Below are 96,552 nucleotides of genomic sequence, written 5' to 3' on the forward strand. Positions count from 1 at the left end.
ACGTTAATTTATCTTACGTTAATTTATCTTACGTTAATTTATCTTACGTTAATTTATCTTACGTTAATTTATCTTACTTTGAAAGTTGGGATAATCATATCCGATTAAAGTCTAGCGGTCATTGGCAGACGGGGTTTAAGGAGCTTGGGTAAATACTGTACCGTTTTCACTAAGGCAGCGTAGCAGTGATAAGCGAGATTTTGTTTGCTTTTATGAGCATGACATAAAGTTCAGAGAAATTTTGACGATTTGATGTGTTATAAGTATCGGTTTGTACATAAGTAACGTCTTTAATATATTTAATATTGCGTATCGAATATGCTTGCTTATATGGATGAGAAAACGTTTAATGCTTTGATGAGAGTAGAAAAGAAGTTGAAATACTCGCGATTATTTACGCTAGAAGAGAACAGACTAAGCGACTGAAATAATTAGAACAATTGTAAATCGTAAGCGCAATGTAGGAACAGAATATAGGGATAGAAAAATGTTAGATTCGTCGACGAAAGAGAAAGAAAAGCAGGAACATACTCTTACAGATGAGAAAAATCCTCTATATTGTGAATCACATGAGCAAATATGTGAAAACCTTCGCAGTGCAAATAAGGGATCATCCAAGTATAAGGTTTTGCAGCCGAGTGCGGAAATCTTTTCCATCTTAATGATTATTGGAACTGTTTTTATGGCGTCCAATAAGCTACAGCTTTTTGGATGGATCACTTATTGTTTTGCAATTCTGCTTCTTGTTGGAGTTTCTCTTATTTGGGTTATTTGTGTTATTTGGCAGCGCAATATACACAGCCGTTTTAGGAGTGCAAATGTAGAGCGTAATAAATCTTTTCTTAGCTATGGCAAGCAACGGGGAAAGGGTAGACTCTCACTGGCCCTTTGTTGCTTTTTTGTGTTAAGTGGTATTCTAACTGCATTCTTTGGAATAACTGCGGTACGTCTTCCAAATCAGTGGCTTTTGCAGACTTGGGTATATGTTATATGCGCGGCAATGCCAGTTGTTTGGATGATTACGATTTCTCTTGTATGTGTCTTCTATAATCTCTATCTTATTTCGCGTGTACGGAAGATAGGTATAAGAATTGTACTTCGTTGTCTACATGTTCTGCTTTGTGTATTGATTATCTTAGGTCTTGTATTTTTTGACGTTTTGTTTATTGTTGGCAGATATTCTGTGAAACAAAATGATAATGGTACATACACAGAGCACGTGGACGATATGTATGCTCCTTTTGAGTATTATCTTTATAAGTCTGAAGGCCCATTTTTCCTTAAGTATCTTCGACCAATGAAAGATTCAACTGATACTGATCCAAAAATAAGTGAATCTGAGTGGTATCGCAGAATTGATCGTAATAACAGGAAAGATACAAGATTAAAGGTTGAAGAGACAGATAAAAATTCCGATTTGCATGATGCCGCTGCGCGTGATTTAGAATCAAAGAAGGAAAGAAATGCAGCGCTTAAGATATTCGATAAGTATTTTGCTGCGGAAGGCTTTACGTTCAAGGAGAGTTATACTGCCAAGGGAGATATGTACTTTGTTTTGAATGAAAGCCGTTCGGACATTACTTATCTGCAGTATAACAGGGACTCTCAGAATGGAAAATGTGGTCTTTATATTCTGTTTAAGGCTTTAAAATCTTCAAATGGAAGCTGGTCGCCGAGTGATGCTTATATGCAGAGCACCTACATGTATGAATATAGCACTGGACTCATTGCAAAGAGCAGTAGGGCAGAGTGGTAGTAGGGCTGATTGGTAGTAGGGCAGAGTGGTTGGATGCTAGAATCGAAGAGTGTCGGAAGATTGCTAGATAGTGATTGTTGGATAGTTATTGCCAGATAGTAGCATCCATAGTTGTGCGGTCGTGTTTTGTTGTTTTTTGTACTTGTATCTATCTTTTTGTGTTCATTCTGTAAAAAAGTGCATGTCGCTCTGGTTTTGCTATTTTTTAATCGAGCGCATTTTGGTTTATTACGTGTGCTCGTAGTTATTAGTGGCGTATGTAAATGTTTGACTATCTATTTAGTAAAACATTCTCTTGTAAATACGGGCATATATTGAAAAAACACATTGATAATTCAATGGGAAAATGCTACACTATATTCCTAACTCATAGTGAAAGGTAACACACATATGCGAGGTGGTGCAAGGAAGGGTTCTGGAAGAAAATCTATTGCAAAAACAAGAAAGAAAAAATGTAAAACAATCTATTTATCAAATGAACAAATCGAAGATATCTCGCATCTGTATATTGAAAATGTTAATACGTTTAGCAAAAAATGTGTAAAGCTAATTGAGCTTGGTATGAAGCAAACTAAGTGTCAAACCGATAAAAACGATAATTGCAAAGATGAACCTTCAACCTATAACAATAACATTAATTTGAGTAAACCTTTGAAACTAACCTTTATTGATTTATTTGCTGGCATTGGGGGAATTAGAAAGGGGTTTGAGGACAATAACACAAGGTGTGTTTTTAGTTCTGAGTGGGATCAGTTTGCTGCTAAAACTTATGAAGCTAATTATGGCGAGAAACCATTTGGAGATATAACTAAAATTAATGAAGTAGATATTCCTAATCATGATGTTCTTTTAGCAGGCTTTCCTTGTCAGCCGTTTAGTAATATTGGCAAAAGAGAAGGATTTTCCCACGAAACTCAGGGGACCTTATTTTTTGATGTTTTGCGTATTCTACGTGAAAAAATGCCAAAGATGTTTTTGCTTGAAAACGTAAAAGGCCTACTTACTAATGATCATGGAAATACGTTTAAGGTAATCATTGAAAGTTTGGAAGCACTTAAGTATTCAATATTCTATAAAGTGTTAGATGCTCAAAATTTTGGGCTACCTCAGCGTAGAGAGCGCGTGGTTATAGTGGGTTTTAGGGAAGATTTAAATATAGAAGATTTTGATATTCCAGAAGGAGACAAGTCGAAAAGGGTTCCTATCAAAAACATATTAGAGCATAATCCTATAGGTTATTCTATTTCAAAACATCTTCAAGCTAGTTATCTATTTAAAAAGGATGATGGCAAGCCACAAATAATCGATTTTCAATCAAATATACAAGTTAATACTCTATGTGCTAGTTATCATAAAATACAAAGGCTTACAGGAACATTTATTAAAGATGGAGAAACGGGAATCAGAATGTACAGTGAGCTAGAATGCAAAAGATTGATGGGTTTTCCAGATGATTTTATTGTTCCTGTATCAAGAACACAAATGTATAGACAATTTGGTAATTCCGTTGCTGTACCAATGATGAAGGCTGTTGCGGATGCAATGAAAGCCAAACTGAAAAAATCTATGCGTTAATGCGTTAATGCGTTAATGTAGTAATCAATTGGTAAAGGCTAAGATTTTTAATGCCCTTACCTTTATTTTATTATTTTGCATTTAAGCTGAATGCTTTTCCCTCGTTTTTTAGATGGATATGTCCAATGAAAAACAGTCCCAAAATGTCCACGAACGCCATTCGCGTGCAAAGCAGATATATAATCATCTATAGTGTGGAAGGCGATTGAGTTATCATTATTGTCATATGTTAGAATGTGGGTTGCCCATTGTTTGTTTTGGTCTCCACTCCCTCCAATGCCTGCAAGAACCCATTTAGTTAATTTATCTAAATAAGGTTGTAATGCATTCGTTAGTTTTTCTCTGTTTGCTAAGCCGAACGATGATAGTGACGGGTTTAATTGAAACTCATTTAATAAATCTCTTAGCGTATTATTGGTAGGGTCTAAAGTATCGGCGAATGCATTAGCAGTGTACTCGTGTACGCTAACGTTTTTTGAACTAGACCTTTTGCAACTTATAGTAATTATTTTTTTACCCGTATCTGTAGTGATTATTGTATAAACGTCCGTTTTAGGATTCCCCCCATTAGGGAGTTTTCCAATTAATGATGTATCTGCAGTTGCTTTTATTTCGTTTATTTTTTCTTTTATATTGAGCGAAGAAATAATTTTATTAAAAATTGGATAATTTACTCCTATGAGTGTTTTATCGTTGGATTCATATTTTTTGAGATTATCCTTATCGGATAGAATTGCGGCTACTCGATTTTCAAATTTTTTTCCTTGAAGATTTTTGATCTGTCCATTGTTAAGTTTGGCCATTGAAGTAGATTCAATCAGATTATAGAAATCATTTTGACTTATAATTTCGTCAATTGCAGAGTATTCATTCTTGTTTAAATATTTTTCGTTTTGATGCTTAAAATCAAGTATATCTTTTTGTTGTAGTTCATCTGAGTAAACTAAATATGCTTTCTTTACTTTGGGGTTAATATCTTTAATATTTGCAGCGTCCCACTGTTGACCTTTGATTCGATCTGTTCGCATAGAGGTGGTTGAAAAAATAGCCCATTTTTCTCCAGAGTCAAAATTTACTAAAAAGGGAGCATAGAATTGATTTTTGTTAGAGAATCCATCTTTTCCAACTCTGTATTGAGACACATAATCGTGTATATAGCCATTGTTTTTGCACATATTTAATATGGCTTTTATGCTGGATTGTGCGTTTTTTCCATGTAGAAATTTTTCGCCATTAGTGTACGACATAAGGCGCTCCTTGTTTTTTTTTGTTTTTTTTTGTTGTTTTGTTGTTTACCATATCATGAATTGCTGTAGAGTCGCGCAAAATGTGTCAACTATCTTTGATTTTTGCGTCTTTTCCGTTGGCTTCACTCTTTCCGTTGGCTTCATCTTTTCTGCTAGTTTTGGTTTTTTCGCCAGTCTTGGATTTTCCACCAGTCGTAGTGTTTGTGCTAGTCGTAGTGTTTCCACTGTTTTTAGTCGTGTTGCTAGTTTGGGTCGTGTTTTGTTGTTTTACTGTTTCTAGGTTATGTTGAAAGTTTTGGCGTTTAATCTCGTTTTGCATGCTGATTTTACGCATTACCATGTTTTCAGCGTCTACGAGTTCTTTACAATGATTGTTAACCGCGCGAGCGATTTTCCTATTTGGTATTGCGCGGGCGCTACGAATTGCCTTTTTGCTTAGAGCGTAGCGCGAAAAGGCAATTCGGAGCGCTGAGCCACTCAAGGCAGAAGCACTGCTTCTGCGGCGGCGAAGACGTTCGCACGGCTAATCCGTGCGAACGATTTTCCTGATTCTTTTCCCATTATTTGTTTTACGACACGCGCGAAAAGCTTACCTTAAAAAAACCTGGGAAAATTCTTCAAAAAACTTGAAATGCGTATTTTTACGGTTTGATAGTGATTTATGTGTAAAATTTACGGCAAATAGTTTTAATTTAGTAAATTTGCAATAAAATATTTAGAACAAACCTTAACGTTAGCTGAATGTTTTAGTTGATTTTCGGTAGAGCATGTTGTATCTTTTAAGTCAGTTACCGATGAATCCCTAGTTCACGGTTACTACGCGGGAAACCGCAAAGGCAAATTTTTCTATGCGCCCCTAACGCATAGGAGAAGAAGAAAGGAAATAAAATGATGAATAAGAAGGCTATCGCCGCTTTCGCTGCTGGCGCAACTTTGCTTGCCGGCTTCGCAATGGCCACCCCAGCTTTTGCTGCTGATGCCGCTAAGACTCCTGATCAGATTCTCACTGAAGATACAGCAGCTCTTGCAGCGAAAGATACTGCTATTGAGAATCAAAAGAAGGTTGTTGCAGAGAAGCAAACTGCTGTTGATGAGGCGCAGAAGGCTGTTGATGCAGCAAAGCTTACATTTGGAAAAGATTATAATGAAAGCACTCCAAATAAGGGTAAAGAGCAAGCTGACGCTTTGAAGGCAGCAAAAACTGCTCTCACTACTGAGCAGACCAAGTTGGACAATTTGTACAACCGTGCTTACTATGAGCTTAAGGAAAAGGTAGCACAGGAGAAGGCTGAAAAGGAAGCTCGTGATAAGGCTGCTTATGAGGCTGCTCATTCCAAGGCTCATCACGTTGCTGTTGTTTCTGAGGCTAAGACCAAGAAGGATGCTGCTGAGGCTGATCATGCTGCTAAGCTTAAGACTTACAATGAGAAGTTTGAGGCTTTGGAGAAGGCTGATGCTGCTTTGAAGATGGCTAAGGCTAACTTCAAGGCTGCTCAGAAGGCTGTTTCTGATGCTGAGGCTAATGGTTTGAATCTTAAGGATCCAACTGCTTACAACGATTTGGTTGATGCTCAGAATCGTGCTGATGCTGAGCAGGCTGCTGCTCAGACGGCTTTCGATAAGGCTAATCTTGAGTTTGGTAAGGCTAAGCGTGAGGCTGAGCAGGCTGCTGTTGCTTACAATGCTGCTTCGGAAGCCTACAAGGCTGCTTACAATGATGCTGTTAAAGACGGTGTGAAGCTTCCAGCTGATCTTCCACAGATTACTGACCCATTGGTTCCAACTACTCTTCCAGGTGTTCCAGGCGTTGTGACCCCTGTTCCTGCTAAGCCAGGTGCTAACGGTGCTGCCGCTGGTGCAAATGCTGCTGCTGGTAAGGCTGGCGCTGCTGCTGCTGGTGCTAAGACTGAGGTTGAGAACAAGAATGGCAAGGACAAGCGCGGTAACACCCACACTGGTACTGGTGTTGGCGTAACTTTGACTGCTTTGGCTGCCACCATGCTTGCTGGCATGGGTGCTGCTGTTCGCAAGGCTCGTCACTAAGCACTGATTTGGAATTGTCTTTAAGCTTAATGGTTATGTTTTTGTAATTTGTTAGGCATTACGTAATGACAGTTCTAGTGTTTACAAAATAGTAAAGGGGTGAATGGTTAATCCATTCATCCCTTTACTATACCAAACTGTTTCAGTCGTGTTTTAACTGTAACAGTTAGAAATTTATAGCACATAGTCGTGTTGTAAAGGTACTAATAAAAAGCAAAACGATTGTTGCTAATAATCGTAAAAGTTATATAACGCTCATAAGAGCTATAATCTATGCAAATATGCTGTTTTTTAATCATGAACATATTTATTCTTTAGAAAGAAAATAAGTATTCTGCATATAACTTATGTAAGGAGTTTGATATGTATATCTCAAAAATAATATTAAATAATTTTAAGAGTTTTGCTGGAAGGCATGAATTAAAATTATCGGACGGAATTAATTTTTTTGTTGGAAATAATAATTGCGGTAAAACAACAATTTTTAGAGCAATTGAATTTATACAATCGGGAAAGAGTAAAGAAGAATATATAACAAAGGGTAAAGAGTCAGAAGATGTAAGTGTTGAAATTGAATTTACAGGTACAGATATTGAAAAATTAGTTAATAGCGATAACTCTGGTCTAAAAAAATACCAAGACTATCTTATAAAAGAAAAGTGCAATAAGGAAAATTGCGATGATGAAACTTGTAGCATAAGAATACTAAGAAGTTCCAAGAGTACTTCTATTGTGCAAGGTAAGAAAACTGTTAATCTTGATATTAAAAACATAAGGGTTTACAATCCAAACTCCAATGAAGAAGGAATTAAAAGATACGAAAATCCTACGGGAATTGATAAAACCATTGCAGCGTTGTTTGATGTGCAATTTGTGTATTCCGACTTAAAGAATGAAGAATATCAAGATTTTGGTAAGACAAAGATAATAGGAAAAATAATAAATGATTTAACAAAAGATTTTCAAAGAGAAGATGATGGAAACGGTAATAAAACTTTATGGGGAAAGCTTAAGGATGCGCACAAAGAAGCGTTTGGAGACAAAGGCTTACAGAAAATACTGGAAGATACAGAGCGCAAAGTAACAAAAATACTAGATGAGCAATACGGAGAGGGCGAAGTAAAATTCGATTTTGAACTACCGGAAATAGATAGTTTCTTCAAAAATGGTGTTGTACTTGTATCTGATAATGGAATTGCTACGCCAGTGTGCCAAAAGGGAACAGGTATGCAGAGAGCGCTGGCTTTGAGTCTGATTCAGTTATATGCGGAGACAAATAATAAATCTGAAGACAGTGTAGAAAAGCCAGTTATATTTTGCATTGATGAGCCGGAAACATTCCTGCATCCAAATGCGCAAAATAAGCTTATGAAATCATTTAATAAATTATCACAAAAATCTCAGATTCTTATAACAACGCATTCTCCATATTTGTTGAAGGCGTTCTATGAAGTTAATCAAAATTCTGATAATAAACCAAGCTTAAAAAACAAATTAAATATATTTAGTAAGGAAGAGGCAAGTAAAGAAAATACGAATAGCAAAGAACGATATAGCGTATTTAATAAAAAAGAGATGCTGAACGTGTCTGGGGAATACTCTCCAACGTGGGGAGAAATAAACTATTGTGCATTTGATATGCCTAGTGTTGAATATCATATTGAGCTTTTTAATGCTCTACATAAGAAGGCTATGAAAGAAGCGAGTAATGGGGAAAATGGGGCTGTATCAGATGATATAAGTAGTTTTGACGGATGGCTAATTAAAAATGAGCCTAAAAATCGTACTGATAATAATCATGTTAACACTACTAGCGGGAAATATTGTAAACGTGATAGATCTATGAGCACATATATTAGGAACTATATTGATCATCCTGGTAATTCTACGAATTTGGATGTTACAAAATGCAGTCATAAGGAATGTGTTAAAGTTGCAACCCAAAATAATGTTAAGCGCACAAAGCCTAGCGATGAAGACATAAAGAAGTCAATAGAATTTATGACTAAAATATACAAAAATAACTTTTGTAAAAGTGATAAGGATGCATAAAGCCTGCTAGCCTGCATCAGATACTCGTTTGTTGCGGGGTTTTGAGTGTTGAGTGTATTGCTTTCGGTTTTGTTTGCTACTAGGGGCATTCAAAACCGAAAGCTTTTTGTTTTTGTTCTATTTATTTTCATACTGCGTTTTGAGCGTTTTGAACGTTTTACGCGTTTTTGCGTATAGCTAAAACCTTATACGCGATTTTGCAAGTCACATCTGCATTGTTATCTAATATCCATTGTTATCTCATCTCTTTTTTACCAAATTGTGTTATTGCAATCAAAAATACGAACACAGATATTGCAATTGCACATGGCAAAAATGGGATAAGATTAAATCCGTTCCCTAGTCCAGTTGAAGTAACGGCATGTAGAGAGCGGGAAACCATATATCCGCTGTAACAATATGGATAAACTATCCAAAGTGGAGTATTTGCTATTAATACGCCAGGAATTACAAGAAGTATATTTAATCCAACGGATAACATTGACTTTTCAAAAAGCACAGTAATCGCCCACATGACTATTACGCTTGGAATCATAGTCAAAAACAGATCTAAACACCATTTTAGTAGATACATAATTGGTAACGTTTCTGTAACGCCTGTGCTACTGGTTGCAAACAATCCTGCTATAACGAATACGGCAAAAAATACGACCATTTCCATAAGCAAATAAAATAGCAGTACGCAAAATTTTGCAGCAGAAATCGCGTATCTGCTAACAGGCAGAGCCAACATTTTTAATATGCCGTTATTGCTTGTTTCTCGTCCTGCAATCATCACGCAAATAACAATCATACTAAGCGGAAGCAGATAATATGAGTAGACTAATGCGCTTTGAATAAACATAGCAGCCCACGCGTGTGTATATTCCGGAGTGAAGTATTTATGAAGACTTGCTACACCAGATCCAACCACAATTAGTGGTGCAATAAAAATCAAAGGAATAATTTTACTACGCTTTACTTTCTTAAATTCGATTCTAAGAAGTTCAAAAAATCTCATTTTCATAATCTCCTTATTCATAGTTATATAGTGCAAGTTTTTACTTATAGTGCGTGTTTTTATTCATAGTGCAGGTTCTTAGCCGCCCACAATCCAGAACATAAAAACAGAAGTGTTTCAACTATGGATACGATTACGACCGTAGTATTAGGTTGCGCGCTCATGGCAACTGCTGGTTTTAGCATAACTATAAAAGGTGATGCCATAAAAAGCACAATGTCTGAAGAAGCCAATGCCATGCCGCTTAAAAATCCTGCTACACCAATTCCAAGCGTTACCCACATGTTTTCAAATCGTGATGATACAAAAATCATAAAGGACAATACAGGCATTGACGTAATAAATGAATATGCGGCAAAAGATATAAGAGTACTTACATTAAACGTGCCTTGTGGCAAATCTGTTACACCGATTTTTGCAAGTGCTAAATTTTGTATGCAAATAGCGATTAGTAACAGAACGGTCAGCAGCATAAATTTGCATAGGTACATAGTTGGAACACTCATAGGAAGCATATGCATCTTTTTTACTGCATTTCCCTTAAATTCCATGTTGTAGATAATGCATGCGGCGACTATTATGCCGAACATGTTTAACACCATAATCATGCCGTAAAGCTGTGTAAGAAGAATATCCATAGGAGCTAAAGGCAGGTTTAATAATGTATTTTTTCGTACAATAAAATTCACAAAAGCGTACGCTGCTCCCATAACGCCAATAGCAATCATAAGAGCTATAAAGCCAGTCCTCTTGCATTTTTTGAGTTCGATTACAAGCGTTTTCATAGTCTTGCACTCTGCTTCCTGATCTTATTGTCTTCATCAATCATGGATAGGAACATATCTTCCAAATTGTCGGAAGCAAAACCAGATTGTAATGCATGCTGTCGTAGTTCATCTAAACTACCTTCAAATAACAAGTGTCCGTGATTAAGTATTCCAATATCATCTGCAATAAGCTCAATTTCGGATAGCATATGAGAAGATATAAGAATCGTGCAATCGTAAAGATCTGGCAGCGACTTAATCAGATTTCGGATTTCGTGTATACCAGATGGATCGAGTCCATTTGTTGGCTCATCTAAAATCAAAATAGGTGGTCTACCAAGCAATGCTCCAGCAAGACCAAGCCTTTGCTTCATGCCAAGCGAATATTTTTTTGCAAGACGGTCTCCAAACTCAGAAAGACCTACTAATTCTAATGCGTCATCAACTGCACTCTTAGGTAGTTCTAAAATGCGACGTATAATGTCAAGATTTTCTCTACCTGTTAGATTTGCATAGAAAGATGGGGATTCAATAAACGAGCCTATTTCTTTCAGAATAGGTATGCGGTCAGCAGGAAACCGCTTTCCGTCGATTGTAAATACACCTTTTGTTGGAGCTGTAAGTCCTAGGAGCATTTTCATTGTTGTAGATTTTCCAGCTCCATTCGGTCCAAGAAAGCCATAAATGCTACCTTTGCGAATATGAAGTGAAACATCATTAACAGCAATAAATGATTTATATTTTTTTGTTAAATGTTCTGTTGTAACAATATTGTTCATGGCAATATCTCCTTTCAGGATTTATGATATTGCGTCAACCTTTCTACAACATTCTCTTCACCTTACATCTACCTTACATTTTTATGCGAGGTCAAAAAATGAATATTCACATGGCATAATATATGTTAGGGGGCGCTCCATGAATCAGGATGATTATTTGTTGAACAAGCATATTCTGCTTGTCGATGACGAGCAGGAACTTTTAGATATGGTTGTATCCATATTAAATGAATACGGTTTTTATAATATAACTACTGCAAAAAGCATGAAAGATGCTGTAGGGGCAACACAAAAATTACGTCCAGAATTAGCAATCCTTGATGTTATGCTCCCTGACGGTAATGGATTTGAGTTAATGGAGAAGATAAAACAATATAGTGATTGTCCTGTTTTGTTTCTTACTGCTTGCGGTGAGGATGAAGATAAGTTTAAGGGATTTGACTTAGGAGCAGACGATTATATTGTAAAGCCTTTTCTTCCAAAAGAGCTAACTTTTCGTATTATGGCAATTTTAAGACGAAGCTACAAGAGCGAAAATCCTGTTGTTAAACTGAAAAATAGTCAGATTGATTTTTCTTCTGCCCAAGTAATAAAAAATAACGAACATATTCCACTTACAGCCAAAGAACACGATTTGCTTTCTGCTTTATATAGAAATGCGGGACGTATCGTAACAATTGACGCGTTATGTGAAGCTGCATGGGGTGATAATCCTTTTGGATATGAAAATTCTTTAATGGCGCATATACGTCGTATCAGAGAAAAAATAGAACTCAATCCATCGCAGCCTGTTTCATTGGTAACAGTAAAAGGCTTAGGATACAAGCTGATTGTGGAGTAAAGCAGAATGAAAAGCATACCAAAACTAATACAACGTTTTATAAGTATTTTTCTACTAAGCTCTGTGCTCATAGTATTAATGAATATTATTGCGTTTGTTGTACTTATAGGGAATTACGCACCCGATAAAGAGATGTCTCCTTATAACATAGCAAAAGAGACAGGTGAAGCATTACAATTATCCGCAAGTGGGGATTATGTATTATCAAAAAATATGTCTTCCAAATTAACAAATTCTGGCGCATGGGCAATTTTGATTGATAATAATGCGTTGAAAGTCGTGTGGAAAACAGAAAATGTCCCTGCGGGTATTCCAAACGATTATACTTTGTCTGATATAGCTAATTTGAGCGTTGGCTACATTGATGGTTATCCAACTTACACTGGCAAAAATAAGAATGGAGTTGTTGTAGTCGGATTTCCGCATAACAGCTTTTGGAAACATACGCGACCAAGTTGGAACTACAGTTTAATCTCAAATTTTCCGCAGATTGTTTTAAGCGTATTCTTCATCAACATTTTGCTTATTCTTGGAATTTATTTAATAGCTAATATAAAACTACTAAAATCAATTAATCCGATTACAAAAGGGATACAACGTTTATCTAGTGGAGAAAGCGTGCATATTCCAGAAACAGGAGCACTTTCAGAAATTTCATCTAACATAAATTCTGCTTCCGATATTTTGCAAATACAAAAAGAGCAATTGAGAAAAAAGGAGACTGCAAGAGCGAATTGGATAGCTGGAGTTTCACATGATATTCGTACTCCGTTATCTATGGTTATGGGGTATGCAGGACAGTTAGAAAATTCTCTACATATTTCGCAAGAAGATCGTAAAAAAGCGACGATGATTATTAAGCAAAGTGCAAGAATGAAGAATTTGATTAATGACCTTAATTTGGCTTCAAAACTTGAATATAATATGCAACCAATTATGAAAAAAGAAGAAAATGTTGTTGCTGTTGTTAGGCAAGTTGTTGTGGATTTTATGAATATGGGTATGCAAGATGAGTTTTCGATTAAATGGGAAACAGATGCTAAATTGACTGTTTGCAATATTAGCGTAGACAAAGATTTATTAAAACGAGCAATATCTAATCTTATTCAGAACAGCATATCTCACAATGAAAATGGGTGTACGATTTATGTATCCGTTGCTGCAAATAATAACAATTGTATTATTTGCGTTGAGGATAATGGTATAGGTGCTTCAGATGAAAAAATCGAAAAGCTTAATCATGCACCGCACTATATGATTTGCGATACAAGTACTGCAGAACAGCGGCATGGTTTGGGTCTGCTAATTGTTCAGCAGATTATTGGCGCTCATAATGGAGCGGTTGATATAAGCAGAAGCAAATACGGTGGGTTTAAGGTTGAGTTAACAGTTCCGAATAAAAAATATTTATAACGCATTTGTGATGATGTTTATAAATTATGCTTATAAAATTGTGCCTTAAAATTATGCCTTAAAATTATGCCTAATAAGCATATCTGTTAACTGTATAAGTATTATCTTTGTTTTGGTTTTTGATTAAGTACTTCTAAGCGCGAATCGCCAAAAATGGCGTATTTCTGCGCGTGTTGAGATTGTATCTAGACTTGTATAATATACTATGTATTGTTTATTTATTCAATATATGACCTTGGGAGGTCACTATGACTAATAAGAAGCGTATTGTATTGGCGTATTCGGGTGGCCTCGATACATCTGTAGCAATTCCGTACCTTAAAGAGCAAACAGGCCAAGACGTTGTAGCCGTGTCATTAAACGTAGGTCAAGGCGGAGAAGCGCTCGAAGTCATAAAAAACCGCGCTTTAGCTTGCGGTGCTGTTGAATCGTATGTAGTTGATGCTCGCGAAGAATTTGCGGATAACTATTGCATGCTTGCGCTAAAGGCAAACGCAATGTACGAAGACGTGTATCCTTTAGTTTCCGCGCTTTCTAGGCCGCTTATTACTCGTCACTTGGTTCACGCAGCTCACGAATTTGACGCCGACACAATCGCACACGGTTGCACGGGTAAAGGAAACGATCAAGTTCGTTTTGAAGTTGCGATTCAGTCTTTGGACCCAGAATTAAAGGCAATTAGCCCAATTCGTGATTTGTCGCTTACTCGAGATGTGGAAATCGCTTTTGCAAACGACCATAATCTTCCGATTACTCAAAGCAAGAAAAGCCCATATTCCATTGACCAAAACGTTTGGGGAAGGGCCATTGAAACGGGCTTTTTGGAAGATCCGTGGAACGCTCCAACCGAGGAATGCTACTCTTACACAAAGAATCCTTTGGAAGCTAAAACTCCAGACGAAGTTACAATCACGTTTGAAAAAGGCGTGCCAGTTGCGATTGACGGCCACAGTGTAACTCCGCTTCAAGCAATTGAAGAGATGAATCAAAGGGCAGGCGCTCAAGGAATTGGCAGAATCGACATTATTGAAGATCGTTTAGTTGGCATTAAGTCTCGCGAATTGTACGAAGTTCCAGGCGCGCAAGCTTTGATTACAGCGCATCAAGAGCTTGAAAATTGCTGCTTGGAGCGCGAACAGCACAGGCTTAAGCGTGCTCTAGACAAAAAGTGGGCAGAATTTGTGTACGACGGCCAGTGGTTCTCGCCAGTTGTGCGTTCTTTGAATGCGTTTATAAACGAGACGCAAGAGCATGTTTCTGGAGATATTCGCATGACTTTGTACGCAGGAAAGGCTGTTGTAACAGGCAGAAAGTCGGATGAGTCTTTGTATGACTTTAACTTGGCTACTTACGATTCTTCCGATACCTTCGACCAGCGCGCTTCCAATGGATTTATTGAAATCTACGGATTGTCCAGTAAAGTTGCTGCCGCTCGAGATATGCGCGTTGCAAAGAACGACTAAGAACGACTAAGAACGACTAAGAACAACTAAAAAGACGAAAGAATAATCATGCACGATGCAAATGCCAATGACAGCGCAAATGCCAATACTAATCATCCAATAGCCTTGTGGGGCGGCCGTTTTAGCTCGGGGCCTTCTGCAGAACTCGCAAAGCTTAGCAAGTCAACGCAATTTGACTGGCGATTAGCGGATGACGATATTGCAGGCTCTCGCGCACACGCCCACGCTTTGCATCGTGCAGGTTTATTAACAAATCAAGAATACGCAGATCTTTGCAAAGCGCTAGACGAGTTGCAAAACCGCGTAGATAATGGCACTTTTGCTCCAATTGAAGAAGATGAGGACGAAGCAACAGCATTAGAGCGCGGTTTGCTTGAGATTGCAGGAAGCGAACTTGGTGGAAAACTTAGAGCTGGCCGCTCTAGAAACGACCAAATCGCAGCTTTAATACGCATGTTTTTGCGCAGACACGCGCGCGCATTAGCGGCACTCGTGCTAGATGTTTGCAATGCTTTAGTCGCTCAATCTTTAGAAGCAAAAGACGCTGTAATGCCTGGCCGCACTCATATGCAACACGCTCAACCAATTTTGCTTGCACACCAGCTAATGGCTCATGTTTGGCCGCTTTTGCGAGACGTAAATCGTCTTGCGGACTGGGATTTGCGCGCAAACAAAAGCCCATACGGGGCAGGGGCATTGGCTGGCAATACTCTTGGCTTAGACCCCGAAGAAGTTGCTAAAGAGCTTGGTTTTTCCGCTGTTTGCGCGAATTCGATTGATGCTACAGCAAGCCGCGATGTTGTTGCGGAATTTGCGTTTATTGCATCTATGATTGGCGTTGATATTTCTCGCTTAAGCGAAGAGATTATTATATGGAATACTCAAGAATTTGCGTTCGTAACTTTAGACGATGCTTATTCTACTGGCTCTTCGATTATGCCTCAAAAGAAGAATCCAGATATTGCGGAGCTTGCTAGAGGAAAAGCAGGGCGATTAATCGGAGATTTAACTGGATTAATGGCCACTCTTAAAGGTCTTCCAACCGCATATGCTCGCGATTTGCAAGAAGATAAAGAAGCGGTTTTTGATCAAATCGACACTCTAGAAGTTTTGCTTCCAGCATTTGCAGGAATGGTTAGAACAATGCGATTTAATACGCCTCGCTTGCTTGAGCAGTCTGCAACTGGTTTCGCTCTTGCTACAGACATTGCAGAATGGCTTGTAAAACAAGGCGTTCCTTTCCGCAATGCGCATACGTTATCGGGATTATGCGTAAAACGTGCCGAAAGTCTTAAATGCGATTTAAGCGATTTGAGTAACGACGATTATGCAACGATTTTAGACGGCGTTATTGATGCAAATAAAATACCAGATCTTAGACTTGTTCTTTCTAGCTATGGCTCTGTTTCTTCTAGATGCGGCAAAGGTGGAACAGCTTTTGTGCGCGTAAAAGAGCAAATTAATCAAGCTCAGCTTGCGATTAGTGAGTATAAGAAATTCGCTGAATCTGTAAGCGACGGAACAGCTTATAAGAGTGTCTCCATGTGCTGCCAAAATTGAAAGGCTTGTAGCGCGCAAATGCGCCCGATACTTTCGGTAATTTTTGCAATAATAAGGAGATATAAATGGCTCAGGTGAGGAATTACAAAGAAGCTGGATTTGCTTCTTTGTTTGAAGAGCTAAAGTGGCGTGGATTGATTTCTCAATCTACTGACGAAAATCAACTTGCTCAAGCACTTGACGGAGAACCATTAACTTATTATTGCGGCTACGATCCTACTGCTGCATCGCTTCATATTGGCAATCTTGTTCAGCTTATTAACATGCGTCATTTGCAAGCTGCAGGCCATCATCCTATTGCTTTGGTTGGTGGTGCTACTGGCTTGATTGGAGACCCTCGCCAAAGCGGAGAGCGCACGCTTAATTCTAAAGATATTGTTGCTGGATGGGCGGAGCGTTTGCGCAAGCAAATCGGCCGTATTTTGCCTCTTGATGGAGAAAATCCTGTTCGTTTTGTAAGCAACTACGACTGGGTTTCTAAAATGTCTGCTATTGACTTTTTGCGCGATGTTGGCAAGAACTTTAGGGTTGGCACAATGCTTTCTAAAGATATTGTTGCTCGCCGCTTAAACTCCGACGAAGGCATTTCTTTCGCTGAGTTTAGCTACCAAGTTTTGCAAGGAAACGACTTTTTGTACTTGTTTGATAATTACAATGTTACTTTGCAACTTGGCGGATCTGATCAGTGGGGTAATTTGACTTCTGGCATGGATTTGATTCGTAAGGTTCGCGGAGCTTCTGTAAACGTGTTTACAAGCCCAATTATTACGGATAATCAAGGTCGTAAGTTTGGAAAATCTGAGGGTAACGCAATGTGGCTTGATCCTACAATGCTTAGCCCTTATCGCTTCTATCAATTCTGGTTTAATCAGCCAGACGATGAAGTTGTTAAGCTTCTTAAGGCTTTTACGTTCTTGCCTAAGAGCGAGATTGAGCGTTTGGAAAAGCAAATTCAAGAAGATCCAGGAAGTCGTGAAGCTCAGCGTGTGCTCGCTTGGGAAGTTACAAGTTTTGTGCATGGCGAGGATGTTACAAATCAGGCGATTGCTGCTTCTGGAGCGCTTTTTGGTAAGGGTGATTTAGCTGGAATTGACGAGCAAACTCTTGAAGCTGCTTTAGATGGCGTTAAAGTTAAAGCACAAGATGGCACTTTGGAATTTGCTAAAGCGCATGTTGCAGATCGTGTTGTTGAGGCCGCTGTTGCTGCAGGATTGTTCCGTACTATTTCCGAGGCTCGTAGAGCTATTGAAGCTGGCGGATTGTACGTTAACAATAATCGCGTGGAAAGCGTTGATGACGTTTTGAGCGATAGCTCATTCTTGCACGGTCGTTTTGCTTTGCTTCGTAGAGGCAAGAAGGCTATTGGCGCTGTTGAGCGTGCGTAGTTTTAAGCGCGCTTGATTTGTTTTTAACATTAGATTTTAGTATAATTTTATATTTTTAGACTTTGAAAGGTATGCCAATAATGGGCGAAGAACGCGGATCGCGTAGTGGTAAGTCGTTTGGTAATCGTGGCCATTTTAGCCGTCAAAATGGCGGTAAAAATGGTGGAAACGGTGAGCGTCGTGGAGGATTCCATAAGGGTGGGTTCCACAAGGATGGTGAGCATCGCGGTGGATTCCATAAGGATGGATTCCACAAAGATGGTGAGCATCGCGGCGGTTTCCACAAAGATGGTTTCTATAAGAGCGGTTTTAAGAAGAACTCGGATCGCAAGTTTGATGGCGATAGCGAGCGCAGGTTTGATCGCGATAATCGCAGATTTGACAGAAAAGATAATCGCGAAGATAGATATAATCGCGAAGATAAGCGCAATCGCGATAATCGATACAATCACAGCGATTACGATAAGCGCACAAATCGTGGTTTTGAATCTGATTCAAAGGAATCGGGCAATCCAAGATACAAGAAGTTTGATAAGTATAATCGCGATAATCGAGATAATCGCTCAGAGCGTGGCGATCGCAAGTTTGACCGCTCAGAACGCAATGATCGACGCTTTGAAGATAATCGCGGCGGATTCCACAAGGATGGCTTCCACAAGAGTGGATTTAAGAAGAACGATTCTAGAAAGCGCGATTCAAAGTCATCTTTCCGCTTTGAAAATGGACCTCGTAGAAACTCGGATGGAACTGTTTCTTACCCATCTCAAAACCCGTATACAGATAGGCGTCCGGGCGAGCCAAAAATGCCTAAGGGCTTAGAATATTCAATGCTTTCTAAGGAATCTCGCGAGCGTTTGCGCGGTCTTTCTAAGGAGCATTCCGAAAACATTGGCTTGCATATTCTTGCTGCATACGCTTTGCAAGACGAAGACCCAGAGCTTGCTTTAGAACACGCAAAGTGGGCTGCAAAGCAGGCGTCTCGCATTGATTTTTCGCGCGAAACACTAGGATTTATTGCGTACCGTCAAGGCGATTACAAGCTTGCTGCGCGCGAGTTTAGAACAGCTATGCGAATGAATGGCTACACGGATTATCTTCCATTTATTGCAGATTGCGAGCGCGGCATGGGCAACCTCGATAAAGCGCTGGAAATTTGCATGTCGGATGAAGCTAAAAGTGTTAGCGGCGAAGTTAAAGCAGAAATGTTCCTTGTGTACGCAGGCGTTTTGGCAGATACAAACCATGCAGATAAGGCGATTGAGCTTGTTCACGCAATGGGCAGGTCTAAGGGCTTGCCTGGCGAGTATAGAATGCGCGCTGTTCAAGCGGAGCAGTACTTCCTTGAAGAGGCTGGGCGAAGCGATGAGGCGATTGAGCTTGACGCTTTGCTTGACCGCTTAGAAGAGCAGTATGCAGATATTGAAGACGAAGAAAATCCAGAAGATGTTGTGATTGACTACGATTTGGAACATCTTAATGATGCGATTATGGACGAAGTTGGCATTAGTGAAGATGATGCGCAATTTGCTCCAGATGACGATTCGGAAGATGATTTTGATGATGATTCAGATGACGATTCGGATGATGATTCAGATGATTCAGTCGAAGATTTGGAAGATTCACAAATCGCAGATAATACTGAAACTGTAGAGATGAGTGCAGTTAAGCCTAAAGAGGAATAGTACAAATCATATTTTCTAAGCCCGGCTTCTGTATTATTAGAGTATAGTAAGCCGAGCATTTTCTACTTTGGTATTCTTAAATCGTGAGGATATTTTATGCAACTTGATGAACGAGCGAATTTTTCAAATAGCAAATCTGCGTTAAGCAAGGATTTTCGCTTAGCTTTGCTTGACTTAGACGGAGTAGTGTATAGAGGCGGAAAATCCGTTGAATACGCAGCCGAATCAATTGAAAATGCTCAAAAAAATGGCATGTTTATTGAATACACAACTAATAATTCTTCTCGTTTTCAAGAAGTTGTAGCAAGTCAACTAGAAAGTTTTGGCTTAAAAGTAGAGCCGTGGCAAATCATAACGTCTTCACTTGTAGCTGCTCGAATGGTTGCTCGATATGTTCCAAGCGGTTCAAACGTTTTAGTTTTAGGCGCAGATCATCTTGTACAAGAGGTTCGTAGCGCTGGTCTTAATCCAGTAAAGTCTTGTAAAGATAATCCAAAAGCCGTTATTCAAGGCTGGTATCCGCAAATGACTTGGCAAGAGATGGCACAAGTCGCTTTTGCTGTAGAGCGCGGAGCTAAGTATTTTGTTACTAATCGCGATTTAACAATTCCACGTGAATTCGGTATAGCTCCTGGATGCGGTTCTATGATTCAAGCTGTAGTAAATGCCACTGGAGTAGAGCCTATTGCGTCTGCTGGAAAGCCCGAGTGCGCAATGTACGACGAAGCGCGATTGTTGGTTGCTGCAAACGCAAAGCACAACGATGAAGATATTAAAGAATATGCGCAAAAAGACGAATTTGGAAATCCTGTAATAAGTATTGAGCGCTCGCTTGCTGTAGGAGACAGATTAGACACAGACATTGAAGCAGGTACCAGAGGAGGGTATGAGTCTCTTCTTGTGCTTACGGGCGTTACCAATCCGCGCATGTTGCTTGAAGCTCCAAAGCACTTGCGACCAAGCTTTGTTTCTAAGGATTTAAGGGGATTGAACGAGGTGCATGTTGCTCCTAAGCGCGTTGACGATTCTACGTTTGTATGCGGAACTTCTAGAGCGCAGGTTGCTAGCAACAACTCTATTGAAGTAAACAATCCTAATGATTGCAACGCTTTGCGTGCTGCTTGTGCGCTTGCTTGGAGCTTAATGGATAGTGGAAAATCGCTTGAAGATTATATTCTTCCAGAGTTTTCTTTGTGATGTAATGCGTTGTGTGATTTGTGATTTGTGATTTGTGGCTTACGACTTGCAATTTACGACTTACTACTTACGGCTTACAGCTTGCGATTTGTGACTTTATACTTTAAGCGAGGTTTTTAATGCTAGACGAAGATGATTTAGGTCAGCGCTTAGACTGCGCGCTTGTAAATCGCAGTTTAGTGAAGAGTAGAACTACATCTCAACGCTTAATCAAGTCTGGAGTAGTGAAAGTAGATAATCGCATTGTTAAAAAATCGTCATTTTTAGTGAAAAAATCGCAAAAAATAAGCCTTGACGAATCAAAAGAAGAAAATTCTTGCGTTAAATACGTTTCTAGAGGAGCACTAAAACTCGAAGGCGCATTTCGCTTATTTGAGAATTTAGGATTAAAAGTTGATTCAAATACTAAAGCATTAGATATTGGCGCTTCCACTGGCGGTTTTTGCGATTATTTGTTGCAAAATGGCGTGAATCGCGTTATAGCTTTAGATGTTGGGCATGGTCAATTGCACACAAAAATCGCAAGCAATCCGCGCGTTATTGAAATGAGTGGCGTAAATATTAGAAATGTTTACGCGGAAGATCTGCCCTACAAGCCGAATCTTATAGTCTCCGATGTCTCTTTTATATCTCTTAGCTTTGTGATTCCAGTAATTGCACGTATTGCGCAAAATAACGCGAATATTGTTCTTCTTGTAAAGCCACAATTTGAAGTTGGTAAGGGAAATCTTGGCAAGCGCGGAATTGTAACAGATAAAAACCTAAGACTTAAAGCCTTAGAAAATATTAAAGAATGCGCTAAAAATAACTGTTTAAACGTTATTGCAACTCGCGAATCGCCTATAGAGGGAACTCACGGGAACGTTGAGTATCTTCTTTATGCGCGATTTAATAGTCAAATTTAATAGTCAAGAGATTATTTGATAAATATTTGAATAAGATTAATGTGCAATATTGCAATATGTAGATTAATGCTCAATATGTAGTGCAACAATTACAATAACTATTAATGTTTGTAAAGCTGCGATTAGACTACGATTAATCTGTAAATAAGCTACGATTAATCTACAAATAGCTACAAAGGGGGTGCTATGCAAGAACGTTTAGAAGGTAATTCTGCTTCTCGCAATGCTCTTGTGGTTACGCATGCGCGTCTTGATGGCAACAGTGCTGTTGTAAATCAAGTTACTACTCAGCTTAAAAATGCTGGTTTTAATGTTAGCGTGTTTCATAGTGCTGCAGTGTCGGATTTTGCGCAAAAAATCGCTCAAGGAGTAGATAAAAATACGGAAATTGTTGTTGTGCTAGGTGGGGATGGCACAATGCTTCAAGCTGCAGAATTAGTGCATTGCACTCCTGTTCCAATTATTGGAATAAACCTTGGGCATGTTGGATTTTTGGCGGAATTTGAGAGCTTCCAGATAGATGAAGCTGTGCGAAGAATTGCGCAAAAAGACTACTTTTTAGAGCATAGAATGGAAGCGCATGTAGATGTTTGGCTTCCTGGAGCGAGCGAGCCTTTAAGTGATTGGGCGCTTAACGATATTACTTTAGATAGGGCAGATCGTGGGCGAATGGTGGAGCTTTCGATTCGCGTTGACAACGTTGAAATGTCGTCTTTTGGATGCGACGGCGTGATTGTTTCTACGCCTACTGGTTCTACTGCGTACGCGTTTTCTGCAGGTGGGCCGATTATGTGGCCAAATGTTGAGGCTTTGCAGCTTGTTCCTTTGGCTGCACACGCGCTTTTTTCTAGACCATTGATTATTGGAGCAGGTTCTACTTTTACGATTGATATTTTGCAAGAATCAGCTTCTGGTGGGTGGATTTGCTGCGATGGAAGGCGTCAAAGAGCTTTGCCGCAAGGTTCTAGGATTCAAATTAGGCAATCTAAAGATGAGTTGCTTTTGGCGCGACTTTCTGGCGTTCCATTTACGCAAAGATTAGTTACTAAGTTTGATTTGCCAGTTGTTGGATGGCGTGAAAATCGCCGAAAAGTGGCCGCTAAGCCTAAGATTTATGAAGCAAATCTTCATAATGAAACCGATAGAAATTATGAAGATAGCGCATGTGTAGATGGCGCTGACCGTAATGCTGATGGTAGTGCTGAATATTCAATCGTACCTAATAATCTAAACCTATAGGGGGTATTTGTGCTTGAAGAACTTGAGATTCGTAATTTAGGCCCAATTTCTAACGCTGTTATTACGCCTTCTAAAGGAATGACTGCAATAACTGGCGAAACTGGTGCTGGAAAGTCCATGCTTTTAAGCGCTATAAAGCTTATATCTGGAGGCAAAGCGGATTCTGCAAAAGTATCATCTTTTGCAAATGAGTCGTGGGCGCAAGGCGTGTTTTCTGTGTCAAAATCTAGCGATGTTGCGCAAATATTGCAAGAATCGGGGATTAATGCCGAAGAATGTGAAGATGACGATTCTAAAGAAGAAGTTTACGTATCTAGATCTGTTCCAAAAACTGGTAGATCAAGAGCTGTAATCTCTGGTTATTCTGTTCCAAAATCCTTGCTAGAAAGCGTTTGCTCGCACACAATAACAATTCATGGTCAAAGCGATCAGCTTCGCATAGCAACCGCCGCAAAACAGCGCGAATTCTTGGATTCAATCTCTTGTAATTCTAAAGAATTGCAAGACTATGAATCCGCGTTTAATAAGTGGCAAAGTGCTGTTGAAGCATATAACCGCCTTATAAATCAGCAATCGTCTTCTAGGCAGCGCGCAGACTATTTGCGCGAATCGTTAGAAAAAATTCGCCAAATCGATCCAAAGCCAAATGAGGATGAAAATCTTAAAGCTAAAAGAGATCGCATAGAAAACGCTGCTCAAATCGTTGGAGCTATTAGCGAAGCAGTCTCTTCGTTAGACGCAAGTCAAATTGATTATGGCGCAATAGATTCAGTTGACGCATTACATTTGGTTGACAATGCGTCTAAGGCGATTCGCTCAATTCGAGTTGACGGAGATTATAACGCGATTGCAAATCAACTTGACGATATTTCTTCACAGATTTCCGACATTGTTATGCAACTTGCTCAACAATTAGATGTTGATGAGAGTCAGGAAGATTTAGACGCTATTAACAATCGTATTCACGATTTAAGTGATTTAACACGCAGATGGGGCCCGCAAATTGACGATGTTTTAGAGTGGGCCAAAAAAGCGCAATTTGAGCTTGAAGATTTGGATGATTCGCCAGAAGCTGTTGCGCGCGCTAAAGATTTGTGCGAGAAGACTTATAAAGACGCTGAAAAACTTGCCGAAGCTCTTTATAGCACGCGCAAAGTTGTTGCAAAAAAGTTTAGCGACGAAGTTAGCAAAGAGCTTGAATCCTTATCTATGCCAAATGCGCAACTTTTGATTAATGTTTCTAAGCGCGCTAAAAATCAAGACGGAAAATTTGATTTGAACGTGCACGGCTTAGATAGTGTTGAGTTTCTTTTTAAGCCTTTCCCTGCGTCTAATTATTTGCCAATGGGCAGTAGTGCTTCGGGCGGCGAACTTAGTAGGCTTATGCTTGCAATGGAGCTTGTTAGCGCAAAACAAAATCGCAGTAATAATCAATCAATGACGTTTATTTTCGACGAAGTTGATGCAGGTGTTGGAGGCGTTGCAGCAGTAGAGTTAGGCAAGCGCTTGGCTTTGCTTGCTAAAAGTGCGCAAGTGATTGTTGTAACGCATTTAGCTCAAGTAGCAGCTTTTGCAAACGTTCAATTTGTTGTTAGAAAAAAGATTGAAAGCGCGGCGGATTCTGACGATAATTCTAGTTTTGCAGATACAACTGTTACCAAATTAGATGAGATTAGTCGCCAAAGCGAAATCGCAAGAATGCTTTCGGGAAGCCAATCGCAAGCATCTTTGGATCATGCAAAAGAATTGCTTGAAAATAGTAAAGTCTAATGAAAAATCTTAAGCTAATTCAAAGTAATTTTTCTAAAACAGATTTTTCTAAAACAGAATAATAGGGTTAATATCAAAGATAATCGGGATTAATAATATGAGCGAAAATGCATTAGTTGATAATTCAAATTACGCATCAATTTTTGATTTTGACGGCACTTTGCTTGATTCTTTGGACGTTTGGGACAAGATAGACGAAGAGAGTTTTGCTAAACGTGGCATTAAAGTGCCTGCCGATTTTGCTGATTCCACGGCAACAATGACACCTCGCCAAGTTGCGGATTATGTTATTAAGCGCTTTGGTTTTACGGATTCTCCCGAAGATTTAATGAAAGAGTGGCAAGACATGGCTTTTGACGCATACGCAAAGCATTTGCCACTTAGAAAAGGCGCTAAAAATTACGTTGATTATTTGCGTAAAACGGGTGCGAAAACTGTTCTTATAACTACTCTTTCTAAGTCTTTATGCGTTGCTGCGTTAAAGCGTACGGATTTGTATGATTACTTTGATTTGATGATTTTTGGAGAAGATTTAGAAAGTAATGCAAAAAATAGTCCTAAAACTTATATTGACTTAGCAAAGCGAATTGGCGTAAAACCAAGCGATTGCACTGTTTTTGAGGATTCTGATGCAGCACTAAAATCAGCTCGTTTAGCTGGAATGAAAACTTGTGGGGTAGCGGATTTAATAAATGGCGACTTTGATTTTGCGCCAAAGAGTCTTAAATAAAAGTCTTAAATAAACGCCAAAGTAAAAGCCAAAAGTTGAGGTGAGGTTTCACATACCCCGGGTTTTGTCGCGTGCAAAATGCACACGGATGACCATCCATCTCGATTTGACGTTACCGCCAAACTCTAGCAGTCTACCCGAAGGCTTAGGCGAGCAGCCCTTAAACACCTTCTGCTTGACCTTGCTCCCAATGAGGCTTGCCATGCGGCTAACTGTTACCAGAAGCCCGGTGGTCTCTTACACCGCCGTTTCACCCTTACCTAAACAAAAGTTTAGGCGGTCTATTCTCTGTTGCGCTATCTCTCAGGTCGCCCTGGGCGGACGTTATCCGCCATTGTGCTCTACGGAGCCCGGAAGTTCCTCAGCTACGCCGAATGAACATTGCAGCCGCGGTCATCGTGAAACCTCAACCTTCCCAATTATAGCAGACGTCTTAATTTTGCGCATATTTTGCGACTCGCTAGAAAATGGCGGCTTTTAGCGGATATAATAGATGTATCAGCGGCGCTGGTGCCGTTGACGTGTACACAAACCGATTTTATATCGGATTACTTAAGGAGGTTCGCATGGAGATCGTCATCACTGGACGTCATACGCAAATTAAGCAAAGATTCCGTGACGTTGTAGAAAGCAAGATGAATCGTGTGACCGCCATTGCTCCAGATGCTCAGCGCATTCAGATTGTGCTTAACACTGAGGGCAATCCAAGGCAGGCAGATACTGCAAAAAGAGTTGAAATTACTGTAGTTGCAGGAAGTACGGTTATTCGCGCAGAAGCATCTAGCGCAGATCAATACAGTGCATTAGATATGGCGTTAGATAAGTTGACGCTTCGCTTGCGCAGAACTAGAGATCGCCGCAAGGATCATCGTCGTGGCTACGAGCAGATGGTTCCAGTTGATTTGGGTGTTGTAGAGCCAGAAGTTGAAACAGCTGTTGAAGAAGTTGTTCAAGTTGATGGAACAAATAGTGCAGATGCTGCGGTTGCTTCCGACTTGGGTCCTGGCGAATCAGTGGAAGTGAGTGTTGGAGATACTCCTATTGTGATTCGTCGTAAGCTACACATTGCCGAGCCGATGAGCATTGATGAAGCATTGTACGAGATGGAACTTATTGGTCACGATTTCTTCCTGTTTGTAAATAAAGAAACCATGCGTCCATCGGTTGTATACCGTAGGCATGGATGGAGTTATGGTGTGTTTGAGATTGATACTCCAGAAAATGTTGCTAAAAAGAAGTAACAAAACAGTAAAGAAACAGTAGAAGAATAAGGGTAAATAAAGTAAATAAAATAACTCATATGAGTGCAATGCCCGTCTAGTAATAAGCTAGGCGGGCATTTTATGCGTTGTTTTGGACTCGCGAGCTGCAAAAATCGTAGCCGTCGCGTAATATAGGCACAGTTTACGTCTATATTGGCTAGCCGAATAATAGACACGACCTAAGGGAGCTAAACGTGGTAGATATCGTTGATAAAGCCTTGCGCATGGGTGAAGGCCGTCAATTGAAGCGCCTTGAGAACGTTGCGAAGGCTGTGAATGCGCTTGAAGATCAAATTTCTGCGCTTTCGGACGAGGAACTTAAAGGACAAACGGCAAAATTCAAGCAAAAGTTAGACAATGGTGCGAAGCTTGATGACTTAATGCCAGAAGCCTTTGCTACAGTGCGAGAAGTTTCAAAGCGTACTCTTGGTCAGCGTCACTTTGACGTTCAGCTTATGGGCGGTGCAGCATTGCATTGGGGCAATATTGCAGAAATGAAGACTGGCGAAGGTAAAACACTTGTTGCAACATTGCCTAGCTATTTAAACGCTTTGGAAGGCAAAGGCGTTCATGTTGTTACTGTTAACGACTATCTTGCTAGCTACCAGAGTGAGCTTATGGGTCGTATTTACAGGTTCCTTGGAATGAGTGTTGGATGCATTATTACAGACCAGCAGCCACCAGAGCGCAGGAAGCAATACAACGCAGATATTACGTATGGCACAAACAACGAGTTTGGCTTTGACTATTTGCGAGACAACATGGCTTGGGAAAAGGGTGATCTTGTTCAGCGTGGTCATCATTATGCAATCGTCGATGAGGTTGATTCCATTCTTATTGATGAAGCTCGTACGCCACTTATTATCTCGGGACCTGCCGAAGGCGATGTTACGCGTTGGTATCGCGAGTTTGCAAAGCTTGTTCTAAAGCTTGATCGCGATGTTGATTACAAGATTGACGAAAAGCGCAAGACTGCTGGTATTTTGGATCCAGGCATTGCAAAGATTGAAGACTATTTGGGTATTGATAATCTTTACGAGCCAAGCAATACTGCTTTGATTGGCTATTTGAACAATGCTTTGAAAGCTAAGGAATTATTCCTTCTTGATCGCGATTACGTTGTTACTAATGGCGAAGTTTTGATTGTTGACGAGCACACCGGCCGTGTTCTTCCAGGTCGTCGTTATAGCGAAGGCTTGCATCAAGCAATTGAAGCTAAAGAGAATGTTGAAGTAAAGGCAGAAAATCAGACTTTTGCAACTATTACTTTGCAAAATTACTTCCGCATGTACGACAAGCTCGCTGGCATGACTGGTACTGCAGAAACGGAAGCTGCCGAGTTTATGGGAACATACAAGCTTGGTGTTCTTCCAATTCCTTCTAACCGTCCAGTTATTCGTATGGATAAAGATGATTTAATCTTCCGCACTAAGAAGGAAAAGCTTGCTGCGATTGTTCGAGATGTTGCTAAACGTCACGCAAAGGGTCAGCCTGTTTTGCTTGGTACAGCATCTGTTGAATCTTCCGAAATCGTTTCCTCGCTTTTGGACGTTGCTCGTATTCCTCATCAAGTGTTGAATGCTAAGCAAAACGCTAAGGAAGCAGCTGTTGTTGCTGTTGCAGGTCGTAAGGGCGCTGTGACTGTTGCTACAAACATGGCAGGTCGTGGTACAGATATTATGCTTGGCGGAAACGTTGAGTTCTTGGCAGATGCAAAGCTTAAAGCAGAAGGCTATTCTCCAGACGATACTCCAGAAGAGTATGAGAAGCGTTGGCCAGGCGTTTTGGCAGAAGTCAAAGAACAAGTTAAAGACGAGCACGAAGAAGTTAAGAAGCTTGGCGGCTTGTATGTTCTAGGAACTGAGCGCCACGAATCTCGTCGTATTGATAATCAGCTTAGAGGTCGTTCTGGCCGTCAGGGTGATCCTGGCGAATCGCGATTCTACTTAAGCTTGGAAGACGACTTAATGCGTTTGTTCAACACTCAGCTTGTTGCTCGCGTTATGGCTAAGGGCTTGCCAGAAGGCGAACCAATCGAATCTAAGTATGTTTCTAATGGCGTTCGTACAGCTCAAAAGACTGTTGAAGCTCGTAACTTTGAAATGCGTAAGAACGTTTTGAAGTACGACGACGTCATGAACAAGCAGCGTACTGTTATCTATTCGGAACGTCAAGCTGTTCTTAAGGGTGAAGATATTCACGAAGATATCTTAAAGTTCATTAAAGATACTGCAGATAGCTACGTTCGCGGAGCAATGAACGGTTCCGACAAGCCTAAGGATTGGGATTGGGAAGGCCTTAAAGATGCTGTGAACGCAGTTATGCCAATTATTGTTGATTGGGATCAGCTTCGCTTGCAAATTGAGCCTCTTAAAGGTCAAAAAGCTGTTGATGCTTTAAGAGACACAATTGTAGATAGTGTAACAACTATTTACGCAGTGTTTGAAGAGCGAATGGGCTCAGATAGCTTGCGTCAGTTTGAGCGCAGAGTTGTTTTGGCTGTTCTTGATAGAAAGTGGCGCGAACATCTTTACGAGATGGACTACTTAAAGGATGGCATTGGCTTGCGCGGTATGGGTCAGCGAGATCCTTTGGTTGAGTACCAACGCGAAGGCTTCCAAATGTACAACTCAATGATTGAAGCCATTAAAGAAGAGTCTATTCAGCTTCTGTTCCGCATGAATCTTGAGCAGATTGTTGCAGAAACAGAAAATCAAGATGATTCTTACATGGACGAAAGCATTGAGCAAGAGGAGCAACAAGAGCAAGAAGACGAGCATTCTGGAATCGTCGGCCCTGCTCCTATGAGCCATGCAGAAGGCGAAGTTCCATTGAGCAAGCGTCCAAAGGCAGAAGAGTGGAAGACTCCTTGGGCCGATGGTCGTACGTTCCCAGGAACAAATAAGAATGACGAATGCCCATGCGGATCTGGCAGAAAGTACAAGCTTTGCCATGGTCAAAATGAGGATTAAAGTCAAAGTCTTATAAAGTAACGTTTTATAAAAGTAACGTTTTATAAAGATGAGGCTGGTGTTAATGCATCAGCCTCATTCTTTTGCGCGAATGCACTTAAACTCGCTAGTTCTAAACTCGCGCGCCTTTTCCAAACTCGCTATAGTCTTCGCTAGAAGTATTGTCCTTTTTTCTGCTCATAAGTAGGCCTGCGCCGCCAATCAAAAATAGGAAAGCACTAACAGAGCCAGTGTAAATCGCAAAATATGGCACTAGAACGCTCAAAATCATGCCTAGAACGCCCAAAACAAACACGCTCCATAAAACTATAAGGGTAATGGAAACGTTCTTAAAATGGGGGTTTGGAGCAACAAAGTCGTCTCCGTATTCGTCCATTGTTTTATCAACATCGAGCCAGCTTGATGTTGTGTTATCTCTTGGACCAGGTTTAGTGTTAAATGCTATGTTTTTTAATGGTTTTGCAGCTTGATTAATGCGTTTTCTAAAGATTTTTGCGCTTTTGGACTTTTCTAAATCGTCAAAATCTTTTCTGTGCTCGCTAACGAATTGAGACCAATCGTCGTTAAAGTTTTGACTAAACGAATCGTCACCATTGCTATTTTCGTTATTATACAAACGGTTATGGGAGTTGGTATTCTTAGAAGAAGTCATGAATTATACTGTAGCAAGTCTGCTTGATAGCGTGAATGCTGTTTTGTGAATCTTGCTAGAATGGGGATTAGCATGTTGTATTGGTTCTTTGTAAAGGGGTTTGGATTCATTGCTCGCTTAAGGATTCACCCTACTGCTCAAGGAGTCAACAATATTCCTAAAAAAGGTGGAGCGATTATCGCAGCAAATCATCTTGCTGTTATTGACGATGCGCTTTTACCTCTTACATGCCCTCGAATGATTCATTTTATGGGGAAAGCTGAGTATTTTGAAGGCAAAGGATTAAAGGGGCGATTCAAAAAGTGGTGGTTTACGTCTGTTGGCGTGTTTCCAGTGGATCGTTCTGGTGGATCAAAATCGCTTGGCGCGTTGAATCACGCTAAAGAAATCCTAGAAAAAGGTCAGCTTTTTGGTATTCACATTGAAGGAACAAGAAGCCCAGATGGAAAGCTTTATAAGGGTCATTCTGGCGCTGCAAGATTAGCGCTAGAAACAGGATGTCCGATTGTTCCAGTTGCGATTATTGGCACGCGTGAACTTCAAAAACATGGTCAGATTATGCCTGCGAAGGGCAATACTAAGGCGATTTACGGAAAGCCAATCGAAGTTAGCAAGATGAGCCCAGAAGAAATTACGCACGATATTCTGCGAGATCTTACTAATAAAGTAACAAAAGCAATCCAGCAAATGAGCGGTCAAGAGTACGTTGACGAATATGCGCAAACTGTTAAAAAGCGCATGTTAGAAGAGCCTCAAGCGAAAACAGATAATCGTTAAGTTAAATAGTTAAATAATCGTTAACGTTACTGTTGTTGGATTTCCGCTTTCGTCCAGAACTCTAACTTGAGATCCAGGAGCTAGCGATTGGAATCTAACAGTGTGCATAAGATCGCCCAAAGGCGCAGAAATATTCACTTTTAGTCCAAGCGATTCAAGTATTCTTCTAGCATCATTAGCGTTCTTATTGCGCACATCTGGCATTGTTATAGTCTTCGGTCCCTTAGAAACAACAACATCGAGTTTATCTCCCCAATGCATTTGCGTTCCCTTTTGAACAGATGCGCTAATAATCTTGCCTTTTTCGATTTTGTCATTAAACTCTTCGCTGTAGTTTGGAACTAATTTTGCTTCGTTAAATGCCTTATCTGCTTCTTCTTTTGTAAGATTAACAATGTCTGGCATAGAAACAGGCATTGGTCCCTTAGAAAGAATCACAGTAATATTTTTATTGTGATTCATTTGCATTCCAGGAGTTGGCGAAATCTCAACAACGCATCCTTTAGGAATTTCCAAAGAATAAATGTCTTCGCTTGATTTATGCGTAATAGAAGTAAATCCTGCATTTTTTAATGCTTTTATAGGATCTTTTCCAGCATTGGAAGTTGGATCTATAATGTCTTCTGGAATAGTTGACTTGCGCACGCCTTTTGAAACAACAATTTTAACGCGGCCATTATTTCGCTTAGAGATTTTGCTGCCACTAAAATCTGGATTAGTGAAAATAATGTTTCCTTCGGGTATGTTGTCGCTAAAGTCTTTAGAAACCGAATAAGGAATATTAGATATTTTAAGAGTGCGCTCGTAGTCTGCCCACGGAACGTTTGTTATTTTGCATGCACTTTGTGATGCGCATTCTTGCGTGTTTGGTTTTGGTAAAGACCAATAGCTTCCAGGGCCTAAATAGTACCAGTACGCGCCAAATGCTACTGCGGCTGCTGCGATTGCTGCGCAACTTGCAGATATAATAATAATGTTTTTGCGCGTTTTCTTGCCATTTACGTCTGAATTATTAGACTTATTTCTTTTAGCTTTTAATCGTTCACTAATAAATTGCGGCGCGCGCATTGTAACAGTGAGCATATTATTATCGTTAAAGTCTTCTAGAGGATTGCTACTTGTTGAAGACGAATAGTTTGAAGAATCTTCATTAAAATCGGAGTTTTTTGTAGATAATGCTTGAGTTGCGTCAATATCAGCTGTTTTATCTATGTCTGTAGTTTTATCCATATCTACAGTCTTATTTAGCTCTTTTGTGTTAGATATAGTATCATTCGACGAATCAGAATTACCCAAAGTATTGCTATTAAAAGTATTGCTATTAATGCTAGGCGGAAGCGGTATTTGGGATTTTAGATTAGAGTTTTTATCTTCAAGCTTATTTGCTATTATCGAGCCTTCAAAAGATTGATTTTCTGCGTCTAAATCTACTTCAAACTTATATTGCCACTCTTGCTCGCTTAATCCAGCGCACACGCTTCTTAAAATATTAAGCGCTTTAGAAGCGTCACTTGGTCTTTTTTCCATTTCTCGAGCAGTAATCGAGCTAAGAAAATCAGCAACAGAAGAATTGATATCTTTGCAAACAGTTTTTATAGAAGGAGTGTCTTCGTGAACATGCTTAAAAACAAGCGTTACTGGATTATCCGAGTTAAAAGGAACTCTGCCAGCTAGCATCTCCCAAGCCATCATTCCTGCGGAATATAAATCTCCTTGAGGAGTTGCAAGATTCTTCTCAATCATTTCTGGAGCAAGGTATGCGGCAGTTCCAAGAAGAAGACCCGTAGAAGAAAGAGTCGCTTGAGAAATTGCACGCGCAAGTCCAAAGTCGGTGATTTGCACGTTTCCGCGGTCGTTAATCAAAATATTTTCTGGCTTAATATCTCGGTGTACAACGCCAGCAAGGTGTGCGGATGCAAGACCATCTAAAGTTTGAGCTAACACGCGCAAAGTATCTTTTACGCTAAAAGTACCGTATTTGTTCATTTCGTATCTAAGATTTACTCCATGAACATATTCCATAACTAAGTAGTCAAGTCCTTCAAATTCGCCAGTATCGTAAACTTGAACAATATGCGGATTTGCGATTGCTGCTGCCGAAGTTGCTTCTCGACGGAACCTTGCAATAAATTGTTCTCGGTGAAGTCCTTGAGCAAGCTGAGTATGCATGATTTTAAGCGCAACTAGGCGATTAAGACGTTCGTCTTTCGCTTGGTAAACGGTAGCCATGCCACCTTCCGCTATCTTTTTAACTATGCGATAGCGATTTTCAACACACATTCCTGGTTGCGCTTGAACTTCACTCATATAGTAAATCCCTTATACGCGTACTAAAACACACTATTTAAAAGTGTACAGGTAATACAGTAAAGAATAGTCGCAATTTGTACTTATTGCCATTCTTTAGGAATAAACATGCTAGAAATATTGTGCAAAATGACTTTACTATGATTGTTTAGTGAACTAGTGTCTATTTTTTCTTGCGATTCAACCCAAAGATTATGAATGCGTTCTTTAGACTTACTTATAGCGCCGCTTTGATTGTAAATATCAATGATTTTTTTAACATCGTCTTCGCTTCGACTTTTAGAAGTGTATGCGTTTATAAGGAAGAGCTTATCTTCGGGAGTGCAAAGTTCTAAAGCATCTGCTAGAAGAACAGCGCGTTTTCCTTCTCGAATATCTCCTCCGATTGGCTTACCTGTGTGAGCAGAATCCGAAACAATATCTAAAAGATCGTCTGCAAGTTGGAATGCGATTCCTAAAGGATCTCCAATTTGATTTGCTAAGTCGATTGCGTAGTCTTTTTGCATTCCAGCAGCCAAAAATCCTAGTGCAAGAGGTGCAATAGTTGTGTAGCTTGCAGTTTTCCACCTAAAAACGTTTATAGAAGATTCGGCAAGTTTTTGTGGATCATCTAAGCTCATCATTTCGATTGAAAGGTCTAGAATTTGGCCAATTCCAACGTTTTTTTGCATATTTGCAAACTCGCATAAAACCTCATTAGGATTTTGCAAATTTTCGCACGCTTTTCTAGCTATATCGAAGCTTTGAGACGCTAGAATATCTCCGAGCATTAATCCAAGCCCAGTTCCAATATGATTGCTGTTTGTGGCTTTAGATAGAGCGCAATATGCGCTTGGTTTTCCTCGTCTTAAAGCGGATTCGTCGATTATATCGTCGTGAACAAGTGCTGCTGTTTGAAATACTTCTAGAGCGCAAGCAATGTCTAGCATTGCGTTTTTTGAGTTTTTGTAAGAATTGTCACTTTGTGTAGCTGAGTTGCTCTCTTTTGATGCGTCAAAAGCATACAGTGCTAATAAAGCTCTAAGTCGTTTTCCGCCTTCGCTAGACAAAATAGCTTGAGACACAACGTTTTTAAGTGTTTTATTGCAATTAGAAATAAGATTTTTGCAAGCTAAAGAATCAAATTGACTATAAATTAATTCGCCTATACGCGTATCGATGCATGACTTTTGCGAATCTAAACTCATATCTACGAGTTATTCACATGGCTTAGACATTATAAAAGTGAGTATTTTCTAGGATTTATATATGACTTTTCCAGTATTTTCTAGGATTTATAGCCTTTAACCACATTGCTTAGTTTTTATTGCGTTATCGCTTTTGCGATGCAAAACTCTTATTTACAAAGTTAAAAGAAACAGTGAAATAAATACAGCAAGTATCGAGTAACGAATATCAAATAACGAATAACGAATATCAAATAACGAATAACGAATAACGAATAACGAATAACGAATAACGAATAACGAATAACGAATAACGAATAACGAATAACGAATAACAAACATAATAAGGGAGGAATTATGAAAACATTAAAAAAGGAATCTAAAGGTTGCGAAATCAACGAAACGCAATTTTTTGAAGACAAAGATCATGAATATTCAACTTTTAAGGAGATGACAAATCTTTATGCTGCAAGTATGATTTGTAACAACTCCGAAGAGTATTTTGCTATGAGCTGTGTTGCTGGAAAAACAATAGAAAAGGTGGATTTTAATAATATTCCAAAAGAGTGCATAGCAGTTTTAGACATTACTAAAGATTATGTTAACAATCATCATGATTACAGCGATAATTGGATTGAAAATCTTAGATCTTTAGCTCCAGAATTTTTTGAAAAGTATATTGATTACATAAACAGAGATTTAGATGTTAAATGTAAGCAGGAAGCATTCTCGGCTTTTGATATTTTTGCAAATCAATCAATACGCAACTGGCATAATATGATTTTCAAAAAAGAAGGAAACATTGTTGGCTACGACCTTATAATGCTTCCGATTGCAATGTTTGACAATATTAACGTTCGAGACACTTTGCTTGTAGATTTATTGGATTCTAAAGGTGAGTACTACAATATTGATTCGTTGCTTACTCTAGCTTTTGAGCCTAGAACAAAAGAAATCTCTAAGGATTTAAGATGTTTTCTAGAAGAAAAATTTAACGAAGAGCACGAGCTTCCAGATATTTGCAAAGCGTTAGACGTTGTAAATCTACTAAAAGCTATGGCTTGTGTTGTAGATGGAATCCCAGAGTTAAAAGTGCAAGTTTACGCTTTAATGTGCTATATAAGTTGGTGGTTTAGGCTGGGTGATGTTGAAAAATATGTTGAAATGGCGTTAGATATAGATCCTGATTGCTCAATGGTTAGAATAGTAGATAACGCATATAGGAATCATGTAGAGCCAGCGTGGTGTAGAAAATTCGCCACGCCGCAAGAAGAAAGTAATAATGAATCGTCCTTAGAAGATGATTAACTTCTTAATGAAAAGTTGCCCTTGCCATAACTGTACCTTTATGGTATAGTAGAGTGCCTTTAGGGTATAGCAAAATTAAATACCCTATTTTGGCTGATTACTTTGTGTTAGCGGGGAATCTACAGGAGGAAAAGTTTGGCGAGCGAAAATAAAGCAAGTGTCGATTCCAAGACGAGCAAAGAAGAACAACAAGACTTTAAGATTGATGAAGACGTTGACGCTCAAGATGTTGACGTTAATGTTGATGCGCCAATGGATCCAGACGAAGATCACATGGATTTAGAAGATTTTGATGAAATTCACGATGATCTTGATGTAGACGATGTAGACGACTTGGATGATGATGACATTAATGATCTAGACGATATCTCTGAAGACGAAGATAGCGAAGACAGCGAAGAAAATAAGCCAGAAGCTCCGCAAGTTCCTCAAGCGAAAGGCGCTTTTATTGTTCGCGATGACGACGATGACGATAATCTTACGCCTTCTGGAAACCCAAAGCGTCGCGTAATTGCTACTGGCGCTACGGCAGATCCTGTTAAAGACTACTTAAAGCAGATTGGTCGCGTGAGCCTTCTTAACGCGGAGCAGGAAGTTGATTTGTCGGAGCGAATCGAAGCTGGCTTATATGCTCAGCATTTGCTCGATACGCAAATCGACCAAATGGAGTTTAAGCGTAAGCGCGAGCTTAAATGGGCTGCAGCAGACGGTAAGAAAGCTAAAGATCATCTTCTAGAAGCAAACTTGCGACTTGTTGTTTCTCTTGCTAAAAGGTATACGGGCAGGGGCATGCTTTTCCTTGATTTAATTCAGGAAGGTAACCTTGGTTTAATTCGTGCAGTAGAAAAGTTCGATTGGAAGAAGGGCTTTAAGTTCTCAACCTACGCAACTTGGTGGATTCGCCAGGCGATTACGCGTGCTATGGCAGATCAGGCTCGTACAATTCGAGTTCCAGTGCATATGGTGGAAGTTATTAATAAGCTTTCTAGAGTTCAGCGTCAAATGCTTCAAGACTTGGGTCGCGAGCCTACGCCAGATGAGCTTGCACGCGAGCTTGATATGCCTGTAGAAAAGGTGCAAGAAGTGCAAAAGTATGGCCGTGAGCCTATTTCTTTGCACACTCCTTTGGGTGAAGACGGTGATTCCGAGTTTGGTGATTTGATTGAAGATACCGATGCAATCGCACCTTCGGATGCAGTAGCATTCTCGCTTCTTCAAGAGCAGTTTAGGCAAGTTTTGGAAACTCTAGCTCCTAGAGAAGCTGGTGTTATTAAAATGCGCTACGGCTTGGAAGATGGCCAGCCTAAGACTCTAGACGATATTGGTCGCGTGTATGGCGTTACTCGCGAACGCATTCGTCAAATCGAGTCTAAGACTATGTCTAAGTTGCGTCATCCTTCTAGGTCGCAAACCTTGCGCGACTTCTTAGATCAGTGATTTGTTATTAGATACGCTCTAGTAGCTTTAATTGTTGTTGTATAAGGAGTAAAAGTGGCTTCTCTTAAAGAGCAAGAGCAATATGATGCCGACAGTTTGACTGTGCTAGAAGGCTTGGATGCTGTACGAAAGCGCCCAGGCATGTATATTGGCACTACAGACAGTCAAGGCTTAATGCATTGCCTTTGGGAGATTATTGATAATGCGGTTGACGAGGCTTTAGCTGGTGCTTGCAATCATATTATTGTTACTCTTCACAACGATGGTTCTATTGAAGTTGCAGATAATGGTCGCGGTATTCCAGTAGACGTGGAGCCAAAAACAAAGCTTACGGGCGTTGAAGTTGTTCTAACTAAGCTTCACGCTGGAGCAAAGTTTGGTAACGCTTCGTACAACGCTGCAGGCGGATTGCATGGTGTTGGTTCTTCTGTTGTAAATGCGTTGAGCTTGCGATTAGACGTAGAGGTAGATAGAGACGGAAAAACGCATCATATGGCTTTCCATCAGGGGCATCCTGGTGTTTATAGCGATGCAGACCCAGCAAATCCGTCTCCTGCTTCTCCTTTTAAGCGCACGCGCAAGAACAAGCCTACTGAGCTTGAGATTATTGGTACGGTTTCGCCAAAAACTACTGGTACTCGAGTTCGTTATTGGGCGGATCCTGAGATTTTTAATTCAACAGCTCGCTTTAGTTACGAACAGTTGATTGACAGAGTTCGTCAAACAAGCTTTTTGGTTCCAGGCTTAAAAATTACTGTTATTGACGAGCATGTTCCTGAAGGCGAATTTAGCGATATTCAAGAAGTTGATAGTAGTGCTGGCGATGATGCGAATGCTGATGCGAATGCTAGCGATTTAACAGATGATTTGACGTTTAAGGATGAATCGCAAGCAGCCGTAGATAGTGAATCTAATGAGATAAATCAAACTGAATCAGAGTCAGAAGAAGCTGAATCAGATTACGAATCGGAAGCTGAATCAGATAGCGAAATCGATAGCGAAATCGATAGCGAAATCGAAGAATCCACCGAGCAATCTGTTGCAAATAGTGAGTCTGCTAGAGAATTGCAAAATAATCATCATCCTAGAGTTGTTGAATTTTTGCACAATGGTGGAGTAAAAGATTTTGTTGACTTTCTTTCAAAAGGTCAAGCAATCTCCGATATTTGGCGAATTACAGGCCAAGACACTTACTTGGAAGAAACGCAAGCTGTTGATTCTGCTGGAGATTTGCATGCTCAACAAGTAACGCGTAAATGCGCTGTAGACATTGCAATGCGATGGGTAAACGGCTACGATTCAACGATTGTTAGCTTTGTGAACGTTGTTGAAACTCCTGGTGGAGGTATGCATGTAGACGGATTCTTGCAAGGATTGACTAAGCAAATCCGCAAGGCTGTTGAAGACAATGCTAGAAAACTTAAAGTCAATCTTAAAGATTCAAACACTAAGATTGAGCGAGACGATATTCTAGCTGGAATGGTTGCTGTTGTAACAGTTCGCATAGCAGAGCCTCAATTCCAGGGTCAAACTAAAGATGTTCTTGGAACTGCTCAAGTTAAGCCAATCGTTACAAAAATGACGGATGCTCAATTCGGCGAGATGATTAGCGGATCCAAGCGAGGATTCAAAGAGCAGTCTGCTAGAGTTTTAGAGAAAATTGTTTCCGAGATGCACGCGCGTATTCAAGCGCGTAAAACTAAGGAAGTTACTCGCAGAAAGAATGCGCTTGAGTCTGCTTCTATGCCGCCAAAACTTTCTGATTGTCAGCCTGGAAACGACGATGTTGCAGAACTTTTCATCGTAGAGGGCGATTCTGCACTTGGTACTGCAAAAGCTGCTCGAAATTCCGCTTTCCAAGCGCTTTTGCCAATACGCGGTAAGATTTTGAACGTTCAAAAAGCAAGCCTTGCTCAAATGCTCTCTAACAAAGAGTGTGCTGCAATTATTCAAGTTGTTGGAGCAGGGTCGGGCGCAAGTTTTGATATTTCGCAAGCGCGTTATAACAAGATTGTTATGATGACAGATGCTGATGTTGACGGCGCGCATATTCGTATTTTGTTGCTAACGCTGTTTTATCGCTATATGCGTCCGCTTATTGAGAACGGGCATGTTTATGCTGCTGTGCCGCCGCTTCATAGAATTGCGCTCGCTGGAAAGCACAAAGGCGAGTATATTTACACGTATTCCGACGACGAATTAGCTGGAAAGCTTGATGATTTGCAATCTAAGGGCATTGATTTTAACAGCGATATTCAGCGATACAAGGGCTTGGGTGAGATGGATGCGGATCAGCTTGCAGACACCACTATGGACCCTAGAACTCGTATGCTTAGAAGGATTCGTATGGAAGATGCTCAGCAGGCGAGTGAAGTATTCGATTTGCTAATGGGCGATGACGTTCCTCCGCGCAAGCAGTTTATTGTTGATAATGCAGACGACTTCGATCGTTCCAAAATCGATACCTGATTTTGTTTTACTTGATTCAATATTTTAAGATTATCTGCAAGAAAATGTAGATTAAAAACATCTTATTTAGTATAAATAAGATGTTCATAATTGGGTTATTTACAGTATTGCTTATGCTGTTGAATATTGTATCATTTTTATCGTTGCTGATTTTGTCTTTTCTAGTAACATATATTTGCAGTAGGAGAGTTGTATGCCTGATTTAGATGCTATTTCTGATCTATCTACAACAGATTGTGCCCGTTGCAAGAAATATCATATTCCCAATGCTGATACGCTTGCTACATTTGAAGAAGCTAAGCAACTGAAATATGATCCTAATACAAAAACTTATAACTCGTTTGATGAATTGATATGTGAATATGATTAACCTTCTTCTTGCAATTATCTATTTAGCATTTATCAGTTTGGGTTTGCCTGATGCTCTTTTAGGATCTGCTTGGCCGACTATGAGCCACGATATTGGCGCGCAAATTTCTTGGGCTGGCGGAATATCAATGGTTATTTCTGCAGGAACTATTGTGTCTGCTCTATTGAGTGACAGAATAACTAAGCGATTTGGCGTAGGAAAAGTTACTTCTATATCTGTTGCTTTAACTGCGTTGTCATTATTGGGTTTTTCTTTTGCACCGAATTATATTGTGCTTATTTTGTTAGCAATCCCGTATGGTCTAGGTGCTGGAGGAGTAGACGCTGCTCTTAACAATTATGTTGCTTTGCACTACGAAAGCCGTCATATGAGCTGGCTTCATTGTATGTGGGGTATTGGAGCTTCAGCTGGGCCTTACGTTATGGGTTTTGCACTTTCTCACGGATTTGGATGGTCTGCAGGGTATCAATATATTGCTATTGTTCAAGTTATATTAACTGTAATATTGTTTGCAAGTTTGCCATTGTGGAATAATCGTAAATCGCATAAATTACTAAAACCTATTCAGATATCTAAAGAATATTCTAAAACGCTATCTTTTGCAGAAGTTTTGCGCATTCCTGGAGCTAAGAATATTCTTATTATGTTCTTTTGCTATTGTGCGTTGGAGCAAACTGCAGGATTATGGGCTAGTAGTTACATGGTTTTGCACGGGGGAGTTAACCACGTTGTTGCAGCGGGTTGGGCAAGTTTATTTTATGTTGGTATTACAGCAGGACGATTTATAAGCGGATTTTTGACAATGCGTTTTAATGATGAAACCATGATTCGTCTTGGGCAACTAGTGATGATTTTAGGCATTATTGTATTGTTATTGCCATTGCCAAATCATATAGCATTGGTTGCAGGATTTGTGATTATTGGTTTAGGTTGTGCACCTATTTATCCATGCATTATTCATTCCACACCGCATTATTTTGGAGCTGATAAATCGCAAGCGATTGTTGGCATGCAAATGGCTAGCGCATATATTGGGTCTATGGTAATGCCTGCAATCTTTGGGTTTATTGGTCAAAACGTGTCTATGTCTTTGCTGCCAGCGTATTTGATTATTTTGCTATCTGTAATGGCATTTATGCATATGAAATTGCTTCGTACTTGTAGGAGCTAGAAAATCACTTCGTAGCTATTCCAAGCATGCTCGCAAAAACTAGTTACGAAAATTGCAACTTTAGCATCCATCGAAACAATTGCATAAATGGCGTAACTACACAGCGTAACTGCACAGCGTAACTAACCAATATGCGCAATTGGGGAAACAAGCTCTGTTCCCGAAGCGTCTCTTCGCATATCTGGCTTAGGTAGTTCCACGTTCGCTCCGCGTTGTGTAGTCGCGTAAAGCGGATAATTCCCAACGTATGCTGCCAAAATCGTGTTTTGCCCTTTAAGGAATCGCTGCGATCGCACGCCTCCCGTGCCTCTGCCCTTTGTAGGATACATTTCTAGCGGCGTAATCTTTGCAGCTCCGTTTTCTGTTCCAGCAAGCGCGTCGCTGTCTCCAGCAAGAGTTAATACTACGCTTCCAGAAGCAGAAAATAGTCCGTTTTCACCCTCTTCGTAGTTCCATTCAACATCATTTTTAGCAACTACAGCAAAAGCAGAAACAACGCATCCTTCGTTAAGCCTAATTCCTGCCATTCCAGCAGAGCTTCGCCCCTGCGCTCGCACTTGTTTTGCGTCGAATGTAAGTAAGGAAGAGTCGCTGCTTATAAACACAATCCTGTCTTCGTCTTTTGCAAGAGCTGCGCCGATTACTGAATCGTTGTCTTTTAAGTCAATAATGCTCCAGGAATCCATTGTTGTTGGCGACTCAAAATTCCATCGTTTTACAACGCCATTCTTTGTTCCGATTGCAAGAGGAGTTTTAGAAGATGTAGGAGTTTTAGAATCAGATTCGCTTAGTGCAATAGCAGCTACGACTTTTTCTCCTCTAATCGGGTCTGTGCTTTGAGTGGAAGTTAGCAATTCGCTTGCGTTAACTCCATTAGAAAGCGATTCTAAAACGCTTTCGTTTCCTTGATTTAAGTGTGGCAAATCTGCAACATGCGCTATTACTAATCGCCCTGCGGATGTTATTAAAGCGTAGTTTGCGCGCGTTGTTGTTTCAAACACGCTTAAGCATGGAGTGTCAAAAACATTTGAAGAATGTGATTTCCATCTATTAAATGTTTCAACGCTTGTTCTTGCTATAAGCCCAGATGTGCTCAAAGCTACAGCGCATGGATCGTCGCTTAATTGCAAAGCTATTGCAGACGCATCGCTGCTTCCAGACTTTTTGGCAGCTAGTGCAGCTGCTGCTACATCTGCTTGAGTGCTTGTAATCTTATTCGCTGCAATAACTGCGTCCATTGCTAAATCATTGTTTGCAACTTTAGTGTTCTTAGTGCAAACAGGCGTAAAGCTGCCGTCTTCTTGCTCGTCTAAAAGAATTGTTCTTCGAGGAGTATCCCACTGTTTTACAGCGTAATCCATCTCTGCAATAACAACTTTGTCTAACTGATTTGCAGAGCTTAGAATCTCGTTAAGTTCATCTATTTTTTGCAATAAGTCGTTTTTTTCGCCTTCTAGCTCGATTCGACTCATTTTTGTAAGTCTTCTAAGCCTTAAGTCAAGAATGTATTGCGCTTGAATCTCGTCTAAATCAAATACGCTAATAAGCTTTGATTTTGCGGTTTCTGCATCTTCGGAAGACCTAATTACTTGAATTACTTCGTCAATGTCTAGCATTGCAAGAAGCAATCCTTCTACAAGGTGCAATCTCTCTTTGGCTTTGTTTAGTCTAAATTCGCTGCGCCTTCTAATAACGGTTCTTCTGTGCGCAATCCACACGTCTAGAAGCTCGCGAAGACCCATTGTGTGCGGCCTGCCGTCTACTAGCGCAACGTTGTTAATCGTAAAGCTTTCTTGCAGCGGAGTGTGTTTAAAAAGTTGCGCAAGAACAGCGTTTGGGTCGAATCCTGTTTTTATTTCTATTACGATTCGCGTTCCGTTATGTCTATCTGTTAAGTCGATTGCTCCAGATATTCCGTCTAGTTTGCGCGCTTTTATACCTTGAGATATGCGCTCGAGCACACGCTCAGGGCCAACCATAAATGGCAATTCTGTAACAATAATCGCCTTTTTGCGCGCTGTAACGTTTTCAATATGCGTTTTTGATCTAGTTGTAAAAGCGCCTCTTCCAGTTTCGTACGCTTCGCGGATTCCGCTGCGTCCAATAATTATGCCGCCGCCTGGCCAGTCTGGTCCTGGAACTATTTGCATTAAATCGTCTAGAGTAGCATTTGGGTGCTTCATAACGTATTTCGCTGCAGCTACAACTTCGCCAAGATTGTGAGTAGCCATGTTTGTAGCCATTCCAACTGCGATTCCGGAAGCTCCGTTTACAAGCAAGTTTGGTATAGCAGCAGGCAAAACTGTTGGCTCTTTTAGCTTATTGTCGTAGTTTGGCGCAAAGTCAACAGTATCTTCGTTTATGTCTGCATTCATTCCAAGCGCTGCTGGAGCTAGTCGCGCTTCTGTGTACCTGGAAGCTGCAGGACCGTCGTCTAAGGAACCAAAGTTTCCATGACCGTCAACCAAAGGGAGTCTAAGGGAGAATGGCTGAGCCAAGCGCACCATTGCTTCGTAAATCGCGGAATCTCCATGCGGATGCAGCTTTCCCATAACTTCGCCCACAACGCGAGCAGACTTCATATAAGCGTGCTCTGGCGTAAGATTCATGTTTCCCATTTGGTACACGATTCTGCGCTGTACAGGCTTCATTCCGTCTCTTGCATCTGGCAATGCGCGCGCGTAAATCACGGAGTATGCGTATTCCAGAAAAGATTTGCTCATCTCTTCGTTAAGCGGCGTTTCAACAATGTTTTCTTTAACCTTTCTAGGGTCGAAGGCTGGTTTTGTTGACTTGCTGCGTGAAGGCATGATTTTGAACTCCTTGAAGTGACTTACAAGCCTTTATAATACCAATTTATATGCACAAATGTTTATTAAATGCTTATTTTTTCTTGTGATTTTAATTGCCATTTTAGTGGTGATTTTTCTTGCGATTTTTCTTGCGTTATTTCTTATGATTTGAATCTAACTTTAGCGCTAACTCGAATTTAACTTTAATGTAGTCTTTTTTAACTACAATGTAGCTTATGACTATTGAGATTCCACAATTGGATGACTTGTTGAAGTTTGTTGAAAGTAGCAAAATTCGTGACGCATACAATAATCCTAAATTTGCTCTTCATCTATCTTCGATTCTTCCAGCTCTTAGTGCTTCTATAGGATCGCCAATTTGCACACAAATCCATAAAAATCCTGATTCTTTGCGAGATTTGTTTGGGTTTCCTAAAGTAAAAAGTGCTGTTGTTGTGCTTGTGGATGGTCTTGGATATTGGAATCTTGCTATTAGAAAAGGTCATGCTCCATATTTGCGTGCTCTTCTTAACAACAGCGCAAATCAGCGCCCTATAACAACTTGCGTTCCTAGCACTACGGTTGCAGCAATGGCCACTTTTGGCACTGGAACTTGCCCTGGTCTTACTGCAATGACAGGATACACTCAAAAAAATCCTAAAACTGGCGCATTATCTCAATTAATCCAATTTAGGGATGCTCCAAATCCATTAGATTTGCAACGTCAGCCTACAATATTTGAATCGCTTTCTATCTTGGGTGTTAGAGCAAACCACGTAAGTCTTTCAAAATTTGAGGATTCTCCTTTAACTCAAGCAGCTTTTAGAGGAGCTAAATTTATAAGCGGAACAACTGCTAGAGCGCGAATTATAAACGCTGCAAACAGCACTAAAACGCCTGGTTTAACGTATTTGTATCTTAGAGATATAGACAAAATCGGTCACAATTACGGTTGGAAATCCGAGAATTGGGTTTCTATTTTTGAGCAAATAGACGCACAATTAAATCTTTTAAGAAAAAATTGTCAAAAAGGCACTCTAATCGTTATTACTGCAGACCATGGAATGATTGAGTCAAATCCAGATTTGAAAATAGATATTGCAAAAGATAGTCGTCTTACTAAAGGCGTTAAGCTTGTTGGGGGAGAGCCTAGGTCTGTTATGCTTTACGCGGAAGATGGCGAAAGTCCAGAAGACATTGCGTTAAGGTGGACTAATGTTTTGCAAGATAAAGCGCGTGTTAGAACTAAAGAGCAAGCTGTTAAAGATGGCGTTTTTGGAGAAGTCAGCTCGCTTGCGCTAAACGTTATTGGAGATGTTCTTGTTCAAGCAAAGTCATCTGTAACAATCGTTGATTCTAGAATCGAAACAGAAAAAGCCATGAACTTGCCGAGTGTTCATGGCTCTATGAGCGCAATGGAAATGGACATTCCGTGCTTAGTTGATATAGCTTAATTTACGCTAAATCATCCTTCGCCAAAAAGAATCTCATCCCAGCTAGGAACAGCTGCGCGGCTGCTCTTTTTGGCTTTAGAATGTTCGTTTGCGCGCGCTTTAGTAGACTTTGGCGTTTGCGCAGACTTTGGCGTTTCTATCGAAACAGTTTTGTCTGCTTGAATGTGATTGTCTTTTTTATTTTCTTGATTTGCTTGTTTTTCTTCTTCGTTGCGCGATTCACTATTAGAGCTATAGCTGGAGTTATTGCTAAAAATCGCATCTGAATTGTTGCTAGATTTGCTCAAATCAGAATTGGCCGAATTTGCTATATTCGATGCGATTTGTACAGCATTTATACTGTTAGATACAACATTTGCACCCACTTGGTTCTCGCTATTTGCAACTAAAGTACTTAGATTATTGTTTTGCTCGTAGCTTTGCAAAGAATCTGAAGAATCTAAAGGATTTTCATTATTTTGGCCTAGTGATTTACTCGCATTATTCGCATTGTATTGTTCTTGTGCGTTTTGCGCATTTTGGTCTTGCTCATTTTTTGCATTTTGCGCTTGCATTGCAACGTTTGCAACATTTGCAAGGTTCTCACTATTCCTTGATTCCCATTGAGAAACAGCGCGCTCTATTCTTGCAGAACGAATTGAGTTTCCTGGAAGATCTTCGTTTGCAAATGGGAAGCTAATGCTTACAGTATCTCTATAAGTTCCGCCAAATTGTGACTTTTTGGAAGAATCATTATTCATAACTTCTTCGCCAAGTAACAATCTTGCAGAAGGATTAGCGCAAGCAACGGAGTTATCGTGCATGTTCCAAGTCCACTCGGCTTTTATTGTGCGAGTAGCAGTGTTGAATTCTGCTGTTATAAGCCATGGCTCAAGTCCGCGTCTTGTAGCGCGCCACTTTACTGTTTCCATTCCAATATGCGCTTTTGCAAGAGTGCGTTCAATCAAATCCGAAAGAGTTCGCATATTGCTTTGCTTAGGTGCTGGAACAGTCAAGAATTGCTCAATAGCATATTGTTTTTCGGTTTCTACTCCGCTTGAGAATCGTCTAACTTGAGATTCGCTTACGTTGTAGCGCTTTGCAACATGTTCTGGTTCTAATCCAGCGCGTATTAAAGCTTGAATTTGAGATATAGGCAGAGTTGCTGTAGTTGCAGTTGGCGAATCGTCCGATTTGCCAGTCGAATTAACTGTATTTTGATTACGTCCATCAACATTTGTTAGTTTTTTCGACTCGGCGATTGCGCGCTCCAGCGTGTCGTCAACATGAATTTTTAACGGCGTGTTTTCAAAAATAAAAATTAAATCGCCATTATTATCCACATGATCGAAACTCGCCTCTTTTGGCGGATTTTCAAGCATTGCGCACCACTTTCCTCGCTTTTAACGATACTTATAACATACTTTAGTCCATAGTATGCCTTCTTTGCCATTTTCTATTAATAAAAAAGCGAGTATTCTATGCGGGGTAGCTTTCATGTATGCTATGCGCGTAGGTAGATTTAGACTAATTGCTATAAATAGTGCTAATTGCTATAAGTAAAGTAGAAAAGTAGTTTTAAGCAATAAGTAATCTTAAAAACGAAAGGACCATAATGGCACAGGATTATGATTCTCCTCGTAGTAAAGACGAAGACGAGGAGTCGTTGGAAGCATTGAGCAAAGGCTCTCAAAGTTCTGCAAACGATATAGACGATGACGAAAACGCTATTGCAGAAGATTACGAGTTGCCAGGCGCAGATCTTAGCAACGAAGACGCATCTGTTACAGTAATACCAATGCAAGGTGATGAGTTCATTTGCTCCGAATGCTTCCTTGTAAAGCACAGAAGCCAGCTCGCTCAAATGTCTCAAGACGGTCAACCGATTTGTAAGGAGTGCGCAGCTTAATGGCTTACGATGATACCTATACGGGCCCAGAGCAGGTGGAAGTTCTTATTAAATATTTGAACGATGGAACAGATAGCCAGGCTGCAATGGAGCATCTTTCTTACGCCCATGCTGGAGATGCTGGAGCGGATTTGCGAACTACGCAAGACGTTACATTGCGTCCATTTGAGCGTGCTCTAGTGCCGACTGGCGTTGCAATCGCCTTGCCTGCTGGATACGTGGCTTTGGTTCATCCGCGTTCTGGTTTAGCTGTAAAACAGGGTGTTACTGTTCTTAATGCTCCAGGAACGATTGATGCTGGGTATCGTGGAGAGATTAAGGTTCCATTAATCAATATGGATCCAAATAATACTGTGCAATTTAATCGTGGAGATCGCATAGCTCAGCTTGTTATTCAACGCTATGTTGAAGCTAGGTTTGTTGAAGCAAGTCAGCTTCCAGGCTCCGATAGATCCACTAAAGGATTTGGCTCTACTGGCGTGCAATGAGGTGACATTCAATGGGAGAATCTCAAGAAGATATTAAATGCGCTAATATGCTCGGGTGTGAAATTAGCGAAGATATGCGAGACCCATTGCGTCCTATATTGCAAATGTGCAAGTGGCATCATCCCGATGAAAACATGGATATTTTGCATAAGGCGTATAAAAGAGCCGTAAAACAGCATACGGGTCAAAGGCGTAAATCGGGAGAGCCGTACATTATTCACCCTCTTGCTGTAGCTCAAATTTTAGCTGATCTTGGAATGGGTCCTATTGTTGTTGCTGCAGGATTGTTGCACGACACTGTTGAAGACACAGACTACACGTTAGAAGAGTGTAGGGCTGATTTTGGAGACACGGTTGCTGGCCTTGTAGATGGCGTTACAAAAATATCCAATATGGAGTACGGCGAAAGCGCTCAAGCAGAAACAATTCGCAAAATGGTTGTTGCAATGAGCCGAGATGTGCGAGTGTTGGTAGTAAAACTTGCGGATCGATTACATAATGCGCGTACGTGGAGGTACGTTAAGGAGTCTAGCTCGCATAAAAAAGCTCGAGAAACTCTAGACGTTTATGCTCCTCTTGCAAATCGACTCGGCATGAATGCTATTAAAACAGAGCTTGAAGAGCTAAGCTTTAAGGTTTTATACCCTAAGATTTATAACGAAATCGTAGTGTTAGTTGCTAGAAGAGCTGGACAGCGAGAAGTATATTTACGTCAAATTCTAGAAGAAATCAACGAAGATTTAAGTCAGCAGCGAGTAAAAGCTTCTGTTAAGGGGCGACCAAAAGATTACTTCTCAATTTACCAAAAGATGATTGTTCGCGGTCACGATTTTGAAAATATCTACGACCTTGTAGGCGTTAGAATAATCGTTGATTCTATTCGAGACTGTTATGCGGCTCTTGGCGCAGTTCACGCGCGTTGGAGCCCTGTTCCAGGCCGATTTAAGGACTACATTGCTACTCCTAAGCTAAATATGTATCAAAGCTTGCACACTACTGTTGTAGGCCCTGGCGGAAAGCCTGTTGAGATTCAAATTCGCACATGGGATATGCATAGGCGTGCTGAATTTGGTATTGCTGCACACTGGAAGTACAAAGCAAACGGCCAAGCTGGTCGCGCTTTAAGCAAGCCAGATAAGGGTGATGTTAAGCGTGAGCAAGAAGAAAACAAAGAGCTTAGCGAATTAGATAACTTAAAGTGGATTCAGCAGCTTGCAGATTGGACTAGCGAAACGCCAGATTCCGACGAATTCTTAGGATCCTTAAAGCAAGATCTTGGAGCTTCGGAAGTCTACGTGTTTACTCCAAAGGGAAGTATTGTTGCTCTTCCGCAAGACGCAACACCAGTTGACTTTGCTTATTCTGTGCATACAGAAGTTGGACACAGAATGATGGGCGCTCGCATAAATGGAAAGCTTGTTCCACTAGATACAAAGCTTAACAACGGAGATACTGTAGAAGTTCTTACGTCTAAGTCCGATACGGCTGGTCCGTCGCGTGATTGGCTTAGTTTTGTAAAAAGCCCTAGAGCTAGAAATAAGATTAGGCAATGGTTTAGCAAGGAACGCCGTTCGGAGGCCATTGAAGAGGGCAAAGACGAGCTTACGCGCGCTATGCGTAAACGTAACTTGCCTTTGTCTACTTTGCTCACTCCGCAAGCGTTAATAGGCGTTGCGCAAGAGCTTAATATTACTGCTAACGTAGAAGCTGTTTACGCTGCGATTGGCGAAGGTCAAGTTTCTACACAAAATGTTATTTCTCGTCTTGTTAAAGATGCAGGAAGCGAAGAAGTAGCAGAAGAAGCGCAAGAAGAGGCTCTTCCTCTTAGAAGAGCAGAGCGTAGTCGCAAGTCTAACGGCGTTCTTGGCGTTTCTGTAAAGGGCGTTGGAGATGTTTGGGTTAAGCTTGCGCGCTGTTGCATGCCTGTTCCAGGAGATGACATTGTTGGCTTTATAACAAGAAATCAGGGCGTTTCTGTTCATAGAACGGATTGCCAGAATATGATTGATTTGCAAAAGTCGCAATCGGAGCGTGTTATTCCTGTGCAATGGACTAGCGATAAAGGCTTGTTCCTTGTTAAAGTTCAAGTAGAGGCTTTGGATCGTCAGCATTTGCTTTCGGATGTTACACGAGTTCTTTCGGATCATGGCGTAAATATTCTTTCGGGAACGATTGCTACTGGAGACGATCGCGTTGCTACAAGCCAATTTACGTTTGAAATGGCAGATCCTCAACATTTGAACACTCTTCTTGCTGCAATTCGTAAGATTGATGGCGTTTTTGACGTTTATAGAATTACGGGTGCAAAAGATAGTGCGGAACCGCGACTTAGAAGAATGGAACGCGATTAAACTGCGATTAAACAGTAACTAGATTGTAGCTAAATCGTAGCTAAACAATAAAACTTCCAGTCAAATAATGCTTTGGCTGGAAGTTTTATAGTTTATAGTTTTATATTATAGTTTTATAAGTTTTACTTAATAACATCAATAGATATAATTCCAACTGGCTCTAGTGGAGCGTCAGACCTATCTGTTGGAACAGATTCTAGCTTATCTACAACAGCTTTAGACTCATCATCTGCAACTTCTCCAAAAATCGTGTGATGGCCATCGAGCCAAGGAGTTGGAACAGTTGTTATAAAGAATTGCGATCCATTCGTGCCATGCAAGCGGCCATCGCGTCCGCGTTGCTTTCCAGCATTTGCCATTGCGAGCAAATATGGCTTATCGAACTTTAGCGATGGGTCAATCTCGTCGTCAAATTCGTAGCCAGGGCCGCCCATTCCGTTTCCAAGAGGGCATCCGCCTTGAATCATAAAGTCTTTAATAATTCTGTGGAAAGTTAAGCCATTGTAAAAGGGTTCGTTAGATTTTTTGCCGCTAAAAGGATCTATCCATTCTTTTGTGCCAATTGCCAAGTCAACGAAATTTTTTACTGTAACAGGCGCTTTATCGTCAAAAAGATTAATCTTTATATCGCCTTCAGATGTATGCATATTAATAAGTGTCATATTGCGATTCTCCCATACATTAAAGACTGTTTATTGTTTATTTTGATTAATATCAGCGCTCGTGATGGTTGATTTTGTTGGATATTAAATCTCCAATGCTTTGCACTAATTGCACAAGAATAATGCACAAAATTACTGCTGCGCTCATAACGTCGTATTGGTAGCGTTGGTAACCGTAGCGAATCGCAATATCTCCAAGTCCGCCTGCGCCAACTGTTCCAGCCATTGCAGAGAATCCAAAAAGTGTAATAAAAGTCAATGCCGCTCCGCGAATTAGCGAAGGCAAGCTTTCAAAAAGCAATACTTTGAATACGATTTGTGTGTTGCTTGCTCCAAAACTTTGAGCAGCTTCTATAAGACTTCCGTCAACTTCTGCCAAAGATTGCTCAACAATTCGCGCTACAAAAGGTGCAGCGGTTATAACAAGCGGAACAATTGCTCCTGGAACACCTAAGGATGTTCCAACAATAAGTCTTGTAAGTGGGATTATAGCAACAAGCAAAATTATAAACGGAACAGATCGCACAACGTTTACAATGCTTCCTAAAACAGTGTTAAGCAATGCGTTTCGGCAAATTCCTTGCTTTGCGCTTGTTATAAGAAGAACTCCTATTGGAAGTCCTATTACGTATGCAAATAACGTAGATATTGAAGTCATAACAATTGTGTCTTTTGTGCCTTCAATAATTAGTTCTCCGTAGTCGTTTATAAATTGTGAAATATTTTCTGGCATCTTATTTCACCTCACTGTTTTTGCTGTTGTCGTTGTTGTTTGTGCTATTGCTGATGTTTTTGCTGTTATCTCTATGATTTTCAACATTTTCGTTTGCAATAAGTGTTTTTAGAATATTGCTTTGCGGATTCTTAAAAAGCGTTGAAGTATCGCCGATTTCTACGATTTTCCCGCCATCAATCATTGCAACTCTATCGCAAATATTGCGTGCAACTGCAAGAGAGTGAGTAATAATAACCAATGTAACGTTAAGATCTCGGTTAATTCTTCTAAGTAAGTCAAGTATTTGCGCTGTAGTTGTTGAATCCAATGCGCTTGTAGCTTCGTCACAAAGCATAATCGAAGGATTGTTAGCAAGCGCTCGCGCAATAGCAACACGTTGCTGCTGGCCGCCAGAAAGCTGAATAGGGTAGCGGTTTGCTAAATCTTTTAATCCAACTAAGTCAAGCAAATATTTTGCTCGCTCTTCTCGTTCGTTTTTATTCGTGTGGTTTAGTTCCAAAGGAAAAGTCACATTTTGCAATACAGTTCGCTGCTGGAAAAGACTAAAGTTTTGAAAAATCATGCCAATATTCGACCTGATATTAGATAAATCGCGATTTTTAGCGTCTGTAATATCTTTTCCGTCTATTACAACTTTTCCGCTCGTAGGCCTTTCTAGAAGGTTTATGCATCTAACTAGCGAAGACTTTCCAGCTCCCGAAGAACCTAAAATTCCAAAGACTTCTCCCGATTCAATAGTCAAATTAATGTCTTTAAGCGCTTCGTGCTTAGTCTTGCCGCTTGAATAAGTCTTATAAAGATGTTCAATCTGAATCATTTTTCCACCGATTGTAGAACGAATTGTAAAACGAATTATAAAACAAATATGAGGCACGTGCCTCTAGTTTTTTTAGAGGCACATGTCTCTTTTTTTTATTTGCGATTAAACGCTGTAATCACGTTAAAACACTGGAAGAACAGCGCCGTTGTAGCTTTTCTTTATAAAGTCACGAACCGCATCGGTTTTTAGTGCCTTAATAAGAGCCTTGATTTTAGCAAGTTTTTCGGAGCCCTTCTTAACAGCAATAATGTTTTCGTATGTCTTAGCGGCTACGCCTCCAACTTTTTCGCTTGTAAGAGGATCTTTAGTTGGGTTAAATCCAGCTTGAATAGCGTAGTTTCCGTTTAGAGCAGCTAAATCAACGTCTTTAACAACTGTTGGAACCAAAGAGGCGTCTATTTCCTTAAACTTTAGATTCTTTGGATTAGAAACAATATCCTTCTTGGTTGAGTTAACATCCTTTGGATTCTTTAGCTTAAGAAGACCTGCGTCTTGCAAAAGAAGGAGTGCGCGAGCTTCGTTGGTTGGATCGCTAGGAACAGCAACTGTTGCGCCATCTTTTAAGTCCTTAATTGTTTTAGTCTTTCCTGGGTAAAGTCCAAATGGCTCAAAGTGGATTCCAGCAATAGAAATAATATGTGTTCCTCTTTCTTTATTAAAGTTATCTAAGTATGGCAAATGCTGATGGTAGTTTGCGTCTGCTTCGCCTTCTTCTACGGCAGTATTTGGCTGAACGTAATCAGTAAATTCCTTAACAACCAACTTATAGCCTTGCTTTTGCAAAATCGGCTTAACTACTTTGTTCAAAATATCGCTGTGAGGAGTTGGGGAAGCTGCAACCTTAATCACTTTATCGTCTTTAGTTGCTCCATTTGCAGAAGATCCGCATGCGCTTAGAGACAATCCTAAAATCGCAGTTAGTGCTGTAAAAGCTGCAATAATCTTTGTGTTCCTCTTTGTGATTTTCATGTTTTTCCCCTTGTCCTTTAATGTTTTTGTTCGTTGATTATTTTGTTTCTTAGCAACGGAATATCAATATATGCGATTTTGCAGCCTCTTCGCTACCTATTTTCTATTTGTATAATTTATGACGAGTTAGTAAAGCTAATAAAATCAATAAGATAATCAACAATTATTTTTTGCATTTAGAGCTTGATTTTTTGTTTTTTGCTATTTTTACGATTGGCGTTTTGTGATTTTTCTATTTGAAAAGCTAAAACGTTTTTATTGCAATATGGATTATGCACATGGATTACGCAATTCGGCTTATGCGATGCGGCTTATGCAACATGGCTTATAATAAAAACATGACTTCTTTGCGTTTAGCTTTAGCTCAGATTGACACTTGCGTTGGAAATATAAGCAAAAATACGGATGAAATATTGCGATTTTGCAAAGACGCAAGCAGTGGTAACGCCGATATTGTTGTGTTTCCAGAGATGACACTAACAGGGTATCCAATCGAGGATCTTGCTTTGCGCGCGACTTTTAGAAAAGCAGCTAATGATGCTGCTTATAGTCTTGCAAAAAGCTTAAAAGATAGCGGATTAGGTGACTTATACGTTGTTGTTGGAACGGTTGGTGTAGACGATGAATTAGGTAAGCCAAGAAATCGCTTGCTTGTTATTAACAACGGAAAAGTGGCACTTGTTTACGACAAACATTTTTTGCCAAATTATGGCGTTTTTGACGAATTTAGAATTTTCTCGTCTGGAAATGATTGCGGAATTCTAAACGTTAAAGGCGCAAAATTAGGATTTGCGATTTGCGAAGATATTTGGCAAGACGGCGGTCCAGTTGCGCGTCTTTCTAAAGAGGGGATTGATGTTTTAGTAACAATCAACGGTTCTCCGTACGAAGAAGGCAAAACGGATATTCGCTTAAAGCTTGCGCAAAAGCGTGCAAAAGAGGTTAATGCTCCGCTTGTTTACGTAAATCAAGTTGGTGCTCAAGACGATCTTGTTTTTGATGGTGGAAGCTTTGTAGTAAACGCAGACGGATCCCTGATTGAGCGTTCTAAAATGTTTGATCAAGACTTAAGTTTTGTTGATTTTAATACAGATTTAGATGTGCAAAAGTGCTCGACGATTGCGCAAAAATTAGACCCAGACGAAGAAGTTTATTGCGCATGCGTTTTAGGACTCAGAGATTACATGCGTAAAAACGGCTTTAAGGGCGTTTGCTTAGGACTTTCTGGCGGAATCGACTCTGCGCTAGTTGCAACTATGGCGGCAGATGCTTGCGGAGGGCAAAACGTTTGGGGAATTTCAATGCCAAGCATGTATTCTTCGCTTGGTTCTAAAGATGATGCTTGCGATTTAGCGCAACGGCTTGGAGCACACTACGATATTCAGCCTATTGAGCCGCTTTTTAAGTCATTCCAAAATCAGCTTGATTTGCAAGGTGTAGCTGCAGAAAATTTGCAAGCGCGAGTTAGAGGCGTGATTGTTATGGCGTACTCTAATTCAAAAGGTTTGCTGGCTTTAGCTACTGGCAATAAGTCGGAGCTTGCATGCGGTTATTCTACGATTTATGGAGATGCGGTAGGAGGGTATGCTCCTATTAAAGATTTGTTTAAGACTCGCGTTTGGGCGCTTTCTAGATGGCGAAATCGCGCTGCTAAAAATGGCGTAGGTCTTGGAATGTTGCCTATTGCTGGGAGTGAAGATTTTCCTAAAGACAATAATCCTAAAGAAAAGGCTCCAAAAGATGGAATTCTTATACCTGTAAACTCGATTATTAAGCCTCCAAGTGCAGAGCTAAGACCAGGGCAAAAGGATTCTGATTCTTTGCCAGAATACGATTTGCTAGACAAAGTGCTGGAAGCGCATATTGAGCTTGCTCACGGACGAGCGGATTTGCTTGCAGATGGTTTTGATGAGCGCACAGTTGATACAGTTATTAGGCTTGTAGACCGCGCAGAATGGAAGCGTAGGCAATATCCGTTAGGTCCAAAAGTTAGTGCGATTGCTTTTGGCAGAGATAGGCGAATACCAGTAACAACGGCGTTTAGGGAATAGGCGAAGGCTGGGAATGGATTAGCGGAGCTTGGGAAAAATCGCCAGCAGCCGCCTGCTCTCTACCCGTTGTATATGTGCTAGTTTGAGGATTCAAACTAGCATTTTTTATTAAAAATAATCTAAAAAACAGTAAAATGTGAGGTAACTCACGTTAAAAATGCCAAAAATCGACGTGTACTGTTTGAACGTTGCTCTAACATAGTAGAGAAGGCGACGTGAAGAAGCGTCGTGGATACGAAAGGAGTCAAATATGGCATCAGTGGATGCATCCGTTCTCAGCGAAGAGGATCTTCGTGCAAAAGCGTGGGATGGCTTTACAAGCGGCAATTGGGAAAAAGATATTGACGTTCGTGACTTTATCCTAAAGAATTACACCCCATACGAGGGTGATGAGACGTTCTTGGCAGACGCTACCGAAAAAACGAAGCATATGTGGAAATACCTCGACGACAACTACTTGGCAGTTGAGCGCGAGCGCCGCGTATACGACGTTGAAACACATATTCCAGCAGGTATCGACGCAATGCCAGCAGGCTACATTGAAAGCCCAGAAGTAGATAACGTAATCGTTGGTTTGCAAACCGACGAACCTTGCAAGCGTGCTATGATGCCAAACGGTGGTTGGCGAATGGTTGAGCAGGCCATTAAGGAAGCTGGCAAGGAAGTAGATCCAGAAATTAAGAAGATTTTCACCGTTTATCGCAAGACTCATAACGATGGCGTGTTTGGTGTTTACACCAAGAATATTAAGATTGCTCGCCACAACAAGATTTTGACTGGTTTGCCAGATGCTTATGGCCGTGGTCGTATTATCGGTGATTATCGTCGTGTGGCTCTTTACGGCGTAAATATGCTTATTGAGTTCAAGAAGCGCGATAAGGATTCGATTCCATACCGCAACGATTTTACTGAGACCGAGATTGAGCATTGGATTCGCTTCCGTGAAGAGCACGATGAGCAAATCAAGGCTTTGAAGCAGCTTATTAACTTGGGTAATGAGTACGGCTTGGATTTGAGCCGCCCAGCTCAAACCGCTAAGGAAGCTGTTCAGTGGACTTACATGGGCTATCTTGCTTCTGTTAAGAGCCAGGATGGCGCTGCAATGAGCTTCGGCCGTGTTTCCGCATTCTTCGATTGCTACTTTGAGCGCGATTTGAAGGCTGGCTTAATCAACGAAACCGACGCTCAGGAAATCATTGATGCTTTGGTTATGAAGCTTCGTATTGTGCGCTTCTTGCGTACTAAGGATTACGACGCAATCTTCTCTGGAGATCCATACTGGGCAACTTGGTCTGATGCTGGCTTCAGCGATGATGGTCGTACCTTTGTTACTAAGACTTCGTTCCGTTTGCTCAACACTTTGACTCTTGAGCATCTTGGGCCAGGTCCAGAGCCAAACATCACTATTTTCTGGGATCCAAAGCTTCCAGAAGCCTACAAGCGTTTCTGCGCACAAATCTCTATCGACACTTCTGCAATTCAGTACGAGTCCGATAAAGATATTCGTGAGCACTGGGGCGATGACGCTGCTATTGCTTGCTGCGTTTCCCCAATGCGCGTTGGTAAGCAAATGCAGTTCTTCGCTGCACGCGTTAACTCCGCAAAGGCTTTGCTCTACGCGATTAACGGTGGCCGCGATGAAATGACTGGCATGCAGGTTATTGATAAGGGTGTTATTGACCCAATCAAGCCAGAAGCTGATGGAACTCTTGACTACGAGAAGGTTAAGGCCAATTACGAGAAGGCTTTGGAATGGCTTTCCGAAACCTACATTGAGGCTTTGAACATAATCCACTACATGCACGATAAGTACGCATACGAATCCATTGAGATGGCTTTGCACGATAGGGAAGTCTATCGTACACTCGGATGCGGTATGTCTGGCTTGTCTATTGCTGCAGATTCCTTGGCTGCTCTAAAGTATGCAAAGGTTTACCCAATCTACAACAAGGATGCTAAGAATACAGAAGGCCACGAGTACGAGTACATTGAGGGCGGTGACGACGACTTAATCGTTGGCTACAAGACGGTTGGCGAGTTCCCAATCTACGGTAACGATGATGATCGTGCTGATGACTTGGCAAAGTGGGTTGTAAGCACTGTTATGGGTCAGGTAAAGCGTTTGCCTGTGTACCGTAATGCTGTTCCAACTCAGTCCATCTTGACTATTACTTCTAACGTTGAGTACGGCAAGAACACTGGTTCCTTCCCATCTGGCCACAAGAAGGGCACTCCTTACGCTCCAGGTGCAAACCCAGAAAATGGTATGGATTCGCACGGCATGCTTCCATCCATGTTCTCTGTTGGCAAGATTGACTACGACGATGCTCTCGATGGTATCTCGTTGACTAACACCATTACTCCAGACGGTTTGGGTAGAGACGAAGACGAGCGCATTAGCAACCTTGTTGGTATTTTGGACGCTGGCAATGGCCACGGCTTGTACCACGCAAACATCAACGTTTTGCGCAAGGAACAGCTTGAAGACGCTGTTGAGCACCCAGAAAAGTACCCACATCTTACGGTTCGTGTTTCTGGCTACGCAGTGAACTTCGTAAAGCTCACTAAGGAGCAGCAGCTCGACGTTATTTCTCGTACATTCCACCAGGGTTCAGTTACTGACTGATTCTGATTGATTTATGAGTGCCGCCGGGAGTGAGCAGGTTTTGCTCCTGGCGGCTTTTCAAATAAAATAGACTTAAAGATTACCAAAGACGGTTATAGGAGGGCATGTAAATGGTTGAAAACACAGCTTTTCGCACTACGACTCAGCACATGTTAAAGGAGTCAAAAGAGTATGCCCGACAAACTTTAATGGGTGGTCTTTCTGGTTTTGAATCTCCAATTGGATTAGACAGAAAAGACCGCTTAGTTGCTCTTAAAACTGGCGATATTGGGTTTGTGCATTCGTGGGATATTAACACTTCTGTTGATGGCCCTGGCACTCGCATGACAGTGTTTATGAGTGGCTGCCCACTTCGTTGTCAATATTGCCAAAATCCTGATACTTGGAAAATGCGCGATGGCAAGCCAGTTTACTTAGATGCAATGATTAAAAAAGTTGACCGTTATCAAAGTCTTTTTAAGGCAACAGGCGGCGGAATCACATTTTCTGGCGGCGAGTCCATGATGCAACCAGCTTTTGTATCTAGAGTATTTCGTGCTGCAAAAGAAATGGGCGTGCATACTTGCCTAGATACTTCGGGCTTTTTGAATCGCAATTATACAGACGAAATGATTGACGATATTGATCTTTGCTTGCTAGATGTTAAATCTGGTATTGAAGAAACGTATAAAAAAGTAACTGGCGGCTTGCTTCAGCCAACTATTGACTTTGGTCAGCGCTTGGCGAAGGCTGGTAAGAAGATTTGGGTGCGTTTTGTGCTTGTTCCAGGTCTTACAGACAGCGAAGAAAACGTTGAAAAAGTTGCCGAGATTTGCGATTCATTCGGTGATGCTGTTGAGCATATTGACGTGCTTGGATTCCATCAGCTAGGCCGCCCAAAGTGGCATGAGCTTAGGATTCCGTACCCTCTTGAGAATCAAAAAGGACCTTCTAGGGCGCTTAAAGAGCGAGTTGTAAACCAGTTCAAAGACCACGGTTTTGTTGTGTACTAGACTGCATTTAGGCTGCATTTAGACTGCGTCAAAAATGTAACTGTAATTTAGGCAATCTTTGCGTATAGTATTGTTTTTTTTTAAAGGATTTTGTATAATTATACAAATACCCTTTTTAGAGAAAGGATACGCAATGAAGCGCAGAATAGGTTGTTGGATTGCATTAGCTTTTGCATTAGCGTTAGCTATTTTTGCACGGTGTAACGATCAGTTTGGCTTTGGCACAGCGATTATTATTTTAATTGTTTTGCCAATAATTTTGTTGCCGATAAATATCGTTGCGGCTTTCGATAAGAAACCTCTTATTGAAGTGCCGATAATATCTATTGCTATAACTATCGCTACAGAACTTGCCACTTTCCCAATAAGCGATTTAGGCATACATGCTCTCTATGTTATCCCAACAGTTTTAGTTTCGGCAGTCGCATTTACTCTTACAAGATTCCTTAAAACTAGGCTTGTTAAGCGCATAAATGACGAAATAGCAAACAATAAAACAGATTGATTATTTAATTGATTATTTAATTGATTACTTATTTGTGATTAGTCGTAGTTGTGTGCGAAAGTTGAAGCCGTGTTAAAAGATGCACAATCTATAACACGGCTTAAATATTTTTTACGGATATTTTGCAAAAAGTACAGAATATTTTGCAAAAACGCAAGAATTTGGCTAAAGCGTACAATCGGGAGGCGTCTTTGAACGAGGAACCAAAGCTTTTAAAAGAGCCTAGAGAAGGAGTTCCAGAAGTCATTGATACGCTTGAAGCATATAAAGAATATTGTAATTTGTTAGCAGCAGGGTCGGGTCCTTTGGCTGCAGACGCAGAGCGTGCATCTGGTTTTAGATATGGTCACGAAGATTGGCTGATTCAGTTCAAACGCAAAGGTGCAGGAATTGGATTGCTAGACCCAATAGCTCTAGAAAAACTTGGCGTTGATTGGAATGAATTTAACAAGGCAGTAGGAGATGCGCCTTGGATTATTCACGATTCGATGCAAGATTTACCAGGGTTTTTCGATATTGGTTTGCGTCCGCGTGCTTTATTTGACACAGAAATCGCAGCTAAATTACTTGGCAGAAAGCGCTTTGGATTAAGCTCTGTAACTGAATATTATTTGGGGCTTACTCTTGCAAAAGAACATTCTGCAGCGGATTGGTCTTACCGCCCACTTCCTAGAGATTGGCGAAATTACGCGGCTTTAGACGTTGAATTACTAATCGAATTAGAAGAAGTAATGAGCAGTGAGCTTAAAAAACAAGGCAAGCTTTTATGGGCAAATCAAGAGTTTGCACACTTATTAAGTAAAGGCGCACAAAAGAAGGCTCCTCACCCAAATCCTTGGCTTAGGATATCTCATATAAGTGTTCTTATGCACGATAAAATCGGCTTAATGATTGCAAAAGAGCTGTGGCAAAAGCGAGATGAGCTTGCTCGTCAATACGATATTGCGCCAACTCTATTGCTTTCGGATGCTGCGATTATTGAAGCAGGCAAGCGAAAACCAAGTAATTCTAGGGAGTTTCGCTCGATTCGCATTCTTAACGAACGAGTTAGGATTCACACGGGCAGCGAACAAGACAAGATGTTTGAACGTTATGCTCCAATTCAGCGCAAAATCAAGCCAAATGTGTGGAAAATCGTTATAGAAGACGCGATTAGTCGAGCTAAAAGTGGGGAAGTTGCTATTGTTTCTAAGCTTGATGATTCAAGTAGCAAATATGGCAATTACTGCGATTCTAGCGATTCTGAAGATTCTGCGGATTCTGGCGATTCTGCGGATTCTGGCGACGCACAAGAGTCGCAAGCAGCTCCACGATCTATGAAGTATTGGCGTGATCATCATCCTAAAAGATATGAGCGTTTACAAAATGTAAAGCAGTCTTTAATCAAGATTGCGGAAGATACGCATACTCCTACAGAAATCATTATTAAACCGCAAATTATTCGCAATCTTTGTTGGCAAGATAATATTGAGCATATTAACGTTAAGGAGTTTCTTGTAGAGCAGGGCGCAAGAACGTGGCAAAGCGATTTAATTGCAGAGTCCGTAACTCGCGCTATTATGTAACGGTTGTGCCATATGGCAGAAGCTAGAAAACGTAATTTCAGGAGCATGAAGCGTGAAAATCAGCGTCAGGAATCTTGAGCCAACTAAGGTTAAGCTCACCATTACCGCAGATCTCGAGGATTTTGAGCCATTTATGGATCAGGCTCGTAAAGAGATCGCAAAGCAAATCAATGTGCCAGGTTTCCGTAAGGGACACGTACCAGGCAAGATTGTAGATCAGCGAGTTGGCTTCGGTGCTGTTGCCGGTGAAGCTGTAAATTCTGCTGTTCCAGAGCTTTATTCTAAGGCTTTGGAAGAAAAGAAGATTCGCCCAATGGATCAGCCAGAATTTGATGTTCAGGAAGTTCCAGAATCTGCTAAGGATGAACTTAAGCTTAAGTTTGTTGCAACTGTTGAGCGTCGCCCAGAGTTCAAGCTTAACAAGTTTAAGGGTGTAGAAATCGAAGTAGAGAAGCCAGAAGTTAAAGACAGCGATGTTGAGGCTCGTCTTGAGGCTTTGCGCGCACGTTTTGGCACTCTTGTTGGCGTTGATCGCCCAGCTAAGAAGGGTGATTTTGCAAACATTGATTTGGAAGCTAAGATTAACGACGAAGTTGCCGATTCTCAAAATGGCGTAAGCTACGAGCTTGGTTCCAACACCATGCTTGATGGTTTGGATGAGGCTTTGGAAGGTCTTTCCGCTGGAGAAGAAACCACTTTTGAAGGCACTCTTGAGGCTGGAAAGAACCAGGGCAAGAAGGCTCAGGTTAAGGTAAAGGTTAACTCCGTTAAGGCTCAGGAATTGCCAAAGCTTGACGATGAGTTTGCTAAGGAAGCATCTGAGTTCGACACTTTGAAGGAACTTAAGGAAGACGTTCGTAAGTCTTTGGAGCAAGCAAATGAAGGTCGCCAAGCAACTCTTGCTCGCGATGCCTTTATTGCTAAGATTCAGGAAGAAGTTGAAATTCCTGTTCCAAAGGGTGTTAAAGATAAGGCTGTTGCCGAGCATCTTAAGGGCATGACTCCAGATCCAGAAAAGGCTACTAAAGAGCAAAAGGACGAGGCTGAAAAGGCTGCAGAAAAGGAGCTTCGCGACCAAATGGTTCTCGACGCTTTGGCAGAAAGCCTCGATGTTTCTGTTTCTCAAGCAGACGTTACCAACTTCTTGGTTTCTGTTGCTCAACAGTACGGAATGGATCCAAGCCAGTTTATTAACGCAATTGTTCGCAATGGTCAGCTTGGTTCTGCTGTTCAAGAAGTTGCTCGCTCTAAGGGCTTGCTTGCTGGTATGCGTGCTGTAAAGTTCGTTGCTGGCGGAGAAGCTCTTGATTTGAGTGCTTTCTTGTCGGAAGATGAAGAGCCAGAAGATGAAAGCGTTAAGGCTGCTTCTGCTGCTGCAGCTGTTGCCGACGAGCTTGCTGCGGAAAAGTAGTTAGAATCTTCTAAATTAGAATCTTCTAATAATCCTGTTATTTAAGGCCTAGTAGAGCGTAGCTCTGCTGGGTCTTACTTATATCTAATTAAATAATTACGATAATTACAGGGTTACAGGGTTACAGAAAAATCTTAAGAATTGCGAGACATTATGGATAGTAGTGCTAAAACTAAACATGAAGCTTGTTGCAAGTTTGACAAGTTTGGCAAATTCTGCAAATCTTGCAAGTTACTTAGTTTTGCAATTCGAGTAGCTCGTTTTGTTGCATCTTCGGTTGTTCTTGGAATTCTTATTGGCTTAGGCGCAACAGTTCTTACACTTATTTTTTACGCTGTACAATACCTTGCTTTTAGCTCAATTGAATCTGCTAAAAACACTGTATTTTTAGGTCTTCCTTGGTATCGCTACGTGCTATCTTGCACAATTGCTATGACTATTGCTGCACTAGCTTGGTATTTTTTGCGAAAGAAGGAGAGTCCTCCTCGAATTGTTACTATTCCGCAAGCTGTTAGTGGAAGCAATATGCCAATTTTTTCTACTATTGCACATGTTTTGCTACAAATCGGCATTGTTGGTTCTGGAATTTCAATCGGCAGGGAAGTAGCTCCGAGAGAATTAGCTGCAATGATTGCTCAGCGTTACAGCCGTATTTTTAATGTGTCTGTTAAAACTCAGCGCATACTTGTTGCGTCTGCTGCAGGTGCTGGCTTGTCTGCAGTGTATAACGCGCCATTAGCTGGTACCGTGCTTTCTTTAGGTTTGCTTAGTAAAACTCAAGGTTTTGGTTTTTATGCGTTTCTAAATCGCGAAAACGGTTCTGTAATAGTTAATGTACTTAAAAATATTGCGCGCTCGGAGCGCTTGCATTGCTTGCCTTTTGCTCTTGTTATGAATTATGTTGCTGCGTTTGTTGTTGAATTGTTATTGCATCATTCTAGATACTACAATATTTCGCAATTTTCTTGCGTGATTTCTTGGCAAATTTGCGTTTTAGCTGTTGTTGTTGGTGCCGTGTGCGGCTTAGTAGGCTACGTTTTTCGCTTGGGTATTATTTGGTGTAGAACTCATGCTTTGCGTGGCATGCAAATGCTGTGTTTTATGCCTGTGGCTGGCTTAGTTATTGGTGTTGCAGCTTGTTGGTTTCCGCATATTATGGGAAACGGTAGGTCGCTTTGCCAACTTGCGTTTTCTGTATCTATCTTTCCGTATATGGCAGAAAACTCGCATATTATGATTATTTTGTTGCTTCTTGCAATAATGAAAATGGCTGTTACTTTGCTTGTTTTGCGTTACGGTGCTTCTGGAGGCGTGTTGCAACCGAGTATTTCAACTGGCGCTTGCTTTGGCGTGATTTTATACGCTATTTTTTCAACGTCTGGTTTTTTGCAAGTTTTTGATATTTCGCAAGTTTCTGCGATTTCTGTAGCTATTATTGGTGCTGCTTCTTTACTTGCGTCTTCTAGAAAAGCTCCGATTATGGCGTGGCTTTTAGTTGCGGAATTAGTAAACGCACCCTTTGCGTTACTTTGTCTTATGCTATTTGCAGTGATTGTGTCTAATTGCGTGTCTAATTGCATGTCTAATTGTGTTGAGCATTTTACTTCGCATTTTGGCTTGCGGTCACACGCACACGATAGTCTAGATATATTCAAAATGTTTGTAAGGAGATAAGGTGACTAATCTGTTTACGGCTTCTCCCGTTATGCAAGAAGGGGAGCCACAAAATCCAACGGATTCGATTTTTAATCAACTCTTAAAAGATCGTATAATTTGGCTTGGCTCAGAAGTCAAGGATGAAAATGCCAATATTATTTGCGCTCAGATGCTTATGCTAGCCGCGCAAGATCCTAAGAAAGATATTTGGCTTTATATTAATTCGCCAGGTGGTTCTATTACCGCTGGAATGGCAATTTACGACACTATGCAACTTATTGAGCCAGATGTTGCTACGATTGCTGTTGGCATGGCTGCTTCTATGGGTCAGTTCTTGCTAAGTTCTGGTACGCCTGGTAAGCGTTTTATTACGTCTCACGCTCGCGTGCTAATGCATCAGCCTTCTGGCGGTGTTGGTGGCACTGCTACAGATGTGCGTATTAATGCTGAGCTTATTATGGATATGAAGAAAACTCTTGCTGAGCTTACTGCACAGCAGACTGGTCATACCGTTGAAGAGATTTACAGAGACAATGAGTATGATCATTGGTTTACCGCTCAGCAGGCTTTGGAGTATGGCTTTGTAGATAAGATTGTTACCACTCCAGCTTCTATGCGTGGGGAGGAGTGATTTTAATGGCAAGTGAAGAAGCAAAGTTTGTTGCACGCGCCCAGCGTTTGGGTGGATTTGGTCAGACCAGTGGTGTGTTTACAAATCGTTACGTTTTGCCACAATTTGGCGAGCAAACGCCATACGGCTTGAAAACTCAAGATCCATACACAAAGCTTTTTGAGGATCGCATTATTTTTATGGGTGTTCAGGTTGACGACACTTCTGCAGACGACATTATGGCACAGCTTTTGGTTCTAGAAAGCATGGATCCAAACAGAGATATAATGATGTACATTAACTCTCCTGGTGGCTCTATGACGGCTATGACGGCTATTTACGATACCATGCAATACATTAAGCCAGATGTGCAAACGGTGTGCTTGGGTCAAGCTGCTTCGGCTGCTGCGATTTTGCTTGCTGCTGGTGCTGCTGGTAAGCGTATGATTTTGCCAAATGCTCGCGTGCTTATTCATCAGCCTGCTATGGGTCAAGATTTTGGCAAAGCCACAGAGATAGAGCTTCAAGCTAAAGAAATGTTGCGTTTGCGCGAATGGTTAGAGGCTACTCTTGCAAAGCATACTGGCCAAAGTGTTGAGCGTATTCGTAAAGATATTGAGGTAGATACAATTCTCACGGCTCCTCAAGCTAAAGAATACGGAATGGTAGATGAGGTTCTTGAGCATAGGTCTTAATTAGTTTTTACTTTTTAGATTCTTATGTTTTAGATGCAAACCCTGGCGACACGCCAGGGTTTGTGTTTTTGTGAAGATGGTTGTATATTAGTCAAGTTGCCAAAAACAACGGAAAGTTAGAGTTCCGAGTTTTTGGAGAACATGCGCCAGTAGCCCAACGGATTAGAGCATCTGACTACGGATCAGAAGGTTGCAGGTTCGAATCCTGTCTGGCGCACGATACACGCGGTTTTTACCGCGTTTTTTTTTTATGCAAATGTTTTGCCTATAACCCCTATAACCCTAACTTTAAGACACAGTAATTGGTTATACTAGCGCACTGTTTTAGCGTTAAAGTAGGCGTGCGTATGGCTGAGTGTAATGAGAATCAGTATATATTGGGGTTGTACTTATTCTAATTAACTGTATTTAGTGTTTATGACACGCCCGAAGTGTACGTAAACAAAACTGTCTATAGTAAAATTTTCTAAAAATGCGTAATGTTCTAAATATTTTTAACGTATCTAACCATTATTTTCATAAAATATAGGAATTTTTAGAAATATCATTAAATTCGTGTATTTGACTTGAATTCTGCCATGGGAGAGGGGGTATGCTTACAGCTGTACAGTACATGAGGTTTTTGATTGTACTGTTTAACAGTTCACATTGCTGTGCTTGCATTACATTGCTGTGCTTGCAGTAAAGACAATTACCTTTAGCCTTTATTTATTGTGCAAGTCAGGGAGCGTTATAGAGAAGTTAAAGGAATATTAAGGAATATTCAAAAGGTTTTATTAAAAGTTTAGCGCGCGATTAAAGATTTTGTTGTACGCCGCATTGACTCTAGCGTTGCAAGAGAGTCTAAAAAGTCTTCTTGCGCCGCTTTGCGTTCAAATGTATTCAAAAACATGTTCGTAAAATCATCCAGTAGCGCATCACAAAGTGTATCTCAAAAAGCATTTCAAAATACATCCAAAAACGCGTCTCAAAAAGCGTGTGGCTCGTGCACGAGTCGAGCGTTACTTTCGTTATTTGTAGCATCTGCAACGTTGCTTGCTACTTTTGTGATTGCTCCAACTTCTGCTTTAAGCGCTCATGCAGGTCGTCGCGCCCGAAAATGTTGCTTTAATCGGCAAAATCAGCAACAAAAAGCGGAAAAATCTGCAATTCGCACATTGGAGTAGGAATGAAGGCTAACAAGAAGGAAAAGCAAGAAAAACGCAAAAAATCGCATTTGCGCCGCATGGCAGGCATTTGCACTAGTGTGCTTATACATATTTACTGATTAGCATTATAGGCGTATACTATAAAAGGTATAGCAAGCGTAAATAGTGTGTTCACGGTAGAACTGCGGCAGTGTGCAAAATAAGAGATATGTGCTGTCTTACGTGAGTTAGCGACTGTTACGTATCACGAGGGTGAGGAATATGAAGAAAAATATGAAGCATCGTGTGATAGTAGTGTCGAGTGTTGCATTGTGCGTTGTTTCTATGATTTTAAGTATAACTGTGCTGCCAGGGCTGGCGTCTGCCAACGCAATGAAGAATCCATTGTTTGCTGCTGCTTTAGCTGCTGTTACCGAGAATGATAAGAGTAAAGATAAGGCTGGCAATGGTGCTGGCAAAAAGGCTGGTGCAGAAGGGGAAGGCAACAGGGAATTTAGCGGGAAAGTTGATAACGATTCTAATGTGGGTGTGTTTGCGGATAACGGCAATGCTGGCGAAGGTGCTGGGAATGATGCAAAATCAGGCAATGATGTCGGTGGTGAAAATAAGAAAACTAATGCTCCTGCGATTGCGCATGAGAATAAATTAAATAAAGAAAATAGCAAGAATGTAGATAAGAACAAGGCTAAGAACAAGGTTGAAGCTGAGGCTAGGGAAAAGGCTAAGGCTAAGAAAAAGGCTAAAGCTAAAAAGGAAGATGCTAATAAACTTAAAAAAGTTGTAGGCAAAGATCGTAGCGCGGTTTTAAGCCTAGATGAAGTTAGAAGGCTTCCTGCTTGCGTAGCTGTGATTAATGATACTCAAGTCACGATTAAGTCTCCATCAGGGGAAGGGGACTGTGCTATCAGTGCCGAACGGAGTCAAGCATTTAGTGCTATTCGTGAAAAAATTAAGAAGCTCCATGATGGTGCCACGATCTCATTTGAAGGTGGCACAGTGTATGGGTACGGGAGTTTGTCAAAGAGTAAGGAAGGTCTTTTTTCAGGTAAAAGTGTTTCTTTTTTTGAAAATGGTGAAAACTTTGATGTAAGTCATGTTACAGATATGTCTTATCTGTTTAAGGATTCCTCAGTTCAGTATAGTGTGTTCGATAATTTTGCAGGTTGGAATGTGAGCAATGTTAAGAATATGCAAAGCATGTTCGAGGGGTGCACATTTTTAGACAATCTTAATTCGGATAATAATTGGGATGTTAGCAATGTTAAGAATATGAGCAACATGTTCGAGGGGTGCACTGGCTTGCTTTCTCCTGATATTTTGAAAAATTGGGATGTTAGCAATGTTACGGACATGAGCAACATGTTCAAGGGGTGCACGAAATTAACTAGTCTTGATGATTTGAATGGCTGGAATGTTGGCAGTGTTACGAACATGAGTGGAATGTTCGGGGAATGCGCTTCTGATCCTGATTTTGTGTCTGAGGTTCAGTATGATGATGATAAGAATGGGTTTGATATAAGTGCATTGACTAGTTGGGCAAAGAAGGTTGGCAATGTTACGGACATGAGCAACATGTTCGAGGGGTGCACGAGCTTGAAATCGCTTGCGGCTTTGAGTGGCTGGAATGTTGGTAATGTTAGAAATATGTCTGGAATGTTCGCGTCTGTTATTAAGAACAAAAATCAACATGATGCTTTGAATCCAGTAGACGGGTATGCAGGTGAGATGATTATTGGTTCGTTAGAACCTTTGAGTGGTTGGGCAGAGAAGGTTGGCAATGTTATGAACATGAACAGAATGTTTGAGGGTTGCACTAGCATAACAGATTTTACTGGTTTGAAAAATTGGAAGACTAAAAACGTTGTGGCAATGATCGGTATGTTCGAATACTGCAATAGTATGAGTTCGCTTGAATTTTTGAGTGGTTGGGATGTGAGCAAGGTTAAAGACATGAGGGCAATGTTTGCGCTGTGCGGCAGCATTGAAAGTACTGAAGGCTTAGGAGAGTGGAATGTTAGTAACGTTAAAAAAATGGATGACATGTTTGCAGAATGCTCTAGCCTCAATAGTATCAGTGGATTATCTAATTGGAATACAAGCGGTAAGAGCAGTACAAGCGCATTAACTAGCACGTCTAGAATGTTCTATGATTGCAGTTTTCTTACTAAACTTGATCCTTTGGAAAAGTGGAATGTTGGCAGTGTTACGGATATGCATGACATGTTTAACAATTGCGGCAGTCTTACTGGTCTTGAATCTTTGAGTGGTTGGGATGTTGGCAGTGTTAAGAACATGAGCAGCATGTTCAGCAGTTGTAATAACTTAACCAGTCTTGATTCTTTGAGCGGTTGGAATGTTGGCAGTGTCACGGACATGAGCAGCATGTTCAGCAGTTGTAATGGCTTAGGTAATCTTAGCGGTCTGGCAAATTGGGATGTTGGCAGTGTTAAGAACATGAGCAGCATGTTCAGCAGTTGTAATGGCTTAACCAGTCTTGATTCTTTGAGCGGTTGGAATGTTGGCAATGTTACGGATATGTCTAGCATGTTCAGTAGTTGTAATAACTTGAGTAATCTTAAAGGTCTAGAAAATTGGAATGTTGGCAATGTAACGAATATGTCTAGCATGTTCAGCCATGAGGCTAGCGGTTCTGATTTTGATAATCTGACTGATATAAGTGCATTGAGTTGCTGGAATGTTAGCAATGTTAAGGACATGTCTAGCATGTTCAATAGTTGTGGAGCGTTGGAGAGTATTGAGCCTTTGAGCGGCTGGGCTAGGGAGGCAAGCAAGGATAGCGCGGCTAGCAATGTGAGCAATGTAACGAACATGTCTAGCATGTTCAGTGGTTGTACTCACTTGGGTAATCTTAAAGGTCTAGAAAAGTGGAAGGTTAGCAATGTTAAGGACATGTCTAGAATGTTTGCGGATTGCAAAAAACTTACCGGCGCTGCGGATTTAAGCAAGTGGGATATTTCAAAAGTTACGGATCTTAGTTCAATGTTTTCCAATGCAGGAGCAGAAAGCGGCGACAATTTCGTATTAGATTTCAGCAATAAGACTTTTACAAAATCGAAGACACCTTTGGCTAATGCTAACCCTGATGATAAGAGCAAGCATTACTTTTCTGTTGATGGTATGTTTGATGGTTTTAAAGGCACATTGATTGCGAATGGATGGGAGTCTAAAGATTTTGATGATCATCCTGGGGATAATCCTATCGAAAGTCATTTTGCTAAGGGTGCAATATTCTCCAAAACTGATGATAATCCATCTAAAAGCAATAATATAGTCGTAACTAATAATGATGTGATTTTAAGTACGATTTCAAAAAATAATAATCTTAAAAAGATTGCATACTACAAGGTTGTTAACGCTAAGCTTATTGAGTCTGGCGAGATGAATTCGTGTACGTGTGGTGATTCTAGTGGAACTACTTATACTTACGATGTTCCTGCGTTGTATGATTCGACTACTATAACGAAGGTTGAAAACGAACCTTTGCAAGATTATGCGTACAAAGTAGTAAAAAGTAGTTTTGCGTCAAAGTTGGGAAGTGCTATAAATGGTTCTCAAACAGATGACACTGGGAAAGGCAATACTTATAAAATCTGGTTTAAGAAGCCAAAAACCGATGGTACAAAAGATACTTGCACCTGGACAAAACTTGGCGATAGCGATGATGCTGTGCCTGTTAGTAATCCAAAGTCTCCTTTAGTCTTCTTCAATACACTGTATTATTTGGAGACTTTTGTTCAGCCGGTGCCTTTGCCGCATACTGGCGGCCAGTCGGCTGTTATGTTCAAGTTCTTGTCTTTTGGACTGTTCTCAATGTTTGCTGTTGCTGGTGCGTTTGCTAGACGACATGCCTAAGCGTATTCATTGTAGGCTTTTTGGTTGCGTGGTTGGCGTGCGTAGTTTTATAGCGTAGCTCTATTGCGTATCTCTGCATGTATCTCTGCACGTAGCTGTTTACTTGGCTCTACTTATTACTTGATACCCGTGTTTAGTTAGCACAGATTCGAGTTGAGAAAGATACGCAAGCGCTGCAGGAGAAAGATTCGTGCGCTCATTCTTAATCCACCCAACAAGCATTGTTTCTTCGCAATCCAGCGGAATGGTCACGATTTTCTCGTTATTCAAGTCGCCATTGTCGATTCCAGTGCAAATCGTAAAACCATTAAGACCAATAATAAAGTTCAAAATGGTTGCGCGGTCTGTAACATTAATCTTTTTAGGTGGATGCTGAGGCCAAACTGCTTCCTCTGTAAAGAAGAAGCTGCCATCTTCTCCCTGCTCATACTGAATAAATGGATATGGTCGTAAATCATCTAAAGTAAGCTTCTTGCGATTTGCGAGCGGATTATTCCTAGAAATAAAAACGTGCAAATTAGCGCGGAAAAGTGGATGGAACTCAAGATGCTTTTCTCGAAGCATCTTTCCAATAACGTCTTTATTGTAATCAGAAAGATAAAGCAAACCAAGATCTGCGCGCATTGAAGTCACTTGATTAATAATGTTTTTTGTACGCGTTTCCCTTAGTGAAAACTCGTACTCGTTAGAATCTATGCTGCGAATCATGTCTACAAAAGCTTCAACAGCAAACATGTAATGCTGAGTTGCAACGCTGCAAAGCTGCTTTCTAGGCTTAGTGCTGTTGTAGCGCTCTTCTAGCAAATCTGCCTGGTCTAAGACTTGGCGCGCGTATGTTAAGAACTCAGCTCCGTCAACCGTTAAGGCAATTCCTTGAGAAGACCTTGTAAAAATCTCAATGCCAAGCTCTCGTTCCAATTCTTTCACAGAAGAACTTAACGCTGGCTGCGAAACAAAGAGTTCATGCGAAGCTTCGTTCATAGATCCGCACTCTACGATTTTCACAATGTACTTTAATTGCAGCAGCGTCATTATTAAGAGCCTTCCGATTTTTGGGATTTATACTTGACTATTACAACTATTACAACTATAAACTAACGCCTATAATCTTGCGACTAACGCTTATGGTCTAATAATTTAATGCCTGCAAACTTGCGACTTTGGATTAACGCTTATAAACTAACGCCTATAATCTTGCGACTAACGCTTATGGTCTAATAATTTAATGCCTGCAAACTTGCGACTAACGCTTATAATCTAGCGACTTTGGCTTAACGCCTGCAATCTAACACATATAATCTAAAGCCTATAATCTAACGCCTAGTGATTCCAAATCTTTGCGAGCTTGTTCGGTAGTAGTAAAAACAAACCCATGCATTCCAACATTATGCGCTCCATCAATATTTGCTGGCTTATCGTCGAAGAAAACAGTTGTTTGCGGCTCTAACCCAAATCTGCTCATAGCAAGTTCAAAAATCTCGGGCTGTGGCTTATGCAAATGCTCAACGCCTGAAATAATCGTGCCCTGCAAAAGCGTGTTTAGTTCTGGGAATTTACGCAGTGCGAGTGGGAAAGTCTCTCTAGACCAGTTAGTCAATCCCCAAACGCCGTACCCAGCTTTGCGTAAATCGTGCAACAAATCTACTATTCCAGGCATCATTCGCGTAAGAACTTGATCGTAGTGTGCGCAATACCATTGAAAAGCGTTGCTAAGCTCCTTGCCAAATCGCCTCTCGTATTCTGGCAAAAGGTCTTTTAGTAGCTCTCCGCCGTCCATGCGATCTTCAAACTCATAAAATCCAGCCAAATCGTCTTTTCCAAAAGTGCCATTAGGGCAAATCGTGTCTACCAAATATGGGAACTGTTTTTGCAAGCAATTCCTGCAATTCCACTCGAGCAAAACCTTGCAATAATCGAACATTACGTCATGAATTTCAACAGATTCTGCATTTTCATTTGTGTTGATATTTTCGCTTGTCATTTTTCTTCTTTCACTAATCAAGATTCATCAAAGACCCAAGAGTGTAAGGCAATGCATCAATAATACCGCTTGCGACTATTGGATGCTCAATATTTTCGCAATTTTCGTAATTTGCGCAATTATTGTAAACGCTTTTTTCATACGCTTTTTCATACGATCTTGCAGCCAAATTTGCAGCCAATCCATGGATTACGGCCGCGCTAGCAGCTATTAATGCGTAGTTTGCATTTTGATTTAGTTCACAATTGTTCTGTGCAAGAAGCGCGCCTAAAAGTCCAGCAAGAACATCTCCAGACCCTGCGGTTGCAAGCCAAGATGGGCCATATTTGCAAGTAAATATTGGCAAGTTCAAATTCTTTGCAGATGCAACAACAGTTGTAGAGCCTTTAAGAAGAACAGTTGCTCCAGTAAGATCTGCCGCTTTTTGAGCGAATTCTACAGGTTTTTTTGCAATATTTTCCGCACTAAAATCAAGGTTATAACGTTTTAATAGCTTGCTTAATTCTAAAGCATGAGGAGTTAAAACAACTTTTTCACAAACTTTTTTAGGCAATAAATCAAGCGCTCCAGCGTCTACGCATACAGGCGGTAGGTTTGTGTTTTCTTGATTTTGTGCGCTATATGGTTTAAGCAAGTCTAAAATGTAGTCTCGTTGCGATTTTGTTGAATCATCATTGCAATGCTCGTAATCTGGGATTCCAGATCCAACAGTTATAGCGTTGACTTTTCCTTGCAAGCAATCCGAAACAACAGCTTCGGGAACAGCTTGTAAAACAAGATTTTGCGCTCTAAGTGGCCCCGCGTATCGAACCATGCCAATGTTGCTGCGTGATGCAGATTTTGCGTTTAAAACGGCCGCTCCTGGGTATGCGTTTGATCCTGTTATTAATCCAAGAACGCCTCTAGAGTACTTATTGCTCGATTCGTTTGGCTTTTTTAAGCATTTGCTAGCATCTTTTGCATCTATGTTGACTGTGTTTAGAAGTGGAGTCATATTTACGATTCTAGTGAATATATGCGATTGTTGCTTGTATTCGATTATTGCTTGATATTAGTGACATTTTTTCATTCTATATACATATTTGCATTCTATATACATCATTTATTGGCGAATCGCAAGAAAAATCGCAAGAAAAATCGCAATTATATCAAACAAAAAAATCGCGACACGCTGTTTGTGTAAAAAATTCCGATATTTTTTTGTGATTTTATTGACCAAGCTTTTTATTTTCTCTATGCTTAAAACGTTATTGCTAACGATAATCTTTCCTAATTACAAGATTAAACAAGATAGCACAAGTTAAAGTGCTTAAGGAAAAACAAGAAAAATTGCAATAATGAATAATGTGAATTTCAATAATGTGAATTCATAGATTCCGGAAAGGAAAATAGTGAAAACTGCACGAATTTTTGCCACCGCAGCCACCGCCGCTTTGCTAACTGTTGGCTTGTGCGCATGTGGGTCTACAGCTAAAACAGCAAATCAAAAATCTAATGGAAATCAAGTAAACGTAGTTGCAACAACTACGCAAATCTGCGATTACGTAACTCAAATCGCGTCCACTGCAGATGCAAAATCTGGATTAAGCCTTAATAAAACCGATTCTCAAGGCAAAAAGTCTGTGATTGGCGCGCCTTTAGACAAAGCAAAGTCAACAATCAACCTTACATGCTTGCTTGCTCCAAACGCATCTGCTCACGAGCACGAGATGACGCCAGCGCAATCCAAGGCGCTTTCTAAAGCAGATTTAATGCTTGTTTCTGGAGTCGATCTTGAGCACTTCTTAGATCAGGCTGTAAAAGCTACTGGATTTAAGGGCACAATGGGTGTAACTTCTGGCATTCTTACGGCAGACGAAATCAAGGATTCAAAAGCGCAAGCTGCTAAAGAAAAGAATCTTCCTTACAAGATTGACCGCGGTGTTGAAAAGGTTCATGCCGAAAAGTGGCCATTCCCACCAGAAGAAGGCGAGAAGGAGCCAGAATTCCAGTATGATCCACATATTTGGACCAGCACAAAGAACACTATGATCCAAGTCAAGAATATTGGTAACTTCCTTGGCAAAGCTCTTCCAGAAAGCAAATCAATCTTCGACGAGCATGTTGAAAAGTTTGTTAAGTCGCTTACTGATTTGGATTCTTGGGCTACGGAAGCTTTGAACAGTGTGCCGCAGGAACATCGCGTTCTATTTACTTCGCACGACGCATTCGGATACTTCTCTCGCGACTACAATGTTAAGTTTATTGGAGCAGCGCTTTCCGACTTCAACAGTCAGCAAGACGCGACCGCAGACCATATTAAGGAAGCTGCGGAAGCTGTTAAAAAGTCTGGTGCTGTAGCAATCTTTGCCGAAAACTCCAACAATTCCAAGTCAATTAAGGCCGTTGCTGCTGCTGCAGGCGTAAAGGCGATTATTGGCGACGATGCGCTTTATGGAGATTCCCTTGGTCCTGTTGGCTCTGCTGGCGAGACTTATATTGGTTCCATTGTTCACAACGTTCAGACTCTTGTTAAGGCTTGGGATGGCAAAGTTCCAGACCTTCCAGAATCTGTAAAAACTGCGCTAAAAAAGTAGTTAATAGGTAGCTACACGCGTAGCTGAAAATCATAAATCACTACAAAAGTAGTTACAAAAGTAGTTACAAAAGTAGTTACAAAAGTAGTTAAAAGAAGGCTAATTTATAGTGAATAAGAGCGTTCTCGCAATGAAAGATTGCGACTTAGCGTACGGTTATAAAACTGTTGTAACTGGTCTTAACGGAAGTGTAGAAGCTGGAGAGGCTTTAGCTTTGATTGGGCCTAATGGTTCTGGAAAAACAACGTTTTTGCAGGCGATTATTGGTATTGTGCGAGTGAGCCATGGAAGCTTAACAATGCCAAAAACAGTTTCTATAGGCTATGTTCCTCAACAAGTTGATTTGGATTTGACTTTTCCAATCACCGCTCGTCAAGTTGTAGCAATGGGCTTAAGCAGGCAAACTGGATTCCTGGGTTTGCTTAAAAAAAGCCAGAAAAAAGCTGTTGAGAGCGCTCTTAATCATGTTGGTTTGCTAAATAGGGCAGATGTGCGATTTGGTGATCTTTCTGGAGGCCAGCGCCAGCGAATATTGCTTGCTAGAGCTATTGTTGCGCGACCTACGTTGATTCTTTTAGACGAGCCTTTTAACGGGTTAGATGAGCCGAATCGAAAAGAGCTGCTAAACATTATGAAGTCCGCTAAAGAAGATGGGATTTCGTTTATTGTGTCTACTCACGACCTTGTAATCGCGGACGCGATTTGTGAGAAAGCATTGCTTTTGGCTGGTCGTCAAGTGGCTTTTGGGCCTCTTAGAAAAGTCATGACTAAAGAAAACATATCTTTGGCTTATGGCGGAAGTATGCCAGCTGCAAGTGCGGGTCTTACTTTGAATCAATTAGCAAACAAAGATGATTCGTTAAATGATTCGTTAAATGCGTCTTTAGGAGACGAATCCAATGCTAGCTGAATTGGTTGAGTCTTTGCGCAAAATCCTCGAGCCTATACCAGGATTTGACTTTATTGCGTCTGCTCCATACGTTTTTAGGCCTTTCTGTCTTCTGATTGTTCTTGCGATTGCTAGCGGAATAGTTGGAGTGTTTGTTAACTTAAGATGCGCCGAGTTTAATGCGGAGGCTTTGGTTCACGGGATTTTCCCTGGAATTGTAGTTGGAGCGTTGTATGGAGGAATTGGGCAAATCATTCCAGGAGCTTCGATTTGTGCAATTTTTCTGGTCGCAGCTCTTGTGTGGGCATCTAGGTCTCAAAAAATCAACGAGTCAATAATTGCAACAGTTTTAACAACATTTTTTGCGCTTGGAATCGTAATATCTCTTAAAAAGGGAGATATGTCTGGCCAGCTAGAAGCGCTTATGTTTGGACGTTTGCTAGATGTTACAGACGATAGAATGACTCAAGCAATGTTTATTTGTTTATTTGCAATCGCATTGCTTGTTCTAACTTGGAAGAAGCAGATTGTTGTTGCGTTTGACCGCGCTAGTGCTCCTTTAATGGGTGTTAATACTTTAGTTGTAGATATTGTTCTAAACGTTGCAATTGCAGCTGTTGTAGTTTCTGCATCTTCGGCTGTTGGTGTGCTTCTTGTTATTGGATATCTTGTGATTCCTGGAGCTAGCGCAAGATTGGTTGCGCGTACCGTTGGGCGAATGGCAGCGGTTGGCGTTTCTGTTGGTATTGCTGGCGTTTTATTAGGCATGTACGCTATGAACTTGGAGCTTGATCACCCAGTTTCTCCGCAAGCTGCAGTTGCGCTAAGTATTTGCGCAATGTTCGTAGTCGTTTTGATTTTAAGATTCTTATACAGAGTTACATACGCGCTAGTGTTTTCTAAAAAGAAAAAGTCTAGCGCAATAGAGGCTGGTGGAAAGTAATAATGGTAAGTATTTGGCAAATTATTGCTCTTCCGATTGTAGAAGCAATCGCTGTTGGAGCATTATGCGGTTTTGTTGGATCCTTGGCTTTGCTTAATCAGCGTATTTTCTTCACCGAGTCTATAACTCACGCTGCTTTCCCAGGAGCTGTAATCGGAGTTGTAGTTACATCTGTTTATACGATTGACCAAAACATTTTGTCTATTGGTCTTTTTATTGGCGCTGCTTTAGCTTGCATTGTTTTGTCTTTTATGATGCATGTGCTTTCTAAACTAAAGGGCATATCTTCTCAAGCTTCTGCTGGAATAACTCTTACTGTTGGTTTTGCTAGCGGCTACTTTTTGAATAAGTGGTTTGCTCCTCTTCCATTGCGAATTGAAGGATTTTTAACAGGGTCATTGCTTAATTGCACTCCTGCAGACGTGATTTTTGCGATTATTGCATTCGCTCTTGCACTAGGATTGTGGAGTTTTAATAGTGCCAATTTGATTCACTGCTCTTTTGACTCTACTAATTACCGAGCTTTAGGAGGCAGAAGTGGATTAATGCAAGGAATTGTTCTTGCGCTAATAATTATTACGGTTTCGGTGATTATTCCAGCTGTTGGAACTGTTGTTTCGGTATCTTTAATCGCAGCTCCTGCAGCAGCACTTAAGAGCAGAATGCGTTCCATTAATAAATTTGTGTTTGCGTGCGTATTGTCTTCTATTTTTATAGCGCTTTTAGGACTTGCCTTAGCAGTGATTTTAAGACTTTCTGCTGGTGGAACTATCGCGATTTGCGCTGGCTGCTTCTTTTTAGTTGTAAAGCTTAGCGAAAGCATCTTTTTGAAGATTCATGAGATTTATCCTGGTTTTTGCAAAAAATCGTTGTTAAAAAGTCGCTCTGTTGTTCTAGAGTAACAGAGAATTGCGCGTGAAAAATGCGTGCGATTGACGTCGTTTTTGCGCGTTTTATTTATGTTTAATCGCGTAAGTTTATCGACGCCACACAAGTCCAGGTCTGCACATTAGTAACGCAAGACCCCGATAGAAAAGGACAATTATGGCTGAAAATACCATCTCCATCACCGTAAACGAGGAACGCAAGGAGGTGGATGCAAGCTTCACTGGCGTTGAACTTTTCGCGGAAGATAAGAATATTATTGCCGTGCGTTTAAATGGCGAGTTGCGTGATTTGTACACGCCTCTTCATAACGGCGATACCGTAGAATCAGTAGCCCTTGATAGTGAAGATGGCATCGCAATCATGCGTCATTCCGCTACTCACGTGATGGCTCAAGCTGTTCAAGAAATTCGACCAGACGCAAAGTTGGGCGTAGGTCCTGTAATTAAAGACGGCTTCTACTACGATTTCGATGTTGATACTCCATTTACGCCAGACGATTTGAAGCAAATCGAAAAGCATATGCAGCGCATTATTAAAGAGTCTCAAAGCTTCCGTCGCCGCGTTGTAACAGAGGACGAAGCGCGCGAAGAAGAAGCAAATCAACCTTATAAGTTGGAGTTGATTGGAGATAAGGAAGCTGCTCTTGATCCGGCTGCTGCTGGCGAAATTAGCAAGCATGAGCTTAGTATGTACGACAATTTGGATCGCGAAGGCAATAAAGTTTGGAGCGATTTGTGCCGCGGTCCGCATTTGCCAAACACGCGCTATATTAAGGCTTTTAAGCTTGAGCGTGTAGCTGCAGCTTACTGGCGTGGTTCGGAGCATAATCCTATGCTTCAGCGCATTTACGGAACTGCATGGCCTAGCAAGGAAGAGCTTAAGGCTTACACAACTCGCATGGAAGAGGCTGCTAAGCGCGATCATCGTAAGCTTGGTCAAGAGATGGATTTGTTCTCATTCCCAGACGAGATTGGTCCAGGCTTGGCAGTGTTCCATCCAAAGGGTGCTGCAATCATTAACGCAATGGAAGATTATTCGCGCGAGCAGCACAGAAAGCATCACTACAGCTTTGTACAAACTCCTCACATTACTAAGGGCGGCTTGTACGAGACTTCTGGCCACTTGCAGTGGTACAAGGATGGCATGTATCCTCCAATGAAGCTTGACGAAGAGCGCGACGAAAACGGTAACGTAACTCGCCAAGGTGCGGACTACTACTTGAAGCCAATGAATTGCCCAATGCATAATTTGATCTTTAAGTCTCGCCAGCGTTCCTACCGCGAACTTCCTTTGCGCTTGTTTGAGTTTGGTACCGTGTATCGTTACGAAAAGTCTGGCGTTGTGCATGGCTTAACTCGTGTTCGCGGATTGACTCAAGATGATTCGCACATTTACTGCACTCGCGAGCAGATGCGCGATGAGTTGAAGAGCTTGCTTAACTTTGTGCTTGGTCTTCTTAAAGATTTCGGTTTGAACGACTTCTACTTGGAGCTTTCCACTAAGGATGAGCACAAGTTTGTTGGTTCTGACGAGATTTGGGAAGAAGCAACAAACACTTTGGAAGAAGTTGCTAAAGAGTCTGGTTTGGAACTCGTGGACGATCCAGGTGGAGCTGCATTCTACGGACCTAAGATTTCTGTGCAAGCTCGCGATGCAATCGGCCGCACTTGGCAGGTTTCTACTATTCAGCTTGACTTCAACTTGCCTGAGCGCTTTAAGTTGGAGTACATTGCGGCTGACGGTAGCCACCAGCGCCCTGTGATGATTCACCGCGCACTCTTTGGCTCTATTGAGCGCTTCTTTGCTATTTTGCTTGAGCATTATGCAGGCGCGTTCCCAGCATGGTTGGCTCCAGTCCAGGTGACTGGCGTTCCTGTTGCAGACGAGTTCGCTCCGCACTTGCAAAAGTTTATTAACGATTTGGAAGAGAATATGGTTCGCTGCGAGATGGACAGCTCCGATGATCGTTTTGGCAAGAAGATTCGTAACGCTTCTAAGTCTAAGGTGCCTTTCACTTTGATTGCTGGCGAAGAGGATGTGAACAACAATGCTGTGAGCTTCCGATTCCGCGATGGCAGCCAATTGAACGGCGTTTCAGTTGAACAAGCTAAAGAGTGGATTTTGTCCATTATTAAGCAGCGCGTTCAGGTGAATACTGCAGAAGATTTTGAGCGCTACACTAAGTAGCTTCCGCAATATAACTTACGTAGCGTAAATCAACGCAAAACAACGTAAGTCAACGCAAAACATAAACCCGCACTTCTTAATGTTGTGCGGGTTTTGTTTTTATCCTTGATTTATTATTTGAGTGACTTATTACTTTACTTAAGCAGCTCGCGAATTGCTTCGACTTGCTCGCTATTAACTTGACTTGCTGGCTCGCGAACAAGCGTGCTAATTGGCAATCCCTTAAGATTTACAGCAGCTTTAATCGCAGAAATAAACAAGTCAGTAGTGTTGTAAACTGCCATCAAATGGCTGATCCTTTTAGCGCATTCAATAAGATGCGCAAAGTCGCCAGCCTCATACGCTTTATGCAAAGATGCAAAAGTCTCTGGCTCTACATTAGTAAGACCACAAATCACGCCATTTCCTCCAGCAATCCTATTAGGAGTGTAATACTCATCAAAGCCAGAGAAAACAACAAAATCTGGGTTTACGCGTCTAGTGGCTTCAATCATTGCGCGAGTGTGGCTTATAGTATCTACCGTATCTTTAATACCAACAATATTCGGGTATTTTTCAGCAAGACTTGCAACTAAGTTTGGTGTTAAATCGCTGCCAGTTCTAGCAGGGAAGTTGTATAGAATAACAGGCAAGCTAGTTGCGCTCGCAATTGCTCCAAAGTAGCGTTCTGCGGTTGGTGCAGTTGGTCCAAAGTAATATGGAGATACAGCTACAACAGCGTCTGCTCCGCAACTTTCCGCAAACTTAGTAAAGTCAAGTACTTCGTTAAGATTAGTGTTTCCAACGCCTATAAGAACTGGAACTCTGTGATTAACGTGTTCAATAGCAAACTTAGCAGCTTCCTTTTTTACGCTAAGCGGATATGCGTAGAACTCGCCGATGCTACCAAAAATCAATATGCCATTAATCCCAGCGTCAATAAGATGGTCTAAGTGCTTTGCCCATAAGTCGTAGTCAATGCTTCCATCGTCTTTGCTTACAGTTATTGATGGGCAAAAAACGCCTTTAAAAGCATGCAAATCAAGCTTTGCGCTATTAGAAGTAGTCATAAAATTCGTCCTTTTATTTAATTATTTTGTGTATTTAATTATTCTGTGTATTGAATTATGGGGTATAAGACTTTAACTTGCAAAATCTTACACCCCATAAGCAATGATTACTAAAATCGACTATTCAAATAACTCAATTAATTACAGTTTAATACCATACGCCTTCTTTGCATTATTCATGAAGAAATCTTCGTCGTCGCCGAAAAGCTCAACCATTAAGTCAAGATGCTGCTTAAGCGAAGAATTCAACTTAACAACTGGCCAATTAGAGCTAAAGAGTAGGCGATCAGGACTAAATGTATCGCGTACAAACTTAACAATATCTGGATTTACTGGATTATCTCCAGAAATCTTAATATAGCTGTGTGGAAGCTTTGCAAACGCACGCAAAGCATTGCAGGAATCCTCGTCTAATCCTGGAACATTGCCCAAATGGTTTAGAACAACAGTCACTTCTGGAACTTGCTCAAAAGCTTTAGCCATATCTGAAAGCTCTTCGCCACGATTGCAAAGCTCAAAAGGCATGCCTTTCTTTGCCATTGCCTTAAGCCCACCAATAAACGAAGGCTCTAGGCAGCGTCCGCGTGGCTCGCTTGGAATGTGAAGAGGCTCGCGAATACCAGTTGCGTGAATTGGCACGCGCATAAACGGATCCAGCGTAACTCTAAGCATTTTAGCTAGAATCTTAGGATTAGGATTTTCGCCAATAAGCCTATCTTCTAGCTCGTGGTCTGCAGCATCAACCTCAACGTATACGCCGCCAAGGAAGTCAACTCCCAAATCTGCATACTCTTTTTCTAGCTGCTCGAGAGTAAAAGTGTGGTTTAACTTGTCTAAACCATCAAGCCAAGGCAAGACTTGCTTTGTTGGATCCCAAATATGAAAATGGGAATCTAAAATACGAAGTTGAGACATAATAAATTTTCCTTTCTAAAGTCTTTCTAAAGACTTTCAAATAAAGACTTTGTAGTTATTCGCGAATTACTTAGCTTCTACAAGACCAATCTTGGAGCCCCAAAGAGCGTACCAAGCAACATACAAGAATCCTGGAACGGTGAGCAATACAGCGGCTTCGATTCCAGCAAGATCTTGTACAAAACCGAAGACTAGCGGAATGATTGCAGCGCCAACAATGCTCATAACGAGTGCAGAAGAACCAGTCTTTGCTGCTGCTCCGTGAATTCCCTTAAGAGTAAGGGAGAAGATTGTTGGGAAGCCAATAGAGATGAACAAGTACGCTACAATGTAGGCGATTACAGAAATCTGACCAAGTCCAAGGAATGCTACAAACATAAGCACTGCGCTTAAAGTCATGTACAATCCAAGAATCTTGCCGCCATCAAACTTTGCCATCAAAGGAGTAGTAACAAAGCGGCCGATTGTAAACATTAACGAAACGATTGCAAGCATAGAAGCGGCAACGCCAGTGGTGATTCCAGTACCCCAATGCTTTAGAGCAAAGTCGGAGAACATTGCCATTCCAGCAACTTGAAGTCCAATAAAGATGAATTCTGCAATAATTCCAAGAGTAAAGTATGGCTTGCTCATAAGGTGAATAAAGGAAGAATCGCCTTTGCTTTCTTGATCTGCCTCAACGTCTCCTGGAGGAGTAGGAAGCTTAAAGCAGAAGAAGATTGCAATAATCGCAATAAGAACAACGCCAATAACAATGTAAATCAAGCGAGTGTCGCCAAGGAACTTTAATTTAGCAACGTCGAAGCCTGGCTCGTTCTTAGCAACAGTTTTGCCTAAGATTTGGCCAAGAATAAGAGGTCCAACAATGTTTCCAACTCCGTTGAAGCTCTGTGCCATGTTGATTCTAAAGGATTCGCCCTTCTCGTCGCCAAGCTTAGTAATGTAAGGGTTGCAATTCGTTTCCAAAGTTGCTGCGCCTAACGCTATAACAAACATTGCAACTAGGAACATTGCGTAGCTTGCGGTAGCTGTTGCAGGGATTACTGCAAATGCGCCAAGAGCAAAGAGTGCGAGGCCGCTTATAACGCCGCCTTTGTATCCAAAACGCTTTGCGATTAAGCCAGCAGGAATAGCCATAACAAAGTATGCGCCAAAGTATGCAACTTGCAAAAGCGCTTTTTGTGTGTTGTTTAAATCTAGATAATTGCCAAATGGTGAGTTTAGTGCATTAACCAAATTCATGGTTAAGCCCCATACAAAGAACAATGATGTTACCAATACAATGGCAATCATAGCTTTAGAGCCATTTTTACTATTCTTAACGACAGCGTTGTCGTTTTCTTTTGTAGTCATCGTCACTCCTGTGTGAGAATAATTTTAAGAATAAGAGTTTGAATAGTTCTTAAATTAGTGGTTATAGCGGTTAATGGTGCGCAAGCTTATTAATTTAGATTACGCACCATTAACTTAGCTAGTTGGATTTCATTGAATCTTAAATTGCATTTGTGATTTAAGACAAAGCGCGATCAAGATGCACGTAGCCGCCATCAACGAATACCCACTGACCAGTGGTGTGCGAAGAGCGATCCGAAAGCAGGAATGCAGCTTCGTTTCCAATTTCTTCCGTGGTAGTCATGCGGTTTTCCAGAGGAATCTTGTCGGTAATAACCTTCAAGCGAGCCTGCTGAGCGGCTTCATCGCCGAAAGTCTTAATCCAATCGGCATATAGTGGAGTCCAGCATTCAGAGACAACAATCGCGTTTACGCGCACGCGATCATGAACAAGAGCTGCAGCCCATTCGCGAGTCAAGCCTAAGATTCCGCCCTTTGCAGCAGCATAAGCACTAGTCTTGCCCTGGCCAGTTAAAGCAGTCTTAGAAGAAATATTCACAACAGCTCCGTGGCTTTCCTTCAAGTACTTTACAGCAGCATGAACAGTCTCGTAGTAGTGAGTGAGGTTTCCGTGAATCGACTTCTCAAAGTCGCGCCAAGAAGTGGATTCCAAATCCTTGTTGTCGTTAACGCCAGCGTTGTTTACAATGCCGTCAATATGACCATACTTCTTGTAGGTTTCTTCAACGATTGGTGCAATCTCGTCTGTGTCGTTTAAGTCGAGAATATAAACATCGTAGTCCTTTGTGTATTGCTCAATATCTTTGCGGAATGTTTCTTCTGCAGCGTCTGCACGGTTAATAACTACTGGAATTGCGCCTTCTCTAGCAAGCTGAAGCGTAATGCCTTTACCAATTCCCTTGAATCCACCTGTTACGATGAAAACTTTGCCTTCCAAATGCAAATCCATAATGAACTCCTTTGTTTAAATGATGTGGTTTGCTTTTTGATTATTAAATTATGAATCTTAAATTAGGAACTTTGATTTTTTAAAGTGGCTAGCAATTTAAAATAAACAGCTTAATGTAAACTGCTAGCCACAATTGCATAACTAGCCGCGATAAAGGTACTTTTCGGCTGTTTCCAGCGTCATTTCAGTGCCATTACCTGGGGCAGTTGGTGCAACGTAATTGCCATTCTTGATTTGTGTTGGATGCACAAAGTGCTCGTGCTGATTGTCTACGTATTCAATCATGCGGCCTTCCTTTGTGCCAGAAACTGCAACGTAATCAAACATTGCAAAGTGGCACACGGCTTCGCATAATCCAACGCCGCCTGCGTGTGGGCAAACTGGCTTGTTAAACTTACGAGCAAGCAAGTATTCGAGAACAACTTCTTGTGGACCTGCAACTCGAGTTGCGTCGATTTGCATGATTCCAAATGCGTTTGCTTGCAAGTATTGCTTAAACATGATTCTGCTTTGCATTTGCTCGCCAGTTGCTACTGGTATTGGGTTGATTGCGCGAGCGATTGTTGCGTGGCCAATAACGTCGTCTGGGCTTGTTGGCTCTTCTACCCAAGCTAAGTCGAAGTCGTGGAAGCGATTAATCCAAGTAATTGCTGTTGGAACATCCCACACTTGGTTTGCGTCTACTGCAAGGCGAACGTCTGGTCCGATTGCTTCGCGAGCAAGTGCGAGTCTTCTCAAATCGTCATCTACATTTTGACCAACCTTAAGCTTGATTTGCTTAAAGCCTTTAACTTGCGATTCTTCCTTAGCGATTGCAACCATCTTCTCGTCACTGTAACCGAGCCAGCCTGCAGCAGTGGAGTAGCCTGGGTAGCCGTTTACAAGCAGGTCAGCGATTCGCTCTTCCTTACCTTTTTGACCATCTTGCAAGAACTCGATTGCTTCTTCTGGCCTTAAAGCATCGGTCATGTAGCGGAAGTCGAGCGTGGAGACTAATTCCTTTGGATCCATCTCGGCAAGCAAGCGCCACAATGGCTTTCCAGCTCGCTTTGCTTTAATATCCCACAATGCGCTTAAAATCGCGCCAATTGCCATGTGTTCTACGCCTTTTTCAGGACCTAGCCAGCGAAGTTGCGAGTCGTGAACAAAAAGATCCCATGCAAGTCGCATGTTGTCTAGCAATTCTTCCACGTTCCTGCCAATAAGCACTTGAGACATGGAGTCGATTGCTGCGCAAACAACATCGTTGCCGCGGCCAATTGTAAATACAAATCCAACGCCTTTGATGCCATCGTCTAGGCTTGTTTTGATTTCTACGTATGCGGATGAATAATCTGGATCTTTGTTCATTGCGTCGGACCCAGAAAGCGTTTGCGACGTAGGGAATCTAAAATCATAGGTTTTTACTGATGTAATTGTACTCATAACGATTTGTGCTCCTTTGCTTTAAGATCGTTGTGACCTACACTCGTAATTCTATATCAAAAGAATAGAAAAATGTTGTAGTTTGTGTAGAAATTTTCGTAAAGCGATTTTTGCGAATATTTCGGCAATGGCACAATGTGATAAATGTCATATTTTTGATTTTTCTATGATTGAAAAATTGAGCTTTTTAGTAAGGGGAATCGCGCATTTAATCCGTGTTTTGCTTGCGACTAATGGCAAATAATTTTATTATTCGGCGTGTCGTAAGAAATTTTCGCGATTTTTGTGCGCTAAATGTGAAATAGTGTATTATGGATTCTGTAATAACCTTGATAAATCAAGCAATAATTCCATTTTTCAGTTTTTCTGTCAACTTGTGTTATTGTAGATAATCTTAAGTATGTATGCGAATTTTTCTTTAAGATTAGTGATTTAGATAGAAAATGTTTTAGATAGAAAATGATTTAGATGGAGAATGCGTTAATCAAAAACGCGTAGAAGCTAGAAAGGGAGAAAAATGGCAATAAATAGCAAACAAAGTGATTTAGAAGAATCTGAATCTTCGAAGCCTAGAATTACAGAGCTTGCTAAAGAAGCTGGTGTTTCTCCGTCTACAATATCGAAGGTTATAAATGGCAGGTCGGGAGTATCGGAAGAAACTCGAAGACGTGTAGAAAAAGTTCTAGCTAAAAGCGGTCGCGATTATTCTCTTGTTAGCACTAAAATTTCTCCAACAGTTGAGTTGCTTGTAGATTACGTTGCAAATAATGGCACTATTGAGATGATTACTTACGCGTCTCGTTGGGCGCAACGAGAAGGATTGGCGCTTACGGTTGCGCAAACCGATAATGGCAAAAAGCGCGATGAATGCTTGCGTGGAATTGTAGATAGAAACCCTTTGGGCGTTATATCGCAAATGTCTGATTTAGAAGAAAAAGATAAAGATTTTTTGCGTATGCGCAATATTCCGCTTGTGATTATTGACCCAGTTTCTATAGGCAACGGCAACGATCACACGATTTCTATCGATAACTGGACAGGCTCCTACGAGCTTACTCGGCATTTGATTAGTTTGGGTCATAAGCGAATTGGTGTTATTACAGGACCATTAAACGTTCAATCTGGTGTTGCGCGATTTGCTGGCTACAGCGCTGCTATGGAACAAGCTGGTTTGCGTGTTGATAAAGACTTGGTAAAAGAGGGTGATTATCTTCCAGAGCTTGGTTACAAAATGGCTTGCGATCTTTTGGATTTACCTAAAGGCAAGCGTCCAACTGCGATTTTTGCTTGCAACGATATTACTGCTGTAAATGTGTATCGTGCAGCTCGCGAGCGCGGAATTAAGTTAGGAACAGAGCTTTCGGTTGCGGGCTTTGACGACGTTTACCCAGCGCAATATTTGATGCCATCTTTAACAACTGTTAATCAACCTTTTGATATTATGGCAAAAAATGCTGTTAGTATGATTCTTGCGATTCGAGAAGGCAAGGAGATTGAGAATCAACTGGTCCTTCCTGCGCATATTGTTATTCGAGAAAGCACTCAGACTGTTATTGATTAGTAGAAGGCTTGTAGATATAGGCTTTATGACTTGTTACATACAAAATGTGGACGCAACTTAAATCAAGAGTTAACCCAAGAGTTAAATCAAAATAAATTGCGTCCACAAATTGTTTGTTCTAAATATTGCGTATTTATTTATTTATTGTTTGCTTATTTTTAGAAGACTACGCCAACACTACATCAAGCTTGTGTAAATCTTGCGAATGTCTTCCAAAGTGGCCTTGCGTGGGTTTCCTGGAGTGCAAACATCTGCCAAAGCATCTTGGCTTAAGCCTTCAATATCTGCCTCGCTAGCTCCAACTTCGCTAATCTTAGTAGGATTTCCAAGCTTAACAGTCAAGTCGTGAACCGCTTTTACAGCAGCATTGCGTACTGCTTCAAGGTCATCGGTGTATGCGTTTGGAACGTCGAATGCTGCAGCAATATCGCGATACTTTTCGCCACTGTAATCCTTGTTATATTCCATAACAGGAGCGAGCAAAATTCCGTTTGCAACGCCATGAGCAACGCCAAGGCGACCGCCGAGTGGGTGAGCCATGCCGTGAACCAAGCCCAAGCCAACGTTGGAGTAGGCCATGCCAGTTATATAGCTTGCGTAAGCCATTTGTTCGCCTGCTGGAACATCTCCATCTGCGCTCTTTGCAAGGTTTTGTGCAATCATGCGAATTGTTTGCAAAGACAAGCAATCCGAAAGGCTCCATGCACCTGGTGTAATGAAACCTTCGATTGCGTGGGTGAGTGCATCCAGGCCAGTTGCAACTTTAAGCGAGCGTGGCATGGAATCGGTTAAGTCTGGGTCTACGAATGCAACGATTGGAATATCGTGAGGGTCTACTGCAACGAACTTGCGAAGCTTTGCAGTATCGGTAACAACATAGTTGATTGTTGTTTCGGACGCGGTTCCAGCGGTTGTTGGTACGCCAAAGATTGGAACAGAAGGATTCTTTGTGTCTGCAACACCTTCTAGAGAAAGAACATCTCCAAATTCTGGGTTGGTTACAATAATTCCAATGCCTTTGCAAGTATCTTGCGGGGAGCCGCCGCCGAGACCAATAAGGAAGTCTGCGCCAGATGCCTTGAACTTTTCTACACCGTCTTGAATGCATTCAACAGGTGGATTTGGCTTTACATTGTCGAATACTTCGTATGGAAGACCAGCGGATTCTAATACATCAGTAACTTTCTTAACGGTTCCAGTTTCTACAAGAACTGGATCTGTTACAACAAATGCTTTTTTGAAGCCGTGCGCTTTAGCAACGTTTGGAATCTCTTTGATTGCTCCGCGACCGAAGTAAGCAGTCTGATTGAAAATCATTCTATAGACCATGCGAAAATCTCCTTTGAGTTTCTTGTTGGCTCATGCCAAATTTTGGTAGTCGATTAATATTTTACAATATTGCATGACATTTGGCGAGTGTGTTAAATAAGTGTTTTGTTACTAAAATTAACAAATAAACAATTAAAATGAACATAAACTAACTAATTTGACGCATTTTTATTTATTTTAGATATAAATAAGCACATTTATAACAATTCGAGCATATGATTTGTAATGCTTATTTTGAAAGAAAAATATTAATCGTCTTAAGAAAAATTCTTTAATTGATGGTGTTGTAGTTATCTAATTGATTTATTTTGCATTAAATAATCTGTTTGAAATGCAAATTGAAATCCCAATTGAAATCCCAATTTATGCCTGTAATATTACGCCTGTGAATTTAAGCCTATAATACTGGTTCTCATACTAAAGTATGACGATTTTATATAAGAGCATTTTTCTATCAAAATTTAATATCAAAATTCCTATTATTCCAATGAAAATATCAGCCTTACGCACTATAGAGAATGCGTTTTTAATCCCGTAAATTGTAATTGTAAGGTAATCACAGAAGTATGTGAGGTGCAAAATGAGTGTTGAAAATAGTCAAGATACGCGTTTTACGCAAATGAATTATTCCGCTCAAGAAGGTTTGATTGGCGAGACTGCGGTTGCAGCTTTGCATGTTGTTAAAGATTTTGGCAAGGGCGCAGGCATTGTTCACGCTTTACGAGATGTAAGCGTTAGCTTTGAGCGCGGCAAGTTTACTGCGATTATGGGTCCTTCTGGTTCTGGAAAGTCAACGTTAATGCATTCCTTGGCTGGTCTTGACAGCGTTAATTCTGGAAAAGTTTTGGTTGATGGACTAGATATTACAGGCATGAGCGATAAGCAGCTTACGCTTATGCGTCGCGAGATGGTTGGATTTATTTTCCAAAGTTTTAATCTTCTTCCAATGTTTAGCGCTGAGCAAAATATTCTTATGCCTCTTACTTTGGCAGGTAAAAAGCCAGATAAGCAATGGTTTAATACTTTGGTCAATACTCTTGGATTGCAAGATCGCTTAAAGCATAGGCCTGCTGAGCTTTCTGGCGGTCAGCGCCAACGCGTTGCAATTGCTAGAGCTTTAATCTCTAAGCCTTCCGTAGTTTTTGCAGATGAACCTACTGGCAATCTCGACTCTGCTTCCAGCTTGGAAGTTTTGCATTTCTTGAAGAAGTCTGTAACGGAGCTTGGTCAAACTGTGATTATGGTTACTCACGACGCTGTTGCAGCGTCTTATGCGGATAGAGCAATTGTGTTTGCAGATGGTCAAATCGTTGAAGACGTACAAAATCCTACTGCAGAAGGCATGAGCAAGATGCTTATGGAACGCAGCGAGGCTGGTATTAATAATCAGTCTGCTCAATTGCAATAAAAGGTGGTGAAGTTAGAATGTGGAAAATCGCACTAAAACTTATGCGTAAAAGCGTGCGCATGCTAATCGCCTCTGGAATTGCAATTCTTATAGGCAGCATGTTTATGAGCGCTACTTTGCTTTTTGCAAACAGCGTTGATGACTTGATGGTTCGAAACGCAACCGATGAATTCGGTAGCGCAAATTATGCAATCTCATTTAGGAATCCTAACAGTTCCCCGAGTAGTGAGATTCATTATAAAGACCTTCATTTAGACGAAATATCGAAGATGCCTGGTGTCAACGGTATTCGTAGCGATGATGCGACTGCGTTTGTAAGAGTAGAAAAAGGTGATAAATCAGTTACGAGTATCGCTTGGTCTAATGGTTTGTATGGAAATCTTCCTGTGTATGAATCAACAGAAGGTAGAGATCCGCAAGAAATAGGCGAAATCACGCTTATTAAAAGTATTGCTAAATCAATACATGCAAATATTGGCGATACTATAACTTTGGTTAAAGTAGATGACACTGGCGGAGATAAAGAAAAATCGTACGATGTTCGTGTGGTTGGTCTTGTTGACGATGGAGAACATTCTCAAATACCATTTTCAAATCGCGGCACGTATCTTGGTGGCATAACGAACGATTTTTGTGCAAAACTCGAAAATATTAAGAATTTTGACAATCAAGTTGTGCAAAGTAAAGTGTACATGAGTATTGATGAATCTAAAATAAACGATTTATCTCCTAAGATTAACGCTTTGCTTCCTTCGAGATTCTCTCTTATGTCTAGGCACGAAGTTGGTGTAAAATCTGTTCGAAATGCGTCCAACGGCACTAATTTTGTGACTATGTTTTTGCTATCTTTTGGTATTCTAGCGTTGCTTATTTCTTCGCTTGTTATAGCAAACACATTCCAAGTTTTGGTTGCTCAACGCAGACGAACTCTTGCGCTTTTGCGCGTAATTGGCGCACAATCGCACCAGCTTTATGCAGCAGTTTTGCTTGAAGCTGCAATACTTGGAGTTATTTCCGCGGCTGTTGGTGTGCTTTGCGCAATCGGATTTATGGGCGCAATTAGTAACGTGAATATTAATTCTGGACCGTTATCTAAGATTCCTTTGATTGTTTCGCTTCCAGCGGTTGTGTGGCCAATAGCAATTGGCACGATTGTAACAGTTCTTGCATCTATGAGTGCTGCTCGATCTGCTACAAAAGTAACGCCTATGGAAGCGCTGCGACCAATGGATTTGATTAAAGATAAGCGTGCAAGCATTATTCGCGCTGTTTTTGGCATTGTGTTTATTGTTGTAGGTATTTTAGCTACGACTTTAAGTGCTACTTCTTTAGCAAGCATGATTGCGGGGAAGTCTCCTACTGCTGGTTCTGACTCTTGGATGACTTTGCTTGGAGCAATGTTTGGTTGTGCGCTTGTTTTTATTGGTATTGTTATGACAGCCATATTCTGGATGCCGTTTGCTATGAAGGCAACTGGAGCAATCATGGCACTTTGTGGGCCTGCGTCTAAGGTTGCCAACGCAAACGTACAAAGAAATCCTAGAAGAGTTGCAGCGACTGGAACGGCTTTGCTTATTGGCGTAACGCTTGTTTCTACAGTAGTAACGGGCGCAATATGTGGTAAAGCAACTCTTAAAGGTGTTGTTGATGACCGTTACAGTGTTGACATTATTATTCAAGGCAAGAATGTTGATGAGGCCCTAGCTGCCGACATTTCAAAGATTAGTGGAATAAAGAATACTGAGTTGCTTCCTGCAGTTCCTATGACTTTTAAGAACGCAAAGGGTAAAACTGAGTATGCTATGGCAGCTGGAGTTGATAATGTAAATCAACTTAGAAATGTAATGCACACTGATCTTGATGGCGTTAATATAAACAGGGGTTCTGTGCTTTTGCCTAAGTTTAATAATGAAGGTGGAGAGCCTTTTGAGCTTAAAAAAGGAAACCTTGATTTGCAAGCTTATGTAGAAAAGTACAGTTCTAGTGAAGATAGTGTAGATAGTATTACGCCATTTACTGGAATGAATACAGACTCGAGTAATAACGATAAGAGCATTACTGTAAAGCAAGTTCAGTTTAAGAAGTATAGAAATGTTAATATATATTCAAGGAATACTGCTTTTGTTAGCAAATCTTACTTCAATAACTACCTTAAGCCTACAACGCATATTTTGCTTATTTCGGTAGACTCTAGCAAAGCTAATCTTGTAGATATTGTTAAGAATATTAGAAATATTACATCTAGCTATGCGGAGGTTATGGCTGGTGGAAGCGTGTTCCAACGAGCGCAGTGGGAGAGTGCTATCGACATAATGATGATGTTGCTTGTTGGCTTAATAGCAGTAGCTGTTGTGATTGCTTTAATAGGCGTTGCAAACACATTAAGCTTGTCTGTTATTGAGCGCACTAAAGAATCTGCAACTTTGCGCGCAATCGGCATGACAAGAGGACAGGTTAGAAGATCTCTTGCGTTGGAAGCAACGTTGATTTCCCTAACAAGCACTGTTTCTGGCTTGATTGTTGGAACAGCGTTTGGTTGGATTGGATCTTATATGGTATTTAGCGCAATTGGCAAAGTTCCGTTTGTAATTGATTGGACTATTTACGCGGTTCTTGCTCTAATCGCTTTACTTGCAGCGCTTCTTTCCAGCGTGCTTCCAGCTCGTAGAGCAGTAAAGTCTTCGCCAGTAGTTGCGCTCGCAGAAGACTAAAACACATGTTGTTATAACATATATTAAAATAGTTGTAAAAACAGAAATAATGCTGGTGTAATCATGCATCAGCATTATTTTTTTCTGCATAATGTGCGACACGCGCAAAAAATAATGTGATATATATTAAAAAAATAGATAGATTTTATGCATAAAATACAATTATTTAAATATTATTAGTATCTATTTATAATTTTATCGGGAAAATCGAAAAAATTAAGTATTAAATATTTGTTATAACAACTTAAGTGAAAAATTTTTCGAATATTGTGCGTTGAAAACTTATTTATTTCTCTGTTACTATTTTGATTCGACTGCTGACATAAGCATAAATTAAATATGGAGGCCGCTACGAGCAAGGAGTAGAAGAATATGGTAACGGTCAATAAAAAATCTGCCGCAGCTGCTGCAGGCGTAACTGTTATGAGTCATCGCCGTGCTCCTAAGGCTTAAAGCTTGTAAAAATAATAAATAATCTAAATCTAATAAAAAATAATCTTAATTTGCGTCTATTTGTGCATTATGTATTAATAGCAGCATTTTTATATGTTTTGTATGGAATTTATAGATTTAAGATTGGCTTAATAGAATGATTCTCGGCATGAAAAGGTTATTCTTCAAATGTTTTACAGACAGATTGCTTTACAAAAATGCATGCCATTTGAACTTCGTCTGCCAACTAATGAGCAAGAAAAACAACATTATATTATACGTTCTAGCTCATAGTATATTCAACAAGCAACCTCTTAAACTCAGGAACATTATTTTCTGTAATAACCAACAAGTCTTTACCATGAGAAATCAAATAATGATTCGCAAAAATCACAGAAGCCCTCTTATTCCCTCTAAAAATATCTGTGACTTCATAAAATAAACGCATAATTCAATCGCAATAGCAGAAAGCCTCACTCCGCGAGGAACTATCACGAAGTGAGACTTTCTACTATCCAGCATCTAACTATTCAATTATTAAAACTGATCAACATTAATTAGCACACTGAATTACTTGTTATCACGTTGAGAATTATCACGATGCTTTTTTGCAAAGAATGCTGCGAAAGCAGCAATCACAGCAATTATAAACACTCCCACCGCAGACATAATAGCAACAAATCTGTTAGACGCTGACGACTTACTCGACTCGGCAGCCTTGCTGGAATTCTTAGTAGATTCAGAAGACTTGGAGTTAGAGTTTGCCTTGGCGTTTTCCTTGGCGTTTTCCCTTGCCTTTGCCCTTACCTTTGCTTTACGCTTGGCTTCAGCATTATTCTTACTAGCGTTAGCACCAGCTTTTACACTAGTCGCTTTAGATCCGTTTGCTTTAGAGCCAGCAGTTTTAGAACCGCTTGGCTTAGAATCAGGCGCTTTATTATCTTTAGCCTTATTGGTTTTAGCAGGCTTCGAATTAGAGTCAGCACCATTCTTATCATGCGTTTTATGCGTTTGACCGTTCTTACGCTGAGCTGACGGAGAGTTTTTGGAGCTCGCACCATTCTCAGCACCCGCACTACCCTCGGAGCCAGTGCCAGTACCATAATTGGTGCCATCGGTATTGAAGTCATTACCAAAGTTGTTTAAGCCCGTAGACTGACTGTTGGTACCTTCGCCATTTGAACCTGTAGTCGAACCACCAGTGCTTCCAGGATTAAACCAAGGATACACACTCGGATTTACTACACCAGGATTCACACCACTCGGATTGGTATCGCTTCCTGGTGTCACAGTTCCAGTTCCTGGCGTTTCAGTTCCAGTTCCTGGCGTTTCAGTTCCAGTTCCTGGCGTTTCAGTTCCACCTTGTCCTGGTGTAACAGTTCCAGTTCCACCTTGTCCTGGCGTTTCAGTTCCAGTTCCTGGCGTCACAGTTCCACCCTGTCCTGGCGTAACAGTTCCGCCTTGTCCTGGCGTAACAGTTCCACCCTGTCCTGGTGTCACAGTTCCACCCTGTCCTGGTGTCACAGTTCCACCCTGTCCTGGTGTCACAGTTCCAGTTCCTGGTGTTTCAGTTCCAGTTCCTGGTGTTTCAGTTCCACCTTGTCCTGGTGTCACAGTTCCAGTTCCTGGTGTTTCAGTTCCACCTTGTCCTGGTGTCACAGTTCCAGTTCCTGGTGTTTCAGTTCCACCTTGTCCTGGTGTCACAGTTCCAGTTCCTGGTGTTTCAGTTCCACCCTGTCCTGGCGTCACAGTTCCACCCTGTCCTGGCGTAACAGTTCCGCCTTGTCCTGGCGTAACAGTTCCAGTTCCTGGTGTAACAGTTCCACCCTGTCCTGGCGTCACAGTTCCACCTTGTCCTGGTGTCACAGTTCCAGTTCCTGGTGTTTCAGTTCCAGTTCCACCTTGTCCTGGCGTTACAGGTGTTACAGGTGTAGGTTGAGGAGTCGGAGTTTTCTTAGTTCCATGATGAACAATCTGTTTAACAGGGTCTACGTGATTTTTAGTTTCTGTCTTTTCAACTGTATCTGTTAAACCTGTAGAAGGGTCAACCCTATATGTAGTAATAACGGTTTCCGAGCCATTATTACCTTGCTGAATAATCTTTGTTGTTCCATTTTCAAGATTTGGATCATCAGCATTTTCAATTGTGAACGTAATAACCTTATTTTCAGTTTTAACATTACCAACTTTGATGATTGTATCCTGAGCGGTAGTTGTTGTTTTGTTATCAGTTGACTTAACAGTGTTTGTAAGACCAGTATTAGGATCAACTACATAAGTGGTAGTTGTTGTTTTAGTACCATCGGTACCTGCGGTTTCACTAGTTTGCTTGTACTTAAGATTACTATCAGCTTGATATTGTGTACCATGCTTAATAGTTTCAGTCTTAACCTCAACATTACCGACTTTAGTTAAACCGTCTTGAGCAGAAACTTCTACTGGAGCGCGTCCATCTGCATACGTTGTACTCGTACCATCTTTAGCTGTTCTTTCTACACGATTTTGTTTATAATCAAGGGTTGAATCCGCCTCATACTTCATCACACCATGAAGAATCTCAGTCTTAGGAACATTAAGTTTTAATGTTATAGTTCCAGCGTATTTAGAGGTAGCATTGCCAAATTTAATATTTTTGCTCTCAATTTTGATAGATACATAACCGCAATACGGTAGATCCTTACTAAGAGTAAACACACCATTATCAATACTGCCAATACTGTTACCTTCATCTAGAATAGTAAAAGTAGCATCAGGGAATTCACTATAAACAGGTAGCTTAGTTTCCTTAGTAGTAGAGTCAATAAAGAAAATTTGACTACCTGTGTCAAGTCTTTGTAGGTTCGTCAAACCACTCAACGGACTCAACTTAGAAACACGATTACCATCAAAAACAATGTACATTAGGTTCGTCAAATCCTTCAACGGACTCAAATCAGAAACCTCATTAACAGCGAAATCAAGTATTTTTAGGCTCGTCAAACCACTCAACGGACTCAAATCATAAACCTCATTACCAGCAAAATAAAGTTCTTTTAGGCTCGTCAAATCCTTCAACGTATCCAACTTAGAAACCTGATTATTACCAAAATAAAGTCTTTCTAGGCTCGTCAAACCACGCAACGAACCCAAATCAGAAACCTCATTAACAGCGAAATCAAGGATTTCTAGGCTCGTCAAATTCTTCAACGGACTTAAATCACGAACCTGATTACTAGAGAAACTAAGGTATTTTAGGTTCGTCAAATTCTTCAACGGATCCAACTTAGAAACACGATTACCACCAAAAGAAAGGCTTTCTAGGCTCGTCAAACCACGCAACGAACCCAAATCAGAAACCTCATTAACAGCGAAATCAAGGATTTCTAGGCT

The 96,552-nt window shown here is 40.8% G+C and carries 69 protein-coding genes, 1 tRNA gene, 1 other RNA gene and 1 pseudogene; 46 read left to right on the forward strand and 26 right to left on the reverse strand.

Annotation, left to right across the window (positions count from 1 at the left end; all coding sequences use genetic code 11):
- Positions 1-487: 487 nt before the first annotated feature.
- Together AC1EKB_RS04955 and AC1EKB_RS04960 are read left to right on the forward strand one after the other, a co-directional pair.
- Positions 488-1,756, forward strand: a complete 1,269-nt coding sequence (locus AC1EKB_RS04955) for a YcxB family protein (protein ID WP_481248998.1) — start codon at positions 488-490, stop codon at positions 1,754-1,756.
- Between the two features lie 390 nt (positions 1,757-2,146).
- The gene (locus tag AC1EKB_RS04960) at positions 2,147-3,331 is read left to right on the forward strand and encodes a DNA cytosine methyltransferase (protein ID WP_481248999.1); all 1,185 of its coding nucleotides are present in this window, start codon (positions 2,147-2,149) and stop codon (positions 3,329-3,331) included.
- Positions 3,332-3,393: 62 nt separating this feature from the next.
- Here AC1EKB_RS04960 and AC1EKB_RS04965 read toward each other — a convergent pair whose 3' ends face one another.
- Positions 3,394-4,578, reverse strand: coding sequence for an MspI family type II restriction endonuclease (locus AC1EKB_RS04965; protein WP_481249000.1), 1,185 nt, complete (start codon positions 4,576-4,578; stop codon positions 3,394-3,396).
- Positions 4,579-4,663: 85 nt separating this feature from the next.
- On the reverse strand, positions 4,664-4,918 hold the full coding sequence (locus tag AC1EKB_RS04970; protein ID WP_481249001.1) for a hypothetical protein: 255 nt from the start codon (positions 4,916-4,918) through the stop codon (positions 4,664-4,666).
- Between the two features lie 548 nt (positions 4,919-5,466).
- On the opposite strand from AC1EKB_RS04970, the gene AC1EKB_RS04975 reads away from it, so the two are divergent.
- Entirely contained in the window at positions 5,467-6,621 is a 1,155-nt protein-coding gene (locus AC1EKB_RS04975) for a hypothetical protein (protein WP_481249002.1), read from the forward strand.
- A gap of 363 nt (positions 6,622-6,984) precedes the next feature.
- Positions 6,985-8,673, forward strand: a complete 1,689-nt coding sequence (locus AC1EKB_RS04980) for an ATP-dependent nuclease (protein WP_481249003.1) — start codon at positions 6,985-6,987, stop codon at positions 8,671-8,673.
- Between the two features lie 235 nt (positions 8,674-8,908).
- Here AC1EKB_RS04980 and AC1EKB_RS04985 read toward each other — a convergent pair whose 3' ends face one another.
- Genes AC1EKB_RS04985 through AC1EKB_RS04995 form a run of 3 tightly spaced genes read right to left on the reverse strand, consistent with a single transcriptional unit; the run spans position 8,909 to position 11,219 of the window.
- Positions 8,909-9,673, reverse strand: a complete 765-nt coding sequence (locus tag AC1EKB_RS04985) for an ABC transporter permease (protein ID WP_481249004.1) — start codon at positions 9,671-9,673, stop codon at positions 8,909-8,911.
- Positions 9,674-9,732: 59 nt separating this feature from the next.
- Entirely contained in the window at positions 9,733-10,458 is a 726-nt protein-coding gene (locus AC1EKB_RS04990) for an ABC transporter permease (RefSeq protein ID WP_116438328.1), read from the reverse strand.
- A complete protein-coding gene (locus tag AC1EKB_RS04995) occupies positions 10,455-11,219 on the reverse strand; it encodes an ABC transporter ATP-binding protein (protein WP_415693974.1) in 765 nt (254 codons plus the stop codon). The genes AC1EKB_RS04990 and AC1EKB_RS04995 overlap by 4 nt, the downstream gene beginning before the upstream one ends.
- A gap of 139 nt (positions 11,220-11,358) precedes the next feature.
- On the opposite strand from AC1EKB_RS04995, the gene AC1EKB_RS05000 reads away from it, so the two are divergent.
- The 11 genes from AC1EKB_RS05000 (at position 11,359) to AC1EKB_RS05050 (ending at position 25,404) form a co-directional block, all read left to right on the forward strand.
- Positions 11,359-12,060: a response regulator transcription factor gene (locus tag AC1EKB_RS05000; RefSeq protein ID WP_415693975.1), complete on the forward strand. Its 702-nt coding sequence runs from the start codon at positions 11,359-11,361 to the stop codon at positions 12,058-12,060.
- Between the two features lie 6 nt (positions 12,061-12,066).
- Complete coding sequence (locus tag AC1EKB_RS05005; protein ID WP_481249005.1) at positions 12,067-13,473, forward strand: sensor histidine kinase; 1,407 nt, start codon at positions 12,067-12,069, stop codon at positions 13,471-13,473.
- 248 nt (positions 13,474-13,721) lie between these two features.
- Complete coding sequence (locus AC1EKB_RS05010; protein ID WP_004132073.1) at positions 13,722-14,936, forward strand: argininosuccinate synthase; 1,215 nt, start codon at positions 13,722-13,724, stop codon at positions 14,934-14,936.
- Positions 14,937-14,984: 48 nt separating this feature from the next.
- Positions 14,985-16,496, forward strand: a complete 1,512-nt coding sequence (gene argH, locus AC1EKB_RS05015; protein ID WP_481249006.1) for an argininosuccinate lyase — start codon at positions 14,985-14,987, stop codon at positions 16,494-16,496.
- Between the two features lie 65 nt (positions 16,497-16,561).
- The gene (gene tyrS, locus AC1EKB_RS05020; protein WP_425663286.1) at positions 16,562-17,881 is read left to right on the forward strand and encodes a tyrosine--tRNA ligase; all 1,320 of its coding nucleotides are present in this window, start codon (positions 16,562-16,564) and stop codon (positions 17,879-17,881) included.
- Between the two features lie 80 nt (positions 17,882-17,961).
- Entirely contained in the window at positions 17,962-19,563 is a 1,602-nt protein-coding gene (locus tag AC1EKB_RS05025) for a tetratricopeptide repeat protein (RefSeq protein ID WP_481249007.1), read from the forward strand.
- Positions 19,564-19,659: 96 nt separating this feature from the next.
- Complete coding sequence (locus tag AC1EKB_RS05030; protein ID WP_415693981.1) at positions 19,660-20,760, forward strand: HAD-IIA family hydrolase; 1,101 nt, start codon at positions 19,660-19,662, stop codon at positions 20,758-20,760.
- A 119-nt stretch (positions 20,761-20,879) separates the two neighbouring features.
- Positions 20,880-21,665, forward strand: a complete 786-nt coding sequence (locus tag AC1EKB_RS05035) for a TlyA family RNA methyltransferase (RefSeq protein WP_481249008.1) — start codon at positions 20,880-20,882, stop codon at positions 21,663-21,665.
- Between the two features lie 186 nt (positions 21,666-21,851).
- Positions 21,852-22,904, forward strand: coding sequence for an NAD kinase (locus AC1EKB_RS05040; RefSeq protein WP_481249009.1), 1,053 nt, complete (start codon positions 21,852-21,854; stop codon positions 22,902-22,904).
- A gap of 9 nt (positions 22,905-22,913) precedes the next feature.
- The gene (gene recN, locus AC1EKB_RS05045) at positions 22,914-24,674 is read left to right on the forward strand and encodes a DNA repair protein RecN (protein ID WP_481249010.1); all 1,761 of its coding nucleotides are present in this window, start codon (positions 22,914-22,916) and stop codon (positions 24,672-24,674) included.
- A 97-nt stretch (positions 24,675-24,771) separates the two neighbouring features.
- The gene (locus tag AC1EKB_RS05050) at positions 24,772-25,404 is read left to right on the forward strand and encodes an HAD family hydrolase (protein ID WP_481249011.1); all 633 of its coding nucleotides are present in this window, start codon (positions 24,772-24,774) and stop codon (positions 25,402-25,404) included.
- A 37-nt stretch (positions 25,405-25,441) separates the two neighbouring features.
- On the opposite strand, the gene rnpB is transcribed toward AC1EKB_RS05050, so the two are convergent.
- Positions 25,442-25,813: RNase P RNA component class A (gene rnpB / locus AC1EKB_RS05055), an RNA gene on the reverse strand.
- A 157-nt stretch (positions 25,814-25,970) separates the two neighbouring features.
- On the opposite strand from rnpB, the gene hpf reads away from it, so the two are divergent.
- Positions 25,971-26,645: a ribosome hibernation-promoting factor, HPF/YfiA family gene (gene hpf, locus AC1EKB_RS05060; protein ID WP_415693988.1), complete on the forward strand. Its 675-nt coding sequence runs from the start codon at positions 25,971-25,973 to the stop codon at positions 26,643-26,645.
- Between the two features lie 215 nt (positions 26,646-26,860).
- Entirely contained in the window at positions 26,861-29,638 is a 2,778-nt protein-coding gene (gene secA, locus AC1EKB_RS05065) for a preprotein translocase subunit SecA (protein ID WP_481249012.1), read from the forward strand.
- 112 nt (positions 29,639-29,750) lie between these two features.
- On the opposite strand, the gene AC1EKB_RS05070 is transcribed toward secA, so the two are convergent.
- A complete protein-coding gene (locus tag AC1EKB_RS05070) occupies positions 29,751-30,290 on the reverse strand; it encodes a hypothetical protein (protein WP_415693992.1) in 540 nt (179 codons plus the stop codon).
- 72 nt (positions 30,291-30,362) lie between these two features.
- Between AC1EKB_RS05070 and AC1EKB_RS05075 the strand changes: the two genes are divergently transcribed.
- Positions 30,363-31,067, forward strand: coding sequence for a lysophospholipid acyltransferase family protein (locus AC1EKB_RS05075; RefSeq protein ID WP_415693993.1), 705 nt, complete (start codon positions 30,363-30,365; stop codon positions 31,065-31,067).
- Between the two features lie 9 nt (positions 31,068-31,076).
- On the opposite strand, the gene AC1EKB_RS05080 is transcribed toward AC1EKB_RS05075, so the two are convergent.
- Both AC1EKB_RS05080 and AC1EKB_RS05085 read right to left on the reverse strand, forming a co-directional pair.
- On the reverse strand, positions 31,077-33,374 hold the full coding sequence (locus AC1EKB_RS05080) for a protein kinase domain-containing protein (RefSeq protein ID WP_415693995.1): 2,298 nt from the start codon (positions 33,372-33,374) through the stop codon (positions 31,077-31,079).
- Between the two features lie 83 nt (positions 33,375-33,457).
- Positions 33,458-34,561 carry a polyprenyl synthetase family protein gene (locus tag AC1EKB_RS05085; RefSeq protein WP_415693996.1) on the reverse strand — a complete coding sequence of 368 codons (1,104 nt, stop codon included), beginning with the start codon at positions 34,559-34,561 and terminating at the stop codon, positions 33,458-33,460.
- Positions 34,562-34,897: 336 nt separating this feature from the next.
- Between AC1EKB_RS05085 and AC1EKB_RS05090 the strand changes: the two genes are divergently transcribed.
- The 5 genes from AC1EKB_RS05090 (at position 34,898) to AC1EKB_RS05110 (ending at position 41,295) form a co-directional block, all read left to right on the forward strand.
- Positions 34,898-35,848, forward strand: a complete 951-nt coding sequence (locus AC1EKB_RS05090) for a hypothetical protein (protein WP_415693998.1) — start codon at positions 34,898-34,900, stop codon at positions 35,846-35,848.
- 135 nt (positions 35,849-35,983) lie between these two features.
- Complete coding sequence (locus tag AC1EKB_RS05095) at positions 35,984-37,285, forward strand: RNA polymerase sigma factor (protein ID WP_415693999.1); 1,302 nt, start codon at positions 35,984-35,986, stop codon at positions 37,283-37,285.
- 54 nt (positions 37,286-37,339) lie between these two features.
- Entirely contained in the window at positions 37,340-39,754 is a 2,415-nt protein-coding gene (locus AC1EKB_RS05100; RefSeq protein WP_481249013.1) for a DNA gyrase/topoisomerase IV subunit B, read from the forward strand.
- Positions 39,755-39,947: 193 nt separating this feature from the next.
- The gene (locus AC1EKB_RS05105) at positions 39,948-40,124 is read left to right on the forward strand and encodes a hypothetical protein (RefSeq protein ID WP_415694003.1); all 177 of its coding nucleotides are present in this window, start codon (positions 39,948-39,950) and stop codon (positions 40,122-40,124) included.
- The gene (locus AC1EKB_RS05110) at positions 40,117-41,295 is read left to right on the forward strand and encodes an MFS transporter (RefSeq protein WP_415694047.1); all 1,179 of its coding nucleotides are present in this window, start codon (positions 40,117-40,119) and stop codon (positions 41,293-41,295) included. The genes AC1EKB_RS05105 and AC1EKB_RS05110 overlap by 8 nt, the downstream gene beginning before the upstream one ends.
- 122 nt (positions 41,296-41,417) lie before the next feature.
- On the opposite strand, the gene AC1EKB_RS05115 is transcribed toward AC1EKB_RS05110, so the two are convergent.
- Positions 41,418-44,105: a DNA gyrase/topoisomerase IV subunit A gene (locus AC1EKB_RS05115; RefSeq protein ID WP_415694005.1), complete on the reverse strand. Its 2,688-nt coding sequence runs from the start codon at positions 44,103-44,105 to the stop codon at positions 41,418-41,420.
- Between the two features lie 218 nt (positions 44,106-44,323).
- Between AC1EKB_RS05115 and AC1EKB_RS05120 the strand changes: the two genes are divergently transcribed.
- Entirely contained in the window at positions 44,324-45,541 is a 1,218-nt protein-coding gene (locus tag AC1EKB_RS05120) for an alkaline phosphatase family protein (protein WP_481249014.1), read from the forward strand.
- A gap of 11 nt (positions 45,542-45,552) precedes the next feature.
- Here AC1EKB_RS05120 and sepH read toward each other — a convergent pair whose 3' ends face one another.
- Entirely contained in the window at positions 45,553-46,902 is a 1,350-nt protein-coding gene (gene sepH, locus AC1EKB_RS05125; protein WP_415694009.1) for a septation protein SepH, read from the reverse strand.
- A 233-nt stretch (positions 46,903-47,135) separates the two neighbouring features.
- On the opposite strand from sepH, the gene AC1EKB_RS05130 reads away from it, so the two are divergent.
- Genes AC1EKB_RS05130 through AC1EKB_RS05140 form a run of 3 tightly spaced genes read left to right on the forward strand, consistent with a single transcriptional unit; the run spans position 47,136 to position 50,268 of the window.
- Positions 47,136-47,429: a DUF4193 domain-containing protein gene (locus AC1EKB_RS05130; RefSeq protein WP_004574584.1), complete on the forward strand. Its 294-nt coding sequence runs from the start codon at positions 47,136-47,138 to the stop codon at positions 47,427-47,429.
- Positions 47,429-47,917: a dUTP diphosphatase gene (gene dut, locus AC1EKB_RS05135; protein ID WP_004132127.1), complete on the forward strand. Its 489-nt coding sequence runs from the start codon at positions 47,429-47,431 to the stop codon at positions 47,915-47,917. The genes AC1EKB_RS05130 and dut overlap by 1 nt, the downstream gene beginning before the upstream one ends.
- 11 nt (positions 47,918-47,928) lie before the next feature.
- Positions 47,929-50,268 carry a RelA/SpoT family protein gene (locus AC1EKB_RS05140; RefSeq protein ID WP_415694011.1) on the forward strand — a complete coding sequence of 780 codons (2,340 nt, stop codon included), beginning with the start codon at positions 47,929-47,931 and terminating at the stop codon, positions 50,266-50,268.
- A 122-nt stretch (positions 50,269-50,390) separates the two neighbouring features.
- Here the strand turns inward: AC1EKB_RS05140 and AC1EKB_RS05145 are convergent, their stop codons facing one another.
- From AC1EKB_RS05145 to AC1EKB_RS05160, 4 genes are all read right to left on the reverse strand, one after another.
- Positions 50,391-50,930 carry a peptidylprolyl isomerase gene (locus tag AC1EKB_RS05145; RefSeq protein ID WP_415694013.1) on the reverse strand — a complete coding sequence of 180 codons (540 nt, stop codon included), beginning with the start codon at positions 50,928-50,930 and terminating at the stop codon, positions 50,391-50,393.
- 52 nt (positions 50,931-50,982) lie between these two features.
- A complete protein-coding gene (locus AC1EKB_RS05150; protein WP_415694015.1) occupies positions 50,983-51,663 on the reverse strand; it encodes a methionine ABC transporter permease in 681 nt (226 codons plus the stop codon).
- 1 nt (position 51,664) lies between these two features.
- Positions 51,665-52,483, reverse strand: a complete 819-nt coding sequence (locus AC1EKB_RS05155; protein WP_415694017.1) for a methionine ABC transporter ATP-binding protein — start codon at positions 52,481-52,483, stop codon at positions 51,665-51,667.
- A gap of 123 nt (positions 52,484-52,606) precedes the next feature.
- A complete protein-coding gene (locus AC1EKB_RS05160) occupies positions 52,607-53,455 on the reverse strand; it encodes a MetQ/NlpA family ABC transporter substrate-binding protein (protein ID WP_481249015.1) in 849 nt (282 codons plus the stop codon).
- Positions 53,456-53,793: 338 nt separating this feature from the next.
- On the opposite strand from AC1EKB_RS05160, the gene AC1EKB_RS05165 reads away from it, so the two are divergent.
- The 11 genes and pseudogenes from AC1EKB_RS05165 to AC1EKB_RS05215 all read left to right on the forward strand — a co-directional run bounded on the left by AC1EKB_RS05165 (position 53,794) and on the right by AC1EKB_RS05215 (position 70,587).
- Positions 53,794-55,506 carry an NAD+ synthase gene (locus AC1EKB_RS05165; protein WP_415694048.1) on the forward strand — a complete coding sequence of 571 codons (1,713 nt, stop codon included), beginning with the start codon at positions 53,794-53,796 and terminating at the stop codon, positions 55,504-55,506.
- Positions 55,507-55,756: 250 nt separating this feature from the next.
- On the forward strand, positions 55,757-58,132 hold the full coding sequence (gene pflB, locus AC1EKB_RS05170) for a formate C-acetyltransferase (RefSeq protein WP_415694021.1): 2,376 nt from the start codon (positions 55,757-55,759) through the stop codon (positions 58,130-58,132).
- 110 nt (positions 58,133-58,242) lie between these two features.
- Entirely contained in the window at positions 58,243-59,124 is an 882-nt protein-coding gene (pflA, locus tag AC1EKB_RS05175) for a pyruvate formate-lyase-activating protein (protein ID WP_004112608.1), read from the forward strand.
- 133 nt (positions 59,125-59,257) lie between these two features.
- Positions 59,258-59,629, forward strand: coding sequence for a hypothetical protein (locus AC1EKB_RS05180; protein ID WP_415694023.1), 372 nt, complete (start codon positions 59,258-59,260; stop codon positions 59,627-59,629).
- Positions 59,630-59,820: 191 nt separating this feature from the next.
- Positions 59,821-61,194, forward strand: a complete 1,374-nt coding sequence (locus AC1EKB_RS05185; protein WP_415694025.1) for an HRDC domain-containing protein — start codon at positions 59,821-59,823, stop codon at positions 61,192-61,194.
- 52 nt (positions 61,195-61,246) lie between these two features.
- Positions 61,247-62,605 (forward strand): trigger factor, encoded by a 1,359-nt coding sequence (gene tig, locus AC1EKB_RS05190; protein WP_060786026.1) that lies wholly within the window; start codon positions 61,247-61,249, stop codon positions 62,603-62,605.
- 153 nt (positions 62,606-62,758) lie between these two features.
- A pseudogene (locus AC1EKB_RS05195) lies at positions 62,759-64,245 on the forward strand (chloride channel protein).
- Between the two features lie 35 nt (positions 64,246-64,280).
- A complete protein-coding gene (locus AC1EKB_RS05200) occupies positions 64,281-64,892 on the forward strand; it encodes an ATP-dependent Clp protease proteolytic subunit (RefSeq protein ID WP_004132141.1) in 612 nt (203 codons plus the stop codon).
- Between the two features lie 5 nt (positions 64,893-64,897).
- Entirely contained in the window at positions 64,898-65,566 is a 669-nt protein-coding gene (locus AC1EKB_RS05205; RefSeq protein WP_415694027.1) for an ATP-dependent Clp protease proteolytic subunit, read from the forward strand.
- Between the two features lie 143 nt (positions 65,567-65,709).
- Positions 65,710-65,783: transfer RNA gene (locus AC1EKB_RS05210), tRNA-Arg, on the forward strand.
- A gap of 1,192 nt (positions 65,784-66,975) precedes the next feature.
- On the forward strand, positions 66,976-70,587 hold the full coding sequence (locus AC1EKB_RS05215) for a BspA family leucine-rich repeat surface protein (protein ID WP_415694028.1): 3,612 nt from the start codon (positions 66,976-66,978) through the stop codon (positions 70,585-70,587).
- Between the two features lie 99 nt (positions 70,588-70,686).
- On the opposite strand, the gene AC1EKB_RS05220 is transcribed toward AC1EKB_RS05215, so the two are convergent.
- From AC1EKB_RS05220 to AC1EKB_RS05230, 3 genes are all read right to left on the reverse strand, one after another.
- Positions 70,687-71,619 carry a LysR family transcriptional regulator gene (locus AC1EKB_RS05220; RefSeq protein WP_415694029.1) on the reverse strand — a complete coding sequence of 311 codons (933 nt, stop codon included), beginning with the start codon at positions 71,617-71,619 and terminating at the stop codon, positions 70,687-70,689.
- 274 nt (positions 71,620-71,893) lie between these two features.
- Entirely contained in the window at positions 71,894-72,568 is a 675-nt protein-coding gene (locus AC1EKB_RS05225) for an HAD family hydrolase (RefSeq protein ID WP_415694030.1), read from the reverse strand.
- A gap of 13 nt (positions 72,569-72,581) precedes the next feature.
- A complete protein-coding gene (locus AC1EKB_RS05230; RefSeq protein ID WP_415694031.1) occupies positions 72,582-73,562 on the reverse strand; it encodes an ADP-dependent NAD(P)H-hydrate dehydratase in 981 nt (326 codons plus the stop codon).
- A gap of 397 nt (positions 73,563-73,959) precedes the next feature.
- On the opposite strand from AC1EKB_RS05230, the gene AC1EKB_RS05235 reads away from it, so the two are divergent.
- The 5 genes from AC1EKB_RS05235 (at position 73,960) to thrS (ending at position 80,051) form a co-directional block, all read left to right on the forward strand.
- Positions 73,960-75,144 carry a metal ABC transporter solute-binding protein, Zn/Mn family gene (locus AC1EKB_RS05235; RefSeq protein ID WP_481249016.1) on the forward strand — a complete coding sequence of 395 codons (1,185 nt, stop codon included), beginning with the start codon at positions 73,960-73,962 and terminating at the stop codon, positions 75,142-75,144.
- A 130-nt stretch (positions 75,145-75,274) separates the two neighbouring features.
- Positions 75,275-76,054, forward strand: coding sequence for a metal ABC transporter ATP-binding protein (locus AC1EKB_RS05240; protein ID WP_481249028.1), 780 nt, complete (start codon positions 75,275-75,277; stop codon positions 76,052-76,054).
- The gene (locus AC1EKB_RS05245) at positions 76,044-76,976 is read left to right on the forward strand and encodes a metal ABC transporter permease (RefSeq protein WP_481249017.1); all 933 of its coding nucleotides are present in this window, start codon (positions 76,044-76,046) and stop codon (positions 76,974-76,976) included. Before AC1EKB_RS05240 ends, AC1EKB_RS05245 begins: the two co-directional genes overlap by 11 nt.
- 2 nt (positions 76,977-76,978) lie before the next feature.
- The gene (locus AC1EKB_RS05250; protein ID WP_481249018.1) at positions 76,979-77,878 is read left to right on the forward strand and encodes a metal ABC transporter permease; all 900 of its coding nucleotides are present in this window, start codon (positions 76,979-76,981) and stop codon (positions 77,876-77,878) included.
- 142 nt (positions 77,879-78,020) lie between these two features.
- Positions 78,021-80,051, forward strand: a complete 2,031-nt coding sequence (gene thrS, locus AC1EKB_RS05255; RefSeq protein WP_481249019.1) for a threonine--tRNA ligase — start codon at positions 78,021-78,023, stop codon at positions 80,049-80,051.
- Positions 80,052-80,185: 134 nt separating this feature from the next.
- Here thrS and AC1EKB_RS05260 read toward each other — a convergent pair whose 3' ends face one another.
- From AC1EKB_RS05260 to AC1EKB_RS05280, 5 genes are all read right to left on the reverse strand, one after another.
- A complete protein-coding gene (locus tag AC1EKB_RS05260; RefSeq protein ID WP_481249020.1) occupies positions 80,186-81,100 on the reverse strand; it encodes a dihydrodipicolinate synthase family protein in 915 nt (304 codons plus the stop codon).
- Between the two features lie 141 nt (positions 81,101-81,241).
- The gene (locus AC1EKB_RS05265; protein WP_115761645.1) at positions 81,242-82,015 is read right to left on the reverse strand and encodes an amidohydrolase family protein; all 774 of its coding nucleotides are present in this window, start codon (positions 82,013-82,015) and stop codon (positions 81,242-81,244) included.
- A gap of 66 nt (positions 82,016-82,081) precedes the next feature.
- Positions 82,082-83,368, reverse strand: a complete 1,287-nt coding sequence (locus tag AC1EKB_RS05270) for an MFS transporter (protein WP_481249021.1) — start codon at positions 83,366-83,368, stop codon at positions 82,082-82,084.
- A 157-nt stretch (positions 83,369-83,525) separates the two neighbouring features.
- Positions 83,526-84,317, reverse strand: a complete 792-nt coding sequence (locus AC1EKB_RS05275) for an SDR family oxidoreductase (protein WP_481249022.1) — start codon at positions 84,315-84,317, stop codon at positions 83,526-83,528.
- A 141-nt stretch (positions 84,318-84,458) separates the two neighbouring features.
- A complete protein-coding gene (locus AC1EKB_RS05280; RefSeq protein WP_004130435.1) occupies positions 84,459-85,742 on the reverse strand; it encodes an enolase C-terminal domain-like protein in 1,284 nt (427 codons plus the stop codon).
- A gap of 517 nt (positions 85,743-86,259) precedes the next feature.
- Between AC1EKB_RS05280 and AC1EKB_RS05285 the strand changes: the two genes are divergently transcribed.
- The gene (locus tag AC1EKB_RS05285; RefSeq protein ID WP_481249023.1) at positions 86,260-87,303 is read left to right on the forward strand and encodes a LacI family DNA-binding transcriptional regulator; all 1,044 of its coding nucleotides are present in this window, start codon (positions 86,260-86,262) and stop codon (positions 87,301-87,303) included.
- A 177-nt stretch (positions 87,304-87,480) separates the two neighbouring features.
- Here the strand turns inward: AC1EKB_RS05285 and fucO are convergent, their stop codons facing one another.
- Positions 87,481-88,632, reverse strand: a complete 1,152-nt coding sequence (gene fucO / locus AC1EKB_RS05290; protein WP_481249024.1) for a lactaldehyde reductase — start codon at positions 88,630-88,632, stop codon at positions 87,481-87,483.
- Between the two features lie 580 nt (positions 88,633-89,212).
- On the opposite strand from fucO, the gene AC1EKB_RS05295 reads away from it, so the two are divergent.
- Both AC1EKB_RS05295 and AC1EKB_RS05300 read left to right on the forward strand, forming a co-directional pair.
- The gene (locus tag AC1EKB_RS05295; RefSeq protein WP_020761059.1) at positions 89,213-90,040 is read left to right on the forward strand and encodes an ABC transporter ATP-binding protein; all 828 of its coding nucleotides are present in this window, start codon (positions 89,213-89,215) and stop codon (positions 90,038-90,040) included.
- A gap of 17 nt (positions 90,041-90,057) precedes the next feature.
- Positions 90,058-92,751 carry an ABC transporter permease gene (locus AC1EKB_RS05300; protein WP_481249025.1) on the forward strand — a complete coding sequence of 898 codons (2,694 nt, stop codon included), beginning with the start codon at positions 90,058-90,060 and terminating at the stop codon, positions 92,749-92,751.
- A gap of 715 nt (positions 92,752-93,466) precedes the next feature.
- On the opposite strand, the gene AC1EKB_RS05305 is transcribed toward AC1EKB_RS05300, so the two are convergent.
- Both AC1EKB_RS05305 and AC1EKB_RS05310 read right to left on the reverse strand, forming a co-directional pair.
- Positions 93,467-93,631, reverse strand: a complete 165-nt coding sequence (locus AC1EKB_RS05305) for a hypothetical protein (protein ID WP_481249026.1) — start codon at positions 93,629-93,631, stop codon at positions 93,467-93,469.
- 122 nt (positions 93,632-93,753) lie between these two features.
- The coding region (locus AC1EKB_RS05310; RefSeq protein WP_481249027.1) for a leucine-rich repeat domain-containing protein at positions 93,754-96,552 on the reverse strand (2,799 nt) is incomplete at its 5' end.

Source organism: Gardnerella sialicivorans subsp. sialicivorans, assembly GCF_056746795.1.

Excerpts from the sequence above, each read along its gene's own strand:
- AC1EKB_RS04955 (WP_481248998.1), top strand. The coding sequence starts at position 488 with ATGTTAGATTCGTCGACGAAAGAGAAAGAAAAGCAGGAACATACTCTT.
- AC1EKB_RS04960 (WP_481248999.1), top strand. The coding sequence starts at position 2,147 with ATGCGAGGTGGTGCAAGGAAGGGTTCTGGAAGAAAATCTATTGCAAAA.
- AC1EKB_RS04965 (WP_481249000.1), bottom strand. The coding sequence starts at position 4,578 with ATGTCGTACACTAATGGCGAAAAATTTCTACATGGAAAAAACGCACAA.
- AC1EKB_RS04970 (WP_481249001.1), bottom strand. The coding sequence starts at position 4,918 with ATGGTAATGCGTAAAATCAGCATGCAAAACGAGATTAAACGCCAAAAC.
- AC1EKB_RS04975 (WP_481249002.1), top strand. The coding sequence starts at position 5,467 with ATGATGAATAAGAAGGCTATCGCCGCTTTCGCTGCTGGCGCAACTTTG.
- AC1EKB_RS04980 (WP_481249003.1), top strand. The coding sequence starts at position 6,985 with ATGTATATCTCAAAAATAATATTAAATAATTTTAAGAGTTTTGCTGGA.
- AC1EKB_RS04985 (WP_481249004.1), bottom strand. The coding sequence starts at position 9,673 with ATGAGATTTTTTGAACTTCTTAGAATCGAATTTAAGAAAGTAAAGCGT.
- AC1EKB_RS04990 (WP_116438328.1), bottom strand. The coding sequence starts at position 10,458 with ATGAAAACGCTTGTAATCGAACTCAAAAAATGCAAGAGGACTGGCTTT.
- AC1EKB_RS04995 (WP_415693974.1), bottom strand. The coding sequence starts at position 11,219 with ATGAACAATATTGTTACAACAGAACATTTAACAAAAAAATATAAATCA.
- AC1EKB_RS05000 (WP_415693975.1), top strand. The coding sequence starts at position 11,359 with ATGAATCAGGATGATTATTTGTTGAACAAGCATATTCTGCTTGTCGAT.
- AC1EKB_RS05005 (WP_481249005.1), top strand. The coding sequence starts at position 12,067 with ATGAAAAGCATACCAAAACTAATACAACGTTTTATAAGTATTTTTCTA.
- AC1EKB_RS05010 (WP_004132073.1), top strand. The coding sequence starts at position 13,722 with ATGACTAATAAGAAGCGTATTGTATTGGCGTATTCGGGTGGCCTCGAT.
- argH (WP_481249006.1), top strand. The coding sequence starts at position 14,985 with ATGCACGATGCAAATGCCAATGACAGCGCAAATGCCAATACTAATCAT.
- tyrS (WP_425663286.1), top strand. The coding sequence starts at position 16,562 with ATGGCTCAGGTGAGGAATTACAAAGAAGCTGGATTTGCTTCTTTGTTT.
- AC1EKB_RS05025 (WP_481249007.1), top strand. The coding sequence starts at position 17,962 with ATGGGCGAAGAACGCGGATCGCGTAGTGGTAAGTCGTTTGGTAATCGT.
- AC1EKB_RS05030 (WP_415693981.1), top strand. The coding sequence starts at position 19,660 with ATGCAACTTGATGAACGAGCGAATTTTTCAAATAGCAAATCTGCGTTA.
- AC1EKB_RS05035 (WP_481249008.1), top strand. The coding sequence starts at position 20,880 with ATGCTAGACGAAGATGATTTAGGTCAGCGCTTAGACTGCGCGCTTGTA.
- AC1EKB_RS05040 (WP_481249009.1), top strand. The coding sequence starts at position 21,852 with ATGCAAGAACGTTTAGAAGGTAATTCTGCTTCTCGCAATGCTCTTGTG.
- AC1EKB_RS05050 (WP_481249011.1), top strand. The coding sequence starts at position 24,772 with ATGAGCGAAAATGCATTAGTTGATAATTCAAATTACGCATCAATTTTT.
- hpf (WP_415693988.1), top strand. The coding sequence starts at position 25,971 with ATGGAGATCGTCATCACTGGACGTCATACGCAAATTAAGCAAAGATTC.
- AC1EKB_RS05070 (WP_415693992.1), bottom strand. The coding sequence starts at position 30,290 with ATGACTTCTTCTAAGAATACCAACTCCCATAACCGTTTGTATAATAAC.
- AC1EKB_RS05075 (WP_415693993.1), top strand. The coding sequence starts at position 30,363 with ATGTTGTATTGGTTCTTTGTAAAGGGGTTTGGATTCATTGCTCGCTTA.
- AC1EKB_RS05080 (WP_415693995.1), bottom strand. The coding sequence starts at position 33,374 with ATGAGTGAAGTTCAAGCGCAACCAGGAATGTGTGTTGAAAATCGCTAT.
- AC1EKB_RS05085 (WP_415693996.1), bottom strand. The coding sequence starts at position 34,561 with ATGAGTTTAGATTCGCAAAAGTCATGCATCGATACGCGTATAGGCGAA.
- AC1EKB_RS05090 (WP_415693998.1), top strand. The coding sequence starts at position 34,898 with ATGAAAACATTAAAAAAGGAATCTAAAGGTTGCGAAATCAACGAAACG.
- AC1EKB_RS05105 (WP_415694003.1), top strand. The coding sequence starts at position 39,948 with ATGCCTGATTTAGATGCTATTTCTGATCTATCTACAACAGATTGTGCC.
- AC1EKB_RS05110 (WP_415694047.1), top strand. The coding sequence starts at position 40,117 with ATGATTAACCTTCTTCTTGCAATTATCTATTTAGCATTTATCAGTTTG.
- AC1EKB_RS05115 (WP_415694005.1), bottom strand. The coding sequence starts at position 44,105 with ATGCCTTCACGCAGCAAGTCAACAAAACCAGCCTTCGACCCTAGAAAG.
- AC1EKB_RS05120 (WP_481249014.1), top strand. The coding sequence starts at position 44,324 with ATGACTATTGAGATTCCACAATTGGATGACTTGTTGAAGTTTGTTGAA.
- sepH (WP_415694009.1), bottom strand. The coding sequence starts at position 46,902 with ATGCTTGAAAATCCGCCAAAAGAGGCGAGTTTCGATCATGTGGATAAT.
- AC1EKB_RS05130 (WP_004574584.1), top strand. The coding sequence starts at position 47,136 with ATGGCACAGGATTATGATTCTCCTCGTAGTAAAGACGAAGACGAGGAG.
- dut (WP_004132127.1), top strand. The coding sequence starts at position 47,429 with ATGGCTTACGATGATACCTATACGGGCCCAGAGCAGGTGGAAGTTCTT.
- AC1EKB_RS05140 (WP_415694011.1), top strand. The coding sequence starts at position 47,929 with ATGGGAGAATCTCAAGAAGATATTAAATGCGCTAATATGCTCGGGTGT.
- AC1EKB_RS05145 (WP_415694013.1), bottom strand. The coding sequence starts at position 50,930 with ATGACACTTATTAATATGCATACATCTGAAGGCGATATAAAGATTAAT.
- AC1EKB_RS05150 (WP_415694015.1), bottom strand. The coding sequence starts at position 51,663 with ATGCCAGAAAATATTTCACAATTTATAAACGACTACGGAGAACTAATT.
- AC1EKB_RS05155 (WP_415694017.1), bottom strand. The coding sequence starts at position 52,483 with ATGATTCAGATTGAACATCTTTATAAGACTTATTCAAGCGGCAAGACT.
- AC1EKB_RS05160 (WP_481249015.1), bottom strand. The coding sequence starts at position 53,455 with ATGAAAATCACAAAGAGGAACACAAAGATTATTGCAGCTTTTACAGCA.
- AC1EKB_RS05165 (WP_415694048.1), top strand. The coding sequence starts at position 53,794 with ATGACTTCTTTGCGTTTAGCTTTAGCTCAGATTGACACTTGCGTTGGA.
- pflB (WP_415694021.1), top strand. The coding sequence starts at position 55,757 with ATGGCATCAGTGGATGCATCCGTTCTCAGCGAAGAGGATCTTCGTGCA.
- pflA (WP_004112608.1), top strand. The coding sequence starts at position 58,243 with ATGGTTGAAAACACAGCTTTTCGCACTACGACTCAGCACATGTTAAAG.
- AC1EKB_RS05180 (WP_415694023.1), top strand. The coding sequence starts at position 59,258 with ATGAAGCGCAGAATAGGTTGTTGGATTGCATTAGCTTTTGCATTAGCG.
- AC1EKB_RS05205 (WP_415694027.1), top strand. The coding sequence starts at position 64,898 with ATGGCAAGTGAAGAAGCAAAGTTTGTTGCACGCGCCCAGCGTTTGGGT.
- AC1EKB_RS05215 (WP_415694028.1), top strand. The coding sequence starts at position 66,976 with ATGAAGAAAAATATGAAGCATCGTGTGATAGTAGTGTCGAGTGTTGCA.
- AC1EKB_RS05220 (WP_415694029.1), bottom strand. The coding sequence starts at position 71,619 with ATGACGCTGCTGCAATTAAAGTACATTGTGAAAATCGTAGAGTGCGGA.
- AC1EKB_RS05225 (WP_415694030.1), bottom strand. The coding sequence starts at position 72,568 with ATGACAAGCGAAAATATCAACACAAATGAAAATGCAGAATCTGTTGAA.
- AC1EKB_RS05230 (WP_415694031.1), bottom strand. The coding sequence starts at position 73,562 with ATGACTCCACTTCTAAACACAGTCAACATAGATGCAAAAGATGCTAGC.
- AC1EKB_RS05240 (WP_481249028.1), top strand. The coding sequence starts at position 75,275 with ATGAAAGATTGCGACTTAGCGTACGGTTATAAAACTGTTGTAACTGGT.
- AC1EKB_RS05245 (WP_481249017.1), top strand. The coding sequence starts at position 76,044 with ATGCTAGCTGAATTGGTTGAGTCTTTGCGCAAAATCCTCGAGCCTATA.
- AC1EKB_RS05250 (WP_481249018.1), top strand. The coding sequence starts at position 76,979 with ATGGTAAGTATTTGGCAAATTATTGCTCTTCCGATTGTAGAAGCAATC.
- thrS (WP_481249019.1), top strand. The coding sequence starts at position 78,021 with ATGGCTGAAAATACCATCTCCATCACCGTAAACGAGGAACGCAAGGAG.
- AC1EKB_RS05260 (WP_481249020.1), bottom strand. The coding sequence starts at position 81,100 with ATGACTACTTCTAATAGCGCAAAGCTTGATTTGCATGCTTTTAAAGGC.
- AC1EKB_RS05265 (WP_115761645.1), bottom strand. The coding sequence starts at position 82,015 with ATGTCTCAACTTCGTATTTTAGATTCCCATTTTCATATTTGGGATCCA.
- AC1EKB_RS05270 (WP_481249021.1), bottom strand. The coding sequence starts at position 83,368 with ATGACTACAAAAGAAAACGACAACGCTGTCGTTAAGAATAGTAAAAAT.
- AC1EKB_RS05275 (WP_481249022.1), bottom strand. The coding sequence starts at position 84,317 with ATGGATTTGCATTTGGAAGGCAAAGTTTTCATCGTAACAGGTGGATTC.
- AC1EKB_RS05280 (WP_004130435.1), bottom strand. The coding sequence starts at position 85,742 with ATGAGTACAATTACATCAGTAAAAACCTATGATTTTAGATTCCCTACG.
- AC1EKB_RS05285 (WP_481249023.1), top strand. The coding sequence starts at position 86,260 with ATGGCAATAAATAGCAAACAAAGTGATTTAGAAGAATCTGAATCTTCG.
- fucO (WP_481249024.1), bottom strand. The coding sequence starts at position 88,632 with ATGGTCTATAGAATGATTTTCAATCAGACTGCTTACTTCGGTCGCGGA.
- AC1EKB_RS05295 (WP_020761059.1), top strand. The coding sequence starts at position 89,213 with ATGAGTGTTGAAAATAGTCAAGATACGCGTTTTACGCAAATGAATTAT.
- AC1EKB_RS05300 (WP_481249025.1), top strand. The coding sequence starts at position 90,058 with ATGTGGAAAATCGCACTAAAACTTATGCGTAAAAGCGTGCGCATGCTA.
- AC1EKB_RS05305 (WP_481249026.1), bottom strand. The coding sequence starts at position 93,631 with ATGCGTTTATTTTATGAAGTCACAGATATTTTTAGAGGGAATAAGAGG.